This is a genomic window from Bradyrhizobium sp. SZCCHNGR1005, from assembly GCF_032489995.1.
Taxonomy (GTDB): Bacteria; Pseudomonadota; Alphaproteobacteria; order Rhizobiales; family Xanthobacteraceae; genus Bradyrhizobium.
On the sequence record NZ_JAUEZC010000006.1, the window covers coordinates 283639 to 395196 of the forward strand.

Sequence of the window (111558 nt, forward strand, 5' to 3'; positions counted from 1 at the left end):
GCAACACCAACTTCGCCGGAACCTTTCCGATCTGGGATCTCCTGTTCGGCACCTTCCGCATGCCGGAGGGGCAGCTGCCGCTCGTCTACGGCAAGGACGAAGCGGACATGCCAGGCGAGATCGTCGGCCAGCTCGCATTTCCGTTCCGGCATTGAGGTGGTTGAAGGCTCCGCCGACGGCGGCGTGCAAATGCGGGCCGCGTTTGCGGATCGTTCACCAATTCAAGGCAGATTGCGACATCGGGCGCCGTCACCGCTGCGTATCGCTTGAGACGGCATGTTGATGCCCCGGGGTTGAGTATGTCGTTCAGTCTGTTGCGTCGCCTTGCGTCTTTGTCTTTCGGACTGCCCTCGCTTGCGATTGTGGTTGCGCTTTGGCCGGCCGCTGCGCTAGCCGATCCCGCGCCGAATGCAATCTCGGTCAACGTCGATCAGGCAAAGCTGGTGAAGCTGCCGGATCGGGTTGCGACGATCGTGGTCGGCAATCCGATGATCGCCGATGTGACCCTTCAGAATGGCGGGGTCCTTATCGTGACGGGCAAGGGCTATGGTGCCACCAACTTCATCGCGATGGACCGCAGCGGCCAGATCCTGGTCGACCGGCAGATCCAGGTGGCTGGTCCGACCGACCAGCTCGTGACGATCTATCGGGGTATCGACCGCGAGACCTACAGCTGCATGCCGCTCTGCCAGCGGCGCGTTACGCTGGGGGACGGCGACACCTATTTCAGGTCGGTCATGGACCAGGCAGGCTCGCTGTCCAGTCAGGCGAGCGGCAGCGTCGCCGCCGGAGCCGCAAAGACGAACTGATCAATATGGGGCCGGCCGGGCTTGCATCCGCATGCGGTCGTGCCGGCATGCGGCATGGTTAATGCCGACCTAACAGAACCCATCATTTAGTTCCGGTCGTGGGAAACGCTTCACCAAGAAGTTTCCGCTATTTCCTTCGCTCAGGTTGATTGCTCCAGCCGGATGAGCCGATGGTCTTCCCTACGTCCTCGATCGCGTCGTTCCATAAGGTATTGCGCCGGTTCCGGCGTAACCGCCGGGGTGCGGCCGCAATCGAGTTTGCGCTGGTCGCCCCGATCTTCTTTGCACTTCTGTTCGCGATCATCGAGACGGCGCTGGTGTTCTTCGCGGGCCAGCTGCTGGAGACGGCGACGCAGGATTCTGCTCGCATGATTCTGACCGGACAGGCCCAGCAGGGCTCCTACACCCAGCAGCAATTCGCGAACTATGTCTGTACGCAGACCCAGGTTTCGGTGCTGTTCGACTGCAACAAGATCTCTATCGACGTGCAGAGTTATCCGTCGTTCTCGAACGTCACGATCAACAACCAGATCGACAGCAGCGGCAACTTCATCAACAACATGCAGTACAATCCCGGCGGCGCAGGGGATATCGTGGTTGTCCGGCTGTTTTATCAGTGGCCCATCTACGTGACCGGGCTTGGCTACAACATCGCCAACCTGTCGGGAAGCAAGCGGCTGTTGGTTGCGACCGCAGCTTTCAAGAACGAGCCGTACTGACGAGCTCCGCAAAGGGTGGTGCAATGATCTCTGTCACGCGACCCGGCTCGCTGATCGGCGTCCGTCTGCAGCGTCTGGTGGGCGATCTTGCAACGGACTGCCGCGGCATCGCCGCGACCGAGTTCGCCTTCATCGTCCCGCTGATGCTGGTGATGTTCTTCGGCACCGTGGAGTTCTGTTCGGGGATCGCGGTTCAGCGCAAGGTCACCTTGATGGCGCGGACCTTGTCCGACCTGACCTCGCAATCGACATCGGTCAACGATTTCACCAACACCTTCGCGGCCTCGAACGGGATCATGTATCCCTACCCGACCTCACCCTTGAACTCGACGATCACCGAACTCTATGTCGATCCCAAAACGATGCAGGCCCGTGTGCAATGGAGCGTGGGGTCGGCTCCGCATGCTCAGAGCAGCACGGTCGGGATCCCCGCCGCGCTCCTGGTTGCCGGCACCTATCTGATCTTCAGTGAGGTCAACTATAAATACGTTCCGACCGTCGGCTATGTGATGGCCCAGACCGGCGTGACCTTGGGCGACGTCTCCTATACGCGGCCACGGCAATCGAGCTGCGTGTTCTACACTCCCGTCGATGGGACGACGACGACTTGTCCGAGCAGATGAGGGACGGGCCTGGAACACCAGTTCCGGACGGTGCGCAGTGCAACGAAGAGCAACGCAACAAAAAGGGCCGCGGAGAGGCGGCCCTTTGTCTTATCGGCATTCGGTTCAACCGGCCACGGATCGGACCGGACGGACGCTCAGTTGGCAGCGCGAAGATTGTCGGCTGACGACTTGCCCGAACGGCGGTCAGCTACGATCTCGTAGGAGATCTTCTGGCCTTCGCGCAGCGTGCCGAGGCCAGCGCGCTCGACGGCGCTGATGTGCACGAACACGTCGTTGCCGCCATCATCCGGCTGAATGAAGCCGTAGCCCTTGGTTGCGTTAAACCACTTCACGGTTCCCATGCTCACGGGGGTAGTCCCTTCTCGGATATCAAATGCGTAACCCAGGTACCTGGGCTGGTTAGATCGAATTTTTGGAAGGGTCGTCAGCGTCTGAACCGGCTGTACCGGTAATAGCTAATGTCGTCCGGCCGAAAATCGATTGCGGCCTATATTATGGGAAAAAAGGCTTCGAAACAATCCTGAGCTGCGCCAGCGCGCACGTTTTTTTGACGCGCCGGCCGGGGCCGGCGCGCTCTGCGAACCGATGGCGTCAGGCCACCTCGATCAACACCGAAGGGCGCAATGTGCGCCCAAAGTCTAACGACGGCGGAACTGGCCGCCCCGCTGGGCCGCCCCGCGCGGGGGACCGCCTGCCGTGCTCGGGCGCTCGTCCTTGTGACGGAAAATCAGACGTCCCTTTTCAAGGTCGTAGGGCGACATCTCGACCGTCACGCGATCGCCGGCGAGCGTCTTGATGCGATTTTTTTTCATTTTGCCGGCAGTGTAGGCAACGATCTCGTGCCCGGTATCAAGTTGCACGCGATATCGCGCGTCGGGAAGGATTTCGGTGACCAGCCCTTCGAACTGGATCAGCTCTTCCTTAGCCATGTGTCTCTCCAGATCGATAGACGTCTAGTTTGGCCGTTGGTTGCGGTTCGGGTTTGTATTCCGTCGGTGTTCAGGTCTGCTCGCGCGTTGCAAAAACGCAACGCCTTGAATCGCCCCGGCCTTGCCGCCGCCTTGCGGCGGTCGCTGGGACTCTTGGCGATTGCTGGGCAGAGAACTCATCATAGCATTGGAACGCCTGCGGCGGCGAGGGCCTTTTGCGGATTTAGCCCCTTCGTTAGCCCGCGCACCCTGCATTCCGGGGCGGCCGCTGCGCTGAGGTGCCGGCGCGGCTTCGTGCTGCCCCGGCGTGCGACGGTCTTCGCGCGGCAGTGAAAGCTTGATGAGCCGCTCAATGTCGCGGAGGTAGGAGAGTTCCTCGGCGCCGGCAACCAGGGAGATCGCAACGCCCTCGGCGCCTGCCCGCGCAGTACGGCCGATGCGATGCACGTAGGTTTCGGGAACGTTGGGCAGGTCGTAATTCACCACATGGCTGACGCCGTCGACATCGATGCCGCGCGCGGCAATGTCGGTGGCGACCAGGGTGCGGATCTCGCCGGAGCGGAATGCGGCCAGGGTGCGCTCACGATGGTTCTGCGACTTGTTGCCGTGGATCGCCTGGGCGGGAATGCCTGCTTTCTCGAGGCCTTTCACCACTTTGTCGGCGCCGTGCTTGGTGCGGGTGAAGACCAGGGCGCGGTTGACCTTCTCCTCCTTGAGGAGCTGGGCCAGCAGGGTTCCCTTGGCGGAATGATCGATCTGGATCGCGCGCTGGGCAATGCGTTCGGCGGTGGAGGAGACCGGGGTCACCGCCACCCGGGCCGGGTCGCGCAGCATCGCGTCGGCCAGCTCGGCAATGTCCTTGGGCATCGTCGCGGAGAAGAACAGCGTCTGGCGCTTGGCCGGCAGCTTGGCGACGATCTTCCGGATGTCGTTGATGAAGCCCATGTCGAGCATGCGATCGGCTTCGTCGAGCACCAGGAACTCGACCTGGTTCAGCTTGAGCCCATTGCTCTGCACGAGGTCGAGCAGCCGCCCGGGGGTTGCGACCAGCACCTCGAGGCCGGGCATGACAGCCCGGACCTGGCGGCCCATGGGAACGCCGCCGATCGCGAGGCTCGCGCTCAATCGGAGATGGCGGCCATAGACGTTGAAGCTGTCGAGGATCTGCCCGGAAAGCTCGCGGGTCGGGCTCAGCACCAGCACGCGGCAGCTCTTGGGCTGCGGCTTGATGCGGTTCTGCAGCAGCCGATGCAGGATCGGTAGCGCAAAGGATGCGGTCTTACCGGTTCCGGTCTGGGCAATGCCGATGACGTCGCGGCCTTCCAAGGCGAGCGGAATGGTCTGGGCCTGGATCGGAGTGGGGGTGTGGTAGTTCTCGTCCTTGAGCGCGCGCATGATCGCGTCGGCAAGGCCAAAATCCTGAAAGGATGTCAAAAGGGGAGTCTTTCCATGAGAGGATACGCCCGTGCCGACGCAAGGTCCGACGCGGGTGAGTGAGCGAGGAAGACACCCGCGTGTTGGGAGCGCCTGTTGTGGTTTGCTGAAATGGGGCAAGCCAGAAGCTCTGAGCGAGCTTAAGAACACGCAGCTTGCAACGACGGGCCGATTCGCCTCGTCTTTCAGACATATGGAACAGTCCTGCGCCAGTTTCAAGGGGAGCTTGGGGCGCGCTTGGTACAATTGCGGTACTCTGCTGCCCCAAATTTAGTCATTTGGAGTGCAGTGCATAAGATGACAGCAAAATGCTGGCAAATTAAACAGTTCAATTGCTTAAGCTGCGGGCACCGCGGTGCGACGTTCTGGCGCGTTTAGTCGAATTTCTCATTACGATTCAAATGCTTGTCGGTCGTGCGGGGCGTGGCACACTTCTTGCGATCCCTTGGCGCGCAGACGGCCGTGGTCGTTTCGGCCGCAAAGCACGCTGCGTCAGGGAGATCAGACCTCATGCTTACTCAATTCACTCAGGAATTATCGGCGCCGTTCAGTCGCCGCCGCTGGCTGGCCGCTGCTGCTGGCCTGGCGCTCGGCCTCGCCGGCTTCAGCTCGGCCAAGGCTGCGGAAGACACCATCAAGATCGGCGTTCTTCATTCGCTTTCCGGCACGATGGCCATCAGCGAAACCACGCTGAAGGACACGATCCTGTTTCTGATCGACGAGCAGAACAAGAAGGGCGGCGTGCTCGGCAAGAAGCTCGAGGCCGTCGTCGTCGATCCCGCGTCGAACTGGCCGCTGTTCGCCGAAAAGGCGCGCGAGCTGATCACCAAGGACAAGGTGGCGGTCGTGTTCGGCTGCTGGACTTCGGTGTCGCGCAAGTCGGTGCTGCCGGTGTTCAAGGAGCTCAACAGCATCCTGTTCTACCCCGTCCAGTACGAGGGCGAGGAGAGCGAGCGCAACGTGTTCTACACCGGCGCGGCGCCGAACCAGCAGGCGATCCCGGCGGTCGATTACCTGATGAAGGAAGAGAAGGTGAAGCGCTGGGTGCTGGAAGGCACCGACTATGTCTATCCGCGCACCACCAACAAGATCCTCGAGGCCTATCTGAAGTCGAAGGGGGTCGCCGCCGATGACATCATGATCAACTACACGCCGTTCGGCTTCTCCGATTGGCAGACCGAAGTCTCGAAGATCAAGGCGTTCGGCTCCGCCGGCAAGAAGACCGCAGTGGTCTCGACCGTCAACGGCGACGCCAACGTGCCGTTCTACAAGGAACTCGGCAACCAGGGCATCAAGGCCAAGGATATTCCGGTCGTCGCGTTCTCGGTGGGTGAGGAGGAGCTCGCCGGCATCGACACCAAGCCACTGGTCGGTCATCTTGCCGCCTGGAACTACTTCGAGTCGATCAAGACTCCGGCGAACGAGAAGTTCATCAAGGAGTGGCAGGCCTACACCAAGAATCCGAAGCGCGTGACCAACGATCCGATGGAGGCGCACTATATCGGCTTCAACATGTGGGTGAAGGCGGTCGAGAAGGCCAAGTCCACCGATGCGGACAAGGTGATCGATGCGCTGCCTGGCATCGAAGCGCCGAACCTGACTGGTGGCGTCTCGAAGATGCTGCCGAACCACCACATCACCAAGCCGGTGTTCATCGGCGAGATCAAGGGCGACGGCCAGTTCAGCGTGGTCTACAAGACCAAGGACCTGGTGCCGGGCGACGCCTGGTCGAAGGAGCTGGAAGGCTCCAAGGACCTGATCGGTGACTGGGTCGGCAAGAAGTGCGGCAACTTCAACGTCAAGACCAACAAGTGCCTGGGATCGGCCTCCTGAGCTGATTTGTTCGACCTGAGAAGGCGGCGGTGTCGCCGCCTTCTCTCGAGTGGAGCGGATCCGACATTCGCGACCATGCTGCGTGCTCATGGTCTTTTGTGCCACTGACTCCTGCCGGGGTTGTCCAGTGCCTGCCAATATTTTCGCTTTTCTCCGTACGCTGTGTCTGTCGATTGCATTGATCGCACTCGCGGTTCCGGCCCTTGCCGCCTCGTTCGAGGAGTCGGTCGGCAAATTCGCCACTGACGATTTCTCCGATACCGAGGAGGCGATCGGCGAGGTCGCAAGTTCCGGCAATGCGCTGGCGTTTCCGATCATCAGCGCGCTGCAGGATGAGCGGCTGATGTTCGATGCCGATACCAAGAAGGTCTACATCAAGCAGACCGACGGCAAGGCGATCGACGCCGCGACTGGCGCGGCGGTAGACGCAATTCCCGACAGCGCGTCCGCTGTCAATCTCAACAACCGTCTCCGGCGCGCGATCGATGCGGCGCTCGGCGGGCTCACCTTGATGTCGCCTGACCTATCGGCGCGCCTGTCAGCGGCACAAGCCGTCTTCAAGTCGCACGACGAGGCTCTGCTGCCGACCGTCGAAACCGCGCTCGCCAAGGAAACCAATCGCTCGGCCAAGCAGGCCCTGAGCGAAGCGCGAGCGGCGATTCTCCTGTTCAAGTCCGATGCCAGTGAAGCCGACAAGCTCGCGGCCGTCGCCACCGTCAGATCGCGCGGCGACCAGGACGCGCTGGCGCTCCTGACCGAGATCAGCGGCGGCGATCAGCCGGCCAGCGTCACCAAGGCGGCGACGGGCGCGATCACCTCGATCCAGAGCTCGCTGACGATCTGGTCGGGCGTGCAGAATGCCTGGTACGGACTGTCGCTCGGCTCGGTCCTGCTGCTCGCCGCGATCGGGCTAGCCATCACCTTCGGCGTGATGGGCGTGATCAACATGGCGCATGGCGAGATGGTGATGTTGGGAGCCTACACCACGTTCGTGGTGCAGGAGGTGATCCGGATCCGTTATCCCGCCCTTTTCGACTATTCGCTGCTGATCGCCGTGCCGCTGGCCTTTGTTGTCGCGGGCGCGATCGGCGTTCTGATCGAACGGACGATCATCCGCTTCCTCTATGGCCGGCCATTGGAAACCTTGCTCGCGACCTGGGGCTTGTCGCTGATCCTGCAGCAGGCGGTGCGTACCGCGTTCGGCCCGACCAACCGCGAGGTCGGCAATCCGTCCTGGATGAGCGGCGCTTTCGAACTCGGCCAGATCACGATCACCTACAACCGGCTCTGGATCCTCTGCTTCACCATGGCGGTGTTCGCGATTCTCCTTGCTATGCTGCGCTACACGGCGCTTGGCCTGGAAATGCGCGCGGTCACTCAGAACCGGCGCATGGCGGCTTCGATGGGCATCGCCACTTCGCGGGTCGACGCGCTGACCTTCGGGCTCGGCTCGGGCATTGCGGGCATCGCCGGCGTGGCGCTCTCGCAGATCGACAATGTCAGTCCGAACCTCGGCCAAAGCTACATCATCGACTCCTTCATGGTCGTGGTGTTCGGCGGTGTCGGTAATCTCTGGGGCACTCTGGTCGGCGCCTTCACGCTCGGCATCGCCAACAAGTTCCTCGAGCCGGTCGCCGGCGCCGTGCTCGGCAAGATCGCGATCCTGGTCCTGATCATCCTCTTCATCCAGAAGCGCCCGCGTGGCCTGTTCGCGCTCAAGGGCCGGGCGGTGGAAGCATGATGCCGCATATGCTCACCCGCTCGCTGGACCGCGCCGCGACCAGCTTCATCCTGGTCGTCGCGGCCTGCGGCATCCTCATCCCATTGTCCAACCTGCTCCTGCCGGCGGGCTCCGCTCTGCAGGTCCCGACCTATCTGGTCGCGCTGTGGGGCAAATATGTCTGCTACGCGATCCTCGCGCTCTCGATCGACCTGATCTGGGGCTATTGCGGCATTCTCTCGCTCGGTCACGGCGCCTTCTTCGCACTCGGCGGCTACGCCATGGGCATGTATCTGATGCGCCAAATCGGCAGCCGCGGTGTCTACGGCAATCCGATCCTGCCGGACTTCATGGTGTTCCTGAATTGGCCGAAGCTGCCCTGGTATTGGTACGGATTCGACATGTTCTGGTTTGCGGCGCTCATGGTGGTGGTCGTGCCGGGCCTGCTGGCGTTCTGCTTCGGCTGGCTCGCCTTCCGCTCCCGCGTCACCGGCGTCTATCTGTCGATCATCACGCAGGCGATGACCTATGCGCTGCTGCTGGCCTTCTTCCGCAACGACTTCGGTTTCGGTGGCAATAACGGCCTGACCGATTTCAAGGATATTCTCGGTTTCAACGTCCAGGCCGAGGGCACCCGCGCTGCGTTGTTCGCGCTGAGCTGCCTGGCGCTCATCATTGCATTCGCGATCTGCCGCGGCGTCGTATCCTCGAAACTCGGCAAGGTGCTGATCGCAATTCGCGACGCGGAATCGCGCACGCGCTTCCTCGGCTATCGCGTCGAGTCCTACAAGCTGTTCGTGTTCACGCTGTCGGCTTGCATGGCCGGCGTAGCCGGAGCGCTTTATGTGCCGCAGGTCGGCATCATCAACCCGAGCGAGTTCGCGCCCGGCAACTCCATTGAGGCCGTGATCTGGGTCGCGGTCGGCGGTCGCGGCACCTTGATCGGCGCCGCGCTCGGCGCCATCGTCGTCAACTACGCCAAGACCTTCTTTACCTCCGGTGCACTCGCGCCTTATTGGCTGTTCATGCTGGGCGCGCTGTTCGTGCTGGTGACCCTGCTGCTGCCCAAGGGGATCGTGGGCACCTTCAATTTCTGGTGGGAGCCGTTCAAGACCAAGCGCACTGAGGGCAATGCCGAGAGCGCCGCCCGCGAGGACGGCATCAGCGAACCCAAGCTGGCGGAGTGATCGGCATGAATGTCATGGACACAAGATCCACTTCCGCGCTGCTCTATCTCGACGGTGTGCACGTTTCCTTCGACGGTTTCCACGCCATCAATAATCTCTCGCTGACCCTCGAGCCCGGTGAGATGCGCGCGATCATCGGCCCAAACGGGGCCGGCAAGACCACGATGATGGACATTGTCACCGGCAAGACCAAGCCGGATGAAGGCACCGTGCTGTTCGACGGCACCACCGACCTGACCCGGCTCGACGAGACCCGCATCGCCGAGCTCGGCATCGGCCGCAAGTTCCAGAAGCCGACCGTGTTCGAGAGCCAATCGGTCGAGGACAACCTCCTGCTGGCGCTCAATGTCGACCACAGCGTCAAGGGCACCCTGTTCTGGCGGGGGTCGAGGAACGAGGCTGAGCAGATCGACAGGGTGCTGGAGACCGTGCGGCTGAAGGACCTCCGCCGCAAGCTCGCCGGCAGCCTGTCGCATGGCCAGAAGCAGTGGCTGGAGATCGGCATGCTCCTGGCGCAGGATCCGAAGCTTCTGCTGGTCGACGAGCCGGTTGCCGGAATGACCGATGTCGAGACGCACCAGACGGCGGAGCTGTTGAAACAGATCAACAAGGATCACACCGTCATGGTCGTCGAGCACGACATGACTTTCGTCCGCGAACTCGGGGTCAAGGTCACCTGCCTGCACGAGGGCACAGTGCTGGCCGAGGGCACCATCGATCAGGTCTCGTCCAACGAGCGGGTGATCGAAGTGTATTTGGGTCGATGAGGAACGGAGCGAATAGGGAGTAGCGAGCAGCGAATAGGGCGGCAGCGACCGCTCCTATACTCGCTGTTCGCCATTCGCAATTCGCGCAGAGGGGCGCGCTGATGCTCAAGGTCGACAACATCAATCTTTACTACGGCGCTGCCCAGGCCTTGCGCGGCGTCTCGCTTTCGGCCGAGCCCGGCAAGGTCACCTGCGTGCTCGGCCGCAATGGCGTCGGCAAGACGTCGCTGCTGCGCGCGCTGGTCGGACAATATCCTCTGGCCTCAGGCGGGATCAGTTTCGATGGCGCCGATATCACCCATCTGAAGCCCTATGAGCGGGCGCGGCGCGGGATCGGCCTTGTGCCGCAGGGGCGTGAGATCTTTCCGCTGCTGACGGTGGAAGAGAATCTGAAGACGGGCTTTGCGCCCTTGAAGCGCAGCGAGCGGACGATCCCCGACGATGTGTTCTCGCTGTTTCCGGTTCTGCAATCGATGCTCGGTCGGCGCGGCGGCGATCTTTCCGGCGGCCAGCAGCAGCAGCTCGCGATCGGGCGCGCCATGGTGATGCGGCCGAAGCTTCTGTTGCTGGACGAGCCGACCGAAGGTATCCAACCCTCGATCATCAAGGACATCGGCCGGGCGATCTCCTATCTGCGCAATCTCGGCAACATCGCGATCGTTCTGGTCGAGCAATATCTCGACTTTGCCTGTGAACTCGGCGACAATTTTGCCGTGATGGATCGTGGCGCCGTGAAATATACCTGCACGCGCGCCGAGCTCGACCCGGCCGAGATCAGTCGCCAAATGGCGCTGTAATGCGGGCGTGACGCGTCTTCGCGTCGAGGGGGAACGGATGACGGCCGAGCCGGCCAACGCGCTAGATATATTCGAGTCCAACCGCGCCCGCGGTGCCGTCCGCTTCGACGTGCGTCTGCAGGACGGCGTGACCCGCCGCGGCCGCCTGCATGAATCTGGTTCGCTCCGCGTCCGTTTTCCCTCGCCGGAGGACAACGGCCTTTCGGCCATGTTCGTCAACACGGCCGGCGGCATCGCCGGGGGCGATCGGTTCGCGATCGAGATCGCGGCTGGCGAGGGCGCGCGCCTGACCCTGACGACGGCCGCAGCCGAGAAGGTCTATCGCGCGCCGGGACGGCCTGCCGAGCTCGATATCTCGCTCAAGGTCGACGCTCGCGCCCATCTCTCCTGGCTGCCGCAGGAGACCATTCTGTTCGACCGTGCGCGCATGACGCGCCGGATCGACATCGATATGGACGAGAGCGCTTCGCTTTTGCTGTGCGAGATCGTCGTATTCGGGCGCACCGCGATGGGCGAGCAAATGCGCGAAGGTGCGTTCGTCGACCGCTGGCGGTTGCGCCGTGGCGGCAAACTCGTCTTCGCGGAGACCGTTCGGCTCGAGGGCGCAATCGGTGGCAAATTGGCGCAGGCCGCAGTCGCGAAAGGCGGCGCTGCGATCGGCACGGCGCTGATCGTGCCGGGCGATACCGCGCTCGTCGAGCGCATCAGAGAGAGCGCCTCATCGTTCGGAGGTGAGGTCGGACTTTCCGCCTGGAATGGATTTGCAATCGCGCGGTTCTGCGCCCAAGATACCGCGCGCCTGCGCGCCGATATGATGGCAGTGCTTGGCTGTGCATCCGATGTGCCGCTGCCGCGGCTGTGGCTCAACTAGGTGATTATTAGAGAGTTGGCATGAATCTGTCTCCTCGCGAAAAGGACAAGCTCTTGATCTCGATGGCGGCCATCGTGGCCCGCCGCAGGCTCGAACGCGGCGTCAAGCTCAATCACCCTGAGGCGGTGGCGATCATTTCCGATTTCATCCTGGAAGGCGCGCGCGACGGCCGCACCGTTGCCGACCTGATGCAGGCGGGAGCCCAGGTCTTGACACGCGAGCAGGTGATGCCCGGTATCCCCGAGATGATCCACGACATCCAGGTCGAAGCGACGTTCCCCGATGGCACCAAGCTCGTCACTGTGCACGAGCCGATCCGGTGAGGCGAGTCCATCAATCTCTGTCGTCATGCCCGGGCTCGACCCGGGCATCCACGTTCTTTGATCCGAATGGTAAGACGTGGATGACCGGGACAAGTCCGGCCATGACGCTGTGGAAACACATGAGGTAAACATGATCCCCGGCGAACTCTTCATCCAGGACGGCGAGATCGAGCTCAATGCCGGCCGCAAGACGGTGACGCTCACCGTCGCCAATACTGGCGATCGCCCGATCCAGGTCGGCTCGCACTACCATTTCTTCGAGACCAATCCGGCGCTGAAGTTCGATCGCAGGAAGGCGCGCGGCATGCGGCTCGACATCGCGGCCGGCACCGCGGTGCGTTTCGAGCCCGGCCAGACCCGCGAGGTGCAGCTGGTCGCGCTCGCCGGCAAGCGCACCGTTTACGGCTTCCGCGGCGACATCATGGGCAAGCTGTAGGATCATGCCGAGCGGCATCCGCCTCGTCTCCGAAGCCGCCGAACTCGCGGCCCGTCGCGATTCGGGCTGGCAGCGCAAAGGCCGCGGAGAAGAGCCCTCGATCAACCGCCTCGCCGAGGTCGCGAACCTGTTGATGGTTACCGACGGCGAAACGCCGTTCGAGGAGTTGAAGCGCACCGGGACTTTCGATTTCAAAGTCGGACAAGCCGAACTGACATACAAATTCGATGTCGGCCTGGACGTCGTCGCTGAATTTCAGGGTCTATGCCGTATGCCGGACAAATAGCGCGATTGAGCCGCGTGCAGTTTGAGAATTGGAGCAGGGGATGTCCGTCAAAATCAAGCGTTCCGTCTATGCCGACATGTTCGGGCCGACCACCGGCGACAAGGTGCGGCTCGCCGATACCGACTTGATCATCGAGGTCGAGAAGGATTTCACCACCTATGGCGAGGAGGTGAAGTTCGGCGGCGGCAAGGTGATCCGCGACGGCATGGGCCAGTCGCAAGTGACCAACAAGCAGGGCGCGGCCGACACCGTCATCACCAACGCGCTCATCGTCGACCATTGGGGCATCGTCAAAGCCGACGTCGCGATCAAAGACGGCATGATCAACGCGATCGGCAAGGCCGGCAATCCCGATATCCAGCCGGGTGTCACGATCGTCATCGGTCCGGGCACCGACGTGATCGCGGGTGAGGGCAAGATCCTCACGGCCGGCGGCTTCGACAGCCATATCCATTTCATCTGCCCGCAGCAGATCGAGCACGCGCTGATGTCGGGCGTCACCTCGATGCTGGGTGGCGGCACCGGTCCTTCGCACGGTACCTTCGCCACCACCTGCACGCCCGGCCCATGGCATATCGCGCGGATGATCCAGTCGTTCGACGCCTTCCCGGTCAATCTGGGCATTTCCGGCAAGGGCAATGCGGCGCGCCCCGCCGCGCTGGTCGAGATGATCAAGGCTGGCGCCTGTGCGCTCAAGTTGCATGAGGATTGGGGCACCACGCCGGCCGCGATCGACAACTGCCTTTCGGTCGCCGACGATCACGACATTCAGGTGATGCTGCACTCCGACACGCTCAACGAATCCGGCTTCGTCGAAGATACGATCAAGGCGTTCAAGGGCCGCACCATCCACGCCTTCCACACCGAGGGTGCGGGCGGCGGTCATGCGCCCGATATCATCAAGGTGGCCGGGCTGAAGAACGTGCTGCCGTCCTCGACCAATCCGACCCGGCCCTTCACGCGCAACACCATCGACGAGCATCTCGACATGCTGATGGTGTGCCACCATCTCGATCCTTCGATCGCAGAGGATCTCGCCTTCGCCGAAAGCCGCATCCGCAAGGAAACGATCGCTGCCGAAGACATCCTGCACGATCTCGGCGCACTTTCGATGCTGTCGTCGGATTCCCAAGCCATGGGTCGGCTCGGCGAAGTCATCATCCGTACCTGGCAGACTGCGGACAAGATGAAGAAGCAGCGTGGCGCACTGCCGCAGGACAAGGGCAATGACAACGACAACTTCCGCGTCAAGCGTTACATTGCCAAGTACACGATCAACCCGGCAATCGCGCATGGCGTCTCGAAGCTGATTGGATCGGTCGAGAAAGGCAAGCTCGCCGATCTCGTGCTGTGGTCGCCGGCCTTCTTCGGCGTCAAGCCGGATTGCGTCATCAAGGGCGGTTCGATCGTGGCAGCTCCAATGGGCGATCCGAACGCCTCGATCCCGACCCCGCAGCCGGTGCATTACCAGCCGATGTTCGCAGCGTTCGGCAAGGCGCTGACGGCCTCGTCCGTGGTGTTCACCTCGAAGGCGGCCGCCACCGGTGGGCTCGCCCGCCAGCTCGGGATCTCGAAGAAGCTCTACGCGGTGCAGAACACCCGCGGGCGAATCTCGAAGAAGAGCATGATCCATAATGACGCGCTGCCCAAGATCGAGGTCGACCCGGAAACCTATGAGGTACGTGCAGACGGCGAGCTCCTGACCTGCGAGCCGGCCGAGGTGCTGCCCATGGCGCAGCGCTATTTCATGTTCTAAGGTCTCTCCCGGTATAAGCAGAACCATACCGGGAGGAATCTTTCGTGATCTATGTCGTTGCGACCTTGACCGTCAAACCCGAAACACGCGCCGAATTCATTGCCGCCGCCACGGCCTGCATCGCGGAGACCCGCAAGGAGGCCGGTAACATCGCCTATGACTTGCATGAGAGCGTCACCGATCCCAGCAAGATGGTGTTCGTCGAACAATGGGAAAATGCGGAGGCTCTGGTGCCGCATCGTTCGGCCGAACACATGAAGACGTTCGGTCGTGTCGCCGTGAAGTGCATGACGGCGCCGCCGCGGATCGAGGTCATCACGCCCGAGAAGGTTGATGTTCGTTAAGCGGAATATGGACGAATGAGGTTCTCAGCATGATCCGAGCCACACGCGTTCTGGGCCAGCACCACTGGCGCGAAGCCGCTGCCGATACTGTCGTGCTCGATTTCGACGACCGTCACCGGCGGCGGACGGCAATGACCGGCACCCGCGGGCTCCAGTTCCTGCTGGATCTGGAGCGCGCCGTCGCCTTGCGCGGCGGCGATGCACTGGTGCTCGAAGACGGTCGCTTGGTCGAGGTCGTCGCAGCAGCGGAGCCGCTGCTGGAGATTCGTGCCACCGATCCGCAGCATCTGGTGCGGCTCGCCTGGCATCTCGGCAATCGCCATCTGCCGACGCAGATTATGGCCAAGGCTCTGCGCATCCGTCGCGACCATGTCATCGAGGGGATGGTGAAGGGGCTCGGCGCACGCGTGATCGAGATCGAAGCGCCGTTCGATCCGGAAGGCGGCGCCTATGCCGAGCCGGCGCATGGTCACGACGACGCGCACGATCATGCGCACAAGCACGGCGCACACGATCATGCGCATCACGGCCATGGCTGCGGTCACGCTCATGATCACGGCCACGAGCATCATGATCATGATGGTGAACATCACCATGAGCACGATGACCATTGTGGACACGCGCATCACCACGGCCATTCCCATGCTCATGACCGCACATGAGGTCGAACGCGATCGTGAGGTGATGACCGGGGTCGAGGCTGCTGCGCTGTACCGGCTGCTGACTTGGCTGTCGCCGTCCTTCCCTGTCGGCGGCTTCTCCTATTCGAGCGGCATCGAATGGGCCGTGGAGGCCGGTGACGTCACGGATGCGGCGAGTTTGCATGACTGGTTATCGGCGATGCTGACCGACGGCGCGGGCTTCTGCGACGGCGTGTTTCTGGCGCAGGCGCATCGCGCGATGGAAACGGATGATCGGGGTGCGTTGCGCGAGGTGGCCGAGCTCGCGGCCGCCTTTGTGCCGTCGCGTGAGCGGCAGCTTGAAACAACGGCGCAGGGGCGGGCATTCGTCGAGATCGCACGCGCCGCCTGGACTTGCGGTGGGCTGGATGACGCGATCTCTCAATGCGAGACTGTCGTCTACCCGGTTGCCGTCGGCATCCTGGCATCGGCGCATGACATCCCACTTCCGCCCACGCTGCACGCCTTTCTCCATGCGTTGACTTCGAACTGGATCTCGGCCGGCAGCCGGCTGATCCCGCTCGGTCAGACCGACAGCCAGCGCGTGCTCGCGGCGCTCGAACCGGTGGTGACGGCCACGGCCAACCGCGCGCTGGCAGCCACGCTGGACGATCTCGGCAGCGCCACTTTCCGCGCCGATCTCGCCAGCCTTCGCCATGAGACGCAATATACGAGGCTGTTTCGGTCGTGATGCAGTTCAATGCTCTCCAGTCGTCCCGGCGAACGCGGGGACCCACAGCCACTGGCAATTATTATTGCGTGAGGCGTCAGCCATTCTGCTCTGCCGATATATCACGCGTTATCGGTCCCGGCGTGCGCCAGGACGACAGCAATGCGAGGGTTGTCTAAAATGTCATCTTCTCACGGCCCGTTGCGCGTCGGTATCGGTGGCCCGGTCGGATCAGGCAAGACGGCCCTGATGGACCTGTTATGTAAATCGATGCGCGAGCGCTACGACATCGCGGCGATCACGAACGACATCTACACCAAATGGGACGCCGAGTTTCTGGTGCGCTCAGGCTCGCTGACGCCGGATCGCATCGCCGGCGTTGAGACTGGCGGGTGCCCTCATACCGCGATCCGGGAGGATGCCTCGATGAACCTCGCCGCCGTCGCCGACATGTGCGCGAAATTCCCGGATCTCGATCTCGTGCTGATCGAATCCGGCGGAGACAATCTGGCCGCGACCTTCTCGCCGGAGCTCGCCGATCTCACGATCTACGTCATCGACGTCGCAGCCGGCGACAAGATTCCCTCGAAGGGCGGCCCGGGCATCACGCGCTCCGATCTTCTGGTGATCAATAAGATCGATTTGGCACCTCATGTCGGGGCATCGCTCGAGAAGATGGAGCGCGATGCCACGCGGATGCGCGGCGAACGTCCTTTCGTAATGACCAATCTCAAGAAGAACCAGGGGCTCGATCGGATCATTGGCTTCATCGAGACCAAGGGCGGCCTGAGCCCGTCGAAGCTTCGCGCTGGGGCGCGCTGATCTGCCGCACCCCTCGTGGCCGACCGGCGACGCTGCCGGTTCTGACGCAAAAAAGCCGCACGGCGGCCGGAACAAAGTTTGCTTTCGGCGTTTACAAAAGGTCCGGATTCCGGCCTGACGGTGTGCCCCCTCCGGGATAATCGGAGGGTTCGAGAATTGCGTCCCGTTGGCTCAATCATGATATGTTTGGTCGGCTGTGTTTTTGCGTTCATGAGTAAGCGGTCCAGGCTTTTGATGACTCGTTTACCCCAACCCTCGATCGCAGAGTAAACGAGTGCTTCGGCTCGGTGTCATCATCGGTGCGATCGCGCTGATCGGGACGGTGCTCTCCGGCCTCGCCGCCTATCGTGTGCACGACCAGGAGCTGGCCCTCGATCGCATCGCTCTGGCCCGGGCTATCGATGTTCACGCCAGCCTCGTGCAGGACCGTCTGACCGAACGCGAGTTGCTGGCGCGTGTGGCGTCGCGGCTGTTTCGTGCGCCGACGGTTATCCGCGCCAATATGCTCCAGCCGCTCCGCGCCGCGATCTACGCGTTCAAGACCGACTTCGTGGTCGCGGCCTGGGTCGCGCGGCTCAAGCCTGACGAACTGCCTGCTGCGCGCAACGAACTTCAGCGGTCCGGCTTCGCCAATCCCACCATTCACAATGTCGACGGCAAGCCGCTTGATCAACAGGGACTCGATCACCCGATCGACGTGTTGATGGATCTTGAGCCGCGCAGCGCCGAGACCGCATCGCTTCCAGGGGTGGTGCTGGACGGACATCCGGTCTTCGGTCCGACGCTGGCCCGCGCCCTGGCCGAGGGCAAGCCGATCGCCTCCGATCCGTCCTCGCTATTGGGGGCAAATGGTCCGGTCGGCCTGATGCTCGCAGCGCCGGTCGTTCCGGACGATGCGAGTTCGGCGGTTGGGTTCGTCGCCTTCTCCTACGAGCTCGGTCCCTTGATGCTCACCAACGACGACCTGTCGCTGTTTTCGGTCGCGCTCAAGGATCCGCGTAGCGCGACCAGCGAGCTGATCGCCAACGATCAAGGCGTGGTGACCATCCGGACGCGCGAACCGGAAGCGGCTCCGCCATCGGCCACGCGCACGGTCACCTTCGGCAATCGCGACTGGTCGCTCGTCTATTATGCCAAGAGCAATTCGATGCGGCGTGCCCAGCAGACGGCGGCGATCGTCGGTGTCATCGGGCTTGCGCTGACGGGCATCGTCTGTGGTCTGTTCGGTTACGTGGCCTACAATAATCTGCGGCTCAGCCGGGAAATCCAGGTGCGGATCGGCTTCGAGCGGCGGCTGACCGCCGTGATCGACGAGCTGAACCACCGGGTCAAGAACATCCTGGCCGTGATCCAATCGATCGTCACCCGTACCCTGCGTCACGGCAGCGACATCGACAGCGCGCGCGAACTTCTGATCGGACGCATTCACGCGATGTCGAATGTCGTCACGTTGCTCAGCGAAAGCCAATGGCAGGGCGTGCACCTGCGCGGCCTGTTCGAGGCGCGAGCCATTCCGCACGCCGAGCGAATCGCCATCAGCGGCCCCGACATCACGGTCAGCGCACGCGCCGCGCAGAGTCTGTCATTGCTGTTCTTCGAGCTCGCCTCGCATTCCGACGAGGGCTTGTCGTTGGTCGGTAAGCACCCGCACATTACGGCGAAATGGGAGGTGACGGGCGATGAATCGGAGATGGTGTTTCACTTCCGCTGGGAGGAGTTCAACACCAGCGAGGCCACACGAAGGCCGGACAGCGATTTCGGCCTGATCCTGCTCGATCGCGTCGCTCCGGAAGCGCTTGGTGGTACGTCCAAGCGCTACTTCACCGAAGCAAGCTATGTCTACGAACTCACCGCGCCGATGGTGACCGTTGTTGACATGACCGAGCGCGACCGCACCGAAAAGTTCTCAGCTCCGGTACGTCCGGCTCGCTGATCCTCATCCGCTGCAGCCCTCCAGCGTCCATTCGTAGATCGGGGCGGGCGCGTGAGCATGCGGCGCCTGCATTGACGAGCCGACAAGCCGGCAGGCGGCACGAACGAAAAGGCGGCCATCGAGGCCGCCTTTTATATTTGTCAGTTGTCGGTCGGCGAGCGGATCAGCCGCCGCTGCCGCCGATCACGGCCCGTACCGTCTCATCGGGACCGAAATCCTCGGCACCTTCGACATAGAGCAGGGCCGCCAGCTTCGATCGCGCACGATTGACGCGGCTCTTGATCGTGCCGACCGCGCAGCCGCAGATCGCAGCGGCATCCTCGTAGGAGAAGCCGGACGCTCCAACCAGGATCAACGCTTCCCGCTGGTCCTGGGGCAGCTTATCGAGCGCCGCGCGAAACTCCTCAAACTCCAAATGCGCGCCCTGTGCAGGATGCGTCTTCAGGGTTTTGGCATAATTGCCTTCGGCATCCTCCACCTCTCGCCGCCGCTTGCGATAGTCGGAGCGAAACAAGTTGCGCAGGATCGTGAACAGCCATGCCGGCAGATTGGAGCCGGGTTGGAAGGAATCGATATTGGCGAGGGCACGCAGCAGCGTTTCCTGCACCAGATCGTCGGCGCGGTCACTGTTACCGCTGAGCGAGATGGCAAAGGCTCGCAGGCTCGGAACGGAAGCCAGAATGTCGTCCCGCAGGGAGTCAGTGAGAGGCATTAGTCCCTCCCGTTATTTTGGTCGTTGGATCCCCCGCTGTTGTCCACGTGGGGTGGATCCCCCGAGACATCAAGCTTCCGGATCAAATCCGCAAACCGGTCGGGGACACCCTGGCGGACGACATCGTCGTACATGGCGCGGAGCTGGTGTCCAATTCTGGACTGAATCTCCGCATTGAGCCCGCCGGGCTTGCGCGGTGCCGCAATCTTGCTGGCTTGAGACTTTACATCCTTCATGACCTTTTCCACGTTTCCCCGAGAGTTAAGTCCCTGAAGCTTCAAGAATTATTCTCGTCGTTGAGAGGTGTGTCGGGAACTAATGCGAACCGACGACAAAAGTTCCCATTGATTTGGGAACTTTTCTGCGGCTCGGGAGTAGTCTGCCCACCAGGGGAACCCGGGCCGCCCCCGAGGATGTTTGGCCCAAAATAGCGAATGGAGTGGGGATGTCCCGATCACAGCTTGTTGCTGAACATTTGCCGTTGCTGCGCCGCTATGCCCGCGCCCTGACCGGCAGCCAGGGCTCCGGCGACGCCTATGTGGGCGCCATGTTGGAAGCCTTGATCCAGGATCCCTCCCTGCTGGATGAACGCTACGGACCGCGCGCCGGCCTGTTCCGGCTGTTCACCCAAATCTGGAACTCGGTGGCACTGAACGACGACACCGAGGTCACGACCTTGCCGATGCCGCCGGAGCGGCGGCTCTCCAACCTTACGCCGTTGCCCCGCCAAGCGTTCCTGCTCCTCTCGCTGGAAGGTTTCGCCGAGGAGGAGGTCGCTTTTATCCTCGACATCGATGTCGCGGAAACCCGGCGCTTGGCCGATGCCGCCGGTCGCGAGCTGGCTGCAGAGATCGCCACCGACGTGTTGATCATCGAGGACGAGACCTTCATCGCCATGGACCTTGAGAGCCTGGTGCGGAATCTCGGCCACAACGTGATTGGCGTCGCCCGCACCCATGCCGATGCGGTGGCGCTTGCCAAGAATAGGAAGCCGGGCCTGATCTTGGCCGATATCCAGCTCGCCGATGGCTCGTCCGGCCTGGACGCCGTCAACGAGTTGCTGCGCACCTTCGAAGTCCCGGTGGTGTTCATCACCGCTTATCCCGAGCGCTTCCTGACCGGCGAGCGGCCGGAGCCGGCTTTCCTGATCTCGAAGCCGTTCCAGCCGGCAATGGTCTCTGCCGTGGCCAGCCAGGCGCTGTTCTTCCAGCGCAACTCCCGTAACCGGATGCCCAAGCCGGCGGCATAAAAGCCGATCCCTGTTCGCTTGGTCCGCGACATAGATGTGTTCAATCGGCGCGCTTCACGATCGAGGCGCGCCGATCGTTTTATTCTGCAGGTGCGCCCGCGACAGATGCCGTCGATCTTCGACGTGACAACGCGGTCGTGCGCTGTAAGGCCGCTCGCCTTCATCAGCTCGTCGAAGGACATCTTTGCCGGCGCTCCCGACATGATAGACGGGCTTGCCCTCGTGCCATGACCTTGCACCGACCGATCAGGAGCAAGATTTAGGAATGAACAAACGAATGCGGGGCACGGCCGGCATCACCACGGCCGTGCCCCGCGTTGCCGGTCAATGGGGCAGGGGGAACGACCGGCTGCAGTGATGACTCACGACGCCAAAAGTCGTTCCTTTGGTCGCCGACTATTTTTTTACCTCACCGCGACGGATTTTAAGACACGGTTAAGTGATCGGCCCATCCAAGAACCCCGTTCCCGCGACCAACGTTGGAATGGCGATCGCCAGCGGGCGAGGGAACAGGGCCATGGCGTATTCAGCGAAAATCTTTGTTTTTGGGACTTTAGCAGCTTCCTTGACGCTCGGAGCGGTTCAGCTCGCATCGGGCCACGATCTGACGAGCGCCTTCCGCGGCGGTTCGGCGAACAACGTCAACCGCGCCGCCAAGGCAGATCGCGGTGCGATGCCGCAGGCTGCCGGACCGACGAGAACTGTCGCACTGCACCTGTCGCAATTTTCCGACACGACCTTTCTGCTTCGCCTGCCGCTGACCGCCGGCAACGGCCCGAGCCTCGCCGGCGAGGGTGGGACGAGACAGCCGCCTTCGCGGCCGATCGGGATTGACAGCGGCAAGAAGGAAGTCGCGAAGCGGCCGGTCGCCTGCGAGCCCCCCGTTTCGGTCCTGACCGAAATCGCGAAGCAGCTGCAGCCCGGCCGCTGCATTACCTGACGAACAGCCATCATTCAGCAGCCAGCGATTTTGCCTTGTGTGAATTGCACCGGTTGCTCCGCCACTCCCGCCTCGGCGCCGCGCGTGTTGGCGCCGAGGTTTTTTTGTCCTCCAAGGCTGGACGACCAAGGCTAAACGACCAAGTCTGAACGACCCGCGTTCAGTCGATCAGCGCCGCCAGGTCACGCCGATCAGGAAGCCAAGTCCGAGTGCCAGGCCGACGGTCGCCAGCGGGCGCTGCGTGATGACGTCCTCGAAGCGTTCCTCGAGCGAACTTGCAGCATCCTGCGCCGCACCCATCATCGCGTTGCCGCGCTCGGACATGTCATCGAAGGTCTGATCCATTCTCTCTCGTGCTTCGCGATAGCCGCTGCGGGCCTGGTTGCCGGCTTTCCCGGCGAAGGCGTTGAGCGCGTCGGTGATCTGGTCGGTCAGGGCGGCGATATCGTTTTTCACGGCGGTGACATCCTTCTGCAGGCGTTCGTAGTTCGCTTTGTCGGCGAGGTTCTTCGTCGCGGTCTCGCCATCGGTCATCGACATCGAAAACTCCCGGGCAAGTGGTCAACTGCGTCAGTCCGACAAACGCGGCGTCATTGGGGAAGTTCCTGGAACGAAACCCCAATTAGTCCGGCGGAAGTTGCGGCGAATCGTCCGGCAACAGATGCTCCTTCATGATCAGGCCGACGATCAGCAGCGGCGAGGCCAGGAAGGCGCCCATCGGACCCCAGAGCCAGGTCCAGAAGGCGAGCGCAATGAAGACGGCCAGCGCGTTCAGCGCCAGGCGGCGGCCGATGATGGTTGGCGTGATGAAGTGGCCCTCGACGAATGCGATTCCGGCGAAGGCAAGGGGCGCAACGAGCCCGCCGCCGAGCGTCGGAAACGTGATGATACCGACCACCGTCAGGATCGCGAACATCGCGATCGGACCGATGATGGGAATGAAGTTCAACGTCGCGGCGAGCGCGCCGAGGCCGGCTGGATTGGGCATCCCGGACAACGCGCAGGCAAGCCCGGTGGCAACGCCGAGCCCGGTGTTGATGAGCGTGACGGTCAATAGATAATTGCCGAGATGCAGCTCGATCTCATTGAGGATGCGTAAGGTGCGCAGACGCGCCTCGTGATCGCCGAAATTCATGATCAACGCGCGCCGCAGATCGCGCCAGCTGGCGATGAACAGCACCAGCGTGGCGAAGAACAGCAGGAATTCGGTGAAGGTCGGCGACAGGAATTCGATGGTAGGTTGCACCCAATCGAATTTCGGAAGTTGCAGGTTGGTGGCGCTCTCGGGACTGCTGCCGCCAATCGCGGCCTGCATCTCATGCCAGAGTGCGATCGGCCGATCGAATACATTCAGCTTGTCCTTCAGCCGCGTCGCAAGCTCCGGCAGCCGGTTGCTCCAGTCGAGCAGGGGTGCAGAGATCAGCCCGACGATGAAGGCCACCGCCGTGGCAACCGCTGCCACGATCAGCAGCGCGGCGATCGCCCGTGGAATCCGAAAGCGCTCCAGGCGATTGGCCGCGGGCGACAGCATGGTCCCGACCACGAACGCCATCACGACCGGAAGAAAGAACGCCTTCGCGAAGTAGAGAACGCCGGTGACGCAGATCACCGTCAGGATCACGAGCGCGATGGCGACCACCTCGGTGCGCCGGATCACCGGCGGCACTTCGCTTCGATGCTCGACAAGTGGTGAGCCTTCATTCCCGTCCGGCAGGAGGCGCTCGGTGGGAAGTACGCGCACCATGTTTCTCTCGCGGCCGGAGGGATCCGGCGCCGATCTGCGCCGAAGGGTGTCAACTTTGGCGACAACCGTCGATCCAGCTCCAAGTTCCGTCGCGCGAATGTGAGGCTCGAATGCCGAACATGCGGCTCGCGTGGCTTGACAGATGTGTGAGGGACACAGCCGGGGCGGAACTCCGGCGAGACCGTTTGCGTTTGGACCCAGGAAGCGCATCGCCGGCCGCGATGCCCGATCTCGAGGGGGCAACCCATGACAGAGTCCGTTTTCGCCCGGAGCTGGTCGCTGCGCCGCTCCATGCTGATCTTCGCCGGCCTTGTTGCACTGGCGCCGTGCTTTGCCACCGCGGTCCGGGCCCAGGCGCTCGGCTACGCGCCCTTCGCCCGTGAGGTCTTTCCGCCGGAAGAGGCGGCGCCTAATACCGCTGTTCAGGACGAGGACAGCGCGCTGCCGGATCGCTTCCGCCGCACCATCGTCAACCTCGATACGCGCGAGGCGCCGGGCACGATCATCATCGATACCGGAAATACCTACCTCTATTACGTGCTCGGGGGTGGTCGCGCGATCCGCTACGGCGTCGGCGTCGGACGTGAAGGGTTCACATGGTCGGGCGTCCAGACCGTCAGCCACAAGGCGGAATGGCCGGATTGGCATCCGCCGGCGCAGATGATCGCACGCCAGCCCTATCTGCCGCGCTTCATGGCCGGCGGGCCCGGCAACCCGCTCGGTGCGCGGGCGATGTATCTCGGCTCCAGCGAATACCGGATCCACGGCACCAACGATCCCACGACGATCGGCAAGTTCGTCTCGTCCGGCTGCATTCGCCTCACCAATGAGGACGTCACCGATCTGTTCAATCGCGTTCAAGTCGGCACCAAGGTCGTGGTGCTGCCCAAGGGATCGCCCGGACTGTCGAAGCGCGCGCCGCTGCAGGCGCGCAGCACGCCGCTCGCGCCGCCCCGTCCGCTCCTGACGACATCGGGGCGCCAGGCGATGTCGATCCCGGTCTCGTCCGTCAACTGAGCGAGGAGACCGTGATGAAGGCTCGATTGGTTGCCGCCGTGCTGGCGCTGGGCACCGCCGGTCTCGCCGGTGCGGTGGCATTGCCGGCAGCAGCCCAAGCGGAGGATTTCTTCTCTGCCTTGTTCGGTGGCTTCGGGTCGCCCCGGCAGTCGGCGCCGCAGCCCTACGTCCGCTTTCCCTTTGCCGACGATGCGCCATCCCAGCGGCGGCCGGCGCCGCGGGAAGAAGCCGCCTCGGGCGGCGGAGGAGTCGGTCAGGCCTGGTGCGTGCGCACCTGCGACGGTCGTTATTTCCCGCTCGGCGCCACCGGCGACCAGGGCAAGGAGGCGGCCTGCAACAGCTTCTGTCCGGCATCCAAGACCGAGATCGTCTATGGCAGCTCGATCGATCAGGCGGAAACCGATGAGGGCAAGCCCTATTCCGAATTGCCGAACGCGTTCCGTTATCGCACCCAGATCGTGGACGGCTGCACCTGCAACGGCAAGGATCAATTCGGGTTGGCCAAGGTCCCGATCGAGAACGATCCGACCTTGCGCAAGGGCGATATCGTCGCTGGCGCGGACGGGCTGATGGTCGCCAATCGTGCGGCCGGCAAACATGCCGAGACCAACTTCTCGCCGGCGCCGGAATCGATCCGAGCGCGCTTCCGCCGCGCGCCGGTGGTCGCGTCGGAGTAGGCCGTCCCTGACCGCGTGACCATCAGGTCGCGCGAACCCTGCCGAGGAATTCGTTGACCTGAATGCCGAGATGCAGCCTCCGGCTCTCCTCGCCGCGCGCCCGTCGTTTTCAGCGGCCGCCGCAACATCGCGCGTGACCGTGCCGTTCATATTTCGGTTCCGGTTCGGGAACCGGAGCGGCCCGGGAACGTTGAATCGGCAGCGCATCATCTCAGGGCCCGATCCATGCTCATCAGTGCTCTCGTCACCTTCCTCGTCGTCATCCTCGTGCTCTATCTGATCAATCTGCTGCCGATCGACGGGCGAGCGAAGCAGATCTGCCGGGTGATCGTGATCATTCTCGGCGTGATCTCGCTCTTGAGATATATCGCTGTAATTTAACACCTTAAGATTGTGCTTCGACCGAAGAAAAAGCCCCGGTGAGCGCCGGGGCTTTCGCTGCTTATGCTGACGCCTTGGCCTCGCGGCGCCGCGCGGTCAGGATGTATTCGGTGTAGCCGTTCGGCTGCGTGCGGCCCTTGAAGACGAGGTCGCAGGCGGCCTTGAAGGCGACGCCGTCGAAGGCGGGCGCCATCGGCTGGTAGAGCGGATCGCCGGCATTCTGCTTGTCGACCACTTCCGCCATCCGCTTCAGCGATTCCATCACCTGCGCCTCGGTGACGACGCCGTGGTGCAGCCAGTTGGCGAGATGCTGGCTGGAGATGCGCAAGGTGGCGCGGTCTTCCATCAGGCCGACATCGTGGATGTCGGGCACCTTGGAGCAACCGACGCCCTGGTCGATCCAGCGCACGACGTAGCCGAGAATACCCTGGCAGTTGTTGTCGATCTCCTGGCGCACGTCGTCGGGCGCCCAGTTCGACTGCGACACCGGGATGGTGAGGATATCGGAGAGCTTCCCACGCTGGCCGCCCTTCGCGAGCTCCTGCTGCCGCGCCAGCACGTTGACCTGGTGGTAGTGCAAAGCGTGCAGCGTCGCCGCGGTCGGCGACGGCACCCAGGCCGTGGTGGCGCCGGCCTGCGGGTGGCCGATCTTCTGCGCCAGCATGTCGGCCATCTTGTCGGGCGCGGCCCACATGCCCTTGCCGATCTGGGCGTGTCCCGGCAGGCCATCGATCAGGCCCATGTCGACGTTCCAGTCCTCATAGGCCTTGATCCAGGGCTGCGCCTTCATCTCGTTCTTGCGGATCATCGGGCCCGCTTCCATCGAGGTGTGGATCTCGTCGCCGGTGCGGTCGAGGAAGCCGGTATTGATGAACATGATGCGCTTGGAGGCCTGCTGAATGCAGGCCTTGAGGTTGACCGTGGTGCGGCGCTCCTCGTCCATGATGCCGATCTTCATCGTGTCCTCCGGCAGGCCGAGCAGCTTCTCGACCCGGCCGAACAGCGCGACGGCGAAGGCGACCTCGTCGGGGCCGTGCATCTTCGGCTTGACGATGTAGATCGAGCCGGTGCGGCTGTTCTTGAGCTTCGAAAGACCCTTGAGGTCATGGAGTGCAAGAAGCCCGGTGACGGCGGCATCGAGAATGCCCTCGGGCACCTCCTCGCCCTTGGCGTCCAGCACGGCGTCGGTGAACATGTGATGCCCGCAATTGCGGATCAGCAGCAGGCTGCGGCCGTGCAGGGTCAGCGTCTTGCCGTCGGGCGTGGTGTAGCTGCGGTCGGTGTGCAGCGAGCGCGTCAGCGTCTTGCCGCCCTTCTCGAAATCGGCCGCCAGCGTCCCGTTCATCAGGCCGAGCGTGTTGCGATAGACCAGCACCTTGTCCTCGGCATCGACGGCGGCGACCGAGTCCTCCATGTCGAGGATGGTGGAGACCGCGGCCTCCATGATCATGTCGGCGACCCCGGCCGGATCGTCCTTCCCGATCGGATTGTTGCGGTTGATCTGCACGTCGATATGCAGGCCGTTGTTGACGAGCAGGATCGCGGAGGGCGCGGCGGCATCGCCCTGATAGCCGGCGAACTGCGCCGGGGTCTTCAGCGCCGTGGCGTTGCCGCTCTTCAGCTTGGCCGAGAGCTGGCCGGCGATCACGCTGTAGGACGTCACGTCGGTGTGGCTGCCGGTGGCGAGCGGCACTGCGGCATCAAGGAAGGCCTTGGCCTTGGCGATCACCTTGTCGCCGCGCGCCTTGTTATAGCCCTTGCCCGTCGCGCTCGGATCGTGCGGGATCGCATCGGTGCCGTAGAAGGCGTCGTAGAGCGAGCCCCAGCGCGCATTCGCGGCATTCAGCGCATAGCGCGCATTGGTCAGCGGCACGACCAGCTGCGGCCCGCAGATCTTGCCGATCTCCTCGTCCACATTTGCGGTCTCGACCTTGTGCGTGGCCGGCTCCGGCTGGAGATAGCCGATCTCCTTCAGGAAGGCGGTGTAGGCGTTGAGGTCGAACGCCTTGCCCTTGTCGGCGAGATGCCAGGCGTCGATCTTGGCCTGCAAGGCATCGCGGAAGGCGAGCAGCTCGCGGTTCTTCGGGGCGAGGTCGCGGATGATGGCGGCGAGGCCGGCCCAGAACGCGTCGGCGTCGATCCCGGTCTTGGGCGCAGCCTCCTTGGCGATGAAATCGTAAAGGACGGGGGCGATCTTCAGTCCGTGGGCGTCGATGCGGTTCATCATCCGAACGTTTCTCTCTGAGAGGCGCGGCGTTGCGCGCCGATTGGGGCAATTACTGCCGAAAATGCGGCTCGACGCCATTTAGCGTCAAAGCCGGGCAAGCGGAAGGGGGGCAGGGCGAAGGGGCCATATGCCGCGGCGGCCATGACCTGCTCCGGGTCTCGCCTTCAGGCCGGCCGCGCCTTTTACCGTTGGCCGCACGCTCGGTCGGGTCCGGGCATCGTCATGCTTGCCATTTTCGGAAGCGTCAGAAGAAGCGTCAGAAACGGTGTCATCCCCGCGAATGCGGGGATCCAGTACGCCGCGGCTTCTCGGCAGGGTCACAATTGTCTCTGCAATACTGGATCGCCGGTCGAGTGTGTGGCCGGCCATCCACGTCTTAGTGGCCCCGGCACAGCGCGGATGGCCAGCTTCCGCCCGCCCCTTGGAGAGGGAGGATCGGCGCGCGCCGCGCAGCGAGGCGCGACGGGGAGGAGTGAACTCACAAATCGCTGCGGACGTGGAGAGATCACCCCACCCCGCCTCACATCTCGCTTCGCTCGTTGCGAGGCGCCCCTCCCCCTCCAGGGGAGGGGCGCAGTGCACGCTTGGCATCTTTCTACTCAACGTCTCAAACAGCTTATCGGGATGAGCGTCCGCGTTCTCGCGACGCGTTTCGCGTCCGAGCTTTGCGAACGATGCGCCCTCTCGAAGATGGAGGGCGCAGGGAAGGCCGGGTGTTGGCTCACACCCATGGCCCGCCTGCAGAAAAGAATGCAGGCGGCAGTCACCACAGGTACGAGCCGGACAACCGGCCTTCCCTGCGCGATGGCTTTACGGCTTATACGTGATCTCCCCGGGGACCGGCTTGATTGCCCCCGTCATCCGCGCGCTCGTCGCTTGCTGCGGATTTAGCACCAGCACCGGGATGCCAGGACCACACGACTTCGCCGTGCGCATCGGATCGTTCGTCTGCGTGAATGATCACGCTGCAGCCCGATGCGCCCACCGCATCCCGCACCCAACGCTCGTGACGATCGCGAAGCGCCCCTCTCATCGCGGCGGGATGACGGTATAGAAACACAATTTCGGAAAAAAAGAAAGAAAAATTTCTAACTTGAGGGGCGGACAGGCTAAGGGGTTTGAAGGGGCTCACGAAATGAGTTGTTCCGCGAGACTGATTGCGCGTGTAGGAGCCGGGCTCCACAAGAGGAATTTGTTGTGCGGCGCGTGTCTGCTGATACTGTCCATTCAGTAAGACAATCTCCGCTTCGTTTCGGCCATCCACGCCTTCATGAGGTGAATAGCGTATGGCCAATCTGCCACGTGCTGCCGGATTGATGATGCTTGACCTCGCCATGCAACAGATCTCTCAACGTCTTCGCGGTTCGGCGGCAACGGAAGACGACATTCGCCTGTTAAGGTCCGGCTTCGATCCACATCCATTGCCCGACTGGCTGATCATCATGCTGCACGAGAATAGACTGGCAGGGACGTACTTTTCGTTGGATGCAGACATCGACAAGTCAAAGATCGGTGCAGAGGTTCTATGGCTCACACCGGCGCAGATGGTGTCGGAAGCAACCGAATGTGAGCCGGGCATCTCTGTCGTGCCTCATGGATACATTCCGGTCGGTGGGTGCGCCGAGGGGGCAGGCGATCCGTACTTTTTGGACCTGCGAGAGGTGAGGGACGATCCACCCTTAGTCCGGATCCCGCATGACTATGCCGTTCAACGACCCTATCCCACAGAACGGATCGAGCTGGTCAGCGACCGGCTGAGCGAATTTTTCAGCAAGGCGAAGCTTTCCGGCGCCATGTAGACGGTCAGCCTCGTAGGGTGGGCAAAGCGAAGCGTGCCCACCGTCTTCGTCTGAAGATCGGGACGGTGGGCACGGCGCTGCGCGCCTTTGCCCACCCGACAGACTGCGCCTGCTGGGTTCACCATGCCAACGCGAGGCCGCCAACAATGATCGGCTCGTCGTCGCTTTCATTGCCACAGCGGTCCGCGAGCCGTTTCCGGGCTTTCGTGCCGGGCTCACGCCGATGCCGGATATCCAGGCGTCCGACGGTCGCCGCCAAACTCCGCGTCAAGCTCGCGATCCGTGCGGTCGCCTGCTTGACGATGAACAGGATCGTCGTGACACGGCTGAAGATGCCGAGCAGGAGCAGGACCGAGAAGACATCGATATAGGCCAGGACATCGCCGACCAGCATCAGTTCGGGCGGGATCGGGATGCTGTGATAGTAGGCAAAGATGAGAATGAGGACTGGCAGAAAGGCGACGATCCGCCTCAGTGTCAGCCGGTCCAGGAAGGCCGCGAACTGCACGACGAGGACGTCCCATAGCCAATCGCCCAAGAGAGCGGGCCTATCGACCGTCCATTTCCTCCAAAATGCCTTCCACATAGGGGCTCCGCATCCGATGATATGCAAGCGCAGGCTACTATAGCATGCATCCGCGCGCGCGGAAGTGAAGCGGACGCGTAGGATGGATCGAGCACGATGCAGCATCTTCAACGTCTGGCCGCCTACCAGTACCGACAGCGCATCGTCTCGTTCCTGGGAGCGCGGACCAGCGGGCGATGGCGCATCAAGATCAATGTCGTCACCCTCAGCGCTGCTGCGTCGGATGTTACGGACGTCGTGGAGGCCGCCTGGGACACGAGCGAATCCGTCCTTCGGACGTTGCCCGAAACCGACCTCGATACGAACCTCGGCTTCTTGACGGTTCATGTCGGGTTGGCCGGCGTATGGTTGCTGATCGACCGCTGGGAGGATTGCGATATTCTGCGCCATCATCACTTCCACGCGACGCTCGCCGATCCGACGCGTTTCGCGGATGTCAGCCAAGAGCACTACGGCCCCTGCGTCTGGGAGCTGGCGGTCCAGGCGTTCGAGCGGCAGGCGTGGCTCGATCACGTGTTGGCGAATCCGGCCGGCCCGGACATCGAGGGCTATCTGTCCGTCGGGCTGAATGGTTCGATTTGAACCGGTCAGAGTAGCCCGCGTGAGCGCAAGCGATACGCGAGTCACCGGATATCCTTCTCGCTCATCCGGGCTACGCCAACTTGTCATGGTTGCGGTGGGCACGGCGCTGCGCGCCTTTGCCCACCCTACGAACCGCGCGTCTTGACCCGCCGGGGCTTGATCCGTTGCCGCTTGTCGCTCTTACGCCTGCGGCCTTGGCGAACGTCTTTCGCTGTGGCGTTCGGCACTCGTCGTGCCGCGACACGATGAGCTGCCGCGAGCGCCGCGCGCGCCCACACCACGAATTCGTCAGGCTCATCGAACAGCCGTTCCGGTGCGCGCCAAAAGGCCAGGTCGATGCTGCGTCCGCCCTTGCTATAGTTGAGCGGCGGGAACGCCGCTGCCTCCTCGAAGATCGGCTTGTTGCTCTCGTCCACCCGGAAGTAGAGGGTATCTTCGGTCACCATAGCCAGCATGACGCCGTCGCAGAAGACGCCTGTCTTGCCGAACATGCGGCGAAACGTGAGCGGCCCGAGGGTAGCGAATTGTTCGCGCAGGAACTCCGAAAAGCTGGCGCTTGCGACCATCACGGTCTCTCTCATGGCGGGACCATCTCATGCTGCTCGATCTTTCTCCTTTTCGTGAATTCGATCAATTGAGAATAGCCAGCTCAGATCGGCCGCACGATGGGCCGTCCGATTGTCGCCAGAGCGCCCGCTCAAGCGTGTTTCGTCCGACGCACGCTGCAAATCCCCGAAGATTTGAAGACGCTTGGCAAGACATTGCAGGAACGTTCCCCCGCTCGCGCTGTTCAAGCAGGGCCGGAAGTGGAGACGTTCCCATGTCCTCTCAGCCCTTTTCTGTCTTGAGCGCCCGCTCGGCGCTCAAGCATCTGTTCTCGCGGCGTAACTTCCTCGGCGCTTCGACCGCCGCGGTGGCCGGCGCGCTGGCCAGTGAGCGCGCCGTGGCGCAGGTCAATGCGCAAGGCTCGGAGCAGCAGCGCAGCGCCAGCGATCCGGGGCCGCAGAACCGCACCCTGCAGCAGCTCTTCCCGAACAGCGTTTCGCCGCCCCCGACCGATCACGCGCTGCCGCCGACCTTCTGGAGCTCGTTCTCGATGATGCACCGGCGCATCCAGGACGGCGGCTGGTCGCGACAGGTGAACGTCAATGATTTCCCGATCTCCAAGGACATTGCCGGCGTCAACATGCGCCTGACTGCCGGCGGCATCCGCGAGCTGCACTGGCACGAGGCCGATGAATGGGCGATCATGCTGTATGGCAATTGCCGCATCACGGCGGTCGATGTCGACGGCGGCACCTTCGTGGATGACGTGAGCGCGGGCGATCTCTGGTACTTCCCGACCGGGGTGCCGCACTCGCTGCAGGGGCTTGGTCCCGACGGCTGCGAATTTCTGCTGGTGTTCGATGACGGCAAGTTCTCCGAGGACAACACCACGCTGCTGTCGGACTGGATGATCCATACGCCGCCCGATGTCGTCGCGAAGAATTGGAGCGTGCCCGAGAGCGCGCTGGCCTCGTTCAAGACCATTCCCCAGGAAGGCCGCTACATCTTCCAGGCCGCCGTTCCCGGCGGCTTGGAGCAGGACCGCAGCGCCGCGATCAATTCCGGGCAGCGCAGCACGCAGACCTTCGATTTCCGGATGATGCGGATGCAGCCGCAGAAGTCCGACCGCAGCGGCGAGGTGCGGATCGTCGATTCCACGAACTTCGCGGCGTCACAGAACATCGCGATGGCGCATGTCACCGTGAAGCCGGGCGGCATGCGCGAGCTTCATTGGCATCCGAACGCCAACGAATGGCAGTACTACATCGCGGGCAAAGGCCGCATGACGGTGTTCTTCAATCGCGCCGAGGCCCGCACCGCCGACTTCAATCCCGGCGACGTCGGCTACATCCCGCAGACGCTCGGGCATTACATCGAAAACACCGGCGACACCGATCTGGTGTTTCTCGAGATGTTCAAGACCTCGCACTATCAGGATATCTCGCTGAACCAGTGGCTCACGCACATTCCGCCCGAGCTGGTCACGCAGCATCTCGGCATTTCGCCGGAGACGCTGCAGGCGATCCCGAAAGCCAATACGGCAATCGTTCCGGGATGAGGTTCGATTTTGCTATCGCTAAGCTGGCGCCGTCATGCCCCGCGAAGGCGGGGCATCCAGTACGCCGCGGCTTCTCGGTCGAGCATGAGCGCCTCTGGAATACTGGATCGCCCGCTTTCGCGGGCGATGACGGCGGAGGGCGTTACGGGCGATTGAAATCACACATCAAATATTCGCGGCGAGATCCGCGATGTCGTCGAACAGCACGCTGGTCGCCGCCAGCAGCCGTTCGATGGCGTCAGTGGCCTCGACCACAGAGCGGGTCGAGGTGTCGAGCACGAGTTCGGCATCCGTCGGCGGCTCGTAGTCGTTGCCGATGCCGGTGAAGCCCTTGAGCGCGCCGGCGCGCGCCTTGGCGTAATGGCCCTTGGGATCGCGGCTTTCGCACACCTCGGCAGGCGTGGCGACATAGACTTCGCGGAACAGATCGCCGGCGACGCGACGGGCCGCGGAGCGGTCCTCGCGCGCGGGCGACACCGCAGCCACGATCGCGATGTGGCCGTTGCGCGCCAGGTGGGTCGCGACCTCGGCGAGGCGGCGGATGTTTTCCGCGCGATCCTCCGGCGTGAAGCCGAGATCCTTGTTGAGGCCGGCGCGCAGCGTATCGCCGTCGAGCAGGATCGGCGCGCCGCCGCGGGTGAACAGGCGCCGCTCCAGCGCGCGCGCCAGGGTCGATTTGCCGGCACCGGGCAGGCCCGTGAGCCAGACCACCGCGCCCTTGTGGCGGTGACGCTCGGCGCGCTCCTGCGGTTGCAGCGCCGATTCCACCGGCACGATGTCGACGGGGGCCGCGCGCCTGGCAGCATCCGCCGACAGCACGAGACCACCGCCGGCGATGCGGCCATTGACCTCGATCACCAATCGTCCGGTGCGCGGATTCTCGGCGGTGGGATCGGCCGCGACCGGCTGCGCCAGCGCGATCTCGATCTCGCCGACATGGTTGCGCGCGATCGCGGCGGTCTCCTCGCTCGCCAGCGCGCCGGGATCGATCGCCTTCTCGATCGCGACCACGCTCGCGCGCGTCTCCCGGGTGCCGAGCCGCACCACGATGCCATCGCCCTTCTTGAGGGGCGCATCGTGCAGCCAGAAGATTCGTGCGTGCAGCCGCCGCGTCGCCTGCGGCTCCTTGCCGACATGAGCGATGACGTCGCCGCGTTCGATGAACAGCTCGCGGTCGAGCGTGACGCCGACCGAACGTCCGGCACCCTGCGGCCCGGTCAGCGGCGTCGCCGGCCAGCCTTCGACGGTGCGGATCTTGGCGATCTTGCCGGCCGGCATGATCACGATCTCGTCGCCGGCCTGCAGCTGGCCGGATTCAATGCGCCCGGCGACGATGCGGCGGTCGTCGAATTTGTAGATCGCCTGCACCGGCAGGCGCAGGGCCAGGCTTTCCAGCGGCCGTGCCGGCTCCAGCGCATCGAGCGCCTCGACCACGGTCGGGCCCTTGTACCAGCCGATGCGCGAGGTCCTCACTGCGACGCCGTCGCCGTCGCGTGCGGAGATCGGGATCACCGCCGCGGGCTTGACGCCGAGGCCGGACAGATGCGCCGAGATCTCGTCCTTGATCTCGTTGAAGCGAGCGGCCGAGAAATCCACGCGGTCCATCTTGTTGACGACCACGGCGACTTGGCGGACGCCGAGCAGGTGCAACAGATAGCCGTGGCGGCGGGTCTGGTCGCGCACGCCTTCCAGCGCATCGATGATCAGCACCGCGCCGTCGGCCTGCGAGGCGCCGGTGATCATGTTGCGCAGGAACTCGGCATGGCCGGGCGCGTCGATCAGCACGACATCGCGCGCATTGGTGCGGAAGCGGATCTGCGTGGTGTCGATGGTGATGCCCTGGTCGCGCTCGGTCTGCAGCGCATCGAGCAGGAACGACCACTCGAACGGCATGCCGCGCCGGGTGCTGACGGCCTTCAGCATCTCCAGCTTGCCTTCGGGCAGGCTGCCGGTCTCATGCAAGAGCCGGCCGACCAGGGTGGACTTGCCGTGATCGACATGGCCGACGATGACGATGCGCACTTGCGGGCGCGTGGTGCCGTTCGGCGTGGCGGAGACCATCATGTTCATGATTTCAGCCCCCGATCACAGATAGCCGGCGACGCGCAGCCGCTCGAAGGCGTCTTCGGTCTCGTGGTCGAGCGCGCGGCCGGCACGCTCCGGCACCTTGGTGTTTTCCAGTTCGACCAGGATCTCCGGAATGCTGGTGGCGGTGGAGGCGACCGGAAACGTGATGTCCTGATCGCCGAGCGAGCGATAGCGCTTGCCGTTTTTGGCGAGATAGAGCGGGATGATCGGGATGTTCTCCCGCGCGGTGTAGGCCCAGATGTCGGCCTCGGTCCAATGCAGGATCGGATGGATGCGCAAATGCGCGCCCGGCGGCGGCGAGGCGTTGAAATGGTCCCAGAACTCCGGCGGCTGGTCGCGCACGTCCCAATGGCCTTCCGCGCCGCGCGGCGAGAACACGCGCTCCTTGGCGCGCGTCGCCTCCTCGTCGCGGCGGATGCCGGCGATGAGCCCGTCGAAGCCGTATTTGGCCAGCGCGAGTTTCAACCCTTCGGTCTTGCGCGCGGCAGAACGTGCCGCCGGCGGCAGCGTCGGATCGACCGCCTCGATCGGGGGGCAAGGCTCCAGTTTGAGATCGAGCCCCCATTCCTTGGCGTAGGTGTCGCGGAACGCGTACATCTCCGGGAACTTCTTGCCCGTATCGACATGCAGGCAGGGGAACGGCACCCGGCCGAAGAAGGCCTTGCGCGCCAGCCAGATCATCACGTTGGAGTCCTTGCCGAGCGACCACAGCAGCGCCAGCTTTTTCAGCCGTGCAAACGCCTCGCGGAGAATGTAGATGCTCTGCGCTTCAAGCGCGTCGAGATGGTCCATGCTCGGCGCCGTTTCGAGAATGCGCGGCATGGAAGATGCTTGAATGACCTCTGAGGCGGCCAACTTGTCTTTTGCGAAATCGTTGTCGAGAACGTGCATGCTGCGAGTCCTGGCCTACCGAGACGAAAATTCTATGGCCGACGCGGAAAGGAGTGAAAAATATTTTTCTCTTTACCGCCGGTGCCGGACACTTATATAGGAAAAAATTCCAGTCAACCCCGAAGAGTCGAAACGCTAGGACGCAATGCAATATCTGCCGGTGTTTCTCGATCTGAAGACCGGCCCCGTGCTGCTCGTCGGCGCGGGGGAGCTGGCGCATGCCAAGCTGCGGGTGCTGCTGGCGGCCGGCGCGCGGATCAGCTGGTTCTCGACCGACGGTGCGCATGATCTCGGCGGCCTGCGCGATCCTGACAAGCAGATCGAATTCGCCAGCGGCGATCCGCTCGAGGCGGAGCTTGCGGGCGCCATCGCCGTGTTCTGCGCCGGCGCCGGCGATGTCGGCGTGGCGATGGCGCTGCGTGCGAAGGCGCTCGGCTTGCCCGTCAACGTGATGGATGACCTTGCGCAATCGACCTTCATCTTTCCGGCGATCGTCGATCGCGGCGATGTGGTGGTGGCGATCGGCACCGGCGGCGCCTCGCCGGTGGTGGCGCGGCGGATGCGCGAGACCATCGAAGCGGTGCTGCCGGCGCGGATCGGCGATCTCGCCACTTTCATCGGTGAGTTCAGAAGGACGATCAATGCGCGCATCGGCGAGATGCCGCTGCGCCGACGGTTCTGGGAGCGCGTCGTCGATGGCCCGATCGGCGCGTTGGTGCTGAGCGGCCGCAAGGCGGAGGCTGAAGCCGCGCTGCACGGCATCGGCGATCCCGCAGCTTACGCCGGCGCCGATGATGCCGGCCGCGGCCAAGGTCATGTCACGCTGGTCGGTGCGGGGCCGGGCGATCCCGACCTTCTCACCATCAAGGCGCTCCGCGCGCTGCAGGACGCCGATGTCGTCTACTATGACGAACTGGTCACGCCGGAAATCCTGGACCGCATCCGCCGCGACGCCGCGCGCGTGCCGGTCGGCCGCCGCATCGGCAAGCCCGGCATCGGCCAGGCCGCCGTCAACAAGCTATTGATCGAGGCGGCGCGCGCGGGCAAGCGCGCGGTCCGCTTGAAGGGCGGCGATGCCTATGTGTTCGGCCGCGGCGGCGAAGAGGTCGATGCGCTGCGCGCCGCCGGCGTGTCCTACACGATCGTGCCCGGCATCACCGCAGGGCTAGGGGCTGCCGCGCATTTCGAGGTGCCGCTGACCTTCCGCGAGAAGGCGCGCCGCATCACCTTCCTCACCGCGCACAAGACCCGCGACGCCGAAGCCGTCGATTGGTCGGCGCTGACCGACACCGAAATGACCGTCGTGGTCTATATGGGCATGACCGCGGCGCCCTCGGTGTGCGCCGGGCTGCTTGCGGCGGGGCGCTCGCCGGAGACGCCGGTCGGCGTGTTCGCCAAGGTGACGCGTCCCGACGCGCAGGCCGCTGTCGGCACGCTCGGACAATTGCCGGATCTCATTCGCAAGATCGATGGCGGCCCCGCCATCCTCATCATCGGCGACGTGGTCGCGCATTCCGCGCCATGGCGTCAGCAAAACCTCAGCCGCGTCATCGCGCACATCCTGGAACCTGCCTGAATGACATCTCCGCTCGAACAGAAGATCAAGATCGCCGGCCCGTCGGTGGTCACCGCGAACCGGACCTCTGACGGCGCCGTGATCTGGCGGACCGCGTCGAAGGAGTGGTCGACCGATCTTGCCAAGGCTGCGATCGTCCGCACCGTCAATGATGCGCGCGCGCTGCTCGTCGAAGCCGTCGCCGATGACGTTGGCGCGGTCGGTCCCTATATCGCCCCGGTCGAGATCGAGGACGACGGCGCGATCAAACCCGGCAATCTGCGCGAACATATCCGCCTGAAGGGCGCCACCATCACGCTCCCGGCGCAGGCCGCCCAGGTCTAAGAGGTTTCTTTCGCATGTATGCTTACGACGAAATCGACCGCACGCTGGTCAATGAGCGCGTCGCGGAATTCCGCGATCAGGTGAGGCGCCGCCTCTCGGGCGAGCTCACCGAGGACGAGTTCAAGATGCTGCGGCTGCAGAACGGCGTCTATCTGCAGCTGCACGCCTATATGTACCGCATCGCCATTCCCTACGGCACGCTGGCGTCGAACCAGCTGCGGCGGCTCGCTTATGTGGCGCGGCGCTACGACCGCGGCTATGGCCATTTCACGACGCGTCAGAACATCCAGTTCAACTGGATCAAGCTCGCCGAGCTGCCGGATGCGATGGCCGATCTCGCCGAAGTCGGCATCCAGTCGATGCAAACCTCGGGCAACAATCTGCGCAACGTCACCGCCGACCAGTGGGCGGGCGTGGCGCCCGGCGAAGTCGAGGACCCCCGCGTCTGGGCCGAGCTCTTGCGCCAGTTCACCACGCTGCATCCGGAATTCTCGTTCCTGCCGCGCAAGTTCAAGATCGCGATCACGGCCTCCGAGCATGATCGTGCCGCGATCAAGATCCACGACGTCGGCTTGAAGCTGATCAAGAATGCGCAAGGCGAGACCGGCTTCGAGGTGATGGTCGGCGGCGGCCTCGGCCGCTCGCCCTTCATCGCCAAGACCGTCAAGCCATTCGTCCATGGCCACGACATCCTGAGCTATCTCGAGGCGATCCTGCGCGTCTACAACCAGTACGGCCGCCGCGACAACATCTACAAGGCGCGCATCAAGATCCTGGTGCATGAGCTCGGCGTCGAGAAATTCGCAGCCGAGGTCGAGGAGGAGTGGCAGCAGATCCGCGACGGCGTGCTGAAACTCGACGACGACATCATCGAGGACATCCGCTCCCGCTTCTTCTACCCGGCCTATGAGAGCCTGCCGCACATGCCGGACGAGCTGAAGCAGGCCGCGCATGACCAGAAATTCGAGGCCTGGCGCAAGAACTCGGTGTTTCCGCACAAGGTGCAGGGCTATGCCATCGTCACCATCTCGCTGAAGCCGGTCGGCGGCCCTCCGGGCGACGCCACCGCCGAGCAGATGGATGCGCTGGCCGAGATCGCCGACACATATTCGTTCGGCGAGATCCGCGTCGGCCATGAGCAGAACCTGGCGCTGCCGCATGTCCGGAAACGCGATCTGCCGGCGCTGTGGAAGGCGCTCGACAAGGTCGGGCTCGCCATCCCCAACGTCAACCTGGTCTCCGACATCATCGCCTGCCCGGGGCTGGACTACTGCTCGCTCGCCAATGCGCGCTCGATCCCGATCGCGCAGGAACTGACCCGGCGCTTCGCCAATCACGAGACCGCCAACCTGATCGGCCGGCTGCACATCAACATCTCCGGCTGCATCAATGCCTGCGGCCATCACCATGTCGGCCATATCGGCATTCTCGGCGTCGATAAGAACGGCGAGGAGTTCTATCAGATCACGATCGGCGGCCGTGCCGACGAGGGGGCCGTGCTCGGCACCTTGATCGGACCCGCCGTGCCTTATGGCGAGGTGGCCGATGTGATCGAGGATATCGTGGAAGCTTATCTGGCGCTGCGCGCACATCCGGACGAACTGTTCGTCGACACGGTGAAGCGGCTCGGCGTCGAACCATTCAGGGAGCGGGTCTATGCCACTCGTTAAGGGCGGAAAAATCGTCAGTGATGCGTTCGCCCATGTGGCCGACGACGCGGCTCTGCCGGAGCAGGGCGCGCTGCTGGTGACGGCGAAGCGCTTTCTCAGCGATCCCGAGGGCCTGCTGACCCGTGCAGCCGGCAAGCTCGGCGTGCTCTGGCCGAACAACCGCGACGTCGACGATCTCGTGCCCTATCTCGGCCGCCTGGCGGTGATCGCGCTGGTGTTTCCGACCTTCCGCGACGGACGCGCTTACAGCCAGGCGCGGCTGCTCCGCGAGCGCTATGCCTATCGCGGCGAGCTGCGCGCGACCGGGCAGGTGCTGCGCGATCAGTTCGTGTTCATGCTGCGCGCCGGCTTCGATGCGTTCGAAGTCAAGAAGCAGGCGGATGCCGAGGCCTTCACCGAGACGGTGAAGCGCTATTCGGTGTTCTATCAGCCGACCGGCGACGGCCGCCTGTCCGCGCTGCATCAGCGCATGCAGCTGCGCCATTCGGAGAGCGCCGGCCTATGAACGCCCATGTCGCGCCTGACCGGATCGCCGATGATGCGCCGTCGGCAAGCAAGCTCGACGCCGCGCTTCGCACGGCTGCGCCGCGCGAGGTGATCGCGGCCGCGCTCGACCTGGTGGGGCGCGAGCGGCTTGCGGTGGTCTCGTCGTTCGGCACGGAGTCGGCGGCGCTATTGAAGGTCGTGGCGGACGTCGATCCGGCGATCCCCGTCGTCTTCCTCGACACCGGACATCTGTTCGCGGAAACGCTCGCCTATCGCGATACGCTGATCGAGCGTCTTGGCCTCCGCGACGTGCGCTCGATCAAGCCCGATGCCGAGGCCCTGGCGCGCCAGGATGCCGACAACGATCTGTGGTTCTCCGATCCCGACGCCTGTTGCCGCATCCGCAAGGTCGAGCCGCTGGCACGGGCGCTCAAGCCTTTCGATGCCTGGATCAATGGCCGCAAGCGCTTCCAGGGTGGGGTGCGTGCGACGATGTCCGTCGTTGAACAGGATGGCGGCCGGCTGAAGTTCAATCCGTTCGCCAATATCTCGCAGGACGAGGTCGCTTCGATCTATGCCGAGGCCAGGCTGCCGCCGCATCCGCTGGTCGCCTCCGGATTCCGTTCGGTCGGCTGCATGCCATGCACCAGCCGCACGTCGGCGGATGAGGATGCGCGGGCCGGGCGTTGGCGCGGCCGACCCAAGACCGAATGCGGCATCCACACCGTCACTAGTTCGTAGCACAACCGCGCTGCCGGAACGGCAACAAGGAAATCCGGTTTCGTTGACATGCGCCGCGACATCCGGCCTCTTGCGCCACGCGCTCGCACGTGGCGTAGCCGGCCCAGTTGGGCCATCGTAGTAGGAATGGAGAGCTTGGATGATGCGGCATCTTCTCGCTGTTGTTGCGGCTTTGGTCTGGGCGGGCTCGGCCTCCGCGGCCGACATCACGCTCCTCAATGTCTCCTACGATCCGACCCGCGAGCTCTATGTCGAGTTCAACAAGGCGTTCGCTGCGGCCTATCAGAAAGAGACCGGCAAGAGCGTCGAGATCAAGCAGTCGCACGGCGGCTCGGGCGCGCAGGCGCGCAGCGTCATCGATGGGCTCCAGGCCGATGTCGTCACGCTCGCGCTCGCCTACGACATCGATGCGATTGCCGGCAAAGGCCTGATCGCGCCTGACTGGCAGAAGCGCTTGCCGCAGAATTCGTCGCCCTACACCTCGACCATCGTGTTCCTGGTTCGCAAGGGCAATCCGAAAGGGATCAAGGATTGGGACGACCTCCTGAAAAAGGGCGTCGAAATCATCACGCCCAATCCGAAGACCTCGGGTGGAGCGCGCTGGAACTACTTGGCGGCCTGGGGCTATGCGCTGAAGAAATACGGCTCGGCCGACAAGGCCAAGCAGTTCGTCGCCGACCTGTACCAGCATGTGCCGGTGCTCGACACCGGCGCGCGCGGCGCCACCGTGACCTTCGTTGAGCGCGGGGTCGGTGACGTGCTGCTTGCCTGGGAGAACGAGGCCTATCTGGCGCTCAAGGAGTTCGGCAAGAACAAGTTCGAGATCGTGGCCCCTTCGGTCTCGGTCCTGGCGGAGCCGCCGGTTGCCGTGGTCGACAAGGTGGCCGACAAGAAAGGTACCCGTGGAGTCGCTGAAGCCTATCTGAAATACTGGTATACGAAGGAAGGCCAGGAAATCGCCGCACGCAATTCCTATCGTCCGCGCGATCCGGAGGTGGCCAAGCAGCACGAGAATGAGTTCGCCAAGGTCGAGCTGTTCACCATCGACGAATTGTTGGGCGGCTGGACCAAGGCGCAGAAAGACCACTTCGCGGAAGGTGGCATGTTCGATCAGATCTATAAGAACTGATCGGGAGACGAGGGAACTTTAGCCTGGTGGCTTCTTGAACGCGCTTTCACCACGACGCAGCACCTTGCCGGGCTTCGGTCTCACCATGGGACTGACGCTGACCTGGCTGTCGCTCATCGTCCTGATCCCGCTCGCTGGTTTGTTCATTCGTTCGACCGACCTCAGCCTGGAACAGTTCTGGGGCATCGTGACCAGCCGCCGCACCTTGAGCGCGCTGCGCGTCTCCTTCGGGCTCGCTTTCGCCGCGGCCTGCGTCAATCTGGTCATGGGGACGATCGTCGTCTGGGCGCTGGTGCGTTATCGCTTTCCGGGCCGCCGGCTGTTCGACGCCATCGTCGACGTGCCGTTCGCCTTGCCCACCGCGGTGGCGGGCGTGGCGCTGACCTCGTTGTTTGCGCAGAAGGGCTGGCTCGGCGCGCCGCTGGCAGCGCTCGGCATCAAGGTCGCGTTCACGCCGCTCGGCATCTTCGTTGCCATGATCTTCATCGGCATCCCCTTCGTCGTGCGCACGGTGCAGCCGGTGCTGATCGATCTCGATCCCGAGATCGAAGAGGCTGCGGCGAGCCTCGGCGCCAGCCGTTGGCACATCGTCACCAAGGTGATCCTGCCCAGCCTGACGCCGGCGCTGTTGACCGGCTTTGCGCTGGCCTTTGCCCGCGCCGTCGGGGAATATGGCTCGGTGATCTTCATCGCCGGCAACCTGCCGAACGTGTCCGAGATCGCGCCGCTCCTGATCGTGATCCGGCTGTCTGAATTCCGTTATGCCGATGCCACGGCCATCGCCGTGGTCATGCTCGTGGTCGCCTTCCTGATCATCCTTGCGGTGAACCGGCTGCAGCGCTGGACGCAGAGCCGGGCACCGGTAAATTAGGGGCGCGCCATGAGCATCGAGATCAGCTTGCAACAGACGGGCCTGACATCCCCAGCGCAAGGCGTGCGTGCATTGCACGCCGCCCGCCGCGACCCGTGCACCGAGCCGCGGGCGATCCGCATTGTCATCACGACGCTCGCCATCGCCTTCCTCTCGATTTTCGTGGTGCTGCCGCTGGTGGTGGTATTCGCGGAGGCGTTCGCCAAGGGCATGCGCGCCTATATCGCTGCCCTCGCGGACCCCGAGGCCTGGTCCGCGATCCGGCTGACCCTGCTGGTGGCGCTGGTCTCGGTCGGAACCAATCTGGTCTGCGGCCTCGCGGCGGCCTGGGCGATCGCCAAGTTCGAATTTCCCGGCAAGACAGTTCTGATTACGCTGATCGACCTGCCGTTCTCGGTCAGTCCGGTGATCTCGGGCCTCGTCTTCGTGCTCCTGTTCGGCGCCCAAGGCTTCTTCGGCCCGTGGCTGCAGGCGCATCATCTGCAGATCCTGTTCGCCTTTCCCGGCATTGCGCTCGCCACGGTCTTCGTCACCTTTCCGTTCGTCGCGCGAGCGCTGATCCCGCTGATGCAGGAGCAGGGCACCCAGGAAGAGGAGGCCGCGATCTCGCTCGGCGCCTCGGGCCTGCAGACCTTCTTCCGCGTCACCTTGCCGAACATCAAATGGGGCGTGCTGTATGGCGTGCTGCTCTGCAACGCGCGCGCGATGGGCGAATTCGGCGCCGTGTCGGTCGTCTCGGGCCATATTCGCGGCGAGACCAATACGATGCCGCTGCTGGTCGAGATCCTTTACAACGAATATCAAATGGTGGCCTCGTTCGCGATCGCTTCGCTGCTGGCGATGCTCGCGCTGATCACGCTGGTCGCCAAGACCATTCTTGAACGTCAACTGGACGGGGAGGCGCCGCGTGACCATTGAAGCGAGAGGCGTCGTCAAGACGTTCGGCACGTTCAGGGCGCTCGATGGCGTCGATCTGAAGGTCGCCGATGGCGAGTTGCTCGCCTTGCTCGGCCCGTCCGGCTCCGGCAAGACGACGCTGCTGCGGATCATCGCCGGTCTCGAATGGCCCGACTCCGGCGAGATCCTGTTCGATGGCGAGAATGCGCTGGAGCGCGGTGCCGGCGAACGCCATGTCGGCTTCGTGTTTCAGCACTACGCGCTGTTCCGGCACATGACGGTGTTCGAGAACGTGGCGTTCGGCCTGCGGGTGCAGCCGCGCAGGATTCGCAAGAGCGAGGTCGAGATCCGCCGCCGGGTCAAGGAATTGCTGGACCTCGTCCAGCTGGACTGGTTGGCGGACCGCTATCCGAACCAGCTGTCGGGCGGCCAGCGTCAGCGGATCGCGCTGGCGCGCGCACTCGCGATCGAGCCGCGCATTCTCCTGCTCGACGAACCCTTCGGCGCTCTCGATGCCAAGGTGCGCAAGGAGCTGCGGAAGTGGCTGCGCTCGCTGCATCATGAGATCAACGTCACCTCGATCTTCGTCACCCACGACCAGGAGGAGGCGCTGGAGGTCGCGCATCGCGTGGTGGTGATGGACAAGGGGCGGATCGAGCAGGTCGGTTCCCCCACGGACGTCTACGACAGTCCGGCCACCGCGTTCGTGCATGGCTTTATCGGCGAATCCATCGCGCTGCGGGTGGACATCAGCGGGGGCCACGTCAATCTCAACGGCCGACCGCTGGACATCGCCGCCGATGGGGCGGCGCAGGGCGCCTCGACCCTGTTCGTCCGCCGCCACGATATGCAGATCGGGCCAGCCGGCAGCGGCGCCTTGCATGGCGCCGTCACCCATGTGCGCAGCTTCGGCCCGGTCCAGCGTGCCGAGATCGCGCTGAACGAGGGCGCGACGATCGAGATCGATGCGCCGCGCGACCGCGAGCTGAAGGTCGGCGAGTTGGTCGGGCTGAAGCCGCGGCGGTATCGGATCTTTGCGGCGTGACGGTGTGTGCACCCGCCGATGCACGTAGAGCTCGAGCTCTCATCGCGTAGCGCGCGATTGGAGACTGCTCCCAACAAGACGGGTGTCGCCCCGGACAAGCCCGGCAACGCGCAGCGTTGTTGGGCGCCGATCCGGGGCCCATACTCCCGAGAGCCCGTTGTCGCCGCGGAGTATGGGTCCCAGTGCAAGGCCGGGACGACACCGAATTCTTCAGATCGACTTCATCCCAACACGCTTGACCGCGCCAGCCGTATGGTTGACGAAGCGTTGCCGGCCGAAATGGCTCTGGAAATGGTTCTAATTGTCCTGATGGAACTTACCGCCGATTCACCTTTCAGCCACGGTTGATGTGCAACAACCCGCCTCTCGTGTCGGGATAGGGATTGGTTCATTGATGCGTTTGGCTGCTGCATTCTTCATTGCGCTCCTGCTTGCAGGCTGCGCGGCCGAGACCCCGGTCGTGCAGACGCCGTCGATGTATCTCGACATGGCCGCCGCTGGCGCCCGGCTGGACGCTGCGGCTGCCGCGACCATGATCTCGCAATATCGCCAGAACAACGGGCTTTCCACGGTCGAGGTCGATCCGGAACTGATGCGGCTCGCCGAATCCCAGTCCCAGGTCATGGCCGAGAAGAACAAGCTCGATCATGACGTCCGCGCGCCATTGGCGAAGCGTCTGACCGGCGCCGGCTACCAGGCGACCGTCGCGGTCGAGAACGTCTCGGCCGGCTATCATACGCTGGCGGAGGCCTTTTCCGGCTGGCGCGACTCGCCGCCGCATCGGGCCAATATGCTGAAGAGCGGTGTCACAAAAATAGGCATTGCCGCGAGCTATGCGCCGAATACCAAATACAAGGTGTTCTGGACCATGATCCTGGCCGCGCCCGACACCAAACAGCCGTCGTAAAGGACGTGTAGGCCGCTCCGTGACGGCATCGGCGAACCCGGTCTGCCGAGCGGGCGGGATTGACGTCACTGTGAAGTGACGCCACGCTGCGGTGCATTTTGATATTTGGACGATAATGACGACCGATCATTGTCTCCCGGCGCCGCCGGCCACCCCCTCCGAAGCGCAACGTGTCCTGGTGCTCCAGGGCGGCGGCGCGCTGGGTTCCTACCAGGCCGGCGCCTATCAGGCGCTGTGCCACTTCGATTTCGAGCCGGAATGGATCGCCGGCATCTCGATCGGCGCGGTGAATGCGGCGATCATCGCCGGCAACGAGCGCGACAAGCGCATCGAGCGGCTGAAGGAGTTCTGGCAGCTGGTCTCCGCGCCGGTGCCGTGGAAGCCGCTGCTCAACGGCGACCGCCACCGTTCGGTGTTCAACGAAGCCAGCGCGGCACTGATCGCGACTTTCGGCGTGCCGGGCTTCTTCACCCCGCGCATCCCGCCGGTGCAGCTCTGGCCGGCCAATCGCCCGGAGCAGATCAGCTATTACGACACCGCGCCGCTGAAGAAGACGCTGGAGCGGCTGGTCGATTTCGATCGCATCAACGATCTGAAGACGAGGCTGTCGGTCGGTGCGGTCGGCATCACCACGGGCAATTTCGTCTATTTCGACAATTTCGAATTCAGGAAGCGCGGCAAGCTGATCGGGCCGGAGCACATCATGGCCTCCGGCGCGCTGCCGCCGGGCTTTCCGGCGATCGAGATCGAGGGCGAATATTATTGGGATGGCGGCATCGCCTCCAATACGCCGCTCGACTACGTGCTGGACGCCGAGACCGATCGCGATCTTCTGATCTTCCAGGCCGATCTGTTCAGCGCGCGCGGCGACCTGCCGAAGACGCTCTTGGATGCGGCCGAGCGCGAAAAGGATATCCGCTATTCCAGCCGCACCCGGATGAACACCGATAAGAACCGGATGATCCACAACACGCGCAGAGCGCTGCGCGATCTCTATGCCAAGCTGCCGGATTATCTGAAGAACGATCCCTCGTTCGAGCTGCTCTGCCAGGCGGCGAAGGAGAACACCGTCACCGTCGTGCACCTGATCTACCGCAGCAAGAACTACGAGACCTCGTCGAAGGATTACGATTTCTCCCATGTCGCCATGCTCGAGCATTGGGAGGCCGGCGTGCGCGACGTCCATCAGTCGATGCGCCACAAGGAGTGGCTGGAGCGGCCGCAATCCGGCGAGACCATGGTCACTTACGATCTCACGCATGACGGCGATCTAGCTGCCAGCAAAAAGGAGTGAAGCGACATGACGACGAATCTCGCGGGCAAGACGGCCGTGGTGACCGGCTCGACCAGCGGCATCGGGCTGGCCTATGCGCGGGCCTTTGCCAGCGCCGGCGCCAATGTCGTGCTGAACGGCTTCGGCGCGCCCGCCGATATCGAGAAGGAACGCAGCGCGATCGAGAGCGAGTTCAAGGTCAAGGCGGTTCATTCGCCGGCCGACATGACCAAGCCGGCCGAGATCGCCGAGATGGTTGCGCTCGGTGAGAGGAGCTTCGGCTCGGTCGACATCCTCGTCAACAATGCCGGCATCCAGTTCGTCTCGCCGGTCGAAGAGTTTCCGCCGGAGAAGTGGGAGACGATCATCGCGATCAATCTCTCCTCCGCGTTCTACGGCATCCGCGCCGCGGTACCGCTCATGAAGAAGCGGGGCTGGGGCCGCATCATCAACACCGCGTCAGCGCACTCGCTGGTCGCCTCGCCGTTCAAATCGGCTTATGTCTCGGCCAAGCACGGCATCGCCGGCCTCACCAAGACCGTGGCGCTGGAGCTCGCCACCCACAAGATCACCTGCAACTGCATCTCGCCAGGGTATGTCTGGACGCCGCTGGTCGAGAAGCAGATTCCCGATACGATGAAGGCGCGCAATCTCACCCGCGAGCAGGTCATCAACGATGTGCTGCTCGACGCCCAGCCGACCAAGCAGTTCGTCACGGTCGAGCAGGTCGCGGCGCTGGCGCTGTTCCTGTGCAGCGACGATGCCGCGCAGATCACCGGCAGCAACCTCTCGATCGACGGCGGCTGGACCGCGGAGTAGGGCGAGCAAACGTTCGGCCATCCTTCGGGGGCGACCTCAGCCGTCACGTCATTGCGAGCTAAGCGAAGCAATCCAGGCTTGACGTAAGAATCAGGATTGCTTCGTCGCTTCGCTCCTCGCAATGACGGAAGAGGGGGAGCGATTTGTCGGCGGAAGCATCTCAGTGAAAGGTGGAGGCGAAACCAACCGATCCTCTCGATGATAGGTTTCGCTTTCGCTCCACCCGTCCTACAAGCGTCGGAAGAAACGCGAACAGGATTCGGCCTTGCTCATCGTCACCCTCATCGGCCTTCTGGCAGCGATCTGCACCACGAGCTCATTCCTGCCGCAGGTGGTGAAGGCGTGGCGCACGCGCTCGACCCATGACATCTCGGTCGGGATGTTCATCCTGCAGACCACCGGCAATTCGATGTGGCTGCTCTATGGCGCGCTGATCGGTGACCTGCCGCTGGTGGTCGCCAACCTGATCACGCTGGGCCTGGTCGCGACCATCCTGGCGCTGAAGCTGCGCTATGGCTGACGCGACGGGTCTTCAAGCTTGAACCCGCGAGGGCGCCACCGATCAGATGCGGTGGCCGCCGAACAGGCTGCTGGTGGTGCTGGCCCCGGGCGGCAGCACCACCACGGTGGAGCCCTCCTTCACCCGGTTGTAGAGGTCGGCCACGTCGGTATTGGTCATGCGGATGCAGCCGGAGGAGATCGCCTGGCCGATATATTCCGGCTGATTGGTGCCGTGGATCCGGTACAGCGTGTCCTTGTTGCCCTGATACAGATAGATGGCGCGCGCGCCGAGCGGGTTGGCGGGGCCGCCGGGAACCCGTTTCGGATACGGCCCGAGCCGGGCCTGGATATCGGCCGTGGGAACCCAATCCGGCCATTCCGCCATCTTGCCCACCGTCGCCGTGCCGGAAAAGGCCATCGCTTCCTCGCCGACCGCCACGCCGTAGCGGATCGCCTTACCGTCGGGCAGGAAGTAATAGAGATAGCGCGCGTCGGTATCGACCAGGATCGTGCCCGGGGGCTCCTTGCGGTCAGAGTCGACGATGTGGCGCTGGAACTGCTCGGGGATCTTGGCTTCCGCATAGGGCGGATTTGCCAGAAGCTGGCGGTCGCGCGGCGTGAAATTGGCTTCCGAGGACGGCGACAGCGTCGCCTGCATGCAGCCGCCAAGCAGCAACAACCCTGCCAGCGCAAATGCCAGCCCCGATCTCGACATCGCCCGTTCTCCCCTCGTGCCTACTTTCCGAAGTCCACGCAGCATCGGCGGCACTCTTGCGACCCGACCATTTGCTGTCTCAATCGTGCCTAAATCAAGACTAATATATCCACGGTTGCGTGATCGGGGAACTTCGCGCTTTCGCAGCCAAGTGTTGCGGCCATGCGACAGTCGCGGGCCGCCGGCATGATAGCGTTCGTGCAAACCCTGCCGGCGGGGGCGTCACTCCCGCGAGCCTGCCGGCCGGTTCGCGGGGGATCAGAGCATGAACCCATTGCGTTGGTTGCTGGCCTGTGTCCTGAGCTTTGTCGCGGCCTTGGCCATGGTCGCGGAGCTGTCGAGCGAAGCGCTCGCTCGGCCGCGGCAGCACGGAGCCCAACAGCATCCCGCTTCCGTGCAAAGGCCGCATGCGAAGAAGGCTGCCACGAAAGCGGCCGCGCGACATCGACCCGAGCTTGCCCATAAGCAGGAGCGCAAACGCAAGCCCAGCGAAGCCAGCCGTTCCGCCGTGGCTGCGCCGGTCAGCGCCGCTGCCGAAGCGCCTGCGAGCCCGCCGCTGTCGGGAGACCTCGCTGCGGTCAAGTCGGTCTTCGAGCTGACGCGCAAGGGCAAGACGAGCGATGCGAGCGCCGTCGCGAAGACGATCGAGGATCCTGCTGCACGCAAGCTCGTCGAATGGTTCATGTTGCGGCACTCGGAGTCCATGGCGAACTTCAGCCGCTACGCGGCTTTCATCCGCGACAATCCAGCCTGGCCGAATGTCAGCCTGATGCGGCGGCGCGCCGAAGCCTGCCTTTGGCAGCAGAAGAGCGACGCGGCGACGGTGCGCGATTTCATCGGCGATCGACCGGCCAGCGCAAAGGGACGCCTGGCGCTGGCGCGGGTTCTTCTCGCCGAAGGCGATGCCGATGCGGCCGCACGATGGGTCCGCAAGGTCTGGCAGTCGGAGGATCTCTCCGAGCGCACCGAAGCGGATGTGATCGAGGGCTTCGGCGCGCTGCTCGCGAGCGAGGATCACCGGGCGCGGATGGATCGGCGGCTCGGCGCAAAGGATTTTTCAGGAGCGATGCGCGCGGCCCATCGGCTTGGCGGCGACGAGGTCTCCATCGTCAAGGCGTGCCTTGCCGTCAAGGGCGACGAGAAGAAGGCGCCTGGCCTGCTCGACGACGTGCCGGCGGCTGCGCGTAGCGATCTCGGTTATGTGCTGTGTCGCATCCAGTGGCTGATGCGCCACGACCGCATCGCCGATGCGACGCAGCTGATGCTGACGGCGCCGCGCGCGACGATGGCGCTGCAGGACACGGATGAATGGTGGCGCTCACGCCGTGTGCTGGCGCGCAAGCTGCTCGACCTCGGACAGTTCAAGGAGGCCTATCAGGTCGCGCGCCAGGCCGCGCCTCCGCAGAACGAGTATTACCGCGCCGAATGGCATTTCCTGGCCGGCTGGATCGCTCTGCGCTACCTCAACGAGCCCGAGACGGCGCGCGCGCATTTCGCCCATGTCGACGAGGGATCGGTCAATCCCATCGTGCTGGCGCGCGCCAATTACTGGCGGGGCCGTGCGGCGGAAGCGATCGGCGACGCGGAGGCCATGCACGCGGCCTATCAAGCCGCGGCACGCTACAGCACCGCCTATTACGGCCAGCTCGCACGGGCCAAGCTCGGGCTCGACGGCGTCGAGCTCCGCGCTCCGCAAGCCGGGCCGGACGACGATGCTGCGCCTGCGGACGAGCGGGTGCGCGCGGCGGAGATGCTCTACAGGCTCAATGAGCAGAACGTCGTGCTGAGCTTCGTGACCGATCTGGCGGAGCAGAGCACGGATGTCCCGGCGCTGGTCGCGCTCGGCGCGCTGGCCGGCCGCCACAACGATGCGCGCGCGATGCTGCAGATCGGCAAGACGGCCCTGGCGCGCGGACTTGCGATGGACCATTTCGCGTTCCCGACGATCGGGATCCCCGAGCACAAGCCGATCGGCCTCGCCATCGACAGCAGCGTCATCTATTCGGTGGCGCGCACGGAGAGCGCATTCGACCAGCGCGACCGCTCGTCGGCCAACGCGGTCGGCTTGATGCAGGTGACGCCGGAAGCCGGACGCGACACGGCCAAGCGGTTCGGCGTCGGCTATGACTGGGACCGGCTGGTGTCGGATCCCGTCTACAACACCCAGATGGGGGCGGCCGAGCTGAGCGCGCTGCTCCGCGAATACAAGGGCTCTCACATCATGACCTTCGCCGCCTACAATGCCGGCCGCGGCCGCGTGCAGGACTGGGTCAAGCAGCATGGCGATCCACGCGATCCCGCCGTCGATCCGGTCGATTGGGTGGAGCGGATTCCGTTTGCCGAAACCCGCAACTACGTCCAGCGCGTGATCGAGAATGTGCAGGTCTACCGCGCGCGGTTCGAGGCCATCGAGGTCGCAAAGCGCGACCAGGAGCAGAGCACGGTGGCGCGCGCGGCTGGCTCGGGGATGGTCTCCTCGGCGCAGGCGCTGCCGCCGCCGTAAGCGGCGTAGTTAGCGGCGGCCGCCGAACGCCAGCACGTGCAGGCCGAGCCGGCGCTTGACGATCCAGAACAGGAGCGCGGTCTCGAACGTCAGCGACAATGACGTCGCGGCCGCGGCGCCATGGCCGCCGAAGCGTGGCACCAGCACGATGCACAGCACCAGGTTCATGACGAAGGCGGACGCATAAGCGAGCGCGCAGACGTGCTGATGGCCGAGCATGTTGAGCAGGCGCTCGACCGGGCCGATCGCCGAACGCACCACGAGCCCGATGGCGGCGATGAACATGATGTCGTAGCCGGCCGTGAACTGTGGCCCGAAAAGCCAGAGCAGCGGCTCGCCGAGCGCGAGCAGGGTCAGCGTCGCGGCGAGCGAGGGCCAGAACGTCCAGCTGATGGCGTGCGCGACATAGGCCGACAGCCGCGCGGTGTCGCCTTGCGCGTGATATTCGGCAAAGCGATGTGCCGTGGTGGCGGACATCGCATAGTGGATGAACGACACCAGCGCCAAGGTCTTCACCACCGCGAAATAGACGCCGACCTCCTCGGAGGGACGGAATTGCTGCAGCACCAGCACGTCCGTGTAGGACAGCAGCAGATAGAAGCCCTCGACCAGCAGGATCGGCAGCGAGACCGCAAGCCAGCCGCCGACATCGTAGGCCTTCGCGCCCGCTTCGATGTGGCCACCGAGCCTGCGATTGAGCGCGATCATCTGTCCGATCATCGCGAGCCACACGGCAGCTGCGCTGGCGAGCATCGCGGCGGTGGCGCCGAGCTGCAGGCCGAGCACGACCATGCCTGCGGTAAAGCCGATGATCAGGCTTTGCCGGATGATGAATTGCGGCATCAGCCCGAGCGTCATCCAGTCATGCGAGCGGGCGATGCCGTCCTGCGTGTTGGCGACCACGAAGGCCGGCAGGGTGGCGCAGCCGACGTAGAGCGGCATGACCTCGTTCGCATCGATCCAGGGCGAGAGCAGATGGACGAGGCCGGCGAGCAGCAGTGCCGCGAATGAGGACGTCGCAAAGGTCAGCCAGCGGCTGCCGGAGAGAAAGCCGCGCAAATGCGCCTGCGCGCCGCGGGCGCGATAATCTGGGATCAGCTTCTGCGCCGAGGAAGCGAGGCCGAAATCGAGCATGCTGCCGAGCAGCAGCACCCAGGTCCAGACATAGACGTAGATGCCGTAGTCCGCGCCGCCCATCCAGCGCGCCAGCAGGATCTGCGACAGATAGGCGAGGCCCGCGCTGATGACGCGAATGAGGAAGATCAGTCCCGCCAAACGGCGGGTGAGCGAGGCATCGCTACCGTCACCGGCTAAGCGAAGCCTCGCCTTGAGCCGCGCGATCAGGCCAGCTTCTGCGGGTTGGTGTTCGGTGTCCATCACGGCCACGGCTGCGGTCCACTGTCATGTCCGCGCGAGAGGGCGGCGATCCGCGTCTGTATCAACCGGCCGTTAAGATTCGGTTGGATCGAGCCATGTTGTCGCCCCTGCGAAAGCAGGGGCCCATAACCACGGAATGTTGTTGTTTAAGGATGAAGAAGGATGAAGTCGACCAGTCGATTTCGTCTTGGCGGCCGCGGCGTACGGGTCCCGGCGTTCGCCGGGACGACAGCTGAGGGTGGTGCAGCGATCGTCCGATTCACGGTCACGGCAGGTTGACGTTGAACTCGTAAGCCTTGTCCGCGCCGACCAGCGTGAATTTCAGCGCCGCGCCGTCGGGCTTGGTGCCCGGCGGCACGCCGTCCAGCGCGAACGTGAAACGTTTCACGCCCGGCGGACTGTGCTCGGCGGGAGCAGGAACGGGCAGCGACCATTCCGGCGTCGGTCCCTCCACGAACAGATTGACGTTCTTCGGGTCGGGCGTCACCACGTCGACAATGACATTGGACGGGCCGTCGCGCTTGACGTCGCGGATCGTCAGCGGGTTGGGATCGCCGACATTGGCCGGCTTCGGCACGGCGTCGAGCGCCGCGGAGAGCGCGCCGTCCTCGGTACTCGCAACGCTGGTGAAGGCGAGATCGACCTTGGCGTCGACCGGAATGCAGATCCGCTCGCACACCGCGTAGCTGATGTCCGCACGCAGCGTCACGGGCTTGTCCGTGCTCTTGGCGACGATGCGTAGCGGCAGCACGATCTGGTCGTGGTAGCCGAGTGAATGGCCGCCGGCACCATCGTCGAACTTGGTTGGCGCCGGCCACAGAACCGTCACCGCCTCGACATTCTCCGACGCCGAGAAATCGAACCGCGGGGGCACGCCGGAATCGCCTGGCGTCCGCCAATAGGTTTTCCAGCCCGGTTGCAGCTGGAAGGCGATACCGCCCAGCAGCACGTTGCCGCTGCGCGAGCCTGCGAGCAGTCGCACCGCGGAATGGCCCTCGCGCTGCCACGGTGAGGCGTCTTGCGCCGAGGCGCCGACAGCCAGGCAAGAGGTGAGCAGCGCCGCGGCGAATCCGCGGCGGGCATGAACTGGAACGAACGCGGTCATGAGACGTCTCTAATGCTGAGTGCAGGCCTAAACCATTGAATTGGTTGTGAGCGAAAAAGCCAGTGTGAACGCCGGCCTTGATTGACAGAACCCCATCCCAATATCAGGATGATCTGAAGCATGAGAGTTTGCGCCGATGAATCCTGAGGCAAAGCGGCAAGGCGATCTTCGCCGGAGAGTGACGGGCATCAGCGATGATGTCTCTCACGGCGGCTATCTCGATGGCCAGTTGCTGGTCGCGATGCCGGTGATGGGCGATTCGCGCTTCGAGCGCTCGGTCATCTATCTCTGCGCGCATTCCGCGGAAGGAGCCATGGGCATCATGGTGAACCGGCCCGCCGGCAGCATCGATTTCCCACAGCTCTTGATGCAACTCAACATCATCAACAAGGCCGACCAGATCGAGCTGCCCGGCAGCGCCGAGACGATGAAGGTGTTGAGCGGCGGCCCGGTCGATACCGGCCGCGGCTTCGTGCTGCATTCGAGCGATTACTTCATCGCCAACGCCACGTTGAAGATCAACGACGGCGTCTGCCTGACCACGACGATCGATATTCTCAAGGCGATCGCCAATGGCACGGGACCGAAGCATGCCATTCTCGCGCTCGGTTATGCCGGGTGGCGGGCCGGCCAGCTCGAAGAAGAGATCCAGGAGAACGGCTGGCTGCATTGCGATGCCGATCCGGAGCTGATCTTCGGCGACAATGTCGAGGACAAATACGATCTCGCGCTGCGCAAGATCGGGATCGATCCCGGCATGCTGTCGAACGCAGCCGGACACGCCTGAGGCGCGCTCCTGGTTCTCGCGCAACTGGGCGGGCCTCGCCCGAAAGCGTCGGGTCCCTCGTGCTTCATCGGCCGCCGCTTTTCGTCGCTTCCTCCTGCGTCTTCTTGCTGCGTCCTGGGAACTGCCACCGCTGTTGCCGGTTAGCTGGGCGGCAAGTCCCCCAAGCGAGCACGAGGAGAGGCGCGATGGACACGGATCGGATCACAGGAACGGCGAAGGATATGGCAGGCAAGGTCGAGAGCGGCGTCGGCGAGATGACCGGTGACAAGCAGACCCAGGCCTCGGGCCGCGCGCGCGAAGCCTCGGGCGTCGTGCAGAATCTTTACGGCCAGGCCAAGGATGCGGCGCGCGATGCCGGCGACGCCGCGATGAATTTCGCCAAGGATACGATCGGTGGCGATCGCGTCGACAATCTGCGCGACGGCACGCAGGCGCTCGCCAAGCGCGTGCAGGATAATCCGATCGGTGCGCTTCTGGTGGCCGGCGGCATCGGCTTTGCGCTGGCGCTTCTGATGAGCCGTCCCAGCCGGCCTCCGCAGCGCTGGCGCCACTGAGCCGCGCGCTTTCCGCGCGTTCAATTGCGATCGGCCGGTGTTCGTCTCCCAGGGGAGACGGCATCGGCCGATTTGTTTCAGCTGCAATCGAGAGAGTCTAACGGGCCGGCGCGTCCTGCACCGCCGCTGAATGGCCGACATTAGCGGGCGGCCGCGGCGGTCCTGGATTCGGGCTGCGTGCCGCGGGCGGCTTCGGCTGTTGCGGGGCGCCGCCGCCAAAGAACTCGCGGAACGCTTGGCCCGGCTGCTGCGCCTGCGCCGGAGGTGTCGCGTTCTGTGGCGCAGCCCGCTTCGGCTTTTGCGGGGTCGGCTGGGCTGTCGTTGCGGCCGGCTCGCCCGGCGTGGCGGCGGCCATCGGCGCTTCCGGCTGGGTCTGCTCTTTCGGCGGCTCCTTGGATTGCTCGCGGCCGACCTCGCGTCGCGGCCAGGCGAAATCATCGGCCCGTCCGGCTGGCGGGCTCAGTGGCTCACCCTTCACCAAGGTCCGCGCCGCCAATGCATCCACGGGAGCGGGCCGGCTGCCCGCACCGCCGAGCAACTGGTCGGTGCCGACCGATGAGGCGACCAGCGGAACGATCGGTCCCGCGATTGGCCGTGGCGCCGGCTGGCCCGGCACCGCATTGGCATCGGGCGTCGCCGGCTCGCTCGGCAGCTCGATCGGCGCCGAGCGCCCTGCCAGTACGCGCGTGATTTCGCGCTCGACATAATGCGCCAGCTTCCGGGCGCCGGGCTTGGTGAAATAGACGCCGTCATAGGTGCGCAGCTGGCGAATTTGGCCTTCGAAGTCCGGGCCCTTCTGCAGGAAGCGGCCGGCCTCGTCGACAAAGCCGTCCCACACGTCGACATAGGTGATGCCGGTTTTGCCGGCGACGTCGCGATAGAGCGAATCCAGGAACAGCATGTCGGCCGTGCCCTTGGTGCCGCGGATCGCCGGCAACCCGACCCAGATCACCGGAACGCCCTTGGATTTGGCGACCGCGATCATCTCCTCGATCTTCTTGACGTAAAGCTCGACCCAGCGGTCATCGCGGAAATCGTAGATGCCGTTCGGCGAACGTGCGGCCTTTCCCGGGGCCGCCGCGGGCGTGTCGCCGCTCTCGGCGTCGTCCTGCGGCAGTTCGCTGTCAACCGGCTTGTCATCCGGCTTCGCCGCGGCCGTGTCGGTCTTTTGCTCCGGCTTGCCGTCGCTTCCCTTCGCCTTGGCGTCCTTCTTGGTCTTGTCGCCAGGCTTCTTATCGTCCGCCTTCTTGTCGTCGGGCTTGTCCGTTTTTTCGACCACCGGCTCGCGGATCGAAATGCGGTCGTTGAGGCCGAGCATGATGACGATGGCGTCTGCCCGTTCGCCGGCGAGAATGCCCTTGGCGGCGGTCGCCCAGTCGGCGGGCTCGCCCTTCGGCTGATACTTGATCAGCCCCGAGATGGTCTTGATCTTGCGGGTGACGCCCATGTCGGGCTGTTCCGCATAGGCGTCCTCCAGCCCGTAGCCGAGCCAGTCTGCCATGCCGTCACCGAGTACCAGCACATAGCGTTCGGGTGCGTTGTCGCGCTTCTCGGGAGGTGGGGCCTTGGAGAAGTCCTGGTAGACCTTCCTGGGCTGCTGCGGCTCGCGGAACGGCGAGAAGAAGTCGCCGCCGAACCAGCCGCCGCCGCGCGGCGCTTGGCGGGTAGGAGGTGGCGAACTGAACGGATTGAAATTGAAGAACTGGGCAGAAGCCGGGCCAGCGATGCCGACCAGCATCGCAATCGCCACCGCCAGCACGACCAACAGGCCGGGCTCGTTCAGGAGCTTGATGAGGGACTTCAGCTTGGACATGCGGCCCGATCACGCGGCGAAATCATGTGTCTTCATATAGTAGCAGCCAAATCCGGCCGCAAACGGGCATTCACGGGGTGGTTGCGAATCCCTCTGCGAAGGTTCGCAACAGCGGCGGAAAGTTCCTTTCAGTCGCGGGGCGGCCGCTGATCCTCCGTGAAATGGATAAAAAGGTATCCGGGACCGGCCCAAGGCCACCCGCATCAGGCGGCACGCGACCGCCCATCTCAGTGCCCCATGCCCGGTATCAACTCGCCGTTATAGATGTCCGGGTTCTGCGGGCCTTCGACATTGAGAATTCCGAGCAGGCCACGCTCAGCGCGAGCAAGCGCGTGATCGACCAATGTGTAGTTGCCGGGCACCTGGACTTTGAACTCGGTGATCGCAGCGCCTCCCGGCGGGACGGTCACGGTCTGAATTCCCCGGAGCGGCGGCGTGGTTATCCCGCCAAGCAGATAGACCTTGTCGAAGATCTCGCCGATCACATGAAAGGAGGAGGTGTAGTTCGGCCCGCCGACGCCGAAGAAGATCCGCACGGTGTCGCCGACCTTCGCATGCAGCGGGTGCAATTTGCTCAACGCGCCGACCTAGCCGTTGAACACGAAATATTCAGGCCGTTCGTCCAGCAGCTTCTCGACGCTGAACTCGGCGCTGCCGTGCTGGCCGTACGGGATGTCGGAATAGATTTCGCCCTGCATGACATAGAATTCGTGATCCACCGGCGGCAGCCCGCCTTCCGGCTCGACCAGGATCATTCCGTACATCCCGTTCGCGATGTGCTCGGCGACCATCGGCGTGGCGCAGTGATAGACGAACAGACCCGGCACCAGCGCCTTCCATGTCATCGACTTCTCACCGCCTGGATCGACCTGCAACGATGCGGCGCCGCCGCCAGGACCGGTTGCCGCATGGAAGTCGACGGAATGGATCATGGCGCTGTCGGCCGAGTTCTTGAGGTGAATCTCGACCGTGTCGCCGACGCGGACGCGGATGAAAGGACCGGGCACCTTGCCGTTGAACGTCCAGTAACCGAACGTCGTGCCTTCCGCGAGCCGGCCTTCCACCTCGACGCTGAGAAGATCGACGCGGACCGTCTGCGGGTCGCGTTTGCCGATCGGTGGCGGCAGATCGCCAGGTTCACGGGAGATGTCGGCCTCGACCACGGTCTGTGGTGCGGCCCGCGGCGTCACGATGAACTGGCCTTCCATGCCGGCGAGCCTGTGCCCGGGCACGCTGCAATAATAGACGAAGTCGCCCGACCTCGCCGCGCGGAATGCGATCGTCGTGCTGGCGCCCTTGCCTGTCACCCTCGGCGACTTCGCATCCTGATCCGGGAATACGACGTCGTGCTCGGCGCCTTCGCCGTTGATCAGCGTGAGCTGAACCACTTGCCCTTCGACCGCAGTCAGGACCGGATTGACCTTGCCGTCGATGGCGCCGCCGACTCCGATATAGACCATGCGCCCTTCAGCGATGCCGGATCTCAACGTGTACTTCGCGTCGGCGACGTAGCCGATATCGGCTCCCGTTACCGTCTGCGGGGCTTGCGAGACCGGAGGTGGGGGCGTGGGCGCCGGCGAGGGAGCCTGCTGCGTTGTGGGTGCTGTGGCCGCGCCCGACGATGCGGCTAGAAAGGCGATCACATCGGCACGGTCGTGATCGGTCTTCAGTCCGGGGAAGGGCATCTTATTGCCGGGGACGACGCTCGCGGGATCTTTGAGATAGCGATCGAGCGTCTGCGCGTTCCAGACGATGTCGGCTCCTTTCATCGCCGGCGAGTAGTTGTAGTTCGGCTCGGTCCCCGCTTTGCGCCCGATGACACCGGCGAGCGAAGGGCCGAGCATGTTCTTGCCCGCTTCAATCGAATGGCAGGCCTGGCACTTGCGGAAGACCAGGCGGCCGGCCGCTGGATCGCCGGCGGTTGTCGTTACTGCCGCTGCCGGGCTTGGGCTTGGATAAGGGCTTGGGCTTGGCGAGGCAGCCCGCCCTTGGCCGCTGGTTTGCGACTCCGGCGCAGCTTGCGCCGCGTGCGGCTGGTGGTTCGTCGCGGGCGGCTGTCGGGGCGAGGATTGCTGTGTTGCCGGAGCTTGTTGGACGGCCGGCGCAGCCGATGCGGGCTGTCGTTTCGACTCTTGTGACGCTGCGGGCTCGGGTATCGACGCGTTCTGCGCGGTGGGGGTGAGAGCGGTTTCAGCCTGCGATTTTCCCGGCTCTGTGTCCGTCTGGCTGGACGCCGGCATCGTGCTGCCTGGCGGGTACAAGATCGTGGCCAGCGAGAAACCACCAACGATCAGCACCACTCCGAGCAGGAGTATCGACCATCGGCGAGCCGCCCCGACGAGCGTGGGCCACATTCGATCCATGCTGCTTCCGCAAGCGTTTTGCGGAATCTCGGTGCATCACGCGCGTCCGTCAACCAACATATGTTTGAGGGCAGGCACCTCCCGCAAACGTGTCGAGGCGGAGTAGCGATGAACCGCCGCGTCGCGTGCCCATCACCAGTGATGGCGGGGGGCACAGATCAGCGCCCGCGCAGCCGCTCCAGCACCTCGGCGGAGGCGAAGCCATCCGCCGGTGCGCCGATCGAGGCCTGGAAGTTCCGCAGCGCCTCGCGGGTCTGGCCGCCGAACTGGCCGTCCGGCGTGCCGCGGTAGAAGCCGCGCTCGGCGAGCAGCTGCTGCAGCTCCAGCCGCTCCGCGCGCGACAGCGTGCGCTCCTCGCGCGGCCAAGCCTGGACGAACGGCTGGCCGCCGCGCAGCCGGTCGGCGAAATGGCCGATCGCGAGCGCGTAAGCCTCGGCCGGATTGTATTTCATGATGACGCGGAAATTCTGCATCATCAGAAAGCCGGGCCCTTGCGCGCCTGCCGGGGCCAGCAGATAGGCCTTGTCGGCCGAGCGCGGAAATGCCTGCCCGTTGGGGCGCTTCAGGCCCATCTGCTCCCATTGCGCCAGGGTCATGACCTTGGCGCGGTCCGCCAGCATGTAGTTGAAGCCCTGCGGCACCACGACCTCGTAGCCCCAGCTCTGGCCGGTCTGCCAGCCGTCCTTCTTGAGGTTGTTGGCCGTGGAGGCGATCAGGTCGGCGGCATTGTCGACCACGTCGCGGCGGCCGTCGCCGTCGGCATCGACCGCGTAGCGCTTGAACGCGGTCGGCATGAACTGGGTCGGGCCGAAGGCGCCGGCCCAGGAGCCGCGCATCTGTTCGGGCCTCAGGTCACCGTGATGGAGGATCTCCAGCGCCGACAGGAACTCTTCCTTGAAATAGGCCTGGCGGCGGCCGATGCAGGCGAGGGTCGCGGTGGACTGCAGCACGCTGCGATCGCCGATCTGGGTGGAATAGTTCGACTCGATGCCCCAGATCGCCGCGATGATGTAGCGGTCGACCCCGTAGGCCCGCTCGGTCGCATCGAACTGCGCCTTGTAGGTGGCGAGCACCTCGCGGCCCTTGGCCAGCCGGTTGTCGTTCACCAGGATATCCAGATACTCCCAGATCGACTTGGTGAACTCCGGCTGCGCATCGAGCAGGTCCATGATCCGCAGGTCGGGGGACAGCCCTGCCGTGAACCGCTGAAAACTCTCCTGCGAGATGCCGCGCCGTGCGGCATCGGGCCACATCCCGGCGATGCAGTTATCAAAATTCGCCGCCGCCTCGCGAATCGCAGCCGCCGTCATCAGCGGATGGCCGGAGGCGCCGTCCTCCCCGCTCCAGGGCAGCGGGCCGCCCCCCGGCGCCGGGGGCGTTGACTGCGCATTGCTCGCATTGCCCTTGGCGAAAGAGCCGGTGAAGAGATTGTCAAGAAAGTTCAAGGGATTGTTGCCGGACTGGGCGCGGACCGGGGTTGCGCAGGTGACGGCAGCGGCGAGTGCCACGGCGCCGGCCAGCAGAATCGCGGATGGTTCCGTTCGTCGTCCCATGTTCACTCGCTGCCTCACAAATCAGGCGTCCAGGAGGCCTTGTCTCGGTTTCCAGAAGATTAACGAACCTCCGGTTTCATCCGCAGGCAAATTTTCTGCAGCGCACCCTGGCTGTCTGGAACTGTTGGCCAACATCCGCCTTTGTTCTCGGCTGCAAACCAGCTACCAGGATGCGATCCATTTCGCATTCATATCTTTGCAAGGTCCAGTTTCGCCCCATGAAAATCCGCAAAGCTGTTTTTCCGGTCGCCGGCCTCGGCACCCGTGTCCTTCCCGCCACCAAAGCGATGCCGAAGGAGATGCTGACCATCGTCGACAGGCCGCTGATCCAATATGTGTTCGATGAGGCCAAGGAAGCGGGGATCGAGCATTTCGCGTTCGTGACCGGGCGCAACAAGACCGCGATCGAAGACCATTTCGACCGGATGTACGAGCTCGATGCGACTTTGGCCGCGCGCGGCAAGAAGACCGAGATGGAGATCCTTGCGCGCGACCAGCCGGAAGCCGGCGCAGTCAGCTTCACCCGGCAGCAATCGCCGCTCGGGCTTGGGCATGCGGTGTGGTGTGCCCGCGACATCATCGGTGACGAGCCGTTCGCGGTGGTGCTGCCGGACGAACTGGTCTTGAACAAGCCGGGCTGCCTCGCCCAGATGATCGCCGCCGCGGGCAAGCTGCCGGAGAAGTCCAATGTGCTGGCCGTGCAGGAGGTGCCGGCCGACCAGACCCATCAATACGGCATCTGCGGCGTCGGCAAGCGCGACGGCAAGATGTTCGAGGTCGACGGCATGGTCGAGAAGCCGGCGAAGGGCACGGCGCCATCGAACTTCTCGATCACCGGCCGCTATATCCTGCAGCCGGAGATCTTCAAGATCCTGGCAACGCAGGAGCGCGGCGCCGGCGGCGAGATCCAGCTCACCGATGCGATGATCGGCCTGTCCAAGACGCAAAAGTTCTATGGCGTGGAGTTCGAGGGCGAACGGCACGATTGCGGTTCGAAGTCGGGCTTCCTGCGCGCCAACATCGCCTTCGGCATGGCGCGCCCTGACCTGCGCGAAAGCTTGCGCGAGGACATGAGGAAATATCTCGAGGGCTGAGCCAAGGTGTCGTTTGAACGCTCGCAGGGCCGCGCATCCCGCGGCCCTTGTCGGTCTGAGAGCGCGACCTCGCGGTGATGGCAAGCTCTAGCCGGAGCCCGAGCCGCCGTCCGCGATGAGCGCCGAGCCGGTCATGTAGGTCAGCTCCGGAGCGGCCATCGCAACCGCGAATTCCGCGATTTCTTCCGGCTTAGCCATCCGCTTGATCCCCGGCAGATTGACGCGCGCCCACTGAGCGGCACCGATCTCCCACATCGCGTCGGGCATCGCCTCGGTGCCGCCGACGCGCCGGACCAGCGCGGTGTCGGTGGTGCCCGGTACGATCGCATTGATGCGGATGCCCTTCTCAGCATAGTCCAGCGCCGCCGACCGGACCAGGCCGATCAGGCCGGACTTGGTGGCGGTATAGACGCTGCGTCGGGCGCTGGTGCGATGCTCGTTCGACGACGAGGTGACGAGAATGGTGCCGCCCCCGCGCTTGAGCATTTCCGGGATCTGATACTTCATCGCGAAGAATACGCCGCGCAGATTGGTAGCGACGATGTCGTTCCATTCCGCCGCGGCGAATTCATGCAGCGGCTTTTCCAGCGTGATGCCGGCATTGTTCAGCGCAATGTCGAGCCCGTCGAATGTATCGACCGCCTGTCGGACGAAGTCTTCGACCTGGGCCTCCTCGCGCACATCGGCGCGGATGTAGCGCGCGCGACCACCCGCAGCCCGGATCTGCTCTTCGACCTCGCGACCCAACCCCTCGCGGCGGCCGCAGAAGGCCACCGCCGCGCCCTGGCGCGCGAACGCCAAGGCGGCGGCGCGGCCGATGCCGGACGTCGCCCCCGTGATCAGTACGACCTTTCCTGCAAAGCGCTTAGGCGCCTCGACGATAGTGGGGGCGGGCGAACGGCTCGCCTGCGCCAGCGCCACGCCGCCAACAGCGCCGAGCGCGATCCCGCCGGCGACGCCGGCGAGGGTGAGCGCCTTGCGGCGCGAGGGGGCTGGAGTGGTCGGTCGTTCGTCCATGGTTGTGCACTCCCTGCTTCTTGCGTTTGTGCCGCAATGTGAACGCTGATAACATCATTCTATGTAAAATATGATCACTGTCAACATGTGAGTTGGATGACCAAGCCGAGCCGCACAAAGCCTGTCCGAAAGCGCGCCGTTAAGGAGCCGCGCCCCTATCACCATGGTGATCTCAGGCGCGCGCTGATCGTGGCCGCGACCGAGCTTTTGGAGCGGGAAGGCGCCGAGGCGCTGTCGTTTCGCGCGGTCGCGCGCACCGCCGGCGTGTCACAATCGGCGCCCTACAATCATTTCTCCGGTAAGGAGGATCTGCTGGCGACGGTTGCCGAAGCCGGTTTTCGCGCGCTCGCATCTTCGCAGGCCGAAACCGCCGCGCGCGTGGCGGCGGGAGAGCAGCGCATGATCGCGCTCGGCCTGGATTATATTGGTTTTGCTGCGGCTCATCCGCAGCTCTATCGCCTGATGTTCGGCGTCGGCGTTCCCGATTGGCATGCCTATCCGCAGGTCTCCGAAGCCAAGCAGGCGAGCTTCGTGCCAATCCGGGCTGCGCTTGCCGAAAGCTCGGCGCTGACAAGCTCTATGCCGGCGCTCGATCATGCGGCGGTCGCTGCCTGGGGCCTCGCCCACGGGCTCGCCATGCTGCGCATCGATGGTTCATTGGGACGACGCAACGCGCCTGGCGCCATTCCTCCGGAAGAGGGGGCACTGCGATTGTTCGCGCGCGGGCTGAGGTATACGTTGGCCGGTGCGGGGGGCGAGGTCGAGCGATCCTCGTGAAAGCAGCCGCTGGCTGGCAGCTTATGGCTGCCCTTCGCCGGCTGCCCATAGCGCATCGAGGCCGGCGCGGTAATTCGGATAGCGCAAGCGAAGCGCGAGGTCCCGCTTGGCCCTTATATTCCGGACCCGCCGGTTGCTGGCATAGAAACTCCGCGCCATCGGCGACAGCTCCGCGGTCTCGAACGGCTGTTCCGGCGGCGCCGCCACGCCCATCAGCGATGCCGCATAGGCGATCACGTCCTGCGGCGGCGCCGGCTCGTCGTCGCAGATATTCCAGGTGCCGCCGGCCTTCGGTGCGATCGCGCCCATGATCGCCGCGGCCGCATCGTCGACATGGATGCGATTGAACACCTGGCCCGGCTTGACGATGCGTCGCGCCCGCCCGGCGCGGAGTTCGACCAGCGCATTACGACCGGGTCCATAGATGCCGCCAAGCCTGAGCACCGCGAGCCGGTCGCCGAGCCGCGCGCGCCATTGCGCCTCGACCTGCACTCTTGCCTTGACGCGATCATGCTCCGGCGCGAGCGGCGTGTCCTCGTCGATCCAGTCTCCCTGATGGTCAGCATAGACGCCGATGGTCGAAAGATAGATCACGCGCCGCGCATTGCCATCGGCGATCGCGCGGCCGAAGGCGCCGAGCACGGGATCGTCGGCTGGGCCCGGCGGCACGGAAATCAGGATCACGTCGGCGCGGGCGGCTTTGGCGATCGTCTCGGCAGCGGCTGTGGTGCCGTCGAACAGATCGAGCTCGAGCGGCGCAAGCCGCGCGCGCTTTTCTTCGGTGCGGACCGTTCCGGAGGTGTGGGCGAAGCGATCGCCGTAGTGCTGGACGAAACGCCCTGCGGTGTAGCCGAGGCCGATGACGAAGAGGTTCATGGGTCCGCCTTATCCTGGATGGCGATCGCCATCCGCGCTTGCGCTGGCACTTTCAATAGCCGATGTCATATAAGGACCGAAAGGAGACGGCGCGCGATGAGCTTCCAATCGATCTACCGGCACGGCTTTGCCCGGGTTGCGGCCTGTGTGACGACGTCGCACGTCGCCGATCCCGCCGCAAATGCGGCCGCGATCCTGGAGACGGCGCGAGCCTGCCTTGCGAGGTCCGCCGCGGTGGCCGTGTTCCCGGAGCTCTGCGTCTCCGGCTATGCAATCGAGGATCTCGTTAACCAAGACCCGCTGCTGGATGCCGTCCAGCGCGCCCTTGCCGACATCGTGGACGGATCGCGTGAGCTGATGTCGGTGCTGATCGTCGGCGCGCCGCTGCGGTTCGGCCATCGCATCTACAACTGCGCCGTCCTCATTCATCGCGGCCGGATCCTCGGCGTGGTGCCGAAGATCTATTTGCCGACCTATCGCGAGTTCTACGAGGGCCGCCATTTCGCGTCCGGCGCCGGCATCGTCGGCCAGCAGATCGAGGTCGCCGGCGCGACCGCGCCGTTTGGTACCGACCTGCTGTTTGCCGCCGATGACGTCGCGGGCCTCGTCGTCGGCGTCGAGATCTGCGAGGACATGTGGATTCCGGTCACTCCGGCCTCGGAGCTGGCGCTCGCCGGCGCCACCGTGCTCGTCAATCTCTCCGGCAGCCCGATCACGGTCGGGCGCGCGAGTTCGCGTTCGCTGCTGTGCCAGTCGACATCGGCGCGCTGTCTCGCTGCCTATATCTACGCAGCTGCCGGTGTCGGCGAATCCACCACCGACCTTGCCTGGGACGGCCAGACCTCGATCTTCGAGAATGGCGTGCTGCTTGCCGAAAGCGAGCGCTTCCTTCAGACCGGCCAGACCATCTTCGCCGATATCGATCTCGATCTGTTGCGCCAGGAACGTGCCCTGATGGGCACCTTCGACGACAATGCCCGCGTGCGCGCCAAGGACAGCGTGAGCTATCGCCGCATCGGCTTTGCGCTCGCGCCGCCCGCCGATGACATCGGCTTCGTCCGCAAGCTCGAGCGCTTCCCTTTCGTGCCGAGCGATCCGGCGCGGCTCGACCAGGACTGCTACGAGGCCTACAACATCCAGGTCGCCGGGCTCACGCAGCGGCTGCGCGCCACCGGCACCAAGCGCATCGTGATCGGCGTCTCAGGCGGCCTCGACTCGACGCATGCGCTGATCGTCGCCGCGAAGGCGATGGACCTGCTCGGCCTGCCGCGCACGAACATCCTCGCCTATAACCTCCCGGGCTTTGCCACCGGCAGCGCCAGCAAGGCCTACGCGCACGCCTTGATGCGCGCGCTCCAAGTCAGCGCCACCGAGCTCGACATCCGCCCGGCGGCGACGCAGATGCTGAAGGATATCGGCCATCCGTTCGGACGCGGCGAAGCGGTCTACGACATCACCTTCGAGAACGTGCAGGCGGGCCTGCGCACCGACTATCTGTTCCGCCTCGCCAATGACCGCGGCGGCATCGTGCTCGGCACCGGCGATCTGTCCGAGCTTGCGCTCGGCTGGTGCACCTATGGCGTCGGCGATCAGATGTCGCATTACAACGTCAATTCCGGCGTGCCGAAGACGCTGATCCAGCACCTGATCCGCTGGGTGGTCGCGACCCGGCAATTCTCTGATGAGGTCGGCAAGACGCTGGAGCAGGTTCTGGCGGCGGAGATCTCGCCGGAGCTGGTGCCGGTCGCGGAGGGCGAGACGCCGCAGAGTACGGAGGCCGCGATCGGCCCCTATGAGCTGCAGGACTTCAATTTGTTCTACACGCTGCGCTATGGCTTCCGTCCGTCGAAGATCGCGTTCATGGCGCATCACGCATGGAAAGATGCCGATGCCGGCGCGTGGCCGCCGGGCTTTCCGGCCGCCAAGCGGCGCGCCTATGCGCTCGCCGACATCAAGCATTGGCTGGAGGTGTTCCTGCGGCGCTTCTTCGCCTTCAGCCAGTTCAAGCGCTCGGCGATGCCGAACGGGCCGAAAGTGGTGGCCGGCGGCTCGCTATCGCCACGCGGCGACTGGCGCGCGCCGTCGGACGGCAACGCCGCGGCGTGGCTCGAGGAGCTCGCGCGCAACGTGCCGAGCGACGTCAAGGCTTGACCTGGCGCGGCCAAGCGATTTTCAACGGAGCATATGATGAGCATCACCGGCATTTCCTCGATGGCGACGCGGCAGATTCTGGCCGAGCTCGCGGCGGCGTATGAGGAGGCGACCGGCGAGGCGGTCACGATCGAATCCGTCGGCGGCGTCGATGCCGCCAAGCGCGTCCGCGCTGGCGAGCCGTTCGACATCGCGGTGCTTGCCTCGGACGCGCTGGCGAAGCTGGAGGCCGATGGTTGTCTCGTGCCCGGCAGCATCGTCAACATGGCGGAATCGCCGATGGCGCTGGCGGTGCGTGCAGGCAGCCCGCGGCCGGAGCTGAGCGAAGCCGGCGTGCGCGCGGCGATGGCGAACGCGCGTTCGATCGGCATCTCCACCGGCCCGAGCGGCACGCATGTGCTGAAGCTCGCCCGCGACTGGGGCCTGGAGGACGTGGTCAAGGATCGTATCGTGCAGGCGAAGCCCGGCATTCCCGTTGCGAAGCTGCTGGCCGATGGCGAGGTCGAACTTGGCTTCCAGCAGCTCAGCGAGATGATGGGCGCCCCCGGCATCGATGTCGTCGGTCTGTTGCCGGCCTCACTGCAGCCGGGCACGGTATTCGCCGCCGGCCTTTGCAAGGCTGCGACGCAGCCGGATGCCGCCCGCGCCTTCATCGCTTTTCTCGCCTCCGACGAAACCGCGGAGACCAAGCGGCGTCACGGCATGACGCCCGCGTGAGGCCGCAGGCTGCCGCTTCTGCGATTTTGCCAAGGTGGCGCTCCGAGGGCGATGAGCAACGACGCTTCGCCGCCGCCCCGCAAGGCAGCAATGATGAACGCGAAGGTCGACGGGAAAAGCGCCTGTTATCAATTGTTTGACGGCGTTGGTGGAGCCGGTGACAACCCAAGGTTAAAAAGGCGTAATCCGCAGGATGGAACTCCTATGTCGCGCGGGGGTTGGGCGTGCGTGAGTTCAACCAACGGAGATTCATTCATGAAGACGACTCAGCTCGCTATCGCCGTGCTTGTTGCCTCGACCCTGGCGGCCGCTCCTTTTGCCGCTCAGGCGAAATCGCACAAGACCAGGCATCATCACTCCGCGACCTCGTCGCAGACCACGACGGGCTCGAACATGCGCTCCGGCACCAGCGCCAATCCGTCGAGCCAGGGCAATGTCGGTCCGGGAACGAACCAGGCCGGCAGCATGTCGAAGTAAGCGAGTGAGCTTCCACTCAGCGACCACAAAGTAAGCTTCGTTCAGCGTAAGAAAGCCCCGGACCTCCGGGGCTTTCTTGACGCATGGGGGAGCGTGTCCCTGCAAGCCTGAGCAGACTGGGCCGCGTCGCCGGCGGGCTACGCGCTGCTGTTAGACGCCGGTCGAACCTGCCGGTTTGGTATAAGGTGTAGCCTCACCGATCGGGCGCGGGCGGGATGGCGAATAAGCTCACACGAAAGCTCAAGACCTTTCAAACTTCGCTCGGCTTTTTCGACCTGGCGATTGCGGCGCCGTCCATGAAGGCGGCGTTGGAGGCGTGGGGCGCGCGCAGCAATCTCTTCCATCAGGGTGCCGCCAGGGAAACCGACGATCGCGCGATCGTCGCCGCCACGCTGGCGAAGCCCGGCATCGTGCTCAAGCGCCCGGTCGGCACCAACCAGCCCTTCACCGAGCATGCCGGCCTGCCGACGAGGCTGGCAGGTCCCGAGCGCGACAGGCCACGGAAATCTCCTCGTACACCAGCGCGCCCATCGTCGCGGACGACCGATAAGGCGGCAGAGCGCACGGCGGCGCTGGCATTCGCGCGGGCGCAGAAGCAGCGCGCGGCCGAGCGGCAGAAGGAAGAGGCCGCGCTGGTGAAGGCGCGCGCCCGGCGCGACACGGCGGCGGCGAAGGCGCAAGCGGCGCTCGAGAAGGCCCGGCGCGCGCATGAGGCAAGAGCTGATGCCATCGAAACCGAGCGCGCCGCGCTCGATGAGCGGACGCAGGCCGAGGCTGAGCGATGGGGGCAGGAGAAGGCGAAGCTGGAAGCCGCGCTGCGCCGGGCCCGGGAACAGGGATAAGCACTGCTGAAAAAAACAGAGTAGGCTGTGTCGACCCGGCCATGTCCCGTTCGTCTTTGAACCGTATGGGATGCATGGAGAGCAAGGCATGAGCACATCGCGCTATCGGTGGGTCATCGTCGCGGCCGGCGGTCTTCTGGGCTGCGTCGCGATCGGAGGAATGTTTTCGCTGCCGGTCTTCCTCAAGCCGATCGCGGCCGACACCGGCTGGTCGGTGGCCGGCGTGTCCAGCGCGATGACGATCGGCTTCCTGGCCATGGCCTTCACCAGCATGGGCTGGGGCACGCTCTCCGATCGCGTCGGGCCGCTTCCGGTGGTGCTGACCGGTTCGATCCTGCTGGTGGTGAGCCTGGCGCTGGCCAGCTTCGCCTCCTCGCTGATCACGTTTCAGCTGATGTTCGGCCTCATGGTCGGCGGCGCGACGGCCGCGATCTTCGCGCCGATGATGGCGACCGTCACCGGCTGGTTCGAGACTCATCGCAGCCTCGCGGTGTCGCTGGTCTCGGCCGGCATGGGCATGGCGCCGATGACCATGTCGCCGCTCGCGGCCTGGCTGGTTTCGAGCCACGATTGGCGGACCTCGATGCGGCTCATCGCCGTCGTCGTCGCTGCGATCATGATCCCGGTGTCGCTGCTGGTGCGGCGTGCGCCCGCACCCGAGCGCCGCGAAGCCGCCGCGCCCGGGCAGGATACCGCGCCGTCCGAGATGACGCTGTCGCAGGCGGTGCGCTCGCCGCAGTTCATGATCCTGCTCGCCACCAACTTCTTCTGCTGCGCCACGCATTCGGGCCCGATCATCCATACCGTGAGCTATGCGGTCTCCTGCGGCATTCCGCTGATCGCGGCGGTGACGATCTACAGCGTCGAGGGCCTCGCCGGGATGGGCGGCCGGATCGCATTCGGTCTGCTTGGCGACCGCTTCGGCGCCAAGCGCGTACTGGTGCTCGGCCTGCTGGCGCAGGCCTTCGGTGCACTGGCCTATGTCTTCGTGCGCGAGCTCGCCGCGTTCTATTCCGTCGCCGCGCTGTTCGGCTTCATCTATGCCGGCACCATGCCGCTCTACGCCGCGATCGCGCGGGAGAATTTTCCGCTGCGGATGATGGGCACCGTCATCGGCGGCACCGCCATGGCCGGCAGCCTCGGCATGGCGACCGGTCCGCTCGCCGGCGGCCTGATCTACGACGCCTTTTCCAGCTATGCTTGGCTCTACATCGGCTCCTGGCTGATGGGCCTCGGCGCCTTCCTGATCGCCATGACGTTCAGGCCGTTCCCGAAGTTGGAGCCGGAGCCCGCGCCGGCGCAGGTGTCGGCGTAGGTCGAGGCTTAGCCGGTGGTCGCGATGGGCTCGCGTTCCAGCCAAAAGCCAGGGGCTTGGTACCAGACCTGCTCCATCTCGGCATGCGCAGGGGCGCCGAGATGGAGCGCGCAAATTGGGATCTTCAAGGGCGCCAAGCCCTTCATCGCACTTTCCAAGCGTTGGCTGGCTTCGGCATCACGCTGCCCAACGCAAGGAAAGATGCTGACTCCGCCGATCGATGATACCGCAAAAGCGTTGCCGCGCCGGGTGGCACGCAGCAGGAAGCCCCGCCAAGATTCGGTGGTCAGTGGCAGCAGAAGCCTGCCGCCCTCGGCCAAGCGCTCGAGCCATCCTCGCGACGGATGCGTGCATCCGGCGAACACGATGATCGCATCAAACTCGCCGGCTTCGATGTGGCCATCATTTGAGATCACATCGATCTGCGGCCAGCCCGCAAGGTTCGAGCGAGCCTGTGATGCCAGCTCAGTGTCGATTTCGACGGCAGTGACCAAACCATCGGGGCCGATGATCTCTGCTATCACGGCCGAATAGTAGCCGGTGCCGGCGCCGATCTGGAGAACGCGCTCCCCCGGCCTCAGGTCGAGCCGGTCCAGATTGCGTGCCCAGAAGCTCGGCATTCCGTTGTTGAGATTGCGGCTGGCGTCGATCGAGACAAGGATGTCATGATAAAGCCAGCGCGGGTCATTGTCGGGCGTCAGAAACGGCTCGTCGTAGGGAGACGGGATGATGCGCCAAGGGCCGGGACCGACGAATTGCTCGCGGGGGACCACGGCAAATGCCCGGATCAGTTCCGGATTGGCCAGCACCGGGGTCTTGTAGCGCAAGTCTTCAGCGTACCAGCGACGCGCTGCCGCCAGGCATGTGTCCATGAGGCTTTCTCCTGTCGCGGTTGGACAGATACGATGCGATCACGACCCGCTCGCGCGGACAGGCTCAAAAAAAATTTGGATGGCCTGTCCGCATCCGGCGAGTCTGATCGCATAGTGATCGTCATGGAACGAACGACACTTTCCTCGGTGAGCAGCGTCGCGGTGGCCCGGTCTGCGGCCGATGTTTGGGGCGCGATCCAGGCGCTATCCGAAGCCGATCTCGTGCGGCTCCGGGCGCTGGCGCATCTCTGGAGCCGGGGGTTGCCGGGAGGGCTTGGCTGGACCGACATCCTCCACGAAGCGATCGTCCGCGTTCTCGACGGATCGCGTCCCTGGCCATTTGGCGTCGCCATTCTGCCGTTTCTGGCCGGAGTCATGCGCAGCATCTGCGACGATCAGTGGCGGCGTGCACGGTATGAGCAGCGGCTTCTGGTGAGCTGCGACGATCCGGACCAGGGCCGCGACGAGCCCGCTGACGATGCTCCGGATTCCGAGCGGATCGTCAGTTCGGTCAACGCGCTGGCTGATATCTATCGGCTCTTCTCGGCCGATCCGGTGGTGTTGAAGATCATAGCAGGGATGGCGTGCGGCCTGACAGCAAAGGACATCTGCCGGACCTACGACATTTCCGATCTCGACTACGACACCGCGCGGCGACGCATGCGCCGCACTCTCATGCGCCATCAACGAACCTGGAGCGTGCCGTGACCCGTTGGCAACCACCTCATGAACTGGTCCGCCTGCTCGATGCGCTGAGCGAGGAAATCCTCACCGCGACGGACGAGGACGTGCGGCAAATGCACGGAGGGCAGCTCGCGATGACAGCCGGTGAAGTCGATGTGCTCGTCAAGGCCGCATGCGCGGAAGCCGAGGGATGTGCCACCAAAGGTCTTGGGACGGGCCCGGTCGAGCCGGGAGTTGCTCCGCAATCGGACGGGTCTGCGCGCCTATCGCTGCATCAGCGGCATTGAGCCGGTGCCGCGCGCTTTGTCAGGCGATCGTTCGCTCCGCCAAGACGATGGCCTCCGCAAAGCGCTCGCGCGCCGTCGCGTAGCGATCGATGAACTCTGCAATGCAATCGTCTGCCGGTGCACCGGTTCGCGCGTGCTCGACGAACATTGGCACGCCGTAGACCGAGCGATGCATGTCTCGAATGCCGGCGACGAGTGCCAGGCGGTCCGTGTCCGATAGCGCAGCGAGCGGCGTGTTGTTCGGACTACGCGCGAGACGAGCGATCAACCACCCGGTCGCATCCGCCTCCGCTCGCAGATGTAGCCGCTCCGATTGCCACGCCGTGATGTCCCGTGCGATCATCCGCATGACAATCGCATGACGGCCGGACGGCAGCGTGAGCCGTTTCGCCAGCCATTTCCGAACGAGTGCAGGGTAATTCACGTAGAGCCGCAATCAATCCAAGGTCGGGACGCGGATAAAGCTCTTGAAATGTCTCTTGCTGATGACAGTCGCTCGTCGGCAAGCTGCTCTTGTCATAAGATCTACTTCTGACCATGCTTGAACGGCGCTTATGGCCAATATCAAGGCACGTCCGTCGCGTGACGACGAAAGGAGATGCGCGGTGGAGCGATCGGCCAGACCGCTGCACCATGCGATCACGCTGCGACAGATGCGCGCATTTCTGTTGACGGTTGAAAGATCCAGCGCGTCGGCTGCCGCACGCCTGCTCGGCGTCTCGCAGTCGGCCGTGAGCCAGCAGCTTCAGGAAATGGAGAAGCTGCTGCAGGTGAAACTGCTCGAACGTGTCGGTGTCCGGATATTGCCCACGCAGGCGGGGCGCGCATTGATGGCACCGGTGCGGCAGGCGCTCGCTGCGGTCGAGCGGATGGAGCCCGCGATTGCCGAATTCCGCAACGATGGCACGGGAACGGTCCGTCTTGGGACCGGTGCGACGGCCTGCATCCATTTTCTTCCGAAACCGCTGGCGCAAATCCGTGCTCAATTACCGAAGCTGCAGGTCCTCGTCGTCACGGGGAACACCGACGAGATCGTCAAGGGCGTCGAGAACGGCTCGATCGATGTCGGCTTGATCACGGGCGATCCGGCTCGCCCGAATCCCACGATCCACGTCGAAGAGATCCTGGTTGAAGATCTCGTCGCGATCGTGCCGAAAGCGAACGCGTGCCGACTTCCTGAGACCTTGCGTCCGCGCGACCTCGCAGGCCTGCCGCTGATCCTGTTCCACCCGGCGGGACGCACTCGCGATATCATCGACGCGTGGTTCCAGCGCGATGGTGTCAAGCCGATCGCCGCGATGGAGCTCGGCAGCATCGAGGCCATCAAGACGCTCGTTGGTGCCGGTCTCGGCGCATCGCTGATTCCCCGTCTTGCGACCAATTGTCTCGGCCCCGACATCGTCAGCCGGCCGATCACAGGGCCGATCCAACGGCGGCTTTGTCTCGCATTGCGCATCGACAAGGTGCTCGATGCAGGACTGCGGACCACGCTTGCTCAGCTGCGCTCGGCAGCGGCGCATATGAGTTAGGTACTCATAAGCAGAAGCATTGCTTCCCATTAGGCAGCGTTTTGCGATTGTTACATTCTTGTGTTTCGTCCTCCCTAAGGTCCGGCCGAGCTGCGGTCACGTAAGTGAAGCAATCGAGCTGGAGGGAGACGAGCCTTGAACCTGCCAAAAGTGAATGTCGATTTCGAGACGGCGCCCGGACCGGTCGGCGGTGAGCTCGCTTGGCGCACCGTCGATCTCGAAAACAACCAGAGCTGGATTCACCGTCTGGACGAGAACGAGATCGCCGAGCTGGAACAGGCGGCCGCGGGGACCAAGGAACGAGGAATCGACATCCTCGACATCCGCAAGGAGGATTTCCCGCTGTCCCACGTTGCCCCCAAGCTCGCCTTGCTGCGCAACGACATTCTGAATCGTTTTGGCTTCGGTTACATGCGCGGGCTGCCGGTCGCCAAATACGATCGCGACATGCTGATGCGCATCTACTGGGGCTTGTCTTTGCATCTCGGCGACATCGTGCCGCAGAACCGCAACGGCCACATGATCGGTCATGTCATCGATATCGGCACCAAGGTCGACGATTACAACAAGCGTCTGACGCAGACGTCGGCCGGCCTGTCGTTCCATTCCGATTCCTGCGACGTCGTCGGCCTCGTGTGCATCCATACCGCAATGCGTGGCGGCGAAAGCGCGCTGGTCAGTGCGATCGCCGTCCATGACGAGATGATGCGCCAGGCGCCGGAACTCTGCCGGGCGCTCTATCAGCCAGTGACGGTGGATCGCCGCGGCGAGGTGCCTGAAGGCAAGCAGCCCTGGATGCGCATTCCCGTATTCATGTGGCAGGGCGGACAACTCAATGCCTACGCGCCGCTGGAAGAATATCTCAATTCGGCTCGCCGATTCGAGGATGCGCCGAAGATGACGGACCAGCAATGGGAAGCGACGAAGCTGTTTTTCTCGATCTGCAACGATCCGACCTTCTCGATCAAGGTCCCGTTCGAGCCCGGCGATTTCCAGTTCGTGCAGAACCATGTCGTCCTGCATTCGCGCACCTCGTTCGAGGACTGGCCCGATCAGGCCGAGAAACGCCATCTGATGCGCATTTGGCTCTCCTTCCCGGACGGCCGTGAGCTTCATCCGGCCATTGCGGAGCGCTGGGTCAACATCGCCCGCGGCACCGTGCGCGGCGGCGTCAACATCCCCAACCGGAAGGCGCTCTCGATTCCCATGGAGCCGATGACGCCGGCATTTGCGTAACGATCGGAAGCCGCGGGACAAGCGTCTCGCGGCTTCTCCCGGAGGACGAAGGCTGCCGTGAGGAGTGCGATGAATCTATTGAGCGTGCGCGACGTATCGAAGTCGTTCGGCCGCGCAACGATCCTTTCCGATATTGCACTCGACGTAAAGGATGGCGAGATCATCAGCCTGCTCGGGCCATCGGGGTCCGGCAAGTCCACGCTGCTGCGCATCATCGCCGGGCTGGAGCAGCCGGATCGCGGCGTGATCCAGCTCGACGGACGCGATGTCACGACGACCGCACCGGGGCCGCGCGGCATCGCGATGGTATTTCAGAATCTCGCGCTTTATCCGCATCTGACGGCACGGCAGAACATCGCGCTTCCGTTGCGGATCAGGCGCCTGTCCCGGCTGCAGCGGCTGTTGAGTCCGCTGCGGCTGTCGCGGCACGTTCGCGCGATCGAGCGTGAGATCGATCGGCAGGTCGCGAACCTCGCCGAGAAGCTGGCCATCGACACCCAGTTGGATAAGGTCCCGGCGCGACTGTCCGGCGGGCAGCGGCAGCGGGTGGCGATCGGCCGGGCGATCATCCGCGAGAGTCGCCTGCTGCTGTTGGATGAACCGCTGTCGAGCCTGGATGCGAAGCTTCGCGTTCAGGCGCGCGAGGAAATTCTCGAGCTGCGGCGCAATTTCGGCCTGACCTGCATCTTCGTCACGCACGACCAAGGTGAAGCACTGGCCATTTCCGATCGCGTTGCCGTGATGCTGAACGGGCGCATCACCCAGTTTGCGCCCCCCGCCGCGATCTATCGCAGTCCCGCGACCCTCGATGTCGCCCGGTTCGTCGGCTCGCCCGCCATCAATTGCATCGAGGGCGTCGCCGACGGACATGGGCTGGTGCGGGCGGGGCTTCACACCTTCACCGCGCCTCGTCCGCTTGCGGCGGGCACCCGATTGACGGTGGCGTTCCGGCCCGAGCATGTGCAGATCAAGTCGGGTGCGCAGGCGGCGTTGCCCGGCTATCAGATCGCCCGCACGGAGGACTACGGTCACGAGGGGCTGGTTCATCTCCGCAGCGTGGACGACAGCACGACGCTGATCGGCCGAATCTCCGCGCCGGTCCGTATCGGCATCGGCGATCATGTGACGGTCTCGGTGTCCGAGCGCGACATTCATCTCTTTTCGGAAGCCGGTGAACGTCTCGATGCCGAGCCTTTCGGGGTGTCGCATTATGCGCGCGCCTGATGTCGTGACGCGGTCACGCCTCGACCTCGTGCCTTACATGCTGGTCGGCCCAGCCGTCGTGCTGCTCGTCGTGATGATCCTGTTTCCGCTGTTGCTGGTGGCAGGTACTTCCTTGACCGATTGGCAGATCGGCGCGGGCTGGCCGAACTTCGCCGGCCTCGACACCTACAGGGAGTTGCTGGCCGATCCGGACTTCCGCGAAGCGGTTGCCAATACGGTTCAGTACGGCCTGATGGCGGTGCCGACGACCACAGCGCTCGGGTTGCTCGCAGCCTTGTTGATCTCATCCTGCGGCCGCGGCGCGGCCGTATACCGCCTCATCCTGTTCGTGCCTTCGGTCGCGACCTTGGCGGCGATGGCGGTCGCCTGGCAAATGCTGTTCAGCCCGGCCGTCGGCGGCATCCCGCAGCTCGTGCGCGCGCTGGGCTATGTGCCGGGCAATTGGCTGCAGGACCGGACGACGGCGCTGCCGATTCTGGCGCTGATCGGGGTCTGGAGCGAAGCCGGCTTTGCGATGCTATTCTTCCTCGCGGGGTTGAAATCCGTTCCGCGCGAACTGCACGAGGCGATGGCGCTGGATAATGGCGGCATGGCCGAGCGGCTGTTTCACGTGGTCCTGCCGCATCTTGCTCCGATCTCGGTGTTCGTGCTGGCGTTCACGGCGTTGCGCGCGCTGCGCGTCTTCGACACGGTCGCGATCGTCACCCGTGGCGGACCGGAGAAGTCGACGCTGGTGATCCTCTACTACATCTATCAGCAGGGCTTTCAACTGTTCCGGACCAATCTGGCGGCCGGCGCCTCGGTGCTGTTCGTTGTCGCCGTTATCCTGCTTAGCGCTGTGCAGCTGCTTGGCCGGACCGCCGGGGGCAAGCGATGATCGGCTCTCGCCGCATCCTGGCCGTCCTGTGCCATTGTATCCTGCTCATCGCATCGGCGTTGACGCTCGTGCCGATGCTCTGGGCCATACGGATCTCGTTCTTCCCGGCTGGGGAGCTGTTCTCCCGAGACTTTCATCTGCTGCCCAGCCGTTGGATCGGTTTCGAGAACTATCGGCGGGCGCTCTCGGCCACGCCGCTGCTGCACTACCTCGAGAACGGTGCGATCGTCTGCGCTGCGATCGTCATCTGCCAGCTTGCGGTCGCGATCCCCTGTGCCTATGCGCTGGCGAAGTTCGACTTCCGCGGCCGCGGCCTGATCTTCGGAATGGTCATTGTCGGGCTCGTCGTCCCACCGGCGGCGCTGGTGCTGCCGCTGTTCGTGATGGCGGCGGAAACCGGCCTTGTCGATACGTATACGAGCCTCGTGCTGCCATGGACGATCTCGGCGCTCGGCATTTTCCTGCTTCGACAGGCTTTCCGGCAGGTTCCGGACGAGGTGATCGAAGCCGCGCGGCTCGACGGCCTCGCCGAGTTCGAGATCCTGTTGCGTGTGCTCGTTCCCATGATCGCGCCCGCGATCGGCGCGCTGGTGATGCTCTCGCTCGTCGCGCATTGGAACGACCTGCTTTGGCCGTCGATCGCGATCACGTCGGGCGCCAAGGCCACGCCGCCGTTCGGCGTGATGCTGTTTCAGGTCCAGGAGCTCGGCTCGGATAACGGTCCACTGATGGCTGGCGCGATCCTGATCGCAGCGCCGCTGCTTCTGGCCTTTCTTCTCACGCAGCGCACCGTTCTCGACGGTCTCACCTGGACCGATTCGAAATGAACATGGCCGGCGAACGACACCCCCGAACAGGAGCTTGATATGAAACGAATGCGGTCCATCCTGCTGGCCCTGACGTCGATCGTCGCGACGGTCAAGGCGGCTGCCGCGGTCGAGATCTCGGTATTGTATCCGCAGCCTTATCTCTACCAGGCGCCGATCGAGGAGATCGTCAAGAAGTTCGCCGAGAAGCGGCCCGATATCCAGATCAAGCTGCTGGCGCCGACCAAGAACTACGAGGAAGCGGCGAGCGCGGTGCTGCGCAGCGCGATCGCCGGCGGGATGCCCGATGTCGTCTTCAATGGCACGAACCTGATGCACCTGTTCGTCGACCGCAAGCTGGCGGTCAGCCTCGATGGTTTCGTCGGGGCGGAGAAGGAATGGAACAAGCAGGGCTATGTCCCCGGTATGGTCTCGACGGGCGTCGTCAACGGCCAGCTCTATGGCCTTCCCTTCGCGCTCTCGACCCCGATCATGTATGTCAATGTCGATCTGCTCAAACGTGCCGGCGGCAGTCCGGATGCCTTGCCTCAGACCTGGCCCGCGGTCCTGGATCTGGCGCAGAAGATCACCAACAAGGAAGCCGGTACCGACGGCAGCTATCTGCTGTGGACCACGACCGGAAATTATCTTTGGCAGGAACTGCTGTTCACTCATGGCGGCGAGATGTTGTCATCCGACGGCAAGTCGGTCGGCTTCGATACGCCGGCGGGCCTGAAGACCTTCGAGGTTCTGCACGACCTCGTCACGCAAGGCGGCATGGAGAACCTGACGGACGAGCAGGCGACGCAGGCCTTCATCGCCGGGCGGATCGGACTGTTCTTCTGCTCGTCCGCCCGCGTCAACAACTTCACCAAGCAGATCGGCAACCGGTTCGAGTTGCGCACGGCGCCGTTCCCGGGTCCGACGCCGGACTCCAAGGTCGTGTCCGGCGGCGCGACGATGATGATCTTCGCCAAGGATGCGGAGAAGCAGGCGGCGGCCTGGGAGTTCATCAAGTTCGCGGCCGGGCCGGTCGGTCAGACCATCATGGTCCGCCACATCGGCTATATGCCCTCGAACCGGATCGCGATCGATACGCCCGAGATGCTCGGGAATTTCTACCGGGACAATCCCAACATGCGCACCGCGATCACGCAGCTGCCGCGCGCGACGCGCTGGCTCGGCTTTCCCGGTTCGAACAGCCTGAAGGCAATTCAGGTGATTTACGACGGCATGGAGAGCGTGGTCGCCGGACGCGTCGCGCCCAAGGAAGCACTCGATCGTTCGGCGACGCAGATCCAAGCGTTGCTACCGAAATAGTGCGGTGAGCCTGTCGCGTCCAAATCCGGCTGTCCAAGTCCGGCTTATGAGCGGCATTAGAACAATCGCGTTCTATTCGATGGCGCGTTGCTGCATGATTCGATGACATCTCGGCGGGGCGCTTCCGCCGGGATCGAACATGATCGCAACACCAGACGAAATGAAAAATCCCGGAGCTGTCATGACCATCGTCGACCCGCCGCGCGCGAACATCGTTGCCGTTCGAGATGCCGAGGAAAGGGATATGGCGCAGGTCCAGGCGATCTATTCCCACTTTGTCCTCAACGGCCTCGCCACGTTCGAAGAGGTCGAGCCGAGCGCCGAAGAGATGATATCGCGCCGCGCATCGGTGCTGGCGGCCGGCCTGCCTTATCTCGTTGCGGAGGCCGACGGGCGAATCGCGGGATACAGCTACGCGACCTCGTACCGGCCGCGTCCTGCCTATCGTCATACGGTCGAGAACTCGGTCTATGTCGCCGATGGCCTGCACGGGCGCGGCGTCGGAACGGCCCTCCTGACGGCGCTCATCGCACGCTGCGAGGCGGGGCCTTGGCGGCAGATGATCGCCGTGATCGGCAACCGCGGCAACGCAGGGTCGATCGCCTTGCATACGAAGCTGGACTTCCAGCCGGTCGGGACGTTGTCGGCCGTCGGCTTCAAGCTCGGACGCTGGGTCGACACCGTGCTGATGCAAAGAGCGCTCGGACCTGGATCAGCCTCGCTCCCCGGGGGCAGCTCGCACGCGGCGACATAGTTGCCGCGTTCTCGATCCATCGCCGACAGCAAAGCCCGGGGATGCTAAACTAAGGCTATCGTGATCGACGGAGCAGAAGCGATGCGCCTGGCAGTCATTTCGGACATCCACGGAAACCTTGCCGCTTTGGAGGCCGTGCTCGCCGACATCAAGCAACGTGCGGTCGATGTGACGGTCAATCTCGGCGATTGCGTCACCAGCCCTCTCTGGCCGAAGGAGACCTTTGAAGCCCTCGAATCGCTCGCTTTGCCCACCGTGCGCGGAAACCATGACCGCTGGATCGAGGAATATCCCGAGGACAAACTTTCGCGGGCAGGAAGGTCTGCGCGGAGCGCGTTGAGTGCCGAGCAGCGACAGGCGCTATACAATCTGCCATCTCGTCTCGATCTGGGTGGCGGGATCCTGGCCTGCCATGGCACGCCCGATGACGATTGCACGTTTCTGTTGGAGGAGGCGCTCGACGACGGCCGGCTCGTGCCGGCACGTCGTGAAGTTGTACGAACGCGTTTGGGAGGTGCGGCGTCGGCGCGCGTCGTCTTGTGCGGTCACAGCCACCGGCAAGCCGTCGTTCACGGACCGGGCGAATGCCTTATTCTAAATCCCGGCAGCGTGGGGTGCCCGGTATTTGCCGACATTCCATTTGCCGCGAACCTCGAATATCGGTCGCCGCACGCCCGCTATGCCCTCCTCACCAAGAGGGACAAGAGGTGGCAAGTTGAACTGCTTGCCTTGGACTACGACTGGGCGTCCGCATCTACGCGCGCCCTCGCCAATGGTCGTCCCGAATGGGCGCAGGCGCTGTCGTCGGGATGCGTTGGATGAAGCCGCGGAGGATCATCGCGCCGCAACCTGCCACACGAGCAGGCGTTGCTCGAGCAGCGACATCGCAATCGAGGTGAAATACCCGGTGGCGCCGAGCAGGATTACGCCGGCGAATAGGTCGGGGGATCGGAATGCGCGGGCTGACAGCAGCACCCAATGGCCCAGCCCGTCGAGACCAGCGAGGATCTCGCACACGACCGAGAGGATCAGCGCGACGGTGAGGCTCAGTCGCATGCCCGCAACGATGTCGGGAAGCGCCGAAGGCAGCGCGATCTTGCAAATGATCGCACTACGCGACATCTGCAGCGCGCTGGCGACCTCGTACAGGCGAGGTTCGACCGCTGCGAAACCGTGGATGGTCGCGAGCATGATTGGCCAGATTGCTCCGAAGGCGATCACAAACAGGGCCATGCCTTGCGTCAGGCCCAGCAAAGCGATCGCGATCGGAATGACTGCCGAGACCGGCAGGGGGCGCAAGAATTCCAGGGACGGCGCGACGTAGGTGCGCATCAACCGCGAGGATCCGATCAGCGCGCCCAGTGCAACGCCGGCGACCGAGGCGGCAAGCCAGCCATAGGCCATGTGCTCGAGCGTTCCGGCCAGCTTGCCCGCGAGATCCCCGTTCGTGAAGCCGCGTACCAGAGCGGCCCAGGCGCGGTCGGGGCCGGGGAGGAACACCGGCGAGACCAGCCTTAGATCGGCGGCGAGCTGCCACAGCGCGACGAAGCCAGCAGCGACGCCAATACTCGCGATGCGCCAGAGGATCGAGACGGGGGTCATTGGTTTGCTCCGGCGAGCGCGGCACGGCCGAACAGACGAAGTTGGGCCGTGACCAACAATGCGTTGAGCCCGTAGCCGATCACCCCGATCCAGACGAGATAGGCGAGCATCAGATCCGCTCGCAGCGCCTGTTGGGCCAGCATGATGCCGGCACCAAGCCCGATCGGATTGATCGCGATCTCGACCGTGACGGCGACGATCAGCGCGATGCCGGCCGAGAGTCGGAAAGCGACGAAGATCCGCGGTAACGCGGACGGGATGACGATCTTGGTGATCCGCTGGAGCGCCGTCAGCCGCAGGGCGCGCGACACCTCGACTAGGCGTGGCTCGACGCCGCGAACCGCGCTCCGCGTCAGGATCAGCATCGGCCAGACGCACGCGAAAGCCACGATCACGATCTCCATCCGGTAGCCGAAGCCGAGCGCGATCAGCGCAATCGGCAGCAGGGCGACCGAAGGGATCGGGCGGATTGCCTCGATAGTTACTTCCATCAGCCGGTCGAGCGGCCGCGACATGCCGAAGGCAATGCCGAGCGCGAGCCCGATGGTGCTCCCGATTGCAAGCCCCGCGAAGGTCGCGAACAGCGTGTCGCGTGTCGCGGCCGGGATCGAGAGATCGGCAAGCGCCCCGGCTAACGCCACGATGACAGCGCTCGGCGGTGCGAGGCTGTCGCTCTGCAGGTGGGTGAAGCGTGCCCAAACTTCGAGCGCCAGCAGTATCGCCAGCGGCAACAGCAAAGGCTTGGCACGCGCAAAACTCATGCCTCGGTCGCCTTGATGAAGTCGAACAATTGCCGCCGCAGCCGCAGGAATTCCGGATGCTCGCGGGTGGCGAGCTGGTCGCGCGGGCGGGGCAGGGTGACGTCGAGTTCTATGCCGATCCGTCCCGAATGCGGCAGCAGACCGATGACGCGGTCGCCGAGATAGATCGCTTCGTCGAGATCGTGGGTCACGAAGATCACGGTGGTCTTGCTCGCCTGCGTCAGCGAGAGGACCTCGTCCTGCAGGGCTTGGCGCGTCATGGCGTCCAACGCGCCGAACGGCTCGTCCATCAACAGCGTCGTTGGCTCCTGCGCGAGGCAGCGGGCGATCTGAAGCCGCTGTTGCATGCCGCCCGACATCTCGGACGGATATTTGGAGCCTTGGTCAGGCAGGCCGACCTTGCGCAGCAGCGCTTCGACACGCGCGGCGCGCTCGCGGGCGGGCACGCGGCCTGCTTCCAGCGCTAGCGAAACATTGCCTGAAGCCGTTCGCCATGGCAGTAGCGCCTTGCCGTAATCCTGGAAGACGATTGCGACCTCGCGGCGCGGCTCGGTTATCGGCTCACCCTCGAAGATCACGGCGCCTTCGCTCGGCCGGTAGAGGCCTGCGGCGAGCCGCAGGGCCGTGGTCTTCCCGCAGCCGGAGGCCCCGACGATGCACAGGAATTCGCCTGGGCGGACCTCAAGGTGCAGCTTCTCGATAATGGTCTTGCCGCCGAGCCGGAGCGTCGCGCCATCGAACGCGATCAGGGGCTTCTGGCGCCGCCATGCGCGCGCCTCGTCCAGGCTTGCAAGGACGCTCATGATTGCCCCTCGTCGCTTGACGGATACACGAAGTCGATGGTCGAGCGCAGATGCGCCTCCAGCATCATTTGCGCGGCGGCAACGTCGCGCGCGAGCACGCGATCGGCGAGCATCTGGTGACTATGGATGAAATCTTCGCCGCTCGCGATCGCGCGCATCATCACGCGGCGGTAGCGGTAGGCTTGGTCGTAGAGGTCGGAATGGGCGGCGAGCATCCGCTGCGAGCCGCAGGCCGCCAGCAGGGAGGTGTGAAAGCCCTTGTGCAGCCGGTCGAAGTCGGCGGCGCCTTCGCGGAATTCGTTTCCGGTTCGCTCGATATGGCGGCGCATCTGATGCAGCGCACTCAGGATGCCGGCCTCCCAGGCGTCGTCGCCGCGCTTGATGGCAAGCCGAACCGCGGCGATCTCGATCGCCGTACGCATGCAGGTGATGTCGGCGAGATCTTCGCGGCTGATCTCGGCGACGCGAAACCCACGCTGGCCGATGCCGACGATCAACCCGCGTGACATCAGCCGCGAGAGGCCTTCGCGCAGCGGCGTGGCGCCGATCTCGTAGCGCTGCACCAGCTCGACGATGCCGAGGCGCGACCCTGGCGGGAGATGTCCCGCGAGGATGTCCTGTTCGATGAGAGAGGCTGCGCGCTCGCTCAGCGTGCCGCCTTCGGCCACAGGACGGTTGAGCGCGCGTTCGGAAACCGGCATCGAGGGAGCCTTCAGTTCAGCACCAGCTTTCTGACATCAAGTTTGGATTGCAGCATCTTTTGCGACGCCATGACTTCGATCCACCAGGCGAGATCTTCCGGCTTCAGTTTCGGCTCGGAGTGGTTCGGCGGTGTCGCCCTGACGAGATCGAGCGGTTGTTTGGTAAATTTGGCGATCGAGGCGGAGGCCTTCTCACGGTCGCCGTTGACGATCGCCGCAGCTTCCGCAATCGCTTCGCGGAACTTAGCGACCGTTGCCGCATTCTTCTCGGCCCATTCGCGCGATGCCGCATAGAAGATGATCGGATCGGCGCGGGCGAGATCGACTGCATAGCGCGCGCCGATCGAGCCGAGTCCGGCGTTGGTCATGCGGGTGACGAAAGGCTCGGCCGTGAGCACCGCGTCGACGCCGCCGGACTTGATGATGTCGGCCATGGTCGGAAAGGTCACCTCGACGAAGTTGACGCTCTTCGGATCAACGCCTTTCTCCACGAGCCATTTCACGAACAGGACGTGCAGGAAGGCGTTGAGGCCGGGCGCCCCAACCTTCTTGCCGACGAAATCCTTCGGCTCATTGATGGTGATGCCGTTACGGACGAAGGCGGTGATGGCGGCGTTCGATGTCGGACTCATGACCGAGGCGCCCGCGATTGCGACGAGGTCGAGGCCGCCATCGACAGCCTGCAGGAAGACGGTGGAGGTCGGCCCGCCGACCTGGATCGAGTCGGAGAGGATCGCCGCCGGAATGTTCGAGTTGATCGCAATCGGTGTCATCTCGACGTTCAGCCCGTGCTTTTTGAAAATGCCCTCGTCGACGGCAACCATGGCCGACGCGCAATCAGACGTGGCCGTACAGCCGATTTGAATCTTTGCCTGAGCCAGAGCTGCCCCGGTCAAGGCACCAAAAGCCGCAATAAAAACGCCGTGACCGAGCGCGACCCTCATCAAAGTCTGCCTCAACAGCATCCGCCTCACCGCGCTCTCCCGATTTCATATTTTTAAGTCTTGTTTATCGATATTTTCTTTGATCATATATTTGCGTAGAGAACAAGGGGTGCCGAGGGTGAAGCTCGCAACGTACCGATCGGCCGGCCAGGACAAGGTCGGTCTCGTCCATGCGCGTGACAGTCAGGTGTTCGATCTCGCCGAAGCCGCCCTTAGGGAAGGTCCGGGCGATCCCGCTTTCGCCTCGATGCTGGCGTTGATCGACGCTGGTCCGCACGCGCTTGACCAGGCCGCGGCGCTGTTTGAAAAGCACGGCGCGGACGCGACGCTCTCGGTGGCGGTTGGTGCAGTGGATATTCTCGCGCCGTTGCCGGAGCCGCGGCAGATGCGCGATGGCATGTCATTTCCGCTGCACATCCTCCAGGCGCCACGTGGGCAGCGCAAGCTGGCGGCGCGCGCGAGGGGAGACATGACCGAACTGGCCCGTATTGATGCGGAGCCGCTCGGCGAATTGCCTGAGGTCTATCGCAAACAGCCGATCTTCTACATCACGAACCGCTTCAGCGTGCGTGGGACCAACACGACGGTGAAATGGCCGCGCTACAGCAAGGTGATGGACTACGAGCTCGAGTTCGGGATCGTTACCAAGAACAAGGGGGCGAACATTTCCGCGGCGAAGGCCAAGGACCACATCTTCGGCTACACCATCTTCAACGATTTCTCCGCGCGCGACGCGCAGCGGATCGAGATGGAGGGAAGGCTCGGCCCGGCCAAGGGCAAGAGCTTCGATGGTGGCAACGTGATCGGACCGTGGATCGTGACGCCCGACGAGATCGGCGATCCTTACAGGCTCAAGATGGAAGCCCGGGTCAACGGCGAGATCCGCTCCGAAGGCGTGACCGATGGCATGCTGTTCTCATTCGAGGAGATCATTGCCCACGTCACGGAGGACGAGACGCTGATGCCGGGCGAGTTCATCGGCTCCGGCACCGTCGGCAATGGCTGCGGGCTCGAGCTCGGATGGTATCTCGAACACGGCGATACGATCGAGCTCGAGGTCGAGAAGATCGGCATCCTGAAGAACAGGGTCGAGCGGCAGGACGTCTAGATCTGCCCAATACGAACAAATACTAATAATAAGACAACATGAGGAAATGCCATGGCGCGCAAACTGATCGATATCTCCGTCCCCCTGCAAAACGACGTGCCGGCCGATCCCCCCGGTGGCCACCCGACCATTCACTACATCGATCATCAGCAGGGCCTGCCTCGCATGTTGCAGTTCTTCGATGGTCTGAAGGCGCAGGATCTGCCGGACGGGCAGGGTTGGGCGGTCGAACAGGTGAGCCTCTCGACCCACAACGGCACGCATCTCGATGCGCCCTGGCACTTCCACCCCACGATGAACCGTGGCGAGCGCGCCTGGACCATCGACGAGGTCCCGCTGGACTGGTGTCTGCAGCCTGGCGTGAAGCTCGACTTCCGTCACTTTCCGGACGGCTATGTCGCCACGGCGCAGGATGTCGAGGCCGAACTCAAGCGCATCGGCCATGAGCTGAAGCCGCTGGAGATTGTCGTCGTCAATACCAGTGCCGGCGCGAAATACGGACGGCAGGATTACGTCACCTCGGGCTGCGGCATGGGCTATGAGGCGACCATGTATCTGCTCGAGCGCGGCGTGCGGCTGACCGGCACCGACGGCTGGAGCTGGGACGCGCCCTTTGTCTACACCGCAAAGAAATACGCCGAGACCAGGGACGCCAGCCTGATTTGGGAAGGTCACAAGGCGGGCCGCCATATCGGCTATTGCCATCTCGAGAAGCTGCACAATCTGGAGCTGCTGCCGTCGACCGGCTTCACGGTGTCGTGCTTCCCGGTGAAGATCGAACGGGCTTCGGCGGGTTGGACTCGCGCTGTCGCGATCATGGAAGGCTGACAGTCCTTTCCTTGTCGCGGGACTCCGGCGCCGATCCGCTTGCAACGACTCGGTGAGGGGCCGGCCGACGTCGCCCAGCCGTAAGAAGACGAGGGCATTATGGCCTCCGCCATCACAATCCGCCTTGGAGCTGACTAGAGGGCTGCAGCTGATCGAACCGATGATCTCTGCAAGTGCCCCGGCCGGCCCTTTGCCAATTCAGCACGGGAGAAACGCAAGATGAACACGAGCGATCTGACATTGCGCGGGCTTCACTCCTGCCCGGCCTGTTCCGGCCCGTCCTGGTCGAGACGGGGCTTTCTCGCAGGACTGGGAGCACTCGGCCTCGCCTCGACCATCCCGACGGCTCCGACGCAGGGACAGACCAGCCCGGTGCTGATCGATACCCATGTTCATTTCTATCCTCCTGAATATCAGAAGCTGTGGCTCGGTTACGAAGACACGCACAAGCAGCCGCACTTTCCCGGTCAGGTTGCCTGGACCCGCGAGAAGCTGGTCGAGGACATGGACCGCAACGGCATCCGCGCAGGCGTCCTGTCGATCTCCTCCACTCCTGGCGTGTGGTTCGACCTCGGGCCGGCGGAAGCGGGCCGGCTCGCGCGCGTCTGCAACGAATATGCGGCGGACATGATGCGCGACCATCCGGGTCGTTTCGGCCTGTTCGCGACCCTGTCGATGCTGGACATCGATGCCACGCTCAAGGAGATCGAATATGCGTTCGACACGCTGAAGGCTGACGGGATCGGCCTGCAAAGCAACTACGGCGACAAATGGCTGGGCAATCCGGCCTACAAGCCCGTGCTTGAGGAGTTGAACCGTCGCAAGGCGGTCGTCTATGTGCATCCGCTGGTCGCGAGCTGCTGCAGTGCGCTGAGCGTCGGTACGTTCCCTGCGCTGATCGAAGTCCCGCACGACACCACGCGCACGGTGACGAGCCTGCTGCTCAGCGGCTCGTTTGCCCGCCATCGCGACATCAAATGGTTGTTTTCGCACGCCGGCGGTACGATCCCGATGATGGCCGGCCGTATCAATGCGTTCTATGGGGCGCGCCCCGACCTCAAGGAATTCGCGCCGGAAGGCATCGAAGGCGAACTGCGCCGGCTTCATTACGACACCGCGAACGCGACCTTCGCGCCGTCCATCGCGGCGCTGCTCAAGCTCGTGCCGGTCTCCCAGGTCACTTATGGCTCCGACTATCCGTATTTCGGCTTTGGTCAGTTCGCCGAACTGCAGAAGCGCGGTCTGTCGGCAAAGGACCTCGATGCCATCGGCCATGAGAATGCGACGCGTCTCATTCCGCGGTTGCGTGCCTAGGGCTCGATGGCGCTCTAGCAACTACGGCAGCGCTCGCGATACGAAGTATCGGGGAGCCGCCTGGATCGATCCTATGCCCAGCCTGCTGGGCAGCTAGAAAACCCTACCAGTTGATAGGATCTGGCCATCTCGTCACGACATCGGTCGGACGCAGGCGCCTGGCAATTGTGCGATAGCGCAACGTTGCTTTAACGTTGTCGGCGCGTTTGAGAGGAAACGGATGCCGGCGGATGAGGGCGAATGCTCGAATGGTGCGCCACTCCGAGCAAAACTGCGAACTCTTATGTGATTGAGATAGCAATATAATCTCAAGTGAGATCGCTTCGAGGAGATGCCAGCCTGTACCTGAAGAACGCCAGGATCTCGTCGCGTGCCGCGATCGTCGGCTGGCCTGCCGCGTCGATCAGGTGCGCGGTGACAACGCTATGCGGGGTCGTAACGTGACGCTCGAAGAACGGCGCAAGATCGGTATTCGCCGCGCTGTCCGGAAGCACCCGCCCGATGAACCGATCGCCAAGCGCCTCAGCATAGGCCGAAAAACGTTGAGCCGTGCAGAACTTATCGCCCTCGAAGCGATAGGCGATCACCGTCAAATCTTCCCGCTCGAGCCGCTCGCGGATCGCTTTGACTTCGTCCGGTGCGATTTCAATGCCGGCCGGATTGTTCAGCGGCAGCGACGGCTGCGAGAGCACCGGCGCCAGCATCGACGGTTCAAGCATCATGGTCAGCGCGAAGTTTCCGGTGAAGCACATCCCGATGGCACCGACGCCGGGACCGCCGCACTCGCCATGCGCAAATCGCGCCAGCGACCGGAGCCACTTTGTCGCGGGACTGGATTCGTTTGAGGCCAAGGCGCGAAACTCGGCGCTCACACAGGCGCGCTGAAAGATCGCGGCGCCCTCCTCCGCGCCTGGAACGACGCCATCGCGGCCGAACAACGACGGCATGTAGACGGTGAAGCCTGCGTCGCGGACCCAGCGCGCAAACCGCGCGACATAGGGGCTGATGCCCGGCATCTCGGTCATCACGATGACGGCAGGCCCTACGCCGACCACGTAAACGACCTTGGTGGCGCCGTCGAGCGTGATGGCGCGGCGCGTGAAATCCTCGAGAGGATCGTCCCGCTTCATGGACCGTTTGGGCATGGCGCAATTCCTTGTCGATCGATGGATACCAGACAGAAGCCGGGGACCGAAGATGTCTGCAGACAAGCCGCCGCAAGGGGGCGGCGTTTTCACCGATATCGTTGCGATTGCGCGGCCAGCGCGCTAGTGTCAAAAATGACATTTATCGAGGTTTTTTTGACATGACCAAAGTCGCGGTTGTCGAGATCGAGGGGTGCATGGCCTCGAGCGCGGCCATCACCCACGACGTCATGGCGACCGCCAACCGGATCAGCGCTGCGAAGCGCGCTCTGCCATTCGAGGTTACGACGGTGCGTTGCGCATCCCGCAAAAGCGACGTCGATCTGCGCGGCATCGAACTCGTCATCGTCCCCGGTCTTGGAGCTGCGTCGGCCGACGAACTGGACAGAAAGTTGAAGAGCCCGACGTGCCGGCGCGCGAGCGACATGCTTACCCGAGCGTTCGGGATCGGAGCCGTGCTCGCCGCGTCCTGCGCGAGCACGTTCCTGCTGGCGGAAGCTGGCTTGCTCGACGGCCGGCGGGCCACCACGACATGGTGGCTCGCGCCGGTATTCCGGCAGCGCTATCCGGGAGTCGAACTACTGACGGAGCAGATGGTCGTCGCCGATTGGCCGATCGCAACCGGTGGCGCGGCCATGGCGCAGATGGACCTGATGCTTGCGATCGTCGGTCGGTTCGCCGGACCAAGCCTGGCGAAAGCCTGCGCCAACTATCTCCTGCTGGATGAGCGGCGCTCCCAGGCGCCGTTCATGGCGATCACCTATCTCGCGGGCCAGGACCCAAGGATCGCCAAGGCCGAGAAATGGGTGCGCGACAACATCGCACGTGACTTTGCAATCGAGGAGCTCGCCGAAGCCGTCGCGCTGGCGCCACGGACATTTGCCCGGCGAATTGCGGCGATCTGCGGCGTTTCACCGATTCAGTTCGTGCAGCGCATCAGGCTTGAGACCGCGCGACTACTGCTTGAGACCACGCGCCTGTCGGTCGAACAGATCGCGCAGCAGATAGGATATGCGGAGCCCTCGACACTTCGGCGGCTGATCCGGCGTGATACGAAACATTCGCCCGGACATTTCCGTCCCGCAGCCTGAGTGTCTCCCATCGCTCGCGACGCCTTGTCCAGGAGGCATCAGCGGCGCAGCGGACCCGTCATCGCCCGCATGGTTTATCCCATGCAGCGATACTACCACAGCGGGACCAGGCTATTGAGCTATCAAGTCATTCCCAACGAATGAGGGGCTTTAGCGATGATGGTGCCCCTGGCCGATAATTGCCTAGAGCCATAACCATTTGAATTTAAATCTACTTTTGTCGTCAATTGCTGCCGATACCAGCACAAATACCAGCAGGATGACGCGCGGTATTCGCCGACAAAAATAAAACAGGAGGGTTCTCGCCGCCGGCACGCCTGCCCTTCCAGACTCCACAATCGCCTGATCGGAATCGAACCCGGCTCTGCCCCGAATCGGAGAGACCTACCGCGAGGTTGAGTTTAGGCTCGTGTCCTGCGTGCGATACGTGGCCCTTCACGATGCCAATGGAGAGACCTAATTCCCAATGGACGACCTTGGCGGCTCGATTGCCGCTCGGTGCGGGACCGACGCCGAAAGCGCTCTTCGCGCGACGCTGATTTTAGTCCCGCGGTTTCAGCAACGTCCCGTAGGGCGGACGTTCGAATCGTTCCGGGCGTGCCATCTATCTCAACTATCAGCGATTTCTTGAGCAGGCCCGAAATGGCCCCAGACTAATTTAGTCTGGGGCAATTTCTGAAGAATTTTTGCCCGGCATCGAAGGTTGCGCAGCCGGCTCTTCGAAGCCGGAGCTTCAAAGCGAACGACGGTCGGGGGTTCGAGTCCCTCTCCTGACTGCAACCCCAGTCGATTAGGGCCGAAATGAGACGCAGGCGCCTGTTTAGTCGGATCGCAACTTGCAGCAAATGTCGTTATCGGACGTTGCGCGTCCAGGATTTGAACCTACTCGCGAACCACTTCTCGCTGGCGAGGGATTGCGCACGAACGGTCGCGAGTGCCGCCGCTCACCGCAAAGAAAACGTGCGAAAATGAAAGTCCCCGGGTAGCGAAGTGGCGTATTTGTCCACTAACGAGCTATCCGATCATGGCCGCAACGCTTCGTATAAGCCTGCCTCCACCGAGCTCGCTAAGTGGCTGATAAGTCGAAGCATTGTGATCAACAAATCCGGCGCGTGATGTTGGGTCAGAATCAGACTTTGCCTTGCCAAACTAACATTTCTACCTTCACCCCATTGGGACATCGAGCGTTTGCTGGCCTTGGTATATGGGTGGTGGAATGATGCCCTTTGAGATAGCTTTGCGCTCGGCCGCTGGCTGGTGGCCAGCGAAGTACTGCCTCGCTTGATGAGACGCTCGAACTTCTACGGAAGAAAGGTTTTGAGGGCCAGTTCTAGTGAATTGCGCGTGGGCGGCAAAAAGATGGGACAGTACGATTTGCCCTCTGCCGAGAGTAGTGGCCATCAATTCGAAGAAGCTCGGAGTTCTTGGCTGTGGACGTATCAGAAAGTCATGGACCGGTGGGCAGCGGCAGGCCGGATCGTCTGGAACTAGACGTCCAAAGTCGTGAGCTGCGAGTAAACGGATCCGCGATTCCGATAAGCGGTCGCGCGTTCGCAGTCTTGCAGGCGCTGGTCGAAGCCTCCGGAGCCGCGGTAACGAAATCGGAGCTGATGTCGCGCGTTTGGGCTGACGTTGTCGTTGGCGACACGGCTCTTCAGGTCCAAATCTCCGCGATCCGCAAGGCCTTGGGAGTGAATGGGGCGTTGCTGAGAACCATATCTGGTCAGGGCTATCGATTGCTTGGCGACTGGGGCGTGCGGAAAACAGCCCGCTCAACGCAATCAGCGCCACTGACCCTCAATCTGAATTCAGTGGAGCCTCACAACACCAACCTGCAAGGCGGCGCCGCGATCCACCAACCTATCTATCGATGCGATGAGTGCGAGATAGATCTCTCGCTGCGCCAGGTGCGTATTCGAGGTATCGCTGTGCCAATCGGGGGCCGAGCCTTCGACATATTGGCCGTATTGGTCCAGGCAGCAAACGAAGTTGTCACTAGGGGAGATTTGCTACAATCCGTATGGTCAGGTGTGATCGTCGGAGAAACCGCGATCGATGTCCACATATCTGCGATCCGCAAGGCGCTCGGTCCGCATCGCGCCATGCTCAAAACGATGTCCGGACTTGGATTCCGCTTGGTTGGCGCGTGGACCGTGCAAACCAGCCAAGTGCCGCCGGCGCCGCCTTCCTTAACGCGCAGCACTATTTCAACAAACTTGCCCGCAGCTGTGAACGAACTTATCGGGCGTGCCGCTTCTTTCGAGTTCCTGCAAGAGGCCTGCTCTGCGTATCGGATTGTCACTCTCACCGGTCCGGGTGGCATTGGGAAAACCGTGCTTGCGATTGAGTTGGCGCGCGGTCTGCTGCCTCGATTTGATGCCGGTGTTTGGCTCGTCGAGTTGGCCTCTCTCGCCGACCCGAGCCTGTTGCCAGCTGCGGTGGGAGAGGCCATCGGCCTGCAGGCTAACGGTCGCCCGATGTCGGCGGAGGGAGTGGCTCGGGTCATCGGCCACGATCGTCTCCTCATCGTCTTGGATAATTGCGAGCATCTCGTCGAGGCGGCCGCACAACTCGCAGAAGCGATCGTTCGCTTGGCGCCAAATGCCGTTATGGTTGCTACCAGCCGCGAGACCTTGAAGATCAATGGCGAACGCGTGTACCGTGTCCCGCCACTTGAGGTTCCTCAACACGAATCCAGTCTGCCAGACGAAATAATAAGAAACAGTGCAGTCCAGATGTTTTTGAGTCTGACGGAGGCGCCGCACGTGGCTGGCCTGCGCGATGAGCAGAGCTTGCGCTCCATTGCGAACATTTGCCGCCATCTTGATGGATTGCCTTTGGCGATCGAGTTCGCCGCTGCTCGTTCGACCTCGCTGGGACTCTCTCGGGTTGCCAGCGGCCTCGAAAATCGCTTTGCGCTCCTGACGACCGGGCGCAGGACGGCATTGCCGCGTCATCGAACCTTGCGCGCTGTTTTCGATTGGAGCTACGACCTCCTCCCCGATGTCGAGCGGGTGCTGCTCCATCGGCTGGCGGTGTTTCCCGGAGGGTTCACCGTTGAGGCGGCTTGCGCCGTAATGGGCGACTATTCGTCAACGGAAGTCGCGGATCGCATCTCAAGCCTCGTCGAGAAGTCCATTGTCTCCTTCGATCGCAGCTCACCTGACGAGCGCTGGCGCCTGCTCGAGACGGTGCGAGCTTATGCGATGGAAAAACTCTCCAGTAGTGGTGAATTGCACGCGATATGGCGCTGCCACGCGGAATACTTCCGCGACTTTTTTGCCAGCTTCAATGCCGATCGGGAAACCAGCGGCGAGGAGACGCCCCAGTACAATCGTGAACTCGACAATCTGCGTGCGGCACTTACCTGGGCGTTCTCCCCATTCGGCGACTCGACGCTCGGCATCGCCCTAGCGGTCGTCTCCGTGCCCTTTTGGCTGGCTGAGTCGCTGCTCAGCGAGTGCAGGAACTGGACCACCAAAGCGTTAGCCGATCTAGGCCGCACCGGCAATGCCGATCAAGAGATGATCTTGCGCAGCGGCCTTGGCCAGTCGCTAATGTTTGCCGCGGGCATGACTTCGGCGACATATACGAATCTGACGCGAGCACTGTCGCTCGCCGAAGCTCTCGGTAGCATCGAGCACCAGAAGCGCGCGTTGCACAGTCTCTGGCAGATCAGTTTGCGCTCACTGGATCTGCGGAGAGCGCTGCAACACAGCCAACGCTATGCCGAACTGGCAAAGAGCGAAAATGACGGGGGGGCAGCACGTATGGCCAACCTGATGTCTGGCATGTCGCTGGTGTATCGAGCCGAGTATGTTGAAGCATCGCGCCTTCTGGAGCGCGCCTTTCGCGAGCATTCAGAGGCGCAGCCTTATCGGGCCTCGCCTTCGCTTGGAATCAATGCTCGGGCCGCCGCCTTGGGACATTTGTCGCCCTGTCTGTTCGCGCGCGGTTTGATCGATGCGGCAATTACAGCGGCTGAGCGCTCTATCGAAGAAGCCGAGCAACTTGGGCAGCCCGTTGCTCTATGCCTGGCGCTCGCAAGGCCAGCTGGCCTGCTATTCCCCGAAGTCGGCGCTCTTGAAAAATCGGAGCGTCATATCGGGATTATGCAGGAGCAAGTTGATCGCTACGGTCTTCCTACCTTCCGGGCCGTTGCGCTTTGCGCGAAGGGGCGCATCCTCTTCCTGCGAGGTGACCCCGTTGCCGGTGCGGCGGCGCTCCGCTCTGGGCTCGCCCAATTCGAGGCAACCGGCTATCGGTCGTTCATCACGCCCTTTCGTGGCTACTATGCTGAGGCGCTCGCGGCTGCCGGAAGCGCCGATGAAGGTCTTGCGGAGATCGAGGCGGAGCTGCTCTCGGCGGAGGAGAGGGGCTACATGGAATACGTGCCGGAGCTGCAGTGCATTCAGGGCAGACTCGCGGCTGACCGTGATCCTGACGATCCAGCCGCGGAACAGATTTTCATGCGCGCAATAGATCTCTCGCGACAGGAGCAAGCACTGTATTGGGAACTATGCGCGGCCCTGAGCTTGGTAGAACGATGGCAAAAGCAGGATCGCCAGGGGGAGGCATACACGCTGCTCGCGCCGATTTACCAGCGCTTTACTGAGGGTCTCTGGGCGCCGGTTCTGGTGCGGGCAAACTCGGTTTTGCGACGGATCGAGAGTCGCCTGTGATGAGAACGATCGCGGGTTCATCGCGACTACCAACAAACGCCATATGACCATTGATGGTCGGAGATATTGAGGAGAATGGCATGGAGGGGTTCGAGGCGGCAACCGGTGCGACCATCGGCGCCACGCGGTGGAAGCGACTGATCCCGGCGTCGATGGTGGTCTACATCATCTCGTTCATGGACCGCACGAACATCAGCTACGCCTTCGCCGGCATCGGCCAGGAATTCCACGTCAGCAATGCTGATCAAGGTTTCGCCGGCGGCATTTTCTTTATCGGCTACACGCTGTTTCAGATTCCCGGCGGATGGCTCGCCACCCGCTGGAGCGCCAAAAAATCAGTTGGGATTATGATTCTTCTGTGGGGAGCCGCGGCGATCTGGTGCGGTCTTTCCCGGAGCTTCAATGAGTTGGTGCTGGCCCGCTTTGTGCTCGGTATTGCGGAGGGCGGTGTTTGGCCGGCCATCTTGGTGCTCATCAATAATTGGTTCCCGGTGTCCGAACGAGCACGGGCCTACGGTTTTTGGATGACGAACCTGGCGATCGCTTCGATAATAACGCAGCCTCTTTCCGGCTTCATCGTCGGTTCGACCGACTGGCGCACGATGCTGCTGATCGAGGGTGTTCTTCCCTTCATCATTGCGACGCCGGTTTGGTGGCTGGCGATTGCGGATACTCCGCGCGACGCAGCGTGGTGCTCGCAAGCCGAGCGCGACTACATCGAAAAGTCGCTTTTGGCGGAAGCCTCCAGCGAGCCGAAAACCTTGCCGATTCGTCGTATCTTCACCGATCGCGTCGTGTGGCAATTGGTCGTGGTGTCCTTTCTGATCCAGGTCGGGTTCTATGGCCTGAATATGTGGCTGCCGTCTTTGCTAAAGGCACTGACGGAAGCCGGCTTCGGCGCTGTGGGACTGATCGCAGCTCTGCCCTACTGCACGGCAATCGTTTTTATGTGGGTGAACGGCTCGTTGGCCGACCGGAATCGGCGCTACCAACGCCACGTGCTGATCTCGCTTGTGGTCGCTGCCGTTAGCCTTGTCGCTTCGGTGCTCATCGGCCAGTCTTTTGTCGCGCTGTCGGTCTTTTTCATTTGCCTCGCGATAGGCGGTGCCCTTTCATACGAGGGGCCTTTCTGGGCGGCTGCGTCGCGGGCAGTGCCAGCTTCGGCGGCAGGCGCCGCAGCTGGCCTCATCAATGCCGTGGGCAATCTCGGAGGCTTCCTTGGACCGCGCCTCGGCGGCGTCTTGTTGGATATGAGCGGAGGCCAGTTTGTCGCGACAGCTGTAGCGCTCGCTGCCTCGTTTCTATTGGCTGGGCTGGTAATGCTGACGGTCCGTTTGCCTCGCGGACGAGGCGACGATGGGATTGAAGCCACAGCGGCCCATCTCAAGGCGCATGCGAGTTGAAGAGAGCCGCTCGGGCGGAAGCATGCGCCTACTCTTGCGAAGAGTCCTTCATTCTTACGTCCGCACCTGGACCCGACGCCGACATGCATCGTGAGCAATCACACCCGCTCCTAGTGGGCCTCGTTCGCTCACCGATCTGCCCGGGTTGCCTGATCTACAACAATCTTCGCGAGGCTGCAGTCCGATCTGTTGCGCGGCAGTAACCCGCCTCGACGTTGTCGCGACGAAGGTGCGGCACATTGCTGCTGAACAGCTGAGGCACCAGCCCCCGACGCTTTCTGCGATTGGGTCAGCCACTATGTCTTACTTCGCCTCTTCACTTCCCGCCGCCGCTGCAAGCCACGAAAGCTTGCCCGTCACCGACGCTGCCAAAGGAAACTTATAGATTTTTTTGGATGACTTAAGGACATCCCACCGCAGCGAATATACCGTTCTGGTGAAGACGTTTGCGTTGGCACCGGGACGCTTATGGACGGCACGGATTTCATCGTGGACAGAAGGTACTCGCACCGCGCCACGGCTGTCGATCATCTGCCCATCATTATCGTCGGTGTCGGAGAGCCGGGGCTGGATCCGTACGATCGCGTTCGGCAGTTGCGCAACGGTGCCGGCTTTGGGCCCAATGTGCCTGGCTAGCTGTGCGAAGTGTAAGGCTTGGAATGGCGCGAGGTGGTGGATGACCCTTTTCAGCGAACAGTCTGAGCTCTTGGAGAGCCCCTGCCTGGCTCCGCAGCGGTGCAGTTCCCTTTCTGGCTTGTTTGGCACCGCGCCGGTGTCGGAAGAATGCTACGAATTCGCGAGCTTTCGATTGTATCCCAAGCAGCGGGCATTACTGGTCGGCAGTGAGCGCGTCGAAATTGGTGGGCGGGCGCTAGATCTGTTGATCCTGCTGATTTCGCGGGCAGGAGACGTCGTGAGCTTGGGCGATCTGAAGCGCATTGTTTGGCCCAACATCACGGTGGAAGAGACCAATATCCGCGTGCAGATGGGCATCGTCAGGAAATTGCTGTCGCAATGTGACGGAGCGAAACGCGCAATAGATACCATACCGTTGCGTGGATATTGCTTCGTTTTACCTGTGCGCCATCGTCCCAGTGTCGTCGAACTAGAGGGGCCCAGGGCCCAGCGGCATTTCGTGCTTCCGATATTGCCGAACCTGACCGTGGGTCGAGATGATGCCATTCAAACCATCGAAGCAATCCTCGATAAGCGTCGCCTGGTAACGATTACCGGGCCGGGGGGGATCGGCAAGACGACAGTCGCAATCGCAACCGCAAAACGCTACGCTGCGAATTTCCGCGGCCTGATCAGCTTCGTTGATCTATCGCATGTCACCAACAGCACCGGAGCAGCTCGAGTCATTGCCGAGGCTCTGCAGCTCGCGTCCTGTAACGATGCCCTCGATGCAGTGTGCGAACATCTCCGATTTCGCGAAGCTCTCTTGATACTCGATACCTGCGAGCACATTGTCGAGCCAGTTGCGACGCTCGTAGAGGCGATGTTAGGTCAATGTAACAATCTAAAATTAATTGTAACAGGTCGCGAAGCTCTCCGAGCCACGGGCGAATGGACCCATCGCTTGCCGTCGCTTACCTTCCCGGCCGAGAAAGTCGTGATTGAAGAGAAGGACGTGGCGGATTTCTCGGCGCTCACTCTCTTTGTGGACAGAGTTCAATCCTCAATGCGTTTCGAGCCCCATAGCCAAGATCTGCCGACAATGGCAGAGATATGTCGGCGGTTGGATGGGATTCCGCTCGCGCTGGAATTTGCGGCCGCCCGGGTGGCAGACCTGGGACTTCGCAAGATCGCTGGGCACCTCAACAACTGCTTTGCTATCCTTACACGTGGCCGCCGAACCGCGTTGCCCAGGCATCGCACGTTGGCGGCTGCTTTCGATTGGAGCTATGGCCTCCTCTCCAGGGAGGAGCAGATCGTGCTATCTCACCTTGCGACCCTCAGTGGTCCATTCACCGCGGAACGCGCCATCGCAAGCTGTTTGGATGGTGGGTGTGCTTGCCCATCAGAGACGTTCTACGGTCTTTACGACAAATCGCTTCTTACGGTCGAGATGATGAATAAGGGGCCGATGTTTCGTCTCCTGGACACTACGAGAGCCTACTTGATGGACATAGGTCATTCATCGCGATGCTCAGACCGTGATGTCCCCAGAAGTATCAATGCGCTAGGTCGATCTTCACACTGATGAAGTGACCAGGTGCACGGACTGTGCCGCTCGATCGCAGAAAGGAGCTCTCGCTCGCGTTGCGCGCAAAGTCCTAGATGACAAGGAAAGGGGAGCCTTTGTTCAAAAAAGGAATTGATGAAATCGTCAAGCGCGCGCTATCGGCGCGTCACGTCTGAGCAGGAAGGCTCGGCACCTGGATGAGCAACAAGCTCCTGACACCGCTCAATATCGGTGCTTTCGATCTTCAGCATCGCCTTGTCCTGGAGTGGCCGCTGGTTGCCGACCCGCTTAACGCGCCCGCGGATCAATTGGCTCTGCCTTCCGATTGCCTGCTGTCGGGTGGTCTCATTATTCACGATCCAGGGGCTTTGATTTGGCCTGAACGAACCTCGCAGCTAATCAGTGATGAGGACCGTATCAAGTCGATCTGGCGTACCACGACGAACAACGCGAAATTGGCGCGTCAATCGTCAGTTGCACGCCTCCGCGGTGATATTGCATTGCAAATTCCCCACCGACCGAATGGCATTCTTGCTCTGACTCAACACGAGATCGATAAAATCATCGCTGACTACGTCGATGCTGCCCATCGCGCCAAATCAAGCGGCTTTGACGGCATCGAGCTGGATAGCTCTTTTGGGAGCATAACTGACCTCTTCTTAATGCCTTCCACGAACTTGCGAACAGACCGTTACGGTGGGGCTATTGTCCAAAGGCTCAATTTTGTGCTGGAACTGGTCGAGGCGCTGACCCAGGCCTTTAGCCGAGATCGCCTCGGCATCCGGCTATCTCCCTTTCCGCGTGGCTTCGAAGGTGGGCGCTGCAAAGTTTATGACGACGTCCTGAGCTCTCTGCGTGATCAGGAGATCGCTTATGTTCACCTCGAGCTGAGCGAGGGCTTTGACACCCGGGTCCTGAAATCCGCGCCACCCGCGAAAGCTTTGCGTCGCGCATATCCCGGCATTTTCGTTACCAGTGGACGGCCAAGCCTCCAGTTCGCAATGGATTTGGTGGAAGGTCGCTGGGCCGATGCCGTATGCTTCTTTAGTCCCCAGCTGGATGCTCAGTTTTTGAGCCTACTGAAGCATGCCTAGCCGCTTCCAAATGCGCATCATCTGCTTTACAGAGATTCACGGGAGTGGCATGCCCGGACACGTATACTCGATTTGATCAAGCCATACGATTGATCGGTGTCGCAGTATCTGTTGATGCGGTCAATCGCGCCAATTCTAGCAGCTCCGATCGTATCGAGTTGGACAGCTCTGTCGGAAGCGTGACCAATCTCCTTCCAAGAGCTTCTACAAATTTGCGGTCGGATCGCTACGGCGGGCCGGTTGGCCAAAGGAGCAGTTTTGCGATGGAGCCGGGGGAAAGTCGCTGGGCGCATGCAGTGAGCTTTTCCGCATTGCAGATAGATGCTCAATTCCTGAATCGACAGCGACAAGCGTTCGACAGGACCGGCAATTAGGTCCGGTGTGGCAAATCCATACCCGAAGAATGAGTGGCCTACGTATTGTCGGCAAAGCTGCCAGGCTTGAAGCCGCAACATCAATCTTTGGGGTGGTGAGGATTTTCATCTTCATCGCGTGAACGCCACCTTCCGCAAGCTCCGGCAACTTAGCAAACCAGGCCTTTACATACGGCTTGGCGTTGTGCTCCTCAAAATCCGTTTCGTTGGCGAAGACTTCATAGAAGATGAAGTGGCCATTCGCCTCCCGATCTTCTTGCAGGAAGTACACGATTGTTTTCGGATCGCTCCGAACGAGCTTGATCAACGGCAGCGTTGCATCGCGTAGTTCGCCCTCTTTTCCGGGTTTGGCCCGGATCTCGGCGACGACCGAGAAAGCGTTGTCAGGAACATGGCTATACCCAGCTCCTGGGCCGTCCTGCCCGTGCGACGGCGCGCAAGTCATCGCAATAGCCGACAACAGCAGGCCAAAAGAACATGCGTCGATAAGCTGTGGCATCTTTGAACTCCCACCTATTAACACAATCGGGCTCTCAACCGGCACTTTGGGGGCGGCGACGCCGTTCGACTGCCTGTTGGAACGTCTGCTTCACGGGGTCGAGCGCCTGGACGAACTCGAGCTGCTCTCCCTCAGGTCCCTTGCAGTAAATCAGCGACCAACCATTCGACTTGCCTTGCGTAATCTTGTTGGCATTGGCGCTCATTGGCGCGGCCTTGCGCTGCTCTTCCGTGTCCACGGCAACCACACGGTTTGCCTTTACCTGAGACATGCCGCGGCGGGCGCATTCAGCCTCGAGATCACTGATGAACTTCGCAAAATTCACATCATCCCGGATGTGGAAGCATATGTGCATAGATCGGGGATAAGCCGGGCTCATATGATCGCGGCTCCGCCCAACTGTCGCCATTTCCCATTGGCTGTTCGGCTCCGCGATACTGCAGGAGCTCGATCACGAAGTTATCGAATTGGACAAAGCGGACATCCAACCGTTGCGTGCCGCCTTTCAAATCAGGCACACCGATTGTGCGGGGGTCGACTTTCAGATCTCGCGCAATGATCTCCTGATCGGTCATAAGTGTGTAATGGATCGGCCCACCGTGGAAGTCGCCATCGCGCATGACTTCATTTCCGCCGAGAACCTCGGTGTAGAACTCAAAGGCGCGGTCCATATTCTGAACCGTCAGCCCGAAGTGCTGGGCTCCCTGCAGCCGCGCGCCCAGAGGACCATTATCGCGATCAGTGCTAGTTGGTTGCGCTTCTGCCGGAGCAGCTGAAACGAGAAGGGACGAGGCAAACCCCGTGAGTGTTGCAGCTCCGGCGGCGCGGATGACGTCGCGACGCTCGTTACTGATCGCTTCCACGCCTGTATTTGACGTTTCGCTCATGACCGCTTCTCCTTTCTGAATAGCAAGACGCCGCGAAGACTACGAGCCAGGGGGCTCTGATGCACATTAAGTGAAGCAAAATGCGGTTAAGTCTCGTTAGCGAAGCAGAAACGATCCAAAGAAACTAACAATCCTTGGATTGCGTCGTCGCTTGTCGCGATGACGTCGATGGTGATTTGCGAAAGATTAGTCACCCACGAAGCGCGGTATTAGGCCGACCTGCGGCGTGGGATGATCGAGGGCGGTGAATGTCTCGTCAACATAGCACCAGCCCCAGCCTTCCGGCGGGTCGTAGTCTTCGATCAATGGATATCCGCTGGTCTGAGAATGCTTGGTGGCATGCTTGCCGGGGGATTGGTCGCAACAACCGACGTGTCCGCATGAGCGACAAATGCGCAGGTGGACCCACCAGCTTGCGGTCTTCAAGCATTCCTCGCGCCCCGCGCACTCGGCGTAACAGTCCTGACGAATTCTTGATGAGAGCAGGAACGCGACATCAGTCTCCTCCACGCGGAAAACTCGCGATTGGTGCGCGAGCAAAGACCTAAGTCAGCTTAGCAAGTATCGCGTCGGCTAACAGGTAAAAGCCTGCAAATCTCGGTGAGTGAGGGAGGGCCTCTCCGGCTTGTTTTCCGCAACAGGAAGGAGATTCATTGAGTCACGAGGCGCCAACTTTTCCTCGAAACGTCCAATAGCTGAAGCCAACGTAGGCCAGTATGATTGGTACAACTGAAGCGAATGCGAGAAACGAGATCACCTGGGTCCGATGTTCGGATGCGGCGTCCCAAATGCTCAGGACCCCCGGAATGGCGCAAGGCCAGACACTCGCACCGAGCCCGCCTAGCGAGGCAAGGAACAACAGGATCGCGCAAAGGAATGGCGCCCAATCATGCGGCCCCGATAATGACCGCAGGGTCCCGAGCCAGGCGGCCGCAGCAATGAGAGGAAGCGGCGCCAGCGCCAACATATGTGAAGGCGTAAACCAGCGATCAGCGATTTGGGGTACGCTCAATGGTGTCCATAGGCTAACCAATGCTATTGCGGCTCCCGTAATGAAAAGCGTTACGAGGGCAGATCCACGACTGGACTTTTGCGTCAGTCCTTCGGTTTTCCATATCAGCCAGCATGCTCCGAGCAACCCATAGCCCGCCATGAGCCCGAAGCCGGTCGCGACGGAAAATGGCGTAATCCAATCAAATGGGCCTCCGGCAAAGTGGCCATCGGTGACTCGAATTTTCCCGGCGACAAATGATCCAAGGACAGCGCCCTGGCAAAAGGCCGCGAGCGCAGAGCCGCCGGCGAAAGTCGTCGTCCATATGATCCTCAGCGAACCTCCCTGCGCCCGGAATTCGAAAGAGATTCCGCGCAAGACGAGACCAAGCAGCATCAGGGCGAGGGGCACATAGTACGCCGGGATGAGAATGGTGAACGCGCCGGGAAAAGCGGTCCACAGGACCATCGCGCCTAACACGAGCCAGGTTTCGTTGCCGTCCCAGTTTGGTGCCAACGTCTGGATCATGACGTCGCGGTTGGCCGGGTGCGCTGTGAACGGCAGCAGGATTCCGACACCAAGGTCGAAGCCATCTAGCACGACATAGAGTGCTATGACGAAGGCCGCGGACACGGCGAAGACGACCGTCAGATCGAGACTATCCAGAAGGCTCACTTTACTGCACTCCTTGCTGCGATGGCGACGTGGACGCCTCCCGAAGGCCGGCCAATAGGAGTTGTTGGTGTCTCGATCCCGAACCCTCGCCAGACAAGCCGGCCGCTATAGTAGAAGAAGCCGAGCAGCAGGAGATTGTAGAGAATCAAAGCGACGGTCAGCGATCCGAAAACGGCCCCGCCGGCGATGGGGGAGACCGCATCGGCGGTTCGCAGTTGGCCGTAGATGACATACGGTTGGCGTCCGACTTCCGTGACGGTCCAGCCCGCGAGCGTTGCGACAAAGCCTAGCGGCGTGCCGGCCAAACACGCGTAGAGATACCAGCGTGAGCTGAACAGCTCCTGACGCCAGCGAAGATAAAGAGATAGGAGCGCGAGGCCGAGCAGCACCATTCCGCACCCAACCATGATTCGAAAGGCGAGAAACACGGGAAGGACGGGGGGACGCTCACGTGCCGGAACTTCCTTGAGACCCTTGACCTCGCCGTCGAGCGAGTGCGTGAGAACGATGCTCCCCAACAGCGGGATTTCGATCGCGTAATCGTTGCGCTCCGCCTTTTCGTCGGGCCAGGCAACGGCCGTGAGTGGTACTCCCTTGGCCGTCTCCCACCGCGCTTCGATCGCAGCAAGTTTCATCGGCTGGTATTTACGCGTGTTGAGGCCGTGTTGATCGCCCACGATCATCTGCAGCGGCAGCAGAACCGCGGCAAGCCAAAGGCTGAGCGAGAACGCGGTGAGCGCAGGGGCTTGGTCTTCGCGTCTGCCGCGCAAGAGCCAGAACGCGGACACGCCGACAACAACAAAGATCCCGGTGATGAAACTGGCCAGCAGCATGTGCGCGAGCCGGTAGGGCATCGAAGGATTGAAAACGACACCCCAGAAATCCGTGGCGATGAACCGGCCATCGGCGGCCGCCGTGAAATCCACCGGCGTCTGCATCCAGGAGTTCGCCGCAATAATCCAGAACGCCGAGATCACCGTGCCGGTCGCCACAATCACGGACGCCGCGAAATGAAGCCGTTTCCCTACGCGCTGCTCGCCAAACAGCATGATTCCAATAAAGCCGGCCTCCAAGAAGAACGCGGTTAGGACTTCGAGCGTCAAAAGCGGACTGATGACGTCGGCAGTGACCCGCGCATAGCGGGACCAGTTCAATCCAATTTCGTACGAAATGACCACACCGGTGACCACACCCATTCCGAAGGCGAGAGCGAACACTTTCGTCCAGAAGAGCTGGAGTTCGTTATACACGGGCTTTCCGGTTCTTAGCCACAATGCGTTCAAGGCGACGATGAACCATGCGACTCCGATGGAAAACGCGGGCCACAAAATGTGGTAACCGATCGTGAACGCGAACTGTAGCCGTGATAACAGAACGGGATCCATCGACGCACCATCCAATAAGGAGATGGGGGCACCATGCGCGACGGCGACACCAACCGAAAGTTAAAGGATGTAAAAGATCCAAAAGGCCATCGCTTTCTGATTATTACGACCCAAGTGGAAAGGTGTCGATGCTATTGATCAAGGCACGCGACGTCGAACGGTTAGAGTCAAAGTGCCGGAGAAACGCTCGAATATGGCTTTGGAGAACGTGGCGCCATGACGTTCATCGTTACCCCACGGTGAAGTCTCGAGACCGTAAGATGGGAAATCACTCGCAACGTCCGCAAGAGGCAGTCACGATGCGAGCGATGCATCCACGTTACGAGCTTTTACATCTTTAAACTGGCTTTATTCCGACCAGCCTCTTCTACTCGCCGCACAATCTGTTGTCCGAACAGAAGTGCACGACGGTGGATTCGCGTCGCCGCGAACGTTTCGGCAGCGAAAGCGGCAACACCGAGATCCTCAATCAACCGAAGGAACATAACCATGAAATCATTCAAACGCGTTATGGGCTTGGGTGTCCTGAGCGCGATGGCCGCCATCAGCCTGCCGGCATCGGCTGCCCAACTGAAGGCCAAGACCGCAGTCCTTGTCCATGGTGCGTTCGCGGACGGGTCGTCCTGGGAGAAAGTCATTCCGTACCTCGAAAAGGCCGGGCTCAAGGTCGTTGCTGTTCAGAACCCGCTCGACTCGCTCGTCAACGATGTCGCCGCAACCACGAGGGCCATCCGGAACGCTGAAGGACCCGTCGTTCTCGTCGCCCATTCATGGGGTGGCGCCGTCATCACGGAGGCGGGAAACGACGAAAAGGTCAAGTCGCTCGTGTATGTGGCGGCCTACGCGCCGGATAAGGGCGAGTCGGTGAAAAGTGCGACCTCGAAATATCCGGATCCGGAGAGCCTGAAAGAGTTCGTCAAGGACCCGGACGGCTACCTGACGATCAGCAACGAAGGCATCAAGCGATATTTCGCGGCCGACCTTCCGCCCAAGGAACAGGCAGTCGTGGCGGCGACGCAGGGACCGTTCCACATCAGGACCCTGACCGCTCCGGTGAGCCAGGCGGCGTGGCGCCAGAAGCCGACCTTCATGGTCGTTGCGACGAAGGATGCGATCATCCCGCCGCAGATGGAAAGGGACCAGGTGAAGGCGGCCAAGGCCACGGCGATCGAGTTGCCGTCGAGCCACGTCGCGATGTTGTCGTTCCCGAAGGAGGTGGCCGATCTGATCATCAAGGCGGCGGAATAACGCTGCCGCAGGAGATGATGGCGGTCCCCGATCTCTGGACATACGAATGCCGCTCCGATGAGCGGCATTCGTCTCCTGGATCCATCCGGCGGCATGCGAGCGCCGTTTGCATCAGGCCAATCGTGTGGCTTCGAACAGAAACCAGGCCCGCTGCTCCGCCTGATCGGTCCAACCGTCGAGAAGTCCCGAAGTGGCGTTGTCCTTGGCATCATCGACAAGGACTTTTACTTCGCGAAGCGCACGAACCAGCGCAAAGTTGTCTTCGCGGAGCTCGGCGAGCATGTCACCGGCCGATACGAACTCGGCATCGTTGTCCCTGATTGTCTGCCGGCGGGCGACGTCGCCGACCGAACGTATTGTCGCATGTCCTGTTTTGCGAACCCGCTCGGCGATCTCATCGACAATCGAGAAAAGTTGCGCGGCCTGGTCATCCAGCAACAGATGGTAGTCGCGAAAGTGCGGCCCCGTCATGTGCCAATGGAAATTCTTGGTCTTGAGATAGAGCGCGAGAATATCCGCCAGGATTGCATTGAGTGCGTCGGCAGCTGTCGTACTGTTCCGCAGTGCCAGAGCTGAGGTGGAATCAAGGGTCGGTGCGCGAGCGGGGGTCATGGTTGTCTCCTGAGGTTCATGCGGCGAGCTGCTTGTCGATCGGCAGCGGGGCACCCTCGGCCACAAGTCCTTTGTTTCGTAACTCGTGCCAGAAAGCAGCGGGAATATTGGTCTTGAGAGCCGCGTGGTCTTCAAGAATGCGCTCAGGTTTGCTGGCTCCGGGAATGACGGCGGCCGAAGCCGGATGCGCCAGAGCGAAGTGCAGTGCCGCTGCTTTGATGGGTATTTCGAAGTCTGCGCACAGAGCCGAAATCCTCTCCACCTTAGCGGCAATCGCGGATGGCACCGTCCCGTACTCAAAATGATGGCCGCCAGCGAGTACACCGGAGCTATAAGGGCCGCCAATCACGATATCGACTTTTTTGCATTGCGCAGCGGGCATCACACGCTGGAGTGCCATCTCGTGATCGAGAAGCGTATACCGGCCAGCGAGCAAGGTCGCGTCCGGACTTGCTTCGGTCAGACCGAGCAAAAGCTCGACAGGTTCGACCTTGTTCACGCCGAGGCCCCAGCCCTTGATCACGCCCTGGTCGCGTAGTTTCGAGAGGACCGGGAAGGCCCCCGTTCGAGCGATTTCAAACATTGCGAGCCAGCGGTCGCCGTAGAAATCCTGGGCAATATCGTGGACCCACACAAAATCGATATGGTCAATCTTCATGCGCCGGAGGCTGTCTTCGATCGACTTCATCGTGCCATCAGCCGAATAGTCTGGGACGATCTTGTTGGGGCGGCCATGTTTGAATATCTCGCCCTTTTCGCCGTGATCTCGGCCGGCCGGATCTTCGATCTCGTCGAGGATGAGCCGCCCGACCTTGGTGCTCAGAACGTAGTCGCCGCGAGGTCGGCTGGAGAGCACTTCGCCAAGGCGGATCTCCGCAAGCCCCGCTCCGTAAAACGGAGCAGTATCGAAGAAGCGCGTACCCGCAGCCCATGCTGCGTCCACTGTTGCAAGGGCTTCATCCTCTGGAATGTCCCGATACATGTTGCCAAGTGGAGCTGTGCCAAAACCCAGCGGTCCCGCTAACAACGCTTCTCTCAGTCTCATATCAATCTCCGATGAGCGACGGTGCTGGCATTGCCGATAGCGGCGTGCAGTCGATCGCGTCCATGCCACATGGCAAGCACGCGTCATCCCAGACATTACGGTCGGAATCCGCGACCGGCTAATAGCGATTCGTAAATTGAGGAAAATCCATCGCGGCGAGCGCAATGCGAGGCCTTGTTCTGGTTGATGGCAGGCCAATCCCGTCAACCGACGTTTTTACATCTCTTTACGGGCGTCCGCGCACAACTTCGATTATGTGTGCTGATCGACGTGATTGAGCCCATTCGTAATGGAGCGTTGGTTGACGGCGGAACCCAGCCCGCCCTGGAATGCGGGAATATCAATGGCGATCCAAATGAAGACGACGGCCTTGCTCAAGGCTCGGCCTGGAAAGACCGATGAACTGGTCGTTCTGTTGCGCAGCTTGGCTGGACATAGCCGCTCCGATCCCGGCAACCTTCGATGGGACCTCTGGCAGGACCTGCACGACGAGACGACCTTCATCATCGATGAGCTCTACGCGGACATCGCTTCTGTGCAGGCCCATCGGGCAACGCCCCACTATCAAGACTATGCCTCCAGGATCGACAGGCTCGCAACGCGGACGGCCGTCACATCGCGTCCCCTCGATGTGGTTTCATAGAGCTGTGAGAGAGCGGTACCGCGTATCCGAACCGATCCGACGAGATGGCAGGAGTTCACATGGCAACGGTGCTAAATGTCAATGGTGAAGAACGATCCTTCGATGCACCGGCCGAAATGCCCTTGCTGTGGGTCCTGCGCGATGTGTTCGGTTTGACCGGCACGAAATTCGGATGCGGCATGGCGCAGTGTGGCGCCTGCACCGTGCACGTCGATGGCAAGCCGGTGCGTTCCTGTGTGCTGCCTGTCGGCAATCTCCAAGACCGCGCGATCACCACCATCGAAGGCGTCGGCACGACGCCGGCGGGAGCCAGGGTGCAGAAGGCCTGGCTCGATCTCGAGGTCGTGCAATGCGGTTATTGTCAATCAGGTCAAATCATGTCGGCGGTAGCGTTACTGGCGACGACGCCGGATCCTGACGACTCCGATATCGACGCGGCCATGGCCGGCAACATCTGCCGGTGCGGTACCTATGTGCGCATCCGGGCTGCCATCAAGCAGGCAGCCTCGGCCAAGGCTTAGGTGGTGTCATGACCGTCACGGCAGAATTGTCGAATATCTCGCGTCGTCGCCTTCTCGGTGCTGCATTGACGACCGGCTTCGTGTTCGCCTTCCGTCTTCCGGTAGGTGCCGCCGAGACCGCGCAGAAGGATGCCGCCGACGGGACCTTTGCGCCAAACGCGTTTATCCGCATCGACGGAACCGGCAAGGTGACCCTGGTCATGCCGCAGGTCGAGATGGGGCAGGGCATATACACCGGCGTCGCGACGATTTTAGCTGAAGAACTCGATACAGACCTCACAAATGTCGTCCTCGAGCACGCGCCGCCCGATGAGAACCTCTACACGAATCCCTTGCTCGGCATTCAGGCGACCGGAGGATCAACTTCGGTTCGCGCGTTCTGGACCCCGCTGCGCAAAGCCGGCGCAACCGCACGGGCTATGTTCGTCAAGGCTGCGGCGAATCAGTGGCAGGTTGCGCCAGAAACCTGCGGCGTGTCCGAGGGGAAAGTGTTTCATAAGGAAAGTGGCCGCAGCCTTCGCTATGGCGAGCTTGTCGACCCCGCGAGCAAGCTTTCGCAGCCAAGCGATGTGCCGCTGAAAGATCCAAAGGACTTTGTGCTCATCGGAAGGCCTTTGAAGCGCCTCGATACGCCGAACAAGGTCAACGGCAAGGTCATCTACGGAATCGACACCATGATGCCGGGCTTGAAATTTGCGACGCTGGCGCAATGTCCGGTTTTCGGCGGCAAGGTTGCGAACATCGAAGACCAGGCCGCAACGAAGATTCCTGGCGTGAGGCAGATCGTAGCACTGGATGATCTGGTCGCGGTTATCGGGGATCACATGTGGGCCGCGAAATGTGGGCTTGAGGCGCTAAAGATTGCCTGGGACGAAGGCAAGAACGCCAACGTCAGCTCCAAGGACATATGGGAACATCTTCGTGCTGCCAGCGCGAGTTCTGGCGTAGTCGCAAAATCCGTCGGAGATGTCGCCAAGGTGCTCAATTTTGGCGAGAGTTATGATGCATCCTACGAGATACCATTTCTTGCCCACGCGACGATGGAGCCTCTGAATTGCACAGTCCACGTCACGCCAAATTCATGTGACGTATGGGTTGGAACGCAGATCATTGCGCGCGCGCAGTCGGTCGCCGCGAAGGCGGCTGGGCTGTCAGAAGACAAGGTGACGATCCATCAACATCTGCTCGGTGGCGGGTTCGGACGCAGGCTCGAGGTTGACATGATCGACGCGGCCGTGCGCATCGGCCGCAAGGTCGATGGGCCTGTCAAGATCGTCTGGACACGCGAGGAGGACATCCGACACGACATCTACCGTCCGGTTTACCGGGACAATATTTCGGCGAGACTCTCGGGCGACAAGGTGATCGCCTTCAGGTACCGCGTCGCCGGATCATCGGTGCTCGCGCGATGGTTACCGCGCAGTTTTACGAAGGGCATTGATATCGACGCCGTCGATAGCGCGGTCGATACGCCTTACGACATTCCAAATGTTCAGGTGGAGTACGTCCGAGTGGAGCCGCCTGCCGTGCCGACCGGCTTTTGGCGCGGCGTCGGTCCGAACAACAATGTGTTCGCCATCGAAAGCTTCATGGACGAGCTGGCGCGCAAGGTAAACAAGGATCCGATCGCGTTTCGACGCGACATGCTTGGAAAAACGCCGCGTCTCCAGCACGTGCTGGATCTCGTCGCCGAAAGGTCGAATTGGGGGCAGCCGTTGCCGCCTCGCGTTGGCCGAGGCGTCAGTGTGCAGCCGACCTTCAACACGTCGATCGCCACTGTCGTTGAGGCCGAGGTGGATACCAGCGGCGACGTTTACATCCGCCAGGTGACGCTTGCTGTGGATTGCGGTGTTGCTGTCAACCCCGACACCATCGTCGCGCAGGTCGAGGGCGGCATGATCTTTGGCCTGACCGCCGCATTATACGGCGAAATCACCTTGGACAAGGGCCGCGTTCAGCAATCGAATTTCCATGATTATCGCATGCTGCGCATCGACCAGATGCCAAAGATCAATGTCCATCTGGTCAAAAGCGGGGAGGCGCCGGGCGGGATCGGTGAGGCGGCCGCGGTTGGCGGGCCTCCCGCGCTGCGTAATGCCATTTATGCGGCGACGGGCGTCGCATTGCGTCGGCTTCCGATCGACCGGCGGCTGATCGCGGAGAAGAAATCGTGATTGTGAAAGCCGCGGTTGTGAAATTGGCTGCCGGGGCGGTCATCGTCGGTGCCATCGTGGCGCTAGGGGCGGTTTGGTACGTGCGCGGTCCCGGTCCGCTGGCCTTCACCGGCGGCAAGAATGTCGCGTTGACGGACTACAGGGACGGCGATCCAACCGGGGTGCCTGCCGATATGAAGCAGGCCAGCCTCCTTGAGCGCGGCAAATATCTCACGGAGGCAGCGGACTGCGTGGTTTGTCACACGGCGCCGGGCGGCAAGGAATATGCGGGCGGCTTCGCCTTCAAGCTTCCGTTCGGAACGATGTATTCGACCAACATTACGCCCGATCCGGAGACGGGCATTGGCAAATACACCGACCAGGAGTTTCTCGACGCGATGCATCGGGGCATCCGCCGTGATGGTGCCCGGCTTTATCCGGCAATGCCCTACACGTCCTACACTTATGTCACCGTCGCCGACGCGCTCGCGATCAAGGCCTACCTTTTCAGCCTTGCGCCGGTGCGCGCGGTGCCGCCGGAGAATACACTGTTGTTTCCCTTCAATCAGCGCTGGGCCATGACGTTCTGGTCGCTGGTGTTCAATCCTGACTCACGCTTCCAGCCTGATAGTTCGCAGAGCTTCAAATGGAACCGCGGTGCGTACCTGGCCGAGGCGCTGGCGCATTGCGGCGAATGCCACACGCCGCGCAATATTGGATTCGCACTCAACAATCGAGAAAAGTTTGCCGGAGCCTCGGTGGCCGGCTGGCGCGCCTTCAATATCTCGTCCGACAAGGACACCGGTCTCGGCGGCTGGACCGATGAAGACATCGCCCTTTATCTCTCCGCCGGGCATGTTCCGGGTCACGGCACTGCATCGGGACCGATGGGCGAAGCCGTTGATCACTCCTTCAACAAGATGGCGAAGGCTGATATCGAGGCGATGGTCACGTTCCTGCGAAGCGTTCCGCCCAGCACTTCACGCGATTTTTCCGTAAAATCGGCGCCTGCGCCGGTCTCCCACAAGGACGGCGTGACCGCAAACCTGCTTGGCAAGAAG

At 63.0% G+C, this 111558-nt stretch carries 109 protein-coding genes and 2 pseudogenes (2 of these 111 cut by a window edge); 73 read left to right on the plus strand and 38 right to left on the minus strand.

The features are described 5' to 3' along the window. The 4 genes from QXZ85_RS24980 to QXZ85_RS24995 form a co-directional block, all read left to right on the plus strand. Positions 1–155 carry the 3' end of a sterol desaturase family protein gene (locus tag QXZ85_RS24980; RefSeq protein ID WP_315702943.1) on the plus strand. The gene continues 673 nt to the left of window position 1, outside the view, so the window shows 155 of its 828 coding nt (coding positions 674–828); its start codon lies beyond the left edge, outside the window; the stop codon is at positions 153–155. Between the two features lie 144 nt (positions 156–299). Further along, positions 300–809 carry a pilus assembly protein N-terminal domain-containing protein gene (locus tag QXZ85_RS24985; protein ID WP_315728240.1) on the plus strand — a complete coding sequence of 170 codons (510 nt, stop codon included), beginning with the start codon at positions 300–302 and terminating at the stop codon, positions 807–809. 170 nt (positions 810–979) lie between these two features. Further along, positions 980–1528, plus strand: coding sequence for a TadE/TadG family type IV pilus assembly protein (locus QXZ85_RS24990; protein ID WP_315702945.1), 549 nt, complete (start codon positions 980–982; stop codon positions 1526–1528). Positions 1529–1551: 23 nt separating this feature from the next. Further along, on the plus strand, positions 1552–2151 hold the full coding sequence (locus tag QXZ85_RS24995) for a TadE/TadG family type IV pilus assembly protein (RefSeq protein ID WP_315702946.1): 600 nt from the start codon (positions 1552–1554) through the stop codon (positions 2149–2151). A 137-nt stretch (positions 2152–2288) separates the two neighbouring features. On the opposite strand, the gene QXZ85_RS25000 is transcribed toward QXZ85_RS24995, so the two are convergent. The 3 genes from QXZ85_RS25000 to QXZ85_RS25010 all read right to left on the minus strand — a co-directional run bounded on the left by QXZ85_RS25000 (position 2289) and on the right by QXZ85_RS25010 (position 4517). Beyond that, complete coding sequence (locus tag QXZ85_RS25000; RefSeq protein WP_006612155.1) at positions 2289–2501, minus strand: cold-shock protein; 213 nt, start codon at positions 2499–2501, stop codon at positions 2289–2291. A gap of 291 nt (positions 2502–2792) precedes the next feature. After that, positions 2793–3083, minus strand: coding sequence for a translation initiation factor IF-1 (gene infA / locus QXZ85_RS25005; RefSeq protein WP_315702947.1), 291 nt, complete (start codon positions 3081–3083; stop codon positions 2793–2795). A gap of 24 nt (positions 3084–3107) precedes the next feature. Further along, positions 3108–4517 (minus strand): DEAD/DEAH box helicase, encoded by a 1410-nt coding sequence (locus tag QXZ85_RS25010; RefSeq protein WP_315703191.1) that lies wholly within the window; start codon positions 4515–4517, stop codon positions 3108–3110. Between the two features lie 510 nt (positions 4518–5027). Between QXZ85_RS25010 and urtA the strand changes: the two genes are divergently transcribed. The 15 genes and pseudogenes from urtA to QXZ85_RS25085 all read left to right on the plus strand — a co-directional run bounded on the left by urtA (position 5028) and on the right by QXZ85_RS25085 (position 18942). Beyond that, positions 5028–6350: an urea ABC transporter substrate-binding protein gene (urtA, locus tag QXZ85_RS25015; protein WP_315728242.1), complete on the plus strand. Its 1323-nt coding sequence runs from the start codon at positions 5028–5030 to the stop codon at positions 6348–6350. Positions 6351–6477: 127 nt separating this feature from the next. After that, entirely contained in the window at positions 6478–8091 is a 1614-nt protein-coding gene (urtB, locus tag QXZ85_RS25020) for an urea ABC transporter permease subunit UrtB (RefSeq protein ID WP_316174991.1), read from the plus strand. Beyond that, positions 8088–9257: an urea ABC transporter permease subunit UrtC gene (urtC, locus tag QXZ85_RS25025; protein ID WP_316174989.1), complete on the plus strand. Its 1170-nt coding sequence runs from the start codon at positions 8088–8090 to the stop codon at positions 9255–9257. The genes urtB and urtC overlap by 4 nt, the downstream gene beginning before the upstream one ends. Before the next feature lie 5 nt (positions 9258–9262). Further along, entirely contained in the window at positions 9263–10024 is a 762-nt protein-coding gene (gene urtD, locus QXZ85_RS25030; RefSeq protein WP_315702951.1) for an urea ABC transporter ATP-binding protein UrtD, read from the plus strand. Between the two features lie 101 nt (positions 10025–10125). Next, positions 10126–10821, plus strand: a complete 696-nt coding sequence (gene urtE / locus QXZ85_RS25035) for an urea ABC transporter ATP-binding subunit UrtE (protein WP_315702952.1) — start codon at positions 10126–10128, stop codon at positions 10819–10821. A 37-nt stretch (positions 10822–10858) separates the two neighbouring features. Then, positions 10859–11692, plus strand: a complete 834-nt coding sequence (locus QXZ85_RS25040) for an urease accessory protein UreD (RefSeq protein WP_315728342.1) — start codon at positions 10859–10861, stop codon at positions 11690–11692. Positions 11693–11712: 20 nt separating this feature from the next. After that, positions 11713–12015: an urease subunit gamma gene (locus tag QXZ85_RS25045; RefSeq protein WP_315702953.1), complete on the plus strand. Its 303-nt coding sequence runs from the start codon at positions 11713–11715 to the stop codon at positions 12013–12015. Positions 12016–12145: 130 nt separating this feature from the next. Next, positions 12146–12451, plus strand: coding sequence for an urease subunit beta (locus QXZ85_RS25050; protein ID WP_315743930.1), 306 nt, complete (start codon positions 12146–12148; stop codon positions 12449–12451). A gap of 4 nt (positions 12452–12455) precedes the next feature. Continuing rightward, positions 12456–12599: pseudogene (locus tag QXZ85_RS25055) on the plus strand (phosphohydrolase); the annotation flags it as partial. A 178-nt stretch (positions 12600–12777) separates the two neighbouring features. After that, positions 12778–14493 (plus strand): urease subunit alpha, encoded by a 1716-nt coding sequence (gene ureC / locus QXZ85_RS25060; protein ID WP_315702956.1) that lies wholly within the window; start codon positions 12778–12780, stop codon positions 14491–14493. 44 nt (positions 14494–14537) lie between these two features. Then, positions 14538–14837, plus strand: coding sequence for a putative quinol monooxygenase (locus QXZ85_RS25065; RefSeq protein WP_315702957.1), 300 nt, complete (start codon positions 14538–14540; stop codon positions 14835–14837). Between the two features lie 29 nt (positions 14838–14866). Next, positions 14867–15499 carry an urease accessory protein UreE gene (locus QXZ85_RS25070; protein WP_315702958.1) on the plus strand — a complete coding sequence of 211 codons (633 nt, stop codon included), beginning with the start codon at positions 14867–14869 and terminating at the stop codon, positions 15497–15499. Beyond that, entirely contained in the window at positions 15486–16208 is a 723-nt protein-coding gene (locus QXZ85_RS25075) for an urease accessory protein UreF (RefSeq protein ID WP_315743969.1), read from the plus strand. Before QXZ85_RS25070 ends, QXZ85_RS25075 begins: the two co-directional genes overlap by 14 nt. Positions 16209–16367: 159 nt before the next feature. Then, positions 16368–17009: an urease accessory protein UreG gene (ureG, locus tag QXZ85_RS25080; protein ID WP_315702959.1), complete on the plus strand. Its 642-nt coding sequence runs from the start codon at positions 16368–16370 to the stop codon at positions 17007–17009. Positions 17010–17283: 274 nt separating this feature from the next. Then, positions 17284–18942 (plus strand): HWE histidine kinase domain-containing protein, encoded by a 1659-nt coding sequence (locus tag QXZ85_RS25085; protein ID WP_315768794.1) that lies wholly within the window; start codon positions 17284–17286, stop codon positions 18940–18942. A 163-nt stretch (positions 18943–19105) separates the two neighbouring features. On the opposite strand, the gene QXZ85_RS25090 is transcribed toward QXZ85_RS25085, so the two are convergent. Both QXZ85_RS25090 and QXZ85_RS25095 read right to left on the minus strand, forming a co-directional pair. Then, positions 19106–19654 (minus strand): sigma-70 family RNA polymerase sigma factor, encoded by a 549-nt coding sequence (locus tag QXZ85_RS25090; RefSeq protein ID WP_315702961.1) that lies wholly within the window; start codon positions 19652–19654, stop codon positions 19106–19108. Then, on the minus strand, positions 19654–19890 hold the full coding sequence (locus QXZ85_RS25095) for a NepR family anti-sigma factor (RefSeq protein WP_315702962.1): 237 nt from the start codon (positions 19888–19890) through the stop codon (positions 19654–19656). Before QXZ85_RS25095 ends, QXZ85_RS25090 begins: the two co-directional genes overlap by 1 nt. A 209-nt stretch (positions 19891–20099) precedes the next feature. Here QXZ85_RS25095 and QXZ85_RS25100 point away from each other — a divergent pair, with 209 nt between their 5' ends. Together QXZ85_RS25100 and QXZ85_RS25105 are read left to right on the plus strand one after the other, a co-directional pair. Then, positions 20100–20903, plus strand: coding sequence for a response regulator (locus QXZ85_RS25100; protein ID WP_315702963.1), 804 nt, complete (start codon positions 20100–20102; stop codon positions 20901–20903). A gap of 565 nt (positions 20904–21468) precedes the next feature. Continuing rightward, positions 21469–21843 carry a hypothetical protein gene (locus QXZ85_RS25105; RefSeq protein ID WP_315729475.1) on the plus strand — a complete coding sequence of 125 codons (375 nt, stop codon included), beginning with the start codon at positions 21469–21471 and terminating at the stop codon, positions 21841–21843. Between the two features lie 168 nt (positions 21844–22011). On the opposite strand, the gene QXZ85_RS25110 is transcribed toward QXZ85_RS25105, so the two are convergent. Both QXZ85_RS25110 and QXZ85_RS25115 read right to left on the minus strand, forming a co-directional pair. Next, positions 22012–22383, minus strand: a complete 372-nt coding sequence (locus QXZ85_RS25110) for a YqjD family protein (protein WP_315702965.1) — start codon at positions 22381–22383, stop codon at positions 22012–22014. Positions 22384–22465: 82 nt separating this feature from the next. Next, a complete protein-coding gene (locus QXZ85_RS25115) occupies positions 22466–23584 on the minus strand; it encodes an AI-2E family transporter (protein WP_315743967.1) in 1119 nt (372 codons plus the stop codon). A gap of 249 nt (positions 23585–23833) precedes the next feature. Between QXZ85_RS25115 and QXZ85_RS25120 the strand changes: the two genes are divergently transcribed. From QXZ85_RS25120 to QXZ85_RS25130, 3 genes are all read left to right on the plus strand, one after another. After that, the gene (locus QXZ85_RS25120; RefSeq protein ID WP_316174986.1) at positions 23834–24604 is read left to right on the plus strand and encodes a L,D-transpeptidase; all 771 of its coding nucleotides are present in this window, start codon (positions 23834–23836) and stop codon (positions 24602–24604) included. A gap of 14 nt (positions 24605–24618) precedes the next feature. Continuing rightward, positions 24619–25281, plus strand: coding sequence for a DUF2865 domain-containing protein (locus QXZ85_RS25125; RefSeq protein ID WP_315768796.1), 663 nt, complete (start codon positions 24619–24621; stop codon positions 25279–25281). Positions 25282–25506: 225 nt separating this feature from the next. After that, complete coding sequence (locus tag QXZ85_RS25130; protein ID WP_315702968.1) at positions 25507–25662, plus strand: Thivi_2564 family membrane protein; 156 nt, start codon at positions 25507–25509, stop codon at positions 25660–25662. Between the two features lie 61 nt (positions 25663–25723). Here the strand turns inward: QXZ85_RS25130 and QXZ85_RS25135 are convergent, their stop codons facing one another. Continuing rightward, a complete protein-coding gene (locus QXZ85_RS25135) occupies positions 25724–27886 on the minus strand; it encodes a malate synthase G (protein WP_315768830.1) in 2163 nt (720 codons plus the stop codon). Positions 27887–29175: 1289 nt separating this feature from the next. Here QXZ85_RS25135 and QXZ85_RS25140 point away from each other — a divergent pair. Next, complete coding sequence (locus QXZ85_RS25140) at positions 29176–29688, plus strand: hypothetical protein (protein WP_315768797.1); 513 nt, start codon at positions 29176–29178, stop codon at positions 29686–29688. Positions 29689–29806: 118 nt separating this feature from the next. On the opposite strand, the gene QXZ85_RS25145 is transcribed toward QXZ85_RS25140, so the two are convergent. Further along, a complete protein-coding gene (locus tag QXZ85_RS25145) occupies positions 29807–30274 on the minus strand; it encodes a hypothetical protein (RefSeq protein ID WP_315768798.1) in 468 nt (155 codons plus the stop codon). A gap of 96 nt (positions 30275–30370) precedes the next feature. Between QXZ85_RS25145 and QXZ85_RS25150 the strand changes: the two genes are divergently transcribed. Then, a complete protein-coding gene (locus tag QXZ85_RS25150) occupies positions 30371–30856 on the plus strand; it encodes a hypothetical protein (RefSeq protein WP_315743922.1) in 486 nt (161 codons plus the stop codon). Between the two features lie 125 nt (positions 30857–30981). Here the strand turns inward: QXZ85_RS25150 and QXZ85_RS25155 are convergent, their stop codons facing one another. Continuing rightward, positions 30982–31437 (minus strand): TfoX/Sxy family protein, encoded by a 456-nt coding sequence (locus tag QXZ85_RS25155; protein ID WP_315768799.1) that lies wholly within the window; start codon positions 31435–31437, stop codon positions 30982–30984. Positions 31438–31676: 239 nt separating this feature from the next. On the opposite strand from QXZ85_RS25155, the gene QXZ85_RS25160 reads away from it, so the two are divergent. Beyond that, a complete protein-coding gene (locus tag QXZ85_RS25160; protein WP_315702973.1) occupies positions 31677–32960 on the plus strand; it encodes a cupin domain-containing protein in 1284 nt (427 codons plus the stop codon). 165 nt (positions 32961–33125) lie between these two features. Here the strand turns inward: QXZ85_RS25160 and cysC are convergent, their stop codons facing one another. Then, positions 33126–35030, minus strand: a complete 1905-nt coding sequence (cysC, locus tag QXZ85_RS25165) for an adenylyl-sulfate kinase (RefSeq protein WP_315768800.1) — start codon at positions 35028–35030, stop codon at positions 33126–33128. 15 nt (positions 35031–35045) lie between these two features. Next, on the minus strand, positions 35046–35870 hold the full coding sequence (gene cysD / locus QXZ85_RS25170) for a sulfate adenylyltransferase subunit CysD (RefSeq protein WP_315728344.1): 825 nt from the start codon (positions 35868–35870) through the stop codon (positions 35046–35048). A 214-nt stretch (positions 35871–36084) separates the two neighbouring features. Between cysD and cysG the strand changes: the two genes are divergently transcribed. The 13 genes from cysG to QXZ85_RS25235 all read left to right on the plus strand — a co-directional run bounded on the left by cysG (position 36085) and on the right by QXZ85_RS25235 (position 48197). Then, positions 36085–37515 carry a siroheme synthase CysG gene (gene cysG / locus QXZ85_RS25175; RefSeq protein WP_315768801.1) on the plus strand — a complete coding sequence of 477 codons (1431 nt, stop codon included), beginning with the start codon at positions 36085–36087 and terminating at the stop codon, positions 37513–37515. Further along, entirely contained in the window at positions 37516–37839 is a 324-nt protein-coding gene (locus QXZ85_RS25180; RefSeq protein ID WP_315702976.1) for a DUF2849 domain-containing protein, read from the plus strand. Positions 37840–37853: 14 nt separating this feature from the next. Beyond that, the gene (locus QXZ85_RS25185; RefSeq protein WP_315702977.1) at positions 37854–39509 is read left to right on the plus strand and encodes a nitrite/sulfite reductase; all 1656 of its coding nucleotides are present in this window, start codon (positions 37854–37856) and stop codon (positions 39507–39509) included. After that, on the plus strand, positions 39496–40014 hold the full coding sequence (locus tag QXZ85_RS25190) for a DUF934 domain-containing protein (protein WP_315702978.1): 519 nt from the start codon (positions 39496–39498) through the stop codon (positions 40012–40014). Before QXZ85_RS25185 ends, QXZ85_RS25190 begins: the two co-directional genes overlap by 14 nt. Continuing rightward, complete coding sequence (locus QXZ85_RS25195) at positions 40011–40736, plus strand: phosphoadenylyl-sulfate reductase (RefSeq protein WP_315702979.1); 726 nt, start codon at positions 40011–40013, stop codon at positions 40734–40736. The genes QXZ85_RS25190 and QXZ85_RS25195 overlap by 4 nt, the downstream gene beginning before the upstream one ends. A gap of 139 nt (positions 40737–40875) precedes the next feature. Next, positions 40876–41865 (plus strand): sulfate ABC transporter substrate-binding protein, encoded by a 990-nt coding sequence (locus QXZ85_RS25200; RefSeq protein WP_315768803.1) that lies wholly within the window; start codon positions 40876–40878, stop codon positions 41863–41865. Between the two features lie 34 nt (positions 41866–41899). After that, the gene (cysT, locus tag QXZ85_RS25205; protein WP_315702981.1) at positions 41900–42736 is read left to right on the plus strand and encodes a sulfate ABC transporter permease subunit CysT; all 837 of its coding nucleotides are present in this window, start codon (positions 41900–41902) and stop codon (positions 42734–42736) included. 9 nt (positions 42737–42745) lie between these two features. Next, positions 42746–43654, plus strand: a complete 909-nt coding sequence (gene cysW, locus QXZ85_RS25210; protein WP_315702982.1) for a sulfate ABC transporter permease subunit CysW — start codon at positions 42746–42748, stop codon at positions 43652–43654. After that, positions 43644–44678: a sulfate ABC transporter ATP-binding protein gene (locus tag QXZ85_RS25215; protein ID WP_316174980.1), complete on the plus strand. Its 1035-nt coding sequence runs from the start codon at positions 43644–43646 to the stop codon at positions 44676–44678. The genes cysW and QXZ85_RS25215 overlap by 11 nt, the downstream gene beginning before the upstream one ends. A gap of 394 nt (positions 44679–45072) precedes the next feature. Beyond that, positions 45073–45585 carry a CAP domain-containing protein gene (locus QXZ85_RS25220; RefSeq protein WP_315730790.1) on the plus strand — a complete coding sequence of 171 codons (513 nt, stop codon included), beginning with the start codon at positions 45073–45075 and terminating at the stop codon, positions 45583–45585. A gap of 115 nt (positions 45586–45700) precedes the next feature. After that, positions 45701–46879, plus strand: a complete 1179-nt coding sequence (locus QXZ85_RS25225) for a patatin-like phospholipase family protein (RefSeq protein WP_315702985.1) — start codon at positions 45701–45703, stop codon at positions 46877–46879. 6 nt (positions 46880–46885) lie between these two features. Further along, the gene (locus tag QXZ85_RS25230; protein ID WP_315702986.1) at positions 46886–47677 is read left to right on the plus strand and encodes a 3-hydroxybutyrate dehydrogenase; all 792 of its coding nucleotides are present in this window, start codon (positions 46886–46888) and stop codon (positions 47675–47677) included. Positions 47678–47942: 265 nt separating this feature from the next. Further along, positions 47943–48197 (plus strand): SemiSWEET transporter, encoded by a 255-nt coding sequence (locus tag QXZ85_RS25235; RefSeq protein ID WP_315702987.1) that lies wholly within the window; start codon positions 47943–47945, stop codon positions 48195–48197. A 42-nt stretch (positions 48198–48239) separates the two neighbouring features. On the opposite strand, the gene QXZ85_RS25240 is transcribed toward QXZ85_RS25235, so the two are convergent. Further along, the gene (locus tag QXZ85_RS25240) at positions 48240–48893 is read right to left on the minus strand and encodes a L,D-transpeptidase (RefSeq protein ID WP_315702988.1); all 654 of its coding nucleotides are present in this window, start codon (positions 48891–48893) and stop codon (positions 48240–48242) included. 265 nt (positions 48894–49158) lie between these two features. Between QXZ85_RS25240 and QXZ85_RS25245 the strand changes: the two genes are divergently transcribed. Next, entirely contained in the window at positions 49159–51396 is a 2238-nt protein-coding gene (locus QXZ85_RS25245; protein WP_315730792.1) for a lytic transglycosylase domain-containing protein, read from the plus strand. 9 nt (positions 51397–51405) lie between these two features. Here the strand turns inward: QXZ85_RS25245 and QXZ85_RS25250 are convergent, their stop codons facing one another. Both QXZ85_RS25250 and QXZ85_RS25255 read right to left on the minus strand, forming a co-directional pair. Beyond that, the gene (locus tag QXZ85_RS25250; RefSeq protein WP_315743910.1) at positions 51406–52782 is read right to left on the minus strand and encodes a lipopolysaccharide biosynthesis protein; all 1377 of its coding nucleotides are present in this window, start codon (positions 52780–52782) and stop codon (positions 51406–51408) included. A gap of 256 nt (positions 52783–53038) precedes the next feature. Continuing rightward, the gene (locus QXZ85_RS25255) at positions 53039–53878 is read right to left on the minus strand and encodes a protein-disulfide reductase DsbD domain-containing protein (protein WP_315702992.1); all 840 of its coding nucleotides are present in this window, start codon (positions 53876–53878) and stop codon (positions 53039–53041) included. A 136-nt stretch (positions 53879–54014) separates the two neighbouring features. Between QXZ85_RS25255 and QXZ85_RS25260 the strand changes: the two genes are divergently transcribed. Continuing rightward, positions 54015–54665 (plus strand): YqgE/AlgH family protein, encoded by a 651-nt coding sequence (locus tag QXZ85_RS25260; RefSeq protein ID WP_315702993.1) that lies wholly within the window; start codon positions 54015–54017, stop codon positions 54663–54665. A gap of 185 nt (positions 54666–54850) precedes the next feature. Next, complete coding sequence (locus tag QXZ85_RS25265; RefSeq protein ID WP_315763690.1) at positions 54851–55219, plus strand: CsbD family protein; 369 nt, start codon at positions 54851–54853, stop codon at positions 55217–55219. Positions 55220–55316: 97 nt separating this feature from the next. Here the strand turns inward: QXZ85_RS25265 and QXZ85_RS25270 are convergent, their stop codons facing one another. From QXZ85_RS25270 to QXZ85_RS25285, 4 genes are all read right to left on the minus strand, one after another. Next, positions 55317–57032, minus strand: coding sequence for a DUF459 domain-containing protein (locus QXZ85_RS25270; protein WP_315702995.1), 1716 nt, complete (start codon positions 57030–57032; stop codon positions 55317–55319). Positions 57033–57259: 227 nt separating this feature from the next. Beyond that, positions 57260–57610 (minus strand): hypothetical protein, encoded by a 351-nt coding sequence (locus tag QXZ85_RS25275; protein WP_316174977.1) that lies wholly within the window; start codon positions 57608–57610, stop codon positions 57260–57262. 9 nt (positions 57611–57619) lie between these two features. Continuing rightward, positions 57620–59395 carry a multicopper oxidase domain-containing protein gene (locus QXZ85_RS25280; protein WP_316198208.1) on the minus strand — a complete coding sequence of 592 codons (1776 nt, stop codon included), beginning with the start codon at positions 59393–59395 and terminating at the stop codon, positions 57620–57622. Between the two features lie 158 nt (positions 59396–59553). Continuing rightward, a complete protein-coding gene (locus QXZ85_RS25285) occupies positions 59554–60948 on the minus strand; it encodes a lytic murein transglycosylase (protein ID WP_315702997.1) in 1395 nt (464 codons plus the stop codon). Between the two features lie 218 nt (positions 60949–61166). Here QXZ85_RS25285 and galU point away from each other — a divergent pair, with 218 nt between their 5' ends. Continuing rightward, complete coding sequence (galU, locus tag QXZ85_RS25290) at positions 61167–62042, plus strand: UTP--glucose-1-phosphate uridylyltransferase GalU (RefSeq protein ID WP_315702998.1); 876 nt, start codon at positions 61167–61169, stop codon at positions 62040–62042. Between the two features lie 87 nt (positions 62043–62129). Here galU and QXZ85_RS25295 read toward each other — a convergent pair whose 3' ends face one another. After that, positions 62130–63059, minus strand: coding sequence for an SDR family NAD(P)-dependent oxidoreductase (locus QXZ85_RS25295; RefSeq protein ID WP_315702999.1), 930 nt, complete (start codon positions 63057–63059; stop codon positions 62130–62132). 96 nt (positions 63060–63155) lie between these two features. Here QXZ85_RS25295 and QXZ85_RS25300 point away from each other — a divergent pair, with 96 nt between their 5' ends. Next, the gene (locus tag QXZ85_RS25300) at positions 63156–63836 is read left to right on the plus strand and encodes a TetR/AcrR family transcriptional regulator (protein WP_315703000.1); all 681 of its coding nucleotides are present in this window, start codon (positions 63156–63158) and stop codon (positions 63834–63836) included. A gap of 21 nt (positions 63837–63857) precedes the next feature. Here QXZ85_RS25300 and QXZ85_RS25305 read toward each other — a convergent pair whose 3' ends face one another. Then, complete coding sequence (locus tag QXZ85_RS25305; protein ID WP_315703001.1) at positions 63858–64712, minus strand: NAD-dependent epimerase/dehydratase family protein; 855 nt, start codon at positions 64710–64712, stop codon at positions 63858–63860. A 96-nt stretch (positions 64713–64808) separates the two neighbouring features. Here QXZ85_RS25305 and QXZ85_RS25310 point away from each other — a divergent pair, with 96 nt between their 5' ends. From QXZ85_RS25310 to QXZ85_RS25330, 5 genes are all read left to right on the plus strand, one after another. Continuing rightward, complete coding sequence (locus tag QXZ85_RS25310; protein WP_316174974.1) at positions 64809–66863, plus strand: NAD(+) synthase; 2055 nt, start codon at positions 64809–64811, stop codon at positions 66861–66863. Positions 66864–66899: 36 nt separating this feature from the next. Then, positions 66900–67580, plus strand: coding sequence for a substrate-binding domain-containing protein (locus tag QXZ85_RS25315; protein WP_315703003.1), 681 nt, complete (start codon positions 66900–66902; stop codon positions 67578–67580). Positions 67581–67835: 255 nt separating this feature from the next. Beyond that, positions 67836–68057 carry a hypothetical protein gene (locus QXZ85_RS25320; protein ID WP_315703004.1) on the plus strand — a complete coding sequence of 74 codons (222 nt, stop codon included), beginning with the start codon at positions 67836–67838 and terminating at the stop codon, positions 68055–68057. Between the two features lie 215 nt (positions 68058–68272). Further along, the gene (locus QXZ85_RS25325; RefSeq protein WP_315763862.1) at positions 68273–68899 is read left to right on the plus strand and encodes a cell envelope biogenesis protein TolA; all 627 of its coding nucleotides are present in this window, start codon (positions 68273–68275) and stop codon (positions 68897–68899) included. 88 nt (positions 68900–68987) lie between these two features. Next, a complete protein-coding gene (locus QXZ85_RS25330) occupies positions 68988–70214 on the plus strand; it encodes an MFS transporter (RefSeq protein WP_316174972.1) in 1227 nt (408 codons plus the stop codon). 8 nt (positions 70215–70222) lie between these two features. On the opposite strand, the gene QXZ85_RS25335 is transcribed toward QXZ85_RS25330, so the two are convergent. Next, positions 70223–71086 carry a protein-L-isoaspartate O-methyltransferase family protein gene (locus QXZ85_RS25335; protein ID WP_315703007.1) on the minus strand — a complete coding sequence of 288 codons (864 nt, stop codon included), beginning with the start codon at positions 71084–71086 and terminating at the stop codon, positions 70223–70225. A gap of 123 nt (positions 71087–71209) precedes the next feature. Here QXZ85_RS25335 and QXZ85_RS25340 point away from each other — a divergent pair, with 123 nt between their 5' ends. Both QXZ85_RS25340 and QXZ85_RS25345 read left to right on the plus strand, forming a co-directional pair. Continuing rightward, positions 71210–71794 carry a sigma-70 family RNA polymerase sigma factor gene (locus tag QXZ85_RS25340; RefSeq protein ID WP_315703008.1) on the plus strand — a complete coding sequence of 195 codons (585 nt, stop codon included), beginning with the start codon at positions 71210–71212 and terminating at the stop codon, positions 71792–71794. Next, a complete protein-coding gene (locus QXZ85_RS25345; protein ID WP_315743904.1) occupies positions 71791–72057 on the plus strand; it encodes a hypothetical protein in 267 nt (88 codons plus the stop codon). The genes QXZ85_RS25340 and QXZ85_RS25345 overlap by 4 nt, the downstream gene beginning before the upstream one ends. 19 nt (positions 72058–72076) lie before the next feature. On the opposite strand, the gene QXZ85_RS25350 is transcribed toward QXZ85_RS25345, so the two are convergent. Beyond that, positions 72077–72481 (minus strand): hypothetical protein, encoded by a 405-nt coding sequence (locus QXZ85_RS25350; RefSeq protein WP_315743903.1) that lies wholly within the window; start codon positions 72479–72481, stop codon positions 72077–72079. A 181-nt stretch (positions 72482–72662) separates the two neighbouring features. On the opposite strand from QXZ85_RS25350, the gene QXZ85_RS25355 reads away from it, so the two are divergent. The 8 genes from QXZ85_RS25355 to QXZ85_RS25390 all read left to right on the plus strand — a co-directional run bounded on the left by QXZ85_RS25355 (position 72663) and on the right by QXZ85_RS25390 (position 80625). Then, complete coding sequence (locus QXZ85_RS25355; protein WP_316174969.1) at positions 72663–73586, plus strand: LysR family transcriptional regulator; 924 nt, start codon at positions 72663–72665, stop codon at positions 73584–73586. Positions 73587–73721: 135 nt separating this feature from the next. Beyond that, positions 73722–74822 carry a TauD/TfdA family dioxygenase gene (locus QXZ85_RS25360; RefSeq protein WP_315703012.1) on the plus strand — a complete coding sequence of 367 codons (1101 nt, stop codon included), beginning with the start codon at positions 73722–73724 and terminating at the stop codon, positions 74820–74822. Positions 74823–74891: 69 nt separating this feature from the next. Beyond that, positions 74892–76046 (plus strand): ABC transporter ATP-binding protein, encoded by a 1155-nt coding sequence (locus tag QXZ85_RS25365; protein WP_315768819.1) that lies wholly within the window; start codon positions 74892–74894, stop codon positions 76044–76046. Next, on the plus strand, positions 76033–76923 hold the full coding sequence (locus QXZ85_RS25370) for a sugar ABC transporter permease (protein WP_315763871.1): 891 nt from the start codon (positions 76033–76035) through the stop codon (positions 76921–76923). Before QXZ85_RS25365 ends, QXZ85_RS25370 begins: the two co-directional genes overlap by 14 nt. Continuing rightward, the gene (locus QXZ85_RS25375) at positions 76920–77750 is read left to right on the plus strand and encodes a carbohydrate ABC transporter permease (protein ID WP_315743900.1); all 831 of its coding nucleotides are present in this window, start codon (positions 76920–76922) and stop codon (positions 77748–77750) included. The genes QXZ85_RS25370 and QXZ85_RS25375 overlap by 4 nt, the downstream gene beginning before the upstream one ends. 39 nt (positions 77751–77789) lie before the next feature. Then, a complete protein-coding gene (locus QXZ85_RS25380) occupies positions 77790–79049 on the plus strand; it encodes an ABC transporter substrate-binding protein (protein ID WP_315768821.1) in 1260 nt (419 codons plus the stop codon). Positions 79050–79230: 181 nt separating this feature from the next. Continuing rightward, positions 79231–79803: a GNAT family N-acetyltransferase gene (locus QXZ85_RS25385; RefSeq protein ID WP_315703017.1), complete on the plus strand. Its 573-nt coding sequence runs from the start codon at positions 79231–79233 to the stop codon at positions 79801–79803. An 81-nt stretch (positions 79804–79884) separates the two neighbouring features. Continuing rightward, a complete protein-coding gene (locus tag QXZ85_RS25390) occupies positions 79885–80625 on the plus strand; it encodes a metallophosphoesterase family protein (RefSeq protein WP_315768832.1) in 741 nt (246 codons plus the stop codon). Between the two features lie 12 nt (positions 80626–80637). On the opposite strand, the gene QXZ85_RS25395 is transcribed toward QXZ85_RS25390, so the two are convergent. Genes QXZ85_RS25395 through QXZ85_RS25415 form a run of 5 tightly spaced genes read right to left on the minus strand, consistent with a single transcriptional unit; the run spans position 80638 to position 84635 of the window. Further along, positions 80638–81405, minus strand: a complete 768-nt coding sequence (locus tag QXZ85_RS25395; protein WP_315703019.1) for an ABC transporter permease — start codon at positions 81403–81405, stop codon at positions 80638–80640. After that, a complete protein-coding gene (locus QXZ85_RS25400; protein ID WP_315763880.1) occupies positions 81402–82166 on the minus strand; it encodes an ABC transporter permease in 765 nt (254 codons plus the stop codon). Before QXZ85_RS25400 ends, QXZ85_RS25395 begins: the two co-directional genes overlap by 4 nt. Next, positions 82163–82969 carry an ABC transporter ATP-binding protein gene (locus QXZ85_RS25405; RefSeq protein ID WP_316174964.1) on the minus strand — a complete coding sequence of 269 codons (807 nt, stop codon included), beginning with the start codon at positions 82967–82969 and terminating at the stop codon, positions 82163–82165. Before QXZ85_RS25405 ends, QXZ85_RS25400 begins: the two co-directional genes overlap by 4 nt. Next, positions 82966–83670, minus strand: coding sequence for a GntR family transcriptional regulator (locus QXZ85_RS25410; RefSeq protein WP_315703022.1), 705 nt, complete (start codon positions 83668–83670; stop codon positions 82966–82968). Before QXZ85_RS25410 ends, QXZ85_RS25405 begins: the two co-directional genes overlap by 4 nt. Positions 83671–83681: 11 nt before the next feature. After that, on the minus strand, positions 83682–84635 hold the full coding sequence (locus tag QXZ85_RS25415; RefSeq protein WP_316228792.1) for an ABC transporter substrate-binding protein: 954 nt from the start codon (positions 84633–84635) through the stop codon (positions 83682–83684). Positions 84636–84732: 97 nt separating this feature from the next. On the opposite strand from QXZ85_RS25415, the gene QXZ85_RS25420 reads away from it, so the two are divergent. From QXZ85_RS25420 to QXZ85_RS25430, 3 genes are all read left to right on the plus strand, one after another. Further along, entirely contained in the window at positions 84733–85722 is a 990-nt protein-coding gene (locus QXZ85_RS25420) for a fumarylacetoacetate hydrolase family protein (protein WP_316174960.1), read from the plus strand. A 51-nt stretch (positions 85723–85773) separates the two neighbouring features. After that, positions 85774–86550, plus strand: a complete 777-nt coding sequence (locus QXZ85_RS25425) for a cyclase family protein (RefSeq protein WP_315703025.1) — start codon at positions 85774–85776, stop codon at positions 86548–86550. A 219-nt stretch (positions 86551–86769) separates the two neighbouring features. Further along, positions 86770–87864 carry an amidohydrolase family protein gene (locus tag QXZ85_RS25430; RefSeq protein WP_315703026.1) on the plus strand — a complete coding sequence of 365 codons (1095 nt, stop codon included), beginning with the start codon at positions 86770–86772 and terminating at the stop codon, positions 87862–87864. 308 nt (positions 87865–88172) lie between these two features. On the opposite strand, the gene QXZ85_RS25435 is transcribed toward QXZ85_RS25430, so the two are convergent. Continuing rightward, entirely contained in the window at positions 88173–89009 is an 837-nt protein-coding gene (locus QXZ85_RS25435; protein WP_315703027.1) for a dienelactone hydrolase family protein, read from the minus strand. A 161-nt stretch (positions 89010–89170) separates the two neighbouring features. Here QXZ85_RS25435 and QXZ85_RS25440 point away from each other — a divergent pair, with 161 nt between their 5' ends. The 3 genes from QXZ85_RS25440 (at position 89171) to QXZ85_RS25450 (ending at position 96185) form a co-directional block, all read left to right on the plus strand. Continuing rightward, positions 89171–90100, plus strand: a complete 930-nt coding sequence (locus QXZ85_RS25440) for a GlxA family transcriptional regulator (RefSeq protein ID WP_315703028.1) — start codon at positions 89171–89173, stop codon at positions 90098–90100. 1457 nt (positions 90101–91557) lie between these two features. Continuing rightward, a complete protein-coding gene (locus QXZ85_RS25445) occupies positions 91558–94782 on the plus strand; it encodes a winged helix-turn-helix domain-containing protein (protein ID WP_315728346.1) in 3225 nt (1074 codons plus the stop codon). Between the two features lie 80 nt (positions 94783–94862). After that, positions 94863–96185, plus strand: coding sequence for an MFS transporter (locus QXZ85_RS25450; protein WP_316174958.1), 1323 nt, complete (start codon positions 94863–94865; stop codon positions 96183–96185). Between the two features lie 303 nt (positions 96186–96488). Here QXZ85_RS25450 and QXZ85_RS25455 read toward each other — a convergent pair whose 3' ends face one another. Next, complete coding sequence (locus tag QXZ85_RS25455) at positions 96489–96716, minus strand: hypothetical protein (RefSeq protein WP_315703030.1); 228 nt, start codon at positions 96714–96716, stop codon at positions 96489–96491. 145 nt (positions 96717–96861) lie between these two features. Here QXZ85_RS25455 and QXZ85_RS25460 point away from each other — a divergent pair, with 145 nt between their 5' ends. Together QXZ85_RS25460 and QXZ85_RS25465 are read left to right on the plus strand one after the other, a co-directional pair. Next, positions 96862–98388: an ATP-binding protein gene (locus QXZ85_RS25460; RefSeq protein WP_315728253.1), complete on the plus strand. Its 1527-nt coding sequence runs from the start codon at positions 96862–96864 to the stop codon at positions 98386–98388. Between the two features lie 179 nt (positions 98389–98567). Next, a complete protein-coding gene (locus QXZ85_RS25465) occupies positions 98568–99464 on the plus strand; it encodes a hypothetical protein (protein ID WP_315728255.1) in 897 nt (298 codons plus the stop codon). A 204-nt stretch (positions 99465–99668) separates the two neighbouring features. Here the strand turns inward: QXZ85_RS25465 and QXZ85_RS25470 are convergent, their stop codons facing one another. From QXZ85_RS25470 to QXZ85_RS25495, 6 genes and pseudogenes are all read right to left on the minus strand, one after another. Then, positions 99669–100337 carry a putative quinol monooxygenase gene (locus QXZ85_RS25470; protein WP_315728257.1) on the minus strand — a complete coding sequence of 223 codons (669 nt, stop codon included), beginning with the start codon at positions 100335–100337 and terminating at the stop codon, positions 99669–99671. Between the two features lie 34 nt (positions 100338–100371). After that, positions 100372–100662, minus strand: coding sequence for a hypothetical protein (locus tag QXZ85_RS25475; protein ID WP_315728259.1), 291 nt, complete (start codon positions 100660–100662; stop codon positions 100372–100374). Between the two features lies 1 nt (position 100663). Then, complete coding sequence (locus tag QXZ85_RS25480; protein ID WP_315728261.1) at positions 100664–101224, minus strand: VOC family protein; 561 nt, start codon at positions 101222–101224, stop codon at positions 100664–100666. A gap of 186 nt (positions 101225–101410) precedes the next feature. Beyond that, positions 101411–101721, minus strand: a pseudogene (locus QXZ85_RS25485) (UBP-type zinc finger domain-containing protein). 161 nt (positions 101722–101882) lie between these two features. Continuing rightward, positions 101883–102890, minus strand: coding sequence for a cytochrome d ubiquinol oxidase subunit II (locus QXZ85_RS25490; protein ID WP_315728263.1), 1008 nt, complete (start codon positions 102888–102890; stop codon positions 101883–101885). Beyond that, on the minus strand, positions 102887–104275 hold the full coding sequence (locus QXZ85_RS25495) for a cytochrome ubiquinol oxidase subunit I (RefSeq protein ID WP_315728265.1): 1389 nt from the start codon (positions 104273–104275) through the stop codon (positions 102887–102889). The genes QXZ85_RS25490 and QXZ85_RS25495 overlap by 4 nt, the downstream gene beginning before the upstream one ends. A 489-nt stretch (positions 104276–104764) precedes the next feature. On the opposite strand from QXZ85_RS25495, the gene QXZ85_RS25500 reads away from it, so the two are divergent. After that, positions 104765–105523 carry an alpha/beta hydrolase gene (locus QXZ85_RS25500; protein WP_315728267.1) on the plus strand — a complete coding sequence of 253 codons (759 nt, stop codon included), beginning with the start codon at positions 104765–104767 and terminating at the stop codon, positions 105521–105523. Positions 105524–105634: 111 nt separating this feature from the next. Here the strand turns inward: QXZ85_RS25500 and QXZ85_RS25505 are convergent, their stop codons facing one another. Both QXZ85_RS25505 and QXZ85_RS25510 read right to left on the minus strand, forming a co-directional pair. Then, a complete protein-coding gene (locus QXZ85_RS25505) occupies positions 105635–106135 on the minus strand; it encodes a DNA starvation/stationary phase protection protein (RefSeq protein WP_315728268.1) in 501 nt (166 codons plus the stop codon). A 16-nt stretch (positions 106136–106151) separates the two neighbouring features. Further along, entirely contained in the window at positions 106152–107180 is a 1029-nt protein-coding gene (locus QXZ85_RS25510) for an aldo/keto reductase (RefSeq protein ID WP_315728270.1), read from the minus strand. A gap of 355 nt (positions 107181–107535) precedes the next feature. Between QXZ85_RS25510 and QXZ85_RS25515 the strand changes: the two genes are divergently transcribed. The 4 genes in view from QXZ85_RS25515 to QXZ85_RS25530 are tightly spaced (at most 59 nt apart) and all read left to right on the plus strand, a layout consistent with a single transcriptional unit that may run on beyond the window. Beyond that, on the plus strand, positions 107536–107823 hold the full coding sequence (locus tag QXZ85_RS25515; RefSeq protein WP_315728271.1) for a putative quinol monooxygenase: 288 nt from the start codon (positions 107536–107538) through the stop codon (positions 107821–107823). 59 nt (positions 107824–107882) lie between these two features. Next, on the plus strand, positions 107883–108344 hold the full coding sequence (locus QXZ85_RS25520; RefSeq protein ID WP_315728273.1) for a (2Fe-2S)-binding protein: 462 nt from the start codon (positions 107883–107885) through the stop codon (positions 108342–108344). An 8-nt stretch (positions 108345–108352) separates the two neighbouring features. Beyond that, positions 108353–110518 carry a xanthine dehydrogenase family protein molybdopterin-binding subunit gene (locus QXZ85_RS25525; RefSeq protein WP_315728275.1) on the plus strand — a complete coding sequence of 722 codons (2166 nt, stop codon included), beginning with the start codon at positions 108353–108355 and terminating at the stop codon, positions 110516–110518. A gap of 17 nt (positions 110519–110535) precedes the next feature. Further along, positions 110536–111558, plus strand: partial view of a cytochrome c gene (locus tag QXZ85_RS25530; RefSeq protein ID WP_315768834.1) — the 5' portion only. The gene runs 306 nt beyond the window's last position; the window shows 1023 of its 1329 coding nt (coding positions 1–1023); it begins with the start codon at positions 110536–110538; the stop codon falls past the right edge of the window.

What these genes read in the sequence shown, in the direction of transcription:
- QXZ85_RS24985 (WP_315728240.1), top strand. Translation starts at nt 300, where the DNA reads ATGTCGTTCAGTCTGTTGCGTCGCCTTGCGTCTTTGTCTTTCGGACTG.
- QXZ85_RS24990 (WP_315702945.1), top strand. Translation starts at nt 980, where the DNA reads ATGGTCTTCCCTACGTCCTCGATCGCGTCGTTCCATAAGGTATTGCGC.
- QXZ85_RS24995 (WP_315702946.1), top strand. Translation starts at nt 1,552, where the DNA reads ATGATCTCTGTCACGCGACCCGGCTCGCTGATCGGCGTCCGTCTGCAG.
- infA (WP_315702947.1), bottom strand. Translation starts at nt 3,083, where the DNA reads ATGGCTAAGGAAGAGCTGATCCAGTTCGAAGGGCTGGTCACCGAAATC.
- urtA (WP_315728242.1), top strand. Translation starts at nt 5,028, where the DNA reads ATGCTTACTCAATTCACTCAGGAATTATCGGCGCCGTTCAGTCGCCGC.
- urtC (WP_316174989.1), top strand. Translation starts at nt 8,088, where the DNA reads ATGATGCCGCATATGCTCACCCGCTCGCTGGACCGCGCCGCGACCAGC.
- urtD (WP_315702951.1), top strand. Translation starts at nt 9,263, where the DNA reads ATGAATGTCATGGACACAAGATCCACTTCCGCGCTGCTCTATCTCGAC.
- urtE (WP_315702952.1), top strand. Translation starts at nt 10,126, where the DNA reads ATGCTCAAGGTCGACAACATCAATCTTTACTACGGCGCTGCCCAGGCC.
- QXZ85_RS25040 (WP_315728342.1), top strand. Translation starts at nt 10,859, where the DNA reads ATGACGGCCGAGCCGGCCAACGCGCTAGATATATTCGAGTCCAACCGC.
- QXZ85_RS25045 (WP_315702953.1), top strand. Translation starts at nt 11,713, where the DNA reads ATGAATCTGTCTCCTCGCGAAAAGGACAAGCTCTTGATCTCGATGGCG.
- QXZ85_RS25050 (WP_315743930.1), top strand. Translation starts at nt 12,146, where the DNA reads ATGATCCCCGGCGAACTCTTCATCCAGGACGGCGAGATCGAGCTCAAT.
- ureC (WP_315702956.1), top strand. Translation starts at nt 12,778, where the DNA reads ATGTCCGTCAAAATCAAGCGTTCCGTCTATGCCGACATGTTCGGGCCG.
- QXZ85_RS25070 (WP_315702958.1), top strand. Translation starts at nt 14,867, where the DNA reads ATGATCCGAGCCACACGCGTTCTGGGCCAGCACCACTGGCGCGAAGCC.
- QXZ85_RS25075 (WP_315743969.1), top strand. Translation starts at nt 15,486, where the DNA reads ATGACCGCACATGAGGTCGAACGCGATCGTGAGGTGATGACCGGGGTC.
- ureG (WP_315702959.1), top strand. Translation starts at nt 16,368, where the DNA reads ATGTCATCTTCTCACGGCCCGTTGCGCGTCGGTATCGGTGGCCCGGTC.
- QXZ85_RS25090 (WP_315702961.1), bottom strand. Translation starts at nt 19,654, where the DNA reads ATGCCTCTCACTGACTCCCTGCGGGACGACATTCTGGCTTCCGTTCCG.
- QXZ85_RS25095 (WP_315702962.1), bottom strand. Translation starts at nt 19,890, where the DNA reads ATGAAGGATGTAAAGTCTCAAGCCAGCAAGATTGCGGCACCGCGCAAG.
- QXZ85_RS25100 (WP_315702963.1), top strand. Translation starts at nt 20,100, where the DNA reads ATGTCCCGATCACAGCTTGTTGCTGAACATTTGCCGTTGCTGCGCCGC.
- QXZ85_RS25110 (WP_315702965.1), bottom strand. Translation starts at nt 22,383, where the DNA reads ATGTCGATGACCGATGGCGAGACCGCGACGAAGAACCTCGCCGACAAA.
- QXZ85_RS25120 (WP_316174986.1), top strand. Translation starts at nt 23,834, where the DNA reads ATGACAGAGTCCGTTTTCGCCCGGAGCTGGTCGCTGCGCCGCTCCATG.
- QXZ85_RS25125 (WP_315768796.1), top strand. Translation starts at nt 24,619, where the DNA reads ATGAAGGCTCGATTGGTTGCCGCCGTGCTGGCGCTGGGCACCGCCGGT.
- QXZ85_RS25130 (WP_315702968.1), top strand. Translation starts at nt 25,507, where the DNA reads ATGCTCATCAGTGCTCTCGTCACCTTCCTCGTCGTCATCCTCGTGCTC.
- QXZ85_RS25135 (WP_315768830.1), bottom strand. Translation starts at nt 27,886, where the DNA reads ATGAACCGCATCGACGCCCACGGACTGAAGATCGCCCCCGTCCTTTAC.
- QXZ85_RS25140 (WP_315768797.1), top strand. Translation starts at nt 29,176, where the DNA reads ATGGCCAATCTGCCACGTGCTGCCGGATTGATGATGCTTGACCTCGCC.
- QXZ85_RS25145 (WP_315768798.1), bottom strand. Translation starts at nt 30,274, where the DNA reads ATGTGGAAGGCATTTTGGAGGAAATGGACGGTCGATAGGCCCGCTCTC.
- QXZ85_RS25150 (WP_315743922.1), top strand. Translation starts at nt 30,371, where the DNA reads ATGCAGCATCTTCAACGTCTGGCCGCCTACCAGTACCGACAGCGCATC.
- QXZ85_RS25155 (WP_315768799.1), bottom strand. Translation starts at nt 31,437, where the DNA reads ATGAGAGAGACCGTGATGGTCGCAAGCGCCAGCTTTTCGGAGTTCCTG.
- QXZ85_RS25160 (WP_315702973.1), top strand. Translation starts at nt 31,677, where the DNA reads ATGTCCTCTCAGCCCTTTTCTGTCTTGAGCGCCCGCTCGGCGCTCAAG.
- cysC (WP_315768800.1), bottom strand. Translation starts at nt 35,030, where the DNA reads ATGAACATGATGGTCTCCGCCACGCCGAACGGCACCACGCGCCCGCAA.
- cysD (WP_315728344.1), bottom strand. Translation starts at nt 35,870, where the DNA reads ATGCCGCGCATTCTCGAAACGGCGCCGAGCATGGACCATCTCGACGCG.
- cysG (WP_315768801.1), top strand. Translation starts at nt 36,085, where the DNA reads ATGCAATATCTGCCGGTGTTTCTCGATCTGAAGACCGGCCCCGTGCTG.
- QXZ85_RS25180 (WP_315702976.1), top strand. Translation starts at nt 37,516, where the DNA reads ATGACATCTCCGCTCGAACAGAAGATCAAGATCGCCGGCCCGTCGGTG.
- QXZ85_RS25185 (WP_315702977.1), top strand. Translation starts at nt 37,854, where the DNA reads ATGTATGCTTACGACGAAATCGACCGCACGCTGGTCAATGAGCGCGTC.
- QXZ85_RS25190 (WP_315702978.1), top strand. Translation starts at nt 39,496, where the DNA reads ATGCCACTCGTTAAGGGCGGAAAAATCGTCAGTGATGCGTTCGCCCAT.
- QXZ85_RS25195 (WP_315702979.1), top strand. Translation starts at nt 40,011, where the DNA reads ATGAACGCCCATGTCGCGCCTGACCGGATCGCCGATGATGCGCCGTCG.
- QXZ85_RS25200 (WP_315768803.1), top strand. Translation starts at nt 40,876, where the DNA reads ATGATGCGGCATCTTCTCGCTGTTGTTGCGGCTTTGGTCTGGGCGGGC.
- cysW (WP_315702982.1), top strand. Translation starts at nt 42,746, where the DNA reads ATGAGCATCGAGATCAGCTTGCAACAGACGGGCCTGACATCCCCAGCG.
- QXZ85_RS25220 (WP_315730790.1), top strand. Translation starts at nt 45,073, where the DNA reads ATGCGTTTGGCTGCTGCATTCTTCATTGCGCTCCTGCTTGCAGGCTGC.
- QXZ85_RS25225 (WP_315702985.1), top strand. Translation starts at nt 45,701, where the DNA reads ATGACGACCGATCATTGTCTCCCGGCGCCGCCGGCCACCCCCTCCGAA.
- QXZ85_RS25230 (WP_315702986.1), top strand. Translation starts at nt 46,886, where the DNA reads ATGACGACGAATCTCGCGGGCAAGACGGCCGTGGTGACCGGCTCGACC.
- QXZ85_RS25240 (WP_315702988.1), bottom strand. Translation starts at nt 48,893, where the DNA reads ATGTCGAGATCGGGGCTGGCATTTGCGCTGGCAGGGTTGTTGCTGCTT.
- QXZ85_RS25245 (WP_315730792.1), top strand. Translation starts at nt 49,159, where the DNA reads ATGAACCCATTGCGTTGGTTGCTGGCCTGTGTCCTGAGCTTTGTCGCG.
- QXZ85_RS25255 (WP_315702992.1), bottom strand. Translation starts at nt 53,878, where the DNA reads ATGACCGCGTTCGTTCCAGTTCATGCCCGCCGCGGATTCGCCGCGGCG.
- QXZ85_RS25260 (WP_315702993.1), top strand. Translation starts at nt 54,015, where the DNA reads ATGAATCCTGAGGCAAAGCGGCAAGGCGATCTTCGCCGGAGAGTGACG.
- QXZ85_RS25265 (WP_315763690.1), top strand. Translation starts at nt 54,851, where the DNA reads ATGGACACGGATCGGATCACAGGAACGGCGAAGGATATGGCAGGCAAG.
- QXZ85_RS25270 (WP_315702995.1), bottom strand. Translation starts at nt 57,032, where the DNA reads ATGTCCAAGCTGAAGTCCCTCATCAAGCTCCTGAACGAGCCCGGCCTG.
- QXZ85_RS25280 (WP_316198208.1), bottom strand. Translation starts at nt 59,395, where the DNA reads ATGGATCGAATGTGGCCCACGCTCGTCGGGGCGGCTCGCCGATGGTCG.
- QXZ85_RS25285 (WP_315702997.1), bottom strand. Translation starts at nt 60,948, where the DNA reads ATGGGACGACGAACGGAACCATCCGCGATTCTGCTGGCCGGCGCCGTG.
- galU (WP_315702998.1), top strand. Translation starts at nt 61,167, where the DNA reads ATGAAAATCCGCAAAGCTGTTTTTCCGGTCGCCGGCCTCGGCACCCGT.
- QXZ85_RS25295 (WP_315702999.1), bottom strand. Translation starts at nt 63,059, where the DNA reads ATGGACGAACGACCGACCACTCCAGCCCCCTCGCGCCGCAAGGCGCTC.
- QXZ85_RS25300 (WP_315703000.1), top strand. Translation starts at nt 63,156, where the DNA reads ATGACCAAGCCGAGCCGCACAAAGCCTGTCCGAAAGCGCGCCGTTAAG.
- QXZ85_RS25305 (WP_315703001.1), bottom strand. Translation starts at nt 64,712, where the DNA reads ATGAACCTCTTCGTCATCGGCCTCGGCTACACCGCAGGGCGTTTCGTC.
- QXZ85_RS25310 (WP_316174974.1), top strand. Translation starts at nt 64,809, where the DNA reads ATGAGCTTCCAATCGATCTACCGGCACGGCTTTGCCCGGGTTGCGGCC.
- QXZ85_RS25315 (WP_315703003.1), top strand. Translation starts at nt 66,900, where the DNA reads ATGAGCATCACCGGCATTTCCTCGATGGCGACGCGGCAGATTCTGGCC.
- QXZ85_RS25320 (WP_315703004.1), top strand. Translation starts at nt 67,836, where the DNA reads ATGAAGACGACTCAGCTCGCTATCGCCGTGCTTGTTGCCTCGACCCTG.
- QXZ85_RS25325 (WP_315763862.1), top strand. Translation starts at nt 68,273, where the DNA reads ATGGCGAATAAGCTCACACGAAAGCTCAAGACCTTTCAAACTTCGCTC.
- QXZ85_RS25330 (WP_316174972.1), top strand. Translation starts at nt 68,988, where the DNA reads ATGAGCACATCGCGCTATCGGTGGGTCATCGTCGCGGCCGGCGGTCTT.
- QXZ85_RS25335 (WP_315703007.1), bottom strand. Translation starts at nt 71,086, where the DNA reads ATGGACACATGCCTGGCGGCAGCGCGTCGCTGGTACGCTGAAGACTTG.
- QXZ85_RS25340 (WP_315703008.1), top strand. Translation starts at nt 71,210, where the DNA reads ATGGAACGAACGACACTTTCCTCGGTGAGCAGCGTCGCGGTGGCCCGG.
- QXZ85_RS25365 (WP_315768819.1), top strand. Translation starts at nt 74,892, where the DNA reads ATGAATCTATTGAGCGTGCGCGACGTATCGAAGTCGTTCGGCCGCGCA.
- QXZ85_RS25370 (WP_315763871.1), top strand. Translation starts at nt 76,033, where the DNA reads ATGCGCGCGCCTGATGTCGTGACGCGGTCACGCCTCGACCTCGTGCCT.
- QXZ85_RS25375 (WP_315743900.1), top strand. Translation starts at nt 76,920, where the DNA reads ATGATCGGCTCTCGCCGCATCCTGGCCGTCCTGTGCCATTGTATCCTG.
- QXZ85_RS25380 (WP_315768821.1), top strand. Translation starts at nt 77,790, where the DNA reads ATGAAACGAATGCGGTCCATCCTGCTGGCCCTGACGTCGATCGTCGCG.
- QXZ85_RS25385 (WP_315703017.1), top strand. Translation starts at nt 79,231, where the DNA reads ATGACCATCGTCGACCCGCCGCGCGCGAACATCGTTGCCGTTCGAGAT.
- QXZ85_RS25390 (WP_315768832.1), top strand. Translation starts at nt 79,885, where the DNA reads ATGCGCCTGGCAGTCATTTCGGACATCCACGGAAACCTTGCCGCTTTG.
- QXZ85_RS25395 (WP_315703019.1), bottom strand. Translation starts at nt 81,405, where the DNA reads ATGACCCCCGTCTCGATCCTCTGGCGCATCGCGAGTATTGGCGTCGCT.
- QXZ85_RS25400 (WP_315763880.1), bottom strand. Translation starts at nt 82,166, where the DNA reads ATGAGTTTTGCGCGTGCCAAGCCTTTGCTGTTGCCGCTGGCGATACTG.
- QXZ85_RS25405 (WP_316174964.1), bottom strand. Translation starts at nt 82,969, where the DNA reads ATGAGCGTCCTTGCAAGCCTGGACGAGGCGCGCGCATGGCGGCGCCAG.
- QXZ85_RS25410 (WP_315703022.1), bottom strand. Translation starts at nt 83,670, where the DNA reads ATGCCGGTTTCCGAACGCGCGCTCAACCGTCCTGTGGCCGAAGGCGGC.
- QXZ85_RS25415 (WP_316228792.1), bottom strand. Translation starts at nt 84,635, where the DNA reads ATGCTGTTGAGGCAGACTTTGATGAGGGTCGCGCTCGGTCACGGCGTT.
- QXZ85_RS25425 (WP_315703025.1), top strand. Translation starts at nt 85,774, where the DNA reads ATGGCGCGCAAACTGATCGATATCTCCGTCCCCCTGCAAAACGACGTG.
- QXZ85_RS25430 (WP_315703026.1), top strand. Translation starts at nt 86,770, where the DNA reads ATGAACACGAGCGATCTGACATTGCGCGGGCTTCACTCCTGCCCGGCC.
- QXZ85_RS25435 (WP_315703027.1), bottom strand. Translation starts at nt 89,009, where the DNA reads ATGCCCAAACGGTCCATGAAGCGGGACGATCCTCTCGAGGATTTCACG.
- QXZ85_RS25440 (WP_315703028.1), top strand. Translation starts at nt 89,171, where the DNA reads ATGACCAAAGTCGCGGTTGTCGAGATCGAGGGGTGCATGGCCTCGAGC.
- QXZ85_RS25450 (WP_316174958.1), top strand. Translation starts at nt 94,863, where the DNA reads ATGGAGGGGTTCGAGGCGGCAACCGGTGCGACCATCGGCGCCACGCGG.
- QXZ85_RS25455 (WP_315703030.1), bottom strand. Translation starts at nt 96,716, where the DNA reads ATGATCGACAGCCGTGGCGCGGTGCGAGTACCTTCTGTCCACGATGAA.
- QXZ85_RS25460 (WP_315728253.1), top strand. Translation starts at nt 96,862, where the DNA reads ATGACCCTTTTCAGCGAACAGTCTGAGCTCTTGGAGAGCCCCTGCCTG.
- QXZ85_RS25465 (WP_315728255.1), top strand. Translation starts at nt 98,568, where the DNA reads ATGAGCAACAAGCTCCTGACACCGCTCAATATCGGTGCTTTCGATCTT.
- QXZ85_RS25470 (WP_315728257.1), bottom strand. Translation starts at nt 100,337, where the DNA reads ATGCCACAGCTTATCGACGCATGTTCTTTTGGCCTGCTGTTGTCGGCT.
- QXZ85_RS25480 (WP_315728261.1), bottom strand. Translation starts at nt 101,224, where the DNA reads ATGAGCGAAACGTCAAATACAGGCGTGGAAGCGATCAGTAACGAGCGT.
- QXZ85_RS25495 (WP_315728265.1), bottom strand. Translation starts at nt 104,275, where the DNA reads ATGGATCCCGTTCTGTTATCACGGCTACAGTTCGCGTTCACGATCGGT.
- QXZ85_RS25500 (WP_315728267.1), top strand. Translation starts at nt 104,765, where the DNA reads ATGAAATCATTCAAACGCGTTATGGGCTTGGGTGTCCTGAGCGCGATG.
- QXZ85_RS25505 (WP_315728268.1), bottom strand. Translation starts at nt 106,135, where the DNA reads ATGACCCCCGCTCGCGCACCGACCCTTGATTCCACCTCAGCTCTGGCA.
- QXZ85_RS25510 (WP_315728270.1), bottom strand. Translation starts at nt 107,180, where the DNA reads ATGAGACTGAGAGAAGCGTTGTTAGCGGGACCGCTGGGTTTTGGCACA.
- QXZ85_RS25515 (WP_315728271.1), top strand. Translation starts at nt 107,536, where the DNA reads ATGAAGACGACGGCCTTGCTCAAGGCTCGGCCTGGAAAGACCGATGAA.
- QXZ85_RS25520 (WP_315728273.1), top strand. Translation starts at nt 107,883, where the DNA reads ATGGCAACGGTGCTAAATGTCAATGGTGAAGAACGATCCTTCGATGCA.
- QXZ85_RS25525 (WP_315728275.1), top strand. Translation starts at nt 108,353, where the DNA reads ATGACCGTCACGGCAGAATTGTCGAATATCTCGCGTCGTCGCCTTCTC.